Below are 81,552 nucleotides of genomic sequence, written 5' to 3'. Positions count from 1 at the left end.
CCGCGTACTGGACGTACTTGGCTTTCGCCCGGTGCGGCGAGAGCGCGTGCCAGGCGTCGCGGGGCAGACGGGAGTTTGACGACAGGCCCTAGGCGCCCAGGACCTCGGCGAGGTCGTAGCCGACGACCTCCTCCAACTGGGCGTAGGTACAGCTCTGCGGGGTGCGGTCCGGGCGCCAGCGGCGGAACTGGGCGGTGTGCCGGAAACGGTCGCCCTCCATGTGGTCGTAGGCCACCTCGCAGACGCGTTCCGGGCGCAGCGGAACCCAGGACAGGTCCTTCTTGCCCGTCCAGCGGCTCTGCGCCCCGGGCAGGCGGGCGCTCTCGTGCGCGGATTCCTCGGCCCAGGCCGCCCACGGGTGGCCCTGCGGGTCGTCCATGCGCAGGGGGGCGAGTTCCTCGACGAGTTCGGCGCGGCGCTTCATGGGGAAGGCCGCGCACACGCCGACGTGCTGGAGGGTTCCGTGCTGGTCGTGGAGGCCCAGGAGCAGCGATCCGACAATCGGACCGCTCTTGTGGAAACGGAAACCCGCGACGACGACGTCCGCCGTACGCTCGTGCTTGATCTTGAACATGAGGCGGGCATCGGGCCGGTAGGGGAGATCGAGGGGCTTCGCGATCACCCCGTCCAGCCCGGCGCCTTCGAACCGCTCGAACCACTCCCGCGCGAGCGCGGGATCGGTGGTCGCGGGCGCGAGGTGCACGGGGGGCCGAGCAGTGGAGAGGACCTGGACGAGGGCGCTGCGGCGCTCGGCGAGCGGCGTGTCGAGGAGGGCTTCGTCGCCGAGGGCCAGCAGGTCGAAGGCGACGAAACTGGCGGGGGTCGTCCCGGCGAGCAGTTTCACGCGGGAGGCGGCGGGGTGGATCCGCTCGGTGAGCCGGTCGAAGTCGAGCCGCCCGCCGTGCACGATCACGATCTCCCCGTCCATGACGCACCGGTCCGGGAGATTGTCCTTCAACGCCGTCACCAGCTCGGGGAAGTACCTGGTCAGGCTCTTTCCCGTGCGGCTTCCGACCTCGACCTCGTCACCGTCGCGGTGCACGATCGCCCGGAAGCCGTCCCACTTGGCCTCGTACTGCATGCCGGCCGGGATCGCGGCCACGGACTTGGCGAGCATCGGTTTCACGGGGGGCATCACCGGCAGATCCATACCTAGGATTCTGCGGTGGTACGTCCGGCCCCGCCCGGTATGCGCACCCGGGCGGGGCCGCCTACCGTGGCGCACATGGGTGCTGCGGGTGGTGCGATCGAACTCGATGCCGGCGGGCGGGCGGTCCGGCTGTCCAGTCCGGACAAGGTGTACTTCCCCGAACGGGGCCTCACCAAGAGGGACGTCGCCGAGTACTACCTCGCCGTCGCCGACGGCATCACCCGCGCCCTGCGCAACCGCCCCACGACCCTGGAGCGGTTCCCGGACGGGGTCGAGGGGGAGTCCTTCTTCCAGAAGCGCGCCCCCAAGAACCTGCCCGACTGGATCCCGACCGCCCACATCTCCTTCCCCAGCGGCCGCACGGCGGACGAGATCTGCCCCACCGAGCCGGCCGCCGTCCTGTGGGCCGCCAACCTGGGCTGCCTCACCTTCCACCCCTGGCCGGTGCGCCGCGAGGACACCGACCGGCCCGACGAGCTGCGCATCGACCTCGATCCGCAGCCGGGCACCGACTACCACCACGCGGTGGCCGCCGCCCACGAACTGCGCGCCTTGCTGGAAGAACTGGGGCTGCGCGGCTGGCCCAAGACCTCGGGCGGGCGCGGCCTGCACGTCTTCGTGCCCATCGCACCCCGGTGGACCTTCACCGAGGTCCGGCGCTGCGCGATCGCCCTGGGCCGGGAGCTGGAGCGGCGCATGCCGGGCAAGGTCACCACGGCCTGGTGGAAGGAGGAGCGCGGGGAGCGCATCTTCGTCGACTACAACCAGACCGCACGCGACCGGACCATCGCCTCCGCCTACTCGGTCCGCCCGCGCCCCCACGCCCCGGTCTCCGCGCCGCTGCGCTGGGACGAGGTGGACGACGCGGAGCCGCGCGACTTCGACATCGTGACGATGCCGGCGCGCTTCGCCGAACTGGGCGACCTGCACGCCGACATGGACGACCACGCCTTCCTGCTGGACACGGTGCTGGAACTCGCCGACCGCCAGGAGCACGAGCACGGGCTCGGTGACATGCCCTACCCGCCGGACTACCCCAAGATGCCGGGTGAACCCAAGAGGGTGCAGCCGAGCCGGGCGAAACACGAGGACGGCCCCGACGCCGCCTGATCCGCCGACGGGGCCCGTCCGTCCGGGCCGCCACGGCCCGGCCCGGACGGACGGTCCCGGCCCGCAGGGCCCACCTGCGGGTGCGGTACGTACTCCGAAGTGCCGTCTTCCTCCCTCACGGAGCTCCTTCCTACGGTGATGACCAAGGAAGGCGGCACGGACGAGGAGGGGCTCGTGAGGGCAGTCGTGGTGAGGTCGGCCGGAGGGCCGGAGGCCTTGGAGCACGTGGAGACGGAGGTGCCCGTCACGGGCGCCGGCCGGATCCGGATCCGGATGGAGGCCGCGGCGGTCAATCCGGTGGACGCCGCGACGCGTTCGGGCGCGCTGACCGGAGCGGGCCTGATGGCGCCGCGCGAGGTCACCGGCATCGGCTGGGACGTCGCCGGGGTGGTGGAGGAGACCGGCCCCGGGGTGACGGGCTTCGCCGCCGGAGACCGGGTGATCGGCCTGCGGGACCGGCTGGACGTGCCGCTCGGCACGTACGCCGAGACGGTGGTGCTGGACGCGGGCGCGGTCGCCCGCGCCCCCGGCTCCGTCACCGCGGAGGCCGCCGCGACGCTGCCGCTGAGCGGGCTCACCGCCTGGCAGGCCCTGGACCTGCTCGGCCTGTCACCGGGTGCGACCGTCCTGGTCACGGGCGCCGCCGGCGGGGTCGGCGGCTTCGCCGTGGAGCTCGCGGTGGAGCGCGGCCTGCGGGTGGTGGGCTCGGCGGCCGCGGCAGACGAGGAGTTCGTACGGTCCCGGGGCGCCCGCTGGTTCGTGCCGCGCGACACCGACCCGGCGGAGGGGGTCCGCGCGGTGGTGCCCGGGGGAGTGGACGGGGCCCTGGACGCGGCCGTGGTCGGCATCGCGGCCCTCGGCGCGGTCCGCAACCGGGGTTCCTTCGTGTCGGTCGTCGCCGGAGCGGCGCCCGTCGCACTGCGCGGGATCCGGGTCTCCGAGGTCTGGGTCGCCGCCGACGGAGCGCAGCTGGCCGGCCTCTCCGCCCTCGTGGACGCCGGGCGCCTGACCCCGCGGGTGGCCGGTGTGCTCCCGCTGGCCCGGGCGGCCGAGGCCCACCGCAGACTGGCCCGGGGCGGACTGCGCGGCCGCCTGGTACTCGTCCCGTAGGAGGTGTTCCCACAGCGACTGCCCGTTCCGGTCACGGCACTAGACTGGGGTCCATGGTCGTCACCGGGCGTCGCCCCCTGCTGTTCCTCGATGTCGACGGGCCGCTGATCCCCTTCGGGGGGACGGGGTACCGCACGCGTTCCGGGGCGGGGGAGGCGTACGGGAACCCCCTGTTGGGGCGGCTCGACCCCGCGGTCGGCGCGCGGCTGCTGGCGCTGCCCTGCGATCCGGTGTGGGCCACGACGTGGGGTCAGGAGGCCAACGAGGCCGTCGCCCCGGTCCTCGGACTGCCCGAGCTGCCCGTGGTCGGCTGGCCGGAACCGTCCGCCGAGGAGGGCCGCGACGGACTGCACTGGAAGACCCGGCCCCTCCTCGCCTGGGCGGCGGACCGGCCCTTCGCCTGGTTCGACGACGAGATCACCCCGGCCGACGGCACCTGGGCCGCGGCCCACCACCCGCGGCCCGCCCTCCTCCACCGGGTCGATCCCCGGACCGGCCTCACGGACGCGGACTTCGACGCCCTCACCGCCTGGCTGACCACCCTCACCCGCTGAGCCCGGCTGCGAGCCGGCTGTGAGCCGGCTCCCGGAAGGGACGACCTAGTGCCCGGTCGTTTCGGCCGGCCGGGCCTGCTGGTAGAGCGCCACCAGCACGCCGTGCAGGGGCTGGTCCTCCGCGTCCTCCTCGGCCTCGTCGACCAGTCGGGCGAGGGCCTCGCCGAGTTCTCTCGCCTTCGTGGGGCTCAGGCGCAGGTGGCGCAGGGTCAGGTGGGTCTCGGCGGGTGAGCGGTCCAGCTCCTGGGCGAACGCGGCGAGCATCGCGGCGGTGCCTGCCGCCCGGGGTTCGGCGACGACCATGTGGCGGGCCGTGCGCTGGTAGTACTGCTCGGTGCCGCCGCGGACCTGGCGGGTCTCGGCGATGTGGACCAGCCCGGCTTCGCGGAGCACCTTGAGGTGGTGGGCCACGTTGCCCTTCTTCGCGTCGAGCTGCGCCGCGAGCTGCCTGACGGTGGCGGGCCGGTGGCCCAGGGAGAAGAGCAGCCGCTGACGCAACGGGTGGGCGAGTGCCGCGAACTGCTCGGGCGTACCGATCTCCAGAACGTCCTCGGGGGGCGGTGGACAGGGAGGCTGATCACGCATTCCAAAAGTGTCTAAATTCTTTGACGCTTTGGCAAGGGCGGTGCTCTACTCCCTGTCATGACACCTTCAACGATCCTTTCACCTGCCCCTGTCGTCGACGAGACGGCCCGGCTCCTGACCGAGCACTACGTTTTCCCCGAGGTGGCCGAGCAGGTCGCCGGCCTGCTGCGACGACGCCTCGCCGAGGGCGCCTATGACGTCGACGGCGCCGAGGACCTCGCCCGGACGGTCACCGCGGACCTGCAGTCCGTCAACGGCGACCGGCACCTGAGACTGAAGCACCACGCCGACCCGGTGTCCCCGGAGCAGGGGGCGGCCACCCTGGAAGCCATGCGCCGGGACTTCGACACCTCGCTGGGCGGTGCGCCGCTGGTGCGGTTGCTCGACGGCGGGGTCGCCGTGGTGGAACTGGCGCCGATGCTGTTTCCGCTGGACTGGGCCGCCGAACCGCTGGGCGCCGCGCTCACCGTGGCCTCGCGCGCCCAGGCGCTGATCGTCGACCTCCGCGCCAACCGGGGCGGCGACCCGGATACGGTCGCCTTCGTCTGCAGCTACCTGCTCGACGAGCGCACCCACCTCAACACCATGAACTGGCGCGCCGGCGGGCGCAGCGAGCAGTCCTGGAGCCTGCCGCACGTTCCCGGCGCGCGCTTCGGCGGCAGCAAGCCCCTGTACGTGCTGTCCAGCGACAGCACCTTCTCCGCCGCTGAGGAGCTGGCGTACGACCTCCAGCAGCTCGGCCGCGCCGTGGTCGTCGGCGAGCGCACCCGCGGCGGCGCGCATCCCTGCAAGGGCTGGACGGTGCACCCGCACCTGGAAGTCACCGTCCCCGTCGGCCGCGCCGTCAACCCGGTCTCCGGCACGAACTGGGAGGGTATCGGCGTGCAGCCGGACGTCCCGTGCGCGGCCGCCGACTCCCTCGCCCGCGCGCACGCGCTGGCCCTCGCCCGACTGGCGGGCTGACCCGGTCCGGGCCATCGACAGCAGCGCGCGGCGCCTCCCAAAATAAACACGAACGGTCGTGCTAATATCCTCGCATCGTCAGGCCGGTGCCGGCCGGCCTTCCGAGGAGATCCGGAGAACCGGGCATGCGTCCCATGGCTTCACTCCTGAGCATCACCCTCGACCTCTCCGCCCGCGTGGCCCCCGGGCCCGCCGGGCGGGCGGCCTTCCGGGCGTTCGTCAAGCCCCTCGGGCGTCCCCGGGTGAAACCCGAGGAGGTCGTGGTGATGAGCCGCGCCGAGACCGGCCGGCTGAGCGTGAACGGCGCGTCCGTGACCACGTACCGCTGGGGCGACGGGGAGCGCCCCGTCCTGCTGGTGCACGGCTGGTCCTCGCGCGCCTCCCGGTTCGCCGCCTTCGTGGAGGCGCTCCGCGCGCAGGGGCGCACGGTGGTGGCCTTCGACGCCCCCGGCCACGGGGAGTCCGGAGGCCGGGCCGCGTCGATACGCGACTTCCGTGACATCATCCTCCAACTGCACGAGGAGTACGGGGAGTTCTCCGCGATCGTGGCCCATTCCATCGGAGTCCTGTCCACCCTGTTCACCCTGCGGGACGGCATCCGCGTGGAGCGTGTGGTCGGCATCGGGGGCATCGCCCACTTCGACTACCTCCTCGACGGGTTCCGCCGCACCCTGAACGTCGGGCCGGCCGTCGTACGGGCCCTGCGCGGCCACGTCGAGCACCGGCTCTTCGCCGGGGTCCCGGACATCTGGCGCCGCCTGGACGCCAGGCTGGACCCGGGGCGGGCGGTCCCGGAGCGCATCCTGCTCGTGCACGACGCCGACGACGACACGTCGGTCCCCGCCCAGTCGCGGGCGCTCGCGGAGGCCTACGGGGAGCGCGCCCGGCTGATCGAGACCCGGGGCCTCGGGCACCGGCGCATCCTCCGCGACCCCGAAGTGGTCGCGGCCACGGCCGAGTTCCTCGCCGGGACGGAGTCCGTCGCGGTGCGCTGACCCGTCCGGTCAGACGGTCCCGCCGACGGCGGCCGGCCGCTCCGGGAGCTCCTCCGGGGCGGCCGCGACCGCCCTCAGCCGGCCGAGGATGCCCCGCCCGGCCCGCTCGTAGGACACCGGGTCGTCGAGGAGGACCGAGTGGGCGTTGGCCAGCTCCATCAACGCGATGATCTCGAAGGCCAGTTGGGGAACCTCCGCCGCCCCGAAACCGTCACGGAAGGCGCCGGCCAGCCGGGCCTCGTCCAGTACCCGCTCCACGTAACGCGTCCAGTCGGACCGGGCCTTGGCGATCTCGTCGCGGACGGGGCCGGGCCGCGCGTCGAACTCCGCCGAGACCGCGTAGAAGAAGCACCCGCCGGGGAAGACCCGGCCCGCGGAGTACCCGAGCCACCGCTCGCACAGCAGCCACGCCGTGGTGATGCCGGCGGGCTCCGCGCGCAGCGGACGTACGACCTGCTCCACGAACACGTCCACCGCGGCGCGCACGGTCGCGAGCTGGAGGTCCTCCTTGGAGCCGAACAGGGCGAACACGCCGCTCTTGCTCAGTCCCAGATCGGTGGCGATCCTGCCCAGCGACAGGCCTTCGAGGCCGTCCACCGAAGCGATCCGCACCGTCCGCTCCAGTACGGTCCGTCGCGTCTGGTTGCCGCGCTCCACGCGCCCGTCTGCCATCCCACCAGCTTACCGAACGCACGGTCGTGCACTCTGTTCGGCCGCCGGGCGGGCGGGGAGTGCGCCGGTGTTGATCAGGCGTTGATGAGACGTACATCGGGGGGCGCCACGATCGGCGCATGTCGATGAACACCACCATCACCTCCACCCCCGCCTGGTACGACCTCGCCCTGTGCGCCCAGACGGGCCCGAGCTTCTTCTTCCCGGAGCCCGGCTCGTCGCACCGGGACGCCAAGCGGCTGTGCGGGGCGTGCGAGGGGAGAGTCGCCTGCCTGGAGTACGCCCTCGCCAACGACGAGCGCTTCGGCGTCTGGGGCGGCCTCTCGGAAGCGGAACGGCAGGCCCTGCGCCCGCGCGGCTGATCTGCGTACCGCCGCACCGAGGACGAGGCCCCCGGCAGGACGGCCCCGGGCAGGACGGGCCCCGGGAGTGCGGGCCCGGCAGCACGAAGCCCTGGCAGAGCGCGGCTCTGCCAGGGCTGTCGTCGTCCTGGTTCGTTCTGGTTCTCGGTTCCAGTTCCGCCCGGGCGGAACAGGAGGGCCGGTCAGCCCTTGCGGGCGGCCAGGCGGGCGGCGCGGGCGGCGAGGCGCTCGTCGAACTTGCGGGCCTCCGAGTCGAGCCCGTTCATGAACAGACCGAGCTCCTCCTGGGCCTTCTGCCCCTCGGGGCCCAGACCGTCGATGTCCATGATCTTGAGGAAGCGGATCACGGGGCTCAGTACGTCGTCGTGGTGGATCCGCAGGTTGTAGACCCCGCCGATCGCCATCTGCGCCGCCATCCGCTCGAAGCCCGGCATGCCGTGGCCGGGCATCCGGAAGCCCACCACGACGTCCCGCACGGCCTTCATGGTCAGGTCGGGGGCGATCTCGAAGGCCGCGCCCAGCAGGTTGCGGTAGAAGATCATGTGCAGGTTCTCGTCCTGCGCGATGCGGGCCAGCATCCGGTCGCAGACGGGGTCGCCGGACTGGTGGCCGGTGTTGCGGTGCGAGATGCGGGTCGCGAGCTCCTGGAAGGCGACGTACGCGACCGAGTGCAGCATCGAGTGGCTGTTGTCGGATTCGAAGCCCTCGGACATGTGCTGCATCCGGAACGCTTCCAGCTTGTCCGGGTCCACGGCGCGCGAGGCCAGCAGGTAGTCGCGCATCACGATGCCGTGACGGCCCTCCTCGGCGGTCCAGCGGTGCACCCAGGTGCCCCACGCGCCGTTGCGGCCGAAGAGCGAGGCGATCTCGTGGTGGTAGCTGGGGAGGTTGTCCTCGGTCAGCAGGTTGACGACCAGCGCGATCTTGCCGATGTCGGTGACCTTGGACTGCTCCGGGTCCCAGGCTTCGCCGTCCTCGAAGAAGCCGGGGAAGTTGCGGCCGTCGCTCCACGGAACGTACTCGTGGGGCATCCAGTCCTTGGTGACCTTCAGGTGGCGGTTGAGTTCCTTTTCGACCACCTCTTCCAGCGCGAACAGCAGCTTGGCGTCCGTCCACGCCTCCGAGCTGCCGAGGTGGGGAGAGGTGATCGTCACGGGTGCTCCTGGGGACAAAGCGAATTACCTACGGTTCCGTAGCCTACGGAGTCGTAGGTTAAGCGCGGCATCAAGGCCAGCCAAGCCCGAGGGGTGGCTATGGCGGGTTACGCCCGGTTATTTACGCAGTTTGAGGGGGCGCTGGGCGGGGTTCCAGGGGTGAGAATCAATCCGGAAGGTTGGCTGCGGGTTCCTGCTTTGACGGGTTCTGACGGGCCGGCCCGAGCCCGGCCGGGACGCGGGGCGGGCGCGCGGCCGCCGCCGACGGCGTCGCGCGGCGGCGTCGACGGCGGCCGACTTGAGGGCTGATCCTGAAATGCCAGGAGAAACCATCATCTAGACGCACAAGTGGTAGCACCGCCCATCCGGTTGGGCTACGGTCTGTAGCGCGGGCCTCACCTGTGGCGACCCCGGCCCCGCGCCCCCAGGAGTCGGAAGCCAACAGGTGGAGCAGCACGATGACGGGCACCCTCCGCGGTCTGCGAGCGGTCCGCGCGTTCCGGCAGGAACCGCCCTTCGCGGAGAAGCTCAGCTACTCGGTGAGCCTGCCGGGCGGCGCCCACTGTCCGGCGGATGCCCGGGCGGCCGTACGGTCCCTGCTCCGGCGGCACGGGCTCGCCGACCTGTCCGTCACCGCGGCCCTCGCCGCCTCCGAGCTCGTCGCCTGTGCCGGCCGGTTCACGCCCGGCAAGGAGATGACGCTCAAAGTCCGCTGGCAGTACGACGCGCTGCGGATCGTCCTCTACGACCAGCACCCCGCGCACTCCTCGCCGGTGGCGAGCGAGGAGTGCCGGCGGCGCCGCAGCCGCGCGATGTGGCTGCTGGCCCGGGCCGTGGAAGCCGGTGGCGGCGACTGGGGGCTCACGCCCGTACTGACCCCGCTGGGCGGGACCAAGTCCTGGGCCCTGCTGCCCCGTTGAGCGGCCGGGTCAGCGGCCGGGTCAGCCGTCCCACCGGGACTCCCGGACCTCCTGCGCCGTCGTCGGCCGCAGCGTGCCGTCCAGCAGCAGCCAGCGCGTGATGCCGATCGACTCCAGGAACGGCACGTCGTGGCTCGCCACGAGCAGCGCGCCCTCGTACGACTCCAGGGCGCCGGTGAGCTGGCGTGCGCTCGCCAGGTCCAGGTTGTTCGTCGGCTCGTCCAGCATCAGCAGCTGGGGGGCAGGCTCGGCCAGCAGCAGCGCCGCGAGCGCCGCCCGGAAGCGCTCGCCCCCGGAGAGGGTGCCGGCGGCCCGGTCCGCGCGCGCTCCCCGGAAGAGGAAGTGCGCGAGCCGAGCCCGGATCACGTTGTTCGAGGCGTGCGGTGCGAACCGGGCCACGTTCTCCGCCACCGTCCGCCCGTCGTCCAGCACGTCGAGGCGCTGGGGCAGGAAGCGCGTCGGCACGTGCGTCACCGCTTCCCCCGAGGCGGGCGGGAGGAGCCCGGCGATCGTCCGCAGCAGCGTCGTCTTGCCCGAGCCGTTCCCGCCGACCAGGGCGATCCGCTCCGGCCCGCGCACCTCCCACTCGCCCTCCACCCTCGCCCCGTGGGCCAGGTGCAGATCGGTCAGGGTCAGTACCCGGCGTCCCGGATGGACCTGGGTGGCGGGGAGCTCGATCCGGATCTCGGCGTCGTCCCGGACCGCCTCCACGGCCTGGTCCAGCCGCTCCCGGGCCTCCGCCAGTTTCTCCGTGTGCATGATGCGGTGCTTGCCCGCCGACTCCTGGGCGGCCCGCTTGCGGGCACCCATGACGATCTTCGGCTCGCGCTTGTTCTCGAACATCTTCTGTCCGTAGCGCTTGCGCCGGGCCAACTTAAGGTGAGCCTCGGCGAGTTCGCGCTTCTGGCGCTCCACGTCTCCCTCCGCGACCCGCACCATCCGCTCGGCCGCCTCCTGCTCGGCGGCGAGCATCGCCTCGTAGTCGGTGAAGTTGCCGCCGTACCAGCGGACTTCGCCGTCCCGGAGGTCGGCGATCTGGTCGACGCGCTCCAGCAGCTCACGGTCGTGGCTGACCAGCACCATCACCCCGTTCCACGACTCGACGGCCGCGTACAGGCGGTGCCGGGCCCGCAGGTCCAGGTTGTTGGTGGGCTCGTCGAGGAGCAGCACGTCCGGGCGGGCGAGCAGCAGGGCCGCCAGCCGCAGCAGGACGCACTCGCCGCCCGACAGCTCGCCGACGGTGCGGTCCAGACCGATCCGGGCGAGCCCGAGCTGGTCTAGGGTGGCCAGGGCCCGCTCCTCGACGTCCCAGTCGTCGCCGACCGCGGCGAAGTTCGCCTCGGTGGCCTCGCCCGCCTCGATGGCGTGCAGGGCGGCGCGGGTGGTGCGGATGCCGAGGACCTCGTCCACCCGCGCCCCGGTGTCGAGCGTGACGTTCTGCGGGAGGTAGCCGAGGGTCCCGGCGACGGAGATCTGGCCTTCGCCCGGGCTCAGTTCGCCCGCGACGAGTTTCAGCAGGGTGGACTTCCCGCATCCGTTGAGGCCGATCAGGCCGGTGCGGCCGGGGCCGACGGCCCAGTGGAACCCGTCGAACACGGGGGTGCCGTCGGGCCAGTCGAAGGAAACGGCGGAACAGGTGACATGGGTAGGGGCATGGCTCATGGAGGCCTCCAGGTTGCGTGAATGGTGCGTGCAACGCGGGGAGACAGCCGACTGTCACGGTGTTGTGGTGGTGGTCGGTGTCTCGAACCTCAGACGAGCAACGTCCTGCTCCGTTTCGGCGGCAATGGGGCGTCAACGAAGCTACGGGCGGCCGGAGCCGCCCGCAACCGAATAACGGTCGGCGGGACCGGTCAGCAGGAGCCGCGCATCAGCTCGGCCAGGCCGTGGTCCATGTCGAGGTAGTGGTGCTCCAGCCCCAGGGGTACGACGGTCGCCGCCCGGTCCAGGAACCGCTGCAGCTCGGCCGTCACCATCAGCACGATCGCCACACCCTCGGGCGCGTGGAACTCGATCGTCGTGCGGTCCCCGTCGTACGGGCGCACCCGTACGTCGCCGTGGCCGGACGGGTGGCGGATGCCCGAGGCCAGCAGTTCGCGGGCGAACGTCCAGGAGACCTCGATGCCCTCCAGCGTGGCGAGCGCGGGGAAGGCCATGCGGACGGCGAAGGGATCGGCCCGGTCGTAGCAGAGGGTGACGGGCACGGTCTCGACCTTCGGCGCGGTGGCGATCAGTCGGGCCTGCACGGCCTGCTCGATGACAGTGATCAAGGCTCGCTCCCTTGCGGCGGATCTGCTGCCGGGCTTTGGGGTGGAGTCCGGCAACCGGATAGACGCCGGAATCGGCAAATCCGTGCATGCGAGATGACGTGAGCTGTGTCACCGAATGGCCGGATCTCGCCCGTGTGATCGCACAGAGTGACGACGGGGTGAGGGGGAGCCAAGGACCGTCCGCCGGACCGGCGCGCCGCCCGCGGTCCGAATCAGTCCTGTTACCGCTCACTCCACAGGCGCAACGCACCCCTCGGACCCCCGCGGGCGGGCCGCCGAGGCACCCTGGACGGAGATCGCGGGGTGCGTTAGCTTCCGGCGCCATGAGACTTCTGGGAGTTGGCATGTGCGCGGCAGCCCTGCTGGTGGGGCTGGTGGCCGCGCCGGTACAGGCGGACGCGGGGGCGAGGGACCGCGGCGCACCGGACCTCACCGAACTGGACCTCACCGAACCGGACCGCAACGCGACCGGCACCGCCGGAACCGATACCGCCGGAACGGGCTTACGCGGCCTGTCCTGGTCCGTGAAGGCCACCGGCAAGGACTCCCGCTTCCGCGGGCTGGCGGCGGTGAGCCGCGGCACGGCCTGGCTGGCCGGCTCCAAGGGAACCGTGCTGCGCACCACTGACGGGGGCCGCACCTGGCGGGACGTGTCGCCCCCCGCGGCGGTCGCCGAGGGGCTCGAACTGCGCGACATCGAGGCCTTCGACTCCCGCAGGGCGGTGGCCCTGTCCATCGGGGAGGGCGAGGCCTCCCGGGTCCTGCGGACCGAGGACGGCGGCGCGACCTGGACCGAGACCTTCCGCAACCCCGATCCGCGCGCCTTCTACGACTGCCTTACCTTCTTCGACTCCCGCCACGGGCTGGCCATGAGCGACCCGGTGGACGGCAGGTTCCGCATCCTGTCCACCGACGACGGAGGGCGCAGCTGGCGCGTCCTGCCGAACACCGGGATGCCGGACGCCCTGCCCGGCGAGGCCGGGTTCGCCGCGAGCGGCCAGTGCCTGGTCGCCTCCGGCCCGCGCGACGTGTGGCTGGCCACCGGCGGCGCCGCGACGGCGCGCGTACTGCACTCCGCGGACCGGGGCCGCACCTGGCGGGCCGCCGAATCCACGGTCCCCGCCGGGGACCCCGCGCGCGGCGTCTTCGCCCTGGCCTTCCGCGACCGTACGACGGGCCTCGCCGTCGGCGGCGACTACCGCACCGGCCAGGCCTCGCCCCTGGCCGCCGCCCGCTCCGCCGACTCGGGCCGCAGCTGGAACCAGGCGGCGACGCCGCCGCCGGGCTACCGCTCGGGCGCGGCCTGGCACCCGTACGGGCGGTCCACCGCCCTCGCGGTCGGGCCCACCGGCACCGACACCACCACGGACGGCGGCCGCACCTGGCGGGCGTTCGACGCGGGTTCCTTCGACACCGTCGACTGCGCGGCCGACGGCGGCTGCTGGGCGGCGGGGGAGAAGGGGCGGGCGGCCCGGCTGGAGCGGCGGTGACGGCAGCGCCGCCGGCGCCGCCGCCGTCCGTCAGGAAGCGGGCGCCATCGGCCCCGTGAACAGGTCCATGCCCGGGTAGCGGGCGGCGGTGAACCCGGCGGCCTTGTAGACGGGTTCACCGTCGGAGCTGGCGTGCAGCTGGACGTGGTGGATGCCCAGGCCGTCGAGCCAGGCGACCAGTCCGTCGACGATCCGCCGGCCGTGGCCGCGTCCGCGCGCCGCCGCGTCCGTGACGATGCCGTCGAGATAGCCCCGCCGGCCGTCGGGCCGCCGGGGGTTCGGCAGGTGGTACGTCACCCAGGCCATGCCGGTGGCGAGCAGGGGCTCGCCGGGCGCCCCGCCGACGACCAGGCAGTGCACGTCGGGGCGTTCGGTGAGCCGCTCGCGGAACCAGCCGATGGCCTCGTCCCGCCAGACCGCGTCGCCGGGGCCCGGATCCACTCCGAGCGATGCGAGCGCGACGGCGCGCAGCCGTATCAGCTCGGGGATGTCGGCGGGCTCGGCGGTGCGGGGCTGCATGGCGGTTCCTCCGGGATGGTGGGGGCGGGGGGTCAGGCCGACGGGTTCTCGCGGACCGTGGACAGGTCCGCCGAGGTCTTCGAGGCGATGAACTCGGTGATGCGGTAGGCGCAGACGCCGGCCACGATGAAGGGGTCCTCGGCCGCGATCTTCTCGATCTCGGCGCGGGAGACCCCGCCGGCCAGGATGACGCCGCCGTCGCGCGGGACCTTGCGGCCGGACGCGAGGAAGACGCCGGCGGCGTAGTGACCGTCCAGCCAGCTGATGTGCGCGTCCATCTCCTCCTCGACGGCTTCGAGGGGGGCGGTGTAGGTGAGCTCCATGACGAACATGATCGTCAGGCTACTCTCGGACCATCATGACGAGTGTGAAGACCCCCGCCGACGAGGCCGAGGCCCGGGCGATACAGGACGAACTGCGCCACCACGTCGTGCTGTCGGAGACCGGACCGCCACCGGGGACGGGCCTGATCGCCGGAGTGGACGTGGCCTACGACGACGAGCGCGACCTCGTCGCGGCCGCGGCCGTCGTGCTCGACGCCGCCACGCTCGCGGTCGTGGCCGAGTCCACCGCCGTCGGGCACGTCAGCTTCCCCTACGTGCCGGGCCTGCTCGCCTTCCGCGAGCTGCCGACCGTACTCGCCGCGCTGGAGGCCCTGCCCGTCACCCCTGGCCTCGTCGTCTGCGACGGCTACGGGCTCGCCCACCCGCGCGGCTTCGGCCTCGCCTGCCACCTCGGGGTGGTCACCGGCCTCCCCAGCATGGGCGTCGCCAAGAACCCCTTCACCTTCTCGTACGAGGAGCCCGGCGCCCGGCGCGCCGACGCCTCCCCGCTGCTCGCGGCGGACGGCGCCGTCGTCGGCCGGGCCCTGCGCACCCAGGACGGGATCAAGCCGGTCTACGTGTCCGTGGGCCACCGCGTCACGCTGGACAACGCCTGCGCCCACGCGCTCGCGCTGAGCCCCCGCTTCCGGATCCCGGAGACCACCCGGCACGCCGACTCGCTGTGCCGCCGCGCCTTGCGCGAGGCGACGGAGTAGCGGGCCGGCGGACGGCGTGGCCGGCGGACGGCGCGGCACGGCGGACGGCGCGGAGCGGACCCGGCTCAGTCCTCGGCCGCCACCCGGAAGCGGATGCCGGCCTTCTGGAGCCGGTCCAGCAGGGCGTCGCCCATCGCGACCGCCGTGGTGAGCTGGCCGGCGGCCCGCGGCAGTGCGTCGTGGGCCAGGCACAGCGCGGACTCGGCCAGCATCTTCGCCGTCTCCCCGTAGCCCGGGTCGCCGCCCGAGACCTCGGTGAACACCCGCCGCCCGCCGCCCTCGCCGACGAAGCGGACGGTGAACCAGCTGCGCGCGCGCCGTTCCGCGTCCGGTCCGCTGCCGGGCTCCCAGCGGGACATCAGCCAGCGCCGGGCCGCCGGAACCTGGGCCAGCGCCACCGTCGCGCCCAGCGCGGCCGTACCGCCGGCCGCGACCGGCAGGTGCCGGACCGAGGCGTAGTGCCGGTAGCGGAAGTCCGGCCCGTACCGCTCCAGCGCGGCCGCCGACCGGGCGACGACCGCCGGGTCCAGGGTGGGCAGCGGCATGGCCCAGGTCCCGGTCTCCCGGCTGAACCGGGGGGCGCCCACGGGTCCCCGTACGCGGCGGCCCGGCAGCCGGGGCTCGTGCAGGCGGCGGGCCCGGGCCGCGGCCAGGGTCTGCGGGCCGCGGCCCAGGGCGGTGAGCGCGGAGGCCAGGGTGCCGCCGGAGAAGAGGGCGTTGGAGCGCACGAACCCGTCCACGCGCAGCGGCACCCCCTCGGGCAGCCGGCTCACGGTGAAGTAGGCCCCGAGGTCCGCCGGGATCGAGTCGAAGCCGCAGGCGTGCACCAGCCGCGCCCCCGTTTCCCGGGCCCGCGCGTCGTGGGCTACGTACATCCGGTCGACGAACTCCGGCTCGCCGGTGAGGTCGACGTAGTCGGTGCCCTCCTCCGCGCAGGCCTCGACCAGCTCGGCGCCGTACCAGACGTACGGGCCCACGGTCGTGGCCAGCACCCGCGTGGAGGCGGCCAGTTCGCGCAGCGCCGGGCCGTCGGAGGCGTCCGCCCGCAGCAGCGGCAGGCCGGCGCAGGCCGGGTTCAGGGCGGTCAGCCGCTCGCGGAGCCGCTCCAGCTTGCCGGGGTCGCGGCCCGCGAGGGCCCACCGGCAGCCGGCGGGGGCGTGGACGGCGAGGTACTCGGCGGTCAGGGCCCCCACGAATCCGGTCGCGCCGAAGAGTACGACGTCGTAGGTCCGTTGCGGCCGGCCGTGCCGGACGTGCTCGTTCATGAACCGCTCCTCCCAGCTGGTCTCGGTGGCTGAGGCTAGCGTGGGAGGCGGCTGTCCGTGCGGGCAGGTGTGACCTGCGGTAACCAGGAGGCGTCGATGAAGGCTGCGGTGCGCAAGTGGCAGGCGGTGCGCGCGTTCGCGCTGGGGCTTCCGGAGGCCGTGGAGGAACATCCGTGGGGGCCCGGGGACGCCGTCGTGAAGGTCAACAAGAAGATCTTCGTCTTCCTGGGGAACGCGGACGGGCCCGAGCCGCCCGGTCTGTCCGTGAAGCTCAAGGACGAAGCGCTCCACGGCCATGCCATGACGGCCCCGGGAGCCGAGCCCACCGGGTACGGACTGGGCCGGGCGGGCTGGGTCTCCGTACCGCTGGGGGAGAAGGGGGCGCCGGGCGCCGAGGTGCTGTGCGAATGGGTGGAGGAGAGCTACCGGACGGTCGCGCTCAAGCGGCACGTGAAGGAACTCGACGCGCGGATCCCGGATCGGGCCCCGGGCAAAAACGGCCGAGACGGCTAAGCGCTTGCTCTTGTGCTGAGTGGAACACGTTCCTAGCATCGCTGGTGTTACATCAGTTGTGTCACACACTCGCACCAGGGACGCTGGGGGTTCGATGGCAGTGACGGGGTCAGGGACGGTACCGGGAACAGGTCCGGATACGGGCCCGGCTGCGGGGAACGGGCCGCTCGCGGGCGTGCGCGTCGTCGAACTGGCGGGCATCGGCCCGGGCCCGTTCGCCGCCATGCTGCTGGCCGACCTGGGGGCGGACGTGGTCCGGGTGGACCGGCCCGGCGGCGGCGGCCTCGCGGTCGACCCGGCGTACGACGTCACCAACCGCAACAAGCGGTCCGTGCTCATCGACCTGAAGTCCGCCGACGGCTCGGCCCGGGTGCTGGACCTCGTGGAGCGCGCCGACGTGCTGATCGAGGGGTTCCGCCCCGGCGTGGCCGAACGCCTCGGCGTGGGCCCGGCCGACTGCCACGCCCGCAACCCCGCCCTGGTCTACGGCCGGATGACCGGCTGGGGCCAGGACGGGCCGCTCGCCCGCACCGCCGGGCACGACATCGCGTACATCGCCGTCACCGGGGCCCTCGGCATGATCGGCAACCCCGGCGAGCCGCCGGCCGTGCCCGCCAACCTGGTCGGGGACTACGCGGGCGGCTCCCTCTACCTCGTCATCGGTGTCCTCGCGGCGCTCCGGCACGCCCGTACCCCCGGCGGCGCCGGACAGGTCGTGGACGCCGCGATCGTCGACGGCACCGCCCACCTCACCGCCATGATCCACGGCATGGTCGCCGCGGGCGGCTGGCAGGACCGGCGCGGGGCCAACCTCCTCGACGGCGGCTGCCCCTTCTACGGCACCTACGAGACCTCCGACGGCGGATACATGGCGGTCGGCGCACTGGAGCAGCAGTTCTACGACACCTTCGTGGAACTCCTCGGCATCGCCGACCGGGCGCCCGCCCGCAAGGACCTCGCCCGCTGGGGCGAACTGCGCGAGGCGGTCGCCGCCCGCTTCAAGACCCGGACGCGCGCACAGTGGACGGCCGTCTTCGAGGGCACCGACGCCTGCGTGGCCCCCGTACTGTCCCTGCGCGAGGCGCCGCACCACCCGCACCTCGCCGCGCGCGACACCTTCACCGACTTCGGCGGGATCACCCAGCCCGCCCCCGCGCCCCGGTTCTCCGCGACCCCGACCGCCGTCACCGGCGGGCCGGCGCGGCCGGGTGCGCACACCGAGTCGGTGGCCGCCGACTGGGACGTACCGGCCCTGCTCGGGAAGGACTCGTGATGGAACTCTCCATGATGCTCGACTACGCGGGCGATCCGCGGCGGGCCGCCGACGGGGCCGCCGCGCTGGAGGCGGCCGGCCTCGACGCCCTCTGGGTCGCCGAGGCCTGGGGCTTCGACTCCCCGACGATCATGGGGTACCTGGCCGCGCGGACCGAGCGGATGAAGATCGGCTCGGCCATCGTCAACGTCTACTCCCGCACCCCCGCCCTCATCGCGCAGACGGCCGCGGGCCTCGACGCCCTCTCCGGCGGCCGGGCCCTGCTCGGCCTCGGCGCCTCCGGCCCGCAGGTGGTCGAGGGCTGGCACGGGAAGACGTACGACCGGCCGCTCGGCCGGACCCGGGAGACCGTCGAGCTGTGCCGGCGCATCTGGCGCCGCGAGACCATCGACCACCACGGCATCACCGACATGCCGCTGCCGCCGGAGAAGGGCGGCCGGCACGGCAAGCCGCTGAAGATCCTGACCCGGCCCGTCCGCGACCGGATCCCCATCCACATCGCCTCCCTCGGCCCGGCGAACGTGGCCATGACCGCCGAGATCGCCGACGGCTGGCTGCCCACCCTGTTCATCCCCGAGAAGGCCGGCGCGGTCTGGGGCGAGGCGCTCGCCGCGGGCACGGCCAAGCGGGCGCCCGGACTCGGCCCGCTGGAGACCGTCGCGGGCGGACTGCTGGCCATCGGTGAGGACGCCGCCGCGGCGCGCGACCTCGCGCGCCCCCAGATCGCCCTGTACGTCGGGGGCATGGGGGCGCCGGGCAAGAACTTCTACAACGACCTCGCCGTCGCCTACGGGTACGGCGAGGAGGCCCGCAAGATCCAGGAGCTGTACCTGTCCGGCCGCAAGCGCGACGCGGCCGCCGCCGTCCCGGACGAGTTCTGCGAGCTCATGACCCTGTGCGGACCCGAGGGCTACGTCCGCGACCGCATCGAGGCCTTCCGGGAGGCGGGCGTCACCATGCTCAACGTCACCCCCGTGGGGCCCGAACCGGCCCGCCTCGTCGAAACCGTCAAGAACTGGCTGTAGGGAGTCCCACTGATGAAGCGCCGGATCTTCGACGCCGACCACGACGCGTTCCGCGAGACCGTCCGCACCTTCCTCGGCAAGGAGGTGCTGCCGCACTACGAGCAGTGGGAGAAGGACGGCATCGTCAGCCGCGGCGCCTGGCTGGCCGCGGGCCGCCAGGGCCTGCTCGGGCTGGCCGTCCCCGAGGAGTACGGCGGCGGCGGGAACACCGACTTCCGCTACGCCGCCGTCATCGCCGAGGAGTTCACCCGGGCCGGGGCCCCGGGCCTCGCCATCGGCCTGCACAACGACATCATCGGCCCCTACCTGACCTCGCTGGCCACCGAGGAGCAGAAGCGCCGCTGGCTGCCCGGCTTCTGCTCCGGCGAGACCATCACCGCCATCGCCATGACCGAGCCGGGCGCGGGCTCCGACCTCCAGGGGATCCGCACCACCGCCGAGGACCGGGGCGACCACTGGCTGCTGAACGGCTCCAAGACGTTCATCTCCAACGGCATCCTCGCCGACCTCGTCATCGTCGTCGCGAAGACCACCCCCGAGGGCGGGGCGCACGGCCTGTCCCTGCTCGTCGTCGAGCGCGGCGCGGAGGGCTTCGAACGCGGCCGCAACCTCGACAAGATCGGCCAGAAGGCCCAGGACACCGCCGAGCTGTTCTTCCACGACGTCCGCGTCCCCAAGGAGAACCTGCTCGGCGAACTCGACGGCGCCTTCCTCCACCTGATGACCAACCTCGCGCAGGAGCGGATGGGCATCGCCATGGCCGGCATCGCCGCCGCCGAACACCTGCTGGAGATCACCAGCACGTACGTGAAGGAACGCGAGGCCTTCGGCCGTCCCCTCTCCAAGCTCCAGCACATCCGCTTCGAGATCGCGGAGATGGCCACCGAGTGCGCGGTCACCCGCACCTTCCTCGACCGCTGCATCCTCGACCACGCGAACGGCGAACTCGACCACGTCCACGCCTCGATGGCCAAGTGGTGGGCCACCGAACTCCAGAAGCGGGTCGCCGACCGCTGCCTGCAACTGCACGGCGGATACGGCTACATGTCCGAATACCGGGTCGCGCGCGCCTTCACCGACGGGCGCATCCAGACCATCTACGGCGGCACGACCGAGATCATGAAGGAGATCATCGGCCGTTCCCTGCTGGACTGACCGACCCCGCGGGCAGGAGCCCGATCCGGCTCCGCGGCCCGTCCGCGACCTCTGCGCGAACTCCCCCTTGGAAACCTCCGAAAGGCTTGACCAGTGAGCACCGAAGCTTACGTATACGACGCGATCCGCACCCCGCGCGGCCGCGGCAAGGCCAACGGCGCCCTGCACGGCACCAAGCCGATCGACCTGGTCGTCGGCCTCATCCACGCCCTGCGCGAGCGCAACCCCGGCCTGGACCCCGCCGCCATCGACGACATCGTCCTCGGCGTGGTCGGCCCCGTCGGAGACCAGGGCTCCGACATCGCCCGTATCGCGGCCATCGCCGCCGGACTGCCGGACACCGTGGCGGGCGTGCAGGAGAACCGCTTCTGCGCCTCCGGCCTGGAGGCCGTGAACATGGCCGCCGCCAAGGTCCGCTCCGGCTGGGAGGACCTGGTCCTGGCCGGCGGCGTCGAGTCGATGTCCCGCGTCCCGATGGCCTCCGACGGCGGCGCCTGGTTCGCCGACCCGATGACCAACTGGGACACCGGCTTCGTCCCGCAGGGCATCGGCGCCGACCTGATCGCCACCATCGAGGGCTTCTCCCGCCGCGACGTGGACGAGTACGCCGCCCTCTCCCAGGAACGCGCCGCCGCCGCCGTCAAGGAGGGGCGCTTCGCGAAGTCCGTCGTCCCCGTCACCGACCGCAACGGCCTGGTCGTCCTGGACCACGACGAGTTCATCCGCCCGGGGACCACCGCCGACACCCTCGCGAAGCTCAAGCCGTCCTTCGCGGACATCGGCGACCTCGGCGGCTTCGACGCCGTCGCCCTGCAGAAGTACCACTGGGTCGAGAAGATCGACCACGTCCACCACGCCGGCAACTCCTCCGGCATCGTCGACGGCGCCTCCCTCGTCGCGATCGGCTCCCGCGAGGCGGGGGAGCGGGGCGGCCTGACCCCGCGCGCCCGGATCGTCTCGGCCGCCGTCTCCGGCTCCGAGCCCACCATCATGCTCACCGGACCCGCCCCCGCCACCCGCAAGGCCCTCGCCAAGGCCGGGCTGACCATCGACGACATCGACCTCGTCGAAATCAACGAGGCCTTCGCGGGCGTCGTCCTGCGCTTCGTCAAGGACATGGGCCTCTCCCTCGACAAGGTCAACGTCAACGGCGGCGCCATCGCGCTCGGCCACCCGCTCGGCGCGACCGGCGCGATGATCCTCGGCACGCTCGTCGACGAACTGGAGCGCCAGGACAAGCGCTACGGGCTCGTCACCCTCTGCGTCGGCGGCGGCATGGGCGTCGCCACCATCGTCGAACGCCTCTGAACCGTCCCGTATCCCCGCCTCCCGGACCTTCCGAAACGAAAGCAGTGACCATGAGCGAGTCCACCACGATCCGCTGGGAACAGGACGAGACCGGCGTCGTCACCCTGGTCCTCGACGACCCCGACCAGTCCGCCAACACCATGAACCAGGCCTTCAAGGACTCCATCGCGGCGATCGCCGACCGCGCCGAGGCCGAGAAGGACTCCATCCGCGGCATCATCTACACCTCCGCGAAGAAGACCTTCTTCGCGGGCGGCGACCTCAAGGACATGATCCGGCTCCGCCCCGAGGACGCACGGCTGGCCTTCGACACCGGCACCGAGATCAAGCGCTCGCTGCGCCGCATCGAAACCCTCGGCAAGCCGGTCGTCGCCGCGATCAACGGAGCCGCCCTCGGCGGCGGTTACGAGATCTGCCTCGCCTCCCACCACCGCGTCGCCCTCGACGCGCCCGGCTCGAAGATCGGCCTTCCCGAGGTCACCCTCGGCCTCCTGCCGGCCGGCGGCGGCGTCACCCGTACCGTCCGCCTCATGGGCATCGCCGACGCGCTGCTCAAGGTCCTGCTCCAGGGCACCCAGTACAACCCGCAGCGCGCCCTCGACAACGGCCTGGTCCACGAACTGGCCACCACCCCCGAGGAGATGCTCGCCAAGGCGCACGCCTTCATCGACGCCAACCCGCAGTCGCAGCAGCCCTGGGACGTACCCGGCTACAAGATCCCCGGCGGCACCCCGTCCAACCCGCGGTTCGCCGCGAACCTCCCGGCCTTCCCGGCCAACCTGAAGAAGCAGCTGAACGGCGCCCCGTACCCGGCCCCGCGCAACATCCTGGCCTGCGCCGTCGAGGGCTCCCAGGTGGACTTCGAGACCGCGCTGACCATCGAGGCCCGGTACTTCACCGAGCTGGTCACCGGCCAGACCGCCAAGAACATGATCCAGGCCTTCTTCTTCGACCTCCAGGCCGTCAACGCCGGACGCAGCCGCCCCCAGGGCGTCGAGCCGCGCACGGTCCGCAAGGTCGCCGTCCTCGGCGCGGGCATGATGGGCGCGGGCATCGCCTACTCCTGCGCCCGCGCGGGCATCGAGGTGGTCCTCAAGGACGTCACCGCCGAGGCCGCCGCCAAGGGCAAGGCGTACTCCGAGAAGCTCCTCGACAAGGCGCTCTCCCGCGGCCGCACCACCGAGGCCAAGCGCGCCGAGCTCCTCGCCCGGATCACCCCCACCGCGGACCCCGCCGACCTGGCCGGCTGCGACGCCGTGATCGAGGCGGTCTTCGAGGACACCTCCCTCAAGCACAAGGTGTTCCAGGAGATCCAGGACGTCGTCGCCCCCGACGCGCTGCTCTGCTCCAACACCTCCACGCTGCCGATCTCCGGACTCGCCGAAGGCGTGGAGCGGCCCGCCGACTTCATCGGCCTGCACTTCTTCTCGCCCGTCGACAAGATGCCGCTCGTCGAGATCATCAAGGGCGAGCGGACCGGCGACGAGGCCATCGCCCGCGCCTTCGACCTCGTGCGCCAGATCTCCAAGACGCCGATCGTCGTCAACGACTCGCGCGGCTTCTTCACCTCGCGGGTCATCGGCCAGTTCATCAACGAGGGCGTCGCGATGGTCGGCGAGGGCATCGAGCCCGCCTCGATCGAGCAGGCCGCCGCCCAGGCCGGCTACCCGGCCAAGGTGCTCTCGCTGATGGACGAGCTCACGCTCACCCTCCCGCGCAAGATCCGCAACGAGACCCGCAAGGCCTTCGAGGCCGAGGGCCGGGCCTGGACGCAGCACCCGGCGGACACGGTCATCGACCGGATGGTCGACGAGTTCGGCCGCCCCGGCCGCAGCGGTGGCGGCGGCTTCTACGAGTACGACGAGAGCGGCAAGCGCGCCCGCATCTGGCCCGGCCTGCGCGAGCACTTCACCAAGCCCGGCGTCGAGGTCCCCTTCGAGGACATGAAGGAGCGGATGCTCTTCTCCGAGGCCCTGGACACCGTCCGCTGCCTCGACGAGGGGGTCCTCACCTCGATCGCCGACGCCAACATCGGCTCCGTCATGGGCATCGGCTTCCCGGCCTGGACCGGTGGCGTCATCCAGTACGTCAACGGCTACGAGGGCGGCCTGCCGGGCTTCGTCGCCCGCGCCCGGGAACTCGCCGAGAAGTACGGCGAGCGCTTCACCCCGCCCGCCTCCCTGGTGGCGAAGGCCGAGCGCGGCGAGACGTACACCGACTGACCGGAACGGCTCCGGGCCCGCGCACCGGCGGGCCCGGGGCCGGTCCCGGCGGCCGGACCCCTCCTCACGGAAGCCGCGGCACCTCGCGCAGGACGGCGAACGAGCCGCTCCGTACGCTGCCGTCCGGGGCGGACCAGCGGGCCAGCACCTGTCCTCGTACGTCGTCCCCCGCGGCCGGACCGGGACGCAGGCGCCGCGACACCGTCAGGTTCAGCGCCGGCCCCTCCCCGCCCTCCGAGCCCACCGCGACCACGGTGGCGTCGGCGGTGTCCACCACCGGGCCGGGACCGGTCAGGCCCGCCCCCGCGCCCTGCGCCGCCGGGCGGACCTCCACGGTCGGGTCGGGGGTGTCGCTCTCGCTCTGGGCCTGTGCGACCGCCCCGCCCGCCAGCAGGGCGAGCAACTGCCCGACCAGGACCGGGTCGTGGGCGCCGTCGTAGACCCAGCGCGTGCCGAGCACGCCGTGCTCGCAGGTGCCGATCAGGCCCGCGTCGGCGCCCGGGAGCGGGGCTCCGCGGTAGGTGAGCGGCACCAGGTGGGCCGCTGCCGCGTCCCCGGCGCCGTCGGTGACGACCAGGAACTCGATGCCCACCTCGCCCTCGGGGTCGTCGAGCCGGAACCCGCCCGCCCGGGCGAGCGACGCGGTGTCCCGACCGCCCCCGTACCAGGGGCGCGACGGGAGCCAGCCGGCGAGGAGTTCGAGCTTGGTCGGGGTCAGCGTGGTGCGGTGGATGACTGCCATGATCCCGAACCTAACGCCGGGCGCCGGATTCCGTCACTCGGATTCGGAGACGAAGGCCGCCCTCAACTCCTCCTTGAGCGACCGCTGGAACGCCGTCACCAGAGCCTGCACCACCATCGGCTGCATGTGCGCGGACAGCGCCTTCATCGACTCCACCCGCTCCGGATCGTGCTCGCCCTCCGTGAACGGCCCCCACACCTCGTCCCGGAACAGGGCCGTCAGCTGGTGCGCCGCCGTCCGCGCGTGCTCCAGCAGCAGCTTCCGCGCCACCAGGATCGTCTCGTGCGCGATCGGTACGTCGAGCAGCGCCACCCCCAGCCGCAGCAGCCCCGGATCCACCCGGAACCCGTCCCCCGAGGCGGCCAGTACGTTCATCGCGGCCAGCCGCTCCAGATCGCCGTCCGACAGGTCCCGCCCGGCCCGCCGCTCCAGCTCCGCCCGCGACACCTCCTCGGCCGCGTCCGGCGCCCAGGACGCCACCAGCGCCCGGTGGATCGCCAGGTCGTGCGCGCTCAGGTCGTCCGGCAGCGCGTCCAGGTACCGCTGGATCGCCGACAGCGTCATGCCCTGGTGCTGCAACTCCTCGATCAGCGCCAGCCGGGACAGGTGCTCCATGCCGTAGTGCCCCACCCGACGGGGTCCGATCACGGGAGGGGGCAAAAGCCCGCGCGTGCTGTAGAACCGTACGGTGCGGACGGTGACTCCGGCCTTCGACGCCAGCTCGTCGACGGTGAGCATCGGCTCGGTTGCCTGGTCGGCCATCGTCTGCGCCTCGCTCTCTGCTCCACAGCTTGGGTTCAACAGTATTGCTGTCGCACCAACGATGTGAAACGGCCAGGAGCTGCCCATGACCACGAACCTGCGACTGCCCGGACAACCCGGAGAGATCACCCTCCCCGCCCTGCTCGCCCGCAACGCCACCGACCACGGATCCCTCGCCGCGCTCTCCTGGCGCGAGGGGACGGACTGGCGGACCCTCACCTGGAGCGAGGTCCGCCGCAAGGTGGCCGTCCTCGCCTCCGGATACGCCGCCCTCGGCGTCGAGCGCGGCGAACACGTACTGCTGATGATGGGCAACCGCCCCGAGCACTGGCTCAGCGACCTCGCCCTGGTCCACCTCGGCGCCGTCCCCGTCACCGTCTACGGAACCTCCGCGCCCGAGCAGATCGCCCACATCGCCCGCCACAGCCGGGCCAGACTGGCCGTCGTCGAGGGCGCCCGGGAACTCGCCCGGTGGGAGCCGCTGCTGGCCGACGCCACCGTCCCCCTGGAACGCCTCGTCGTCGCCGAGGCCGCCGAAGCGGGCCCGCACCGCACCTACGGATCCCTGCACGCGAGCGGCGCCCGGCTGCACCGCCCCGACGCCTTCGAGAAGGCCTGGCAGGAGACCCGGCCCGAGGACCCGCTGACCGTCGTCTACACCTCCGGGACCACCGGCGACCCCAAGGGCGTCCGCCTGACCCACCGCAACATCCTGCTCCAGTCCGTCCGCCTCGACCGCAACACCGACCTGCCCGAGCACGCCGAGCACATCTGCTACCTGCCGTTCGCCCACATCGCCGAGCGGATCCTCGGCCTCTACCTGCCCCTGCTGCGCGCCGCCCACGTCCGGCTGGTCGCCGACCCCACCGCCGTCGCGGCCGCCGTCCGCGAGCTGCACCCCGTGCAGTTCTTCGGGGTGCCCCGGGTCTGGGAGAAGCTCGCCGCCGGGGTACGGGCCGTGCTCGCGCAGTTGCCCGAGCAACAGCAGCGGGCCATCGAGGACGCGGGGGACCTGGCCCGCGCCCGCGCCGGCCACCGGGAACGCGGCGAGGAGGTGCCGGCCGCGCTCGAAGCCTCGTACGCCGAGGCCCGGGAGCGGGTCCTGGAACCGCTGCTGCGCCTGGCGGGGCTGGACCGCCTCGTGTGGACGGCCAGCGCCACCGCCCCGATGCCGATCGACGTGGTGCGGTTCTGGGCCGGCTGGGGCATCACGATCATGGACGCCTGGGGGCTGACCGAGACCTCCGGCGTGTGCACCGTCAACAGCCCGGACGGTTTCCGGCTGGGCTCGGTGGGCCGCCCCATCGAGGGGCTGGAGCTGCGCGTCGCCGAGGACGGGGAGATCCTCACGCGCGGCGCGACCGTCTTCGCCGGCTACCTGCGGCCCGACGGATCGCTGGAGGACGCCTCCGACGCCGAGGGCTGGTTCCCCACGGGGGACGTCGGCCGGATCGACGAGGACGGCTTCCTCTGGCTGACCGACCGCAAGAAGGAGCTGATCATCACCTCCACGGGCAAGAACGTCTCCCCGGCCCTGGTGGAGAACACCGTCAAGGAGCACCCGCTGATCGGCCAGGCCCTGGTCCACGGCGACGGCCGCTCCTACCTCGTCGCCCTGCTGGTCCTCGACCCCGAGCTGGCCCCCGCCTGGGCGGCCGCCCGGGGCATCGGCGCCACCACCCCCGACGAGCTCGCCGCGCACCCGGCGGTCCTGGAGGAGGTCGCCCGGGCGGTCGAGAGCGCCAACGCCCGGCTCAACCGCACCGAGCAGATCAAACGCCACCGGCTGCTCGCCGCCGAGTGGGGCCCGGAGTCCGGCGAGCTCACGCCCTCGCTGAAACTGCGCCGCCGGGTGGTCCGGGAGAAGTACGGCGCCCTGATCGAGGAGCTGTACGAGGCCCGGTGACCCGGAGGGCCCGGGTGCCCGCCGCGGCGGGCACCCGCACCGGTCACGGCACTAGCGGCCGATCAGCGGGTAGTGGTCGCTGAGGTTCGTGTACGTGTAGGAGGTGCCCCAGCTGGAGACCGTCCAGGGCGCCGACTCCTCCTTGACCACGTCGTTGTTCCAGCCCGCCGGGCGGGCGTTGCCCTTGCGGTAGAGGACGTAGTCCAGGTCCTCGCGCGGGTCCGTCGGGTAGCGGTAGCTCGCGATCGAGTTCAGCGCGGTGTCGAAGGAGTACGGGTGCCCCGTGCGGGTGTCCGTGCCGGCCAGGTCGGCGTCGGCCAGCATGGAGGCGTACTCCGGCGTCCGCGAGTCGACGTTCATGTCGCCCGCCACGATGACCTGTTCGGCCGCCGGGATGTTCTTGGCGTCGAGGAACGCGTCGATCGCCTTGAACTGCCGGCTGCGCATCTGCGCCGCCTCGCCCGCGCCGCAGCCCGGGTCGGTGGACTGGGCGTGCGTGCCGACCACGTGCACCTTCGCGCCGTTCACGTTCAGCACGACGTACGCGAAGCCCTTGTTGGACCACCAGTCGGCGCCGCAGGCGTCCTTGTAGACGACCTGCTCCTTGCGGACGATCGGCCACTTGCTCAGCACCGTGACGCCGCCGTCCTCCGGGGTGGTGGCGGAGTACGCGCCGCCGGTGGCGTCCCAGCCGCTCTTGCTGCGGCCCACGACCGGGGTCTGGTACGGGTACTTCGAGGCCGAGTTGGCCTTCAGCGCGTCGGACGCCGCGTTGTCGAAGGCCTCCTGGAGCACGACCACGTCGTGTCCCTGGTAGAACGACGCCTTCGGGATCTCCGCGGCCCGGTGGTCCTGGCCCCAGTTCGGGTACAGGTTCTTGCTCATCAGGAAGACGTTGTACGACAGGACGCTGAGCCGCGGGGCCGCGGCGCCCTCCGCGGCCGTGGCGGCGGGCGCGGTGGTGACGGCCAGGGCGCCGGCGGCGACCGCGGCGACGGCCGTGGCGGCGGCGCGGCGCGAGCGGGGCGAGGTGAGCAGCATGAAGGTCTCCATCATTCCTGCGGGGGAAGTGCGGGGAAGATCGACGCCCGTCATACAAGCAGCACCAGTTACCTCTGGGTAACACCCGTGCAGCGACTTTCTGTCCGGAACACGGCCGTCTGGGGCTCGCATACTTGTTTCATGGAGACGCCGCACCACGCACCCCCCGCCACCCCGACGGCCGGGCGCCGCCCCGACCCCGAGCCCCCCGCCCCCGGCGGCGTGCTGTGGACCATCGCCGGGGACGTCCGCGCCCTGCTGATGCTGCCCGCCGCCTTCACCATGCAGGTCGCCCACCCCGCCATCGGCGCCGGCGTCGACACCTACTCCGTCTTCCGCACCGACCCCTGGGGGCGCGGCGAACGCTCCCTGCGCTCGGTGCAGCTGTGGGTGTACGGAGGAGCCGGGGCCGCGGAGGAGGGCCGCCGGGTGCGCCGCCTGCACAAGGAGATCCAGGGCACCGACACCCGCGGACGCCGCTACCACTCCCTCGACCCCGCCTGCTACTCCTGGGTCCACGCCACCGGCTTCCCCGTCTACCTCCACGCGGGGCGCTACCTGCTGCGCCGCTTCACCCCCGCCCAGGAACGGCAGCTCTACCGGGAGTGGCTCCAGGTGGGCCGGATCCTCGGCATCCACGACCGGGACATGCCGCAGAGCATCGAGGACTACTGGGTCTACTACCGCCGGATGCTCGCGGAGGAGATCGAGCCGACCGCGGTGGCGCGGGAACTGGTCGCCACCGACGTGGACCTGCCCAGGCCCGTGGCCGGATCCGCGCCGGTCCGCCTGATGCTGCGGCTCACCTGGCCGCTGCTGCGGAAGGCGTTCCTGCACCTGCGCGCCTTCGTCAGCGTCGGGTACATGCCGCCCGAGGCGCGGGAGGCCATCGGGCTGGAGTGGACCCCCGCGCAGGAGCGCAGGCTCCGGCGGTTCAGCGCGGTCGTGCGGATCCTCGTACCGCTGCTGCCCGAGCGGCTGCGCTACCTGCCGATCGCCCGCGCCGCGCGGGCACGGTGGCGCGCCGGCACCCCCTGAGGGGCGCCGGCGCGCGGGCCGGACCGGGGCCGGTGACCCCGCCGTGATCAGTGGTCGTGGTCGTGGACCGTGTTCGTCGCGGCGATCTTCTTCCAGGACTTCGGCTCCACGGGCGGCTTGGCCGGGGCCTGGAGGGAACGGGCCCCCGCGGCCTTGGCGGCCGGCGGGGCGAAGGCCGGCTTGCCCGGGGTGTACAGCCAGGTCTCGAACAGCTGCGCCAGGGGCTTGTCGGAGACCTTCTCCGCGTACCGGACGAAGTCGCCGACCTTGGCGTTCCCGTAGGCCCGCTCGGCCGGCCAGCCCTTGAGGATCTGGAAGAACTTCTCGTCGCCGATCTCGTTCCGCAGCGCCTGGAGCGCGATCGCGCCACGGTCGTACACCGCACCGTGGAACTGGTTCTCCGCACCCGGGTCGCCCGGCTTGACCTGCCAGAACGGGTCCTCGGCGGGACGCGAGGCGTAGGTCCAGTCGGCGAGCTCCTGCGCGGTGCCCTCGCCCTCCTTCTCCGACCACAGCCACTGGCTGTAGCGGGCGAAGCCCTCGTTGACCCAGATGTCCTTCCAGTTGTCGACGGACACGCTGTCGCCGTACCACTGGTGGGCCAGCTCGTGGACGACGACGGAGACGTTCGCGCCGTTCTGGAACTGGCGGGGGCCGTAGAACGGCCGCGTCTGGGTCTCCAGGGCGTAGCCCGCGCTCACGTTGGGGACGTAGCCGCCCAGCGCGTTGAAGGGGTACGGGCCGAAGACCCCCTCCAGCCACTCCGCGACCTCGCCGGTCCGCTCGACGCTCGCGCGCGCCGCGCCCGCATTGTCGCCGAGGTCCTTGCTGTAGGCGTTGAGGATCGGCAGACCGCTCGCCGTCTTGTCGGTGGTGATGTCGAACTTGCCGATCGCGAGCGTGGCCAGGTACGTGGCCTGCGGCTTGTTCGAGCGCCAGTTGTAGCGGGTCCAGCCGAGCTTCGACGTCTGCGACTGGAGCACGCCGTTGCTGATCGCCTGCGTGCCGTCCGGGACGTTGACCGACACGTCGAAGGTGGCCTTGTCGAGCGGGTGGTCGTTGCTCGGGAACCACCAGATCGCCGAGTCCGGCTCCTGCGCCGCCACGCCGCCGTCCGGGGTGCGCTGCCAGGCCGTCCAGCCGTCGACCTTGAACTCCGAGGGCTTGCCCGCGTACTTGACGACGACGGAGGACTGCTTGCCCTTCTGGAGCGGCTGGGCGGGGGTCACCTCCAGCTCCTGGGTGCCGGTCGCGGCGAACTTCGCCTTGACCCCGTTGACGCGGACCTCGCTCACCTTGAGGCCGAAGTCGAGGTTGAAACGGGACAGGTCCTGCTTGGCGGTGGTCAGGAGGGTGGCGGTGCCCTCCAGCAGGTCCGTCTTCGGCTGGTACTGCAGGCGCAGGTCGTAGTGGGAGACGTCGTAGCCGCCGTTCCCGCTGGCCGGGTAGTAGGGATCGCCGATACCCGCCGCGCCCGGACCGGCACTGGCCGCCGACGCCGGGATCACCAGCAGGAGGGAAGCGGCCAGGACGCTCGGGGCGATGACTTTGCGGTGCACGAAGAGCTCCAAGTGGTAGGGGAGACAGATCGGTTCAAGGTCTGGTCGGTCGACCGTATTCACCCGTGACCGCCCACGTCATGTCCATGGCTCCTGCTGTCACACGATCGCCATTCGGCCGTCACACCCCGCTGAGCGGACGCACCGGTCGGTGAGCGGGCCCGGGCGGGCGGCGGCGCCGGAGGGCTCCCGGAGCGGTCCCGGGCCGGTCGGGAGGCCGGGGGAGCGCCGTACGGAGGGGCCCGGCGACCGCGCGCACGCGCCGCGCCCAACTCCGCGCACCGTACGAGAAAGGCCGGAAACGGCGGGCGCGCCGCAGCCCCCGGGGAGCCGCCGGAGGGCCGCGCCGGGGCGGTCCGGACCTGGGTCTACCCGGCATACTGAGCAGTCGGTAACCTGCGGCGCATGACGCTTCCTCCGCACGCCGCCCGCCGCTGCTGGCACGCCGCCGTCAACCCCCTGCACTCCACCATCTACTTCTCGCCGGACCTCGCGACCGAGCTCGCCGCCCTCGGCATCACCCACCGCGTCGCCGTGAACCTCGCCACCCGGTCCGCCGCCATGGGCGCCGTCGGCCCCGGCGTGGTGACCGCCACCTTCTACAACTACCGCCACGACCTGGTCACCGCGCACCTTCCCGCCGTCTGGGACACCGCCACCCCCGAGCAGGTCCTCGCCGCCCGGCTCCGTGCCGCCGACACCACCCTGCGCCGCCTCCTCGGCCCGGAGGTCATCGACTCGCCCGAGCTGGCCGAGGCCGCCGACCTGGCCGTGCGCGCCACCGAGGGCTGCACCCGGCACGCCCGCACCCTCTACGCCGCCCACGCCGACCTGCCCGTCCCCGAGGAGCCGCACCTGCGCCTGTGGCACGCCACCACCCTGCTGCGCGAGCACCGCGGCGACGGCCACCTCGCCGCCCTCCTCCTCACCGGCCTCGACCCGCTGGAGGCCCTGGTCAGCCACACCGCCACCGGCCGCGGCATGACCCCGAAGTGGGTCAAGAGCATCCGCGGCTGGCACCAGGACGACCTCGACGCCGCCGCCGCCCGGCTGCGCGCCCGCGGCATCCTCGACCCCGACGGCGAGCTCACCGACGAGGGCAGGTCCGTCCGCGAACGCCTGGAGACCGAGACCGACCGGCTCGACGAGGCCCCGTACGAACACCTCGGCGCCCAGGGCCTCGCCCGGCTCGCCGAACTGGGCGGCGGATTCGTCAAGCGGGCCGTCGCCGCGGGCGCCTTCCCCCGCGACCTGTTCGGCAAGGCCTGAGGGGCTCCCGCCGTCCGGCGCGGTCACCTGCCACAATTGGCAGCCTTCCACGCAAACGAAGGCAGGCGGGACCGCACAGTGACGATGTCCATCGAAGGCAGGATCGCCGAGGAGCTCGGCGTACGGGAGCGGCAGGTCAAGGCCGCCGTCGAGCTGCTCGACGGCGGTTCCACCGTCCCCTTCATCGCGCGCTACCGCAAGGAAGCGACCGAGATGCTCGACGACGCCCAGCTGCGCACCCTGGAGGAGCGGCTGCGGTACCTGCGCGAACTGGAGGACCGGCGGGCCGCCATCCTCGAATCCGTGCGCGAGCAGGGCAAGCTCGACGAAGCGCTGGAGGCACGCATCAACGCGGCCGACACCAAGGCCCGGCTGGAGGACATCTACCTCCCCTTCAAGCCCAAGCGCCGCACCAAGGCCCAGATCGCCCGCGAGGCCGGCCTGGAGCCGCTCGCCGAGGGCCTGCTCGCCGACCCCTCCGTCGAACCGGCCGCCGCCGCGGCCGCCTTCGTCGACGAGGGCAAGGGCGTCGCCGACCCGGCCGCCGCGCTGGAGGGCGCCCGCGCCATCCTCACCGAGAAGTTCGCCGAGGACGCCGACCTGATCGGCGAGCTCCGCGAACGCATGTGGGGCCGCGGCCGGCTCGCCGCGAAGGTCCGCGAGGGCAAGGAGGAGGCCGGCGCCAAGTTCGCCGACTACTTCGACTTCGCCGAGCCGTTCACCGCCCTCCCCTCGCACCGCGTGCTCGCCATGCTCCGCGGCGAGAAGGAGGACGTCCTGACCCTCGACCTGGAGCCGGAGGAGCCCTCCGAGGTCCCCGGGCCGTCCACGTACGAGGGGATGATCGCCCGCCGCTTCGGCGTCGCGGACCGCGACCGTCCCGGCGACAAGTGGCTGGCCGACACCGTCCGCTGGGCCTGGCGCACGAAGATCCAGGTGCACCTCGGCATCGACCTGCGCTCCCGGCTGCGCGCCGCCGCCGAGGACGAGGCCGTACGGGTCTTCGCGGCGAACCTGCGCGACCTGCTCCTCGCCGCCCCCGCCGGCACCCGGGCCACGCTCGGCCTGGACCCGGGCTTCCGCACCGGCGTCAAGGTGGCCGTCGTCGACGCGACCGGCAAGGTCGTCGCCACGGACGTCATCCACCCCCACGTACCGGCGAACCGGTGGGACGAGTCCCTCGCCAAGCTGGCCCGCCTCGCCCGGGAGCACGCGGTCGAGCTGGTCGCCATCGGCAACGGCACCGCCTCCCGCGAGACCGACAAGCTCGCCGGGGACCTCATCACCCGCCACCCCGAGCTGGGCCTGACCAAGGTGATGGTCTCCGAGGCCGGCGCGTCCGTGTACTCCGCCTCGGCCTTCGCCTCGCAGGAACTCCCGGGCATGGACGTGTCGTTGCGCGGCGCCGTCTCCATCGCCCGCCGGCTCCAGGACCCGCTCGCCGAGCTCGTCAAGATCGACCCGAAGTCGATCGGCGTCGGCCAGTACCAGCACGACCTGTCCGAGGTGAAGCTCTCCCGCTCCCTCGACGCGGTCGTCGAGGACTGCGTGAACGGCGTCGGCGTGGACGTCAACACCGCGTCCGCGCCCCTGCTCTCGCGGGTGTCGGGCATCAGCGGCACCCTCGCCGAGAACATCGTGTCCCACCGCGACTCCAACGGCCCCTTCCGCAGCCGCAAGGGCCTCAAGGACGTGGCCCGCCTCGGCCCGAAGGCGTACGAGCAGTGCGCCGGCTTCCTGCGCATCCGCGACGGCGACGACCCGCTGGACGCCTCCGCCGTGCACCCGGAGACGTACCCGGTCGTCCGGGCGATGGGCAAGACGGCGGGCGGCGAGGTCGCGGCCCTCATCGGGAACCCGGCCGTCCTGCGCTCCCTGCGGCCCGAGCAGTTCGTCACCGAGGCCTTCGGCCTGCCCACGGTCACCGACATCCTGCGCGAGCTGGAGAAGCCGGGCCGCGACCCGCGACCCGCCTTCAAGACGGCCACCTTCAAGGAGGGCGTGGAGAAGATCGGCGACCTGGCCCCGGGGATGATCCTGGAGGGCGTCGTCACCAACGTGGCGGCCTTCGGGGCGTTCATCGACATCGGCGTCCACCAGGACGGCCTCGCCCACGTCTCGGCCCTGTCGAAGACCTTCGTCAAGGACCCGCGGGACGTGGTCAAGCCGGGCGACATCGTCCGGGTCAAGGTCATGGACGTGGACATCCCGCGCAAGCGGATCTCGCTGACCCTGCGCCTGGAGGACGAGGCCGGGGCGGAACGCGGCGCGGGCGCGCCGAGGCAGCGCGAGGAGCGCCGGGGCGGCGGGGGCCGGCCCCCGCAGCAGCGCGGCGCGGCGGCCCAGGGCGGCGGCCAGGGCGCGGCCCAGGGCGGCCAGGAGCGCCGGGGCGGCGGCCAGGACCGGCGCGGCGGCGCGGGCGCAGGCCAGCGACAGGGCGGCCAGGGCGGCCAGGGCCGTCCGGGCGGCGGCGCCCCGGCCCCCGCGAACAGCGCGATGGCCGACGCCCTGCGCCGGGCCGGGCTCACCGGCCCCGAGGACCGCCGCAAGCGGTCCTGACGGGGCGTCGGCGGCGAAAGTCCTGACCGGGCGGCGGACATGGCCGGATAGGCACCCCACCTGGGGACATGCCTTGCCAACCCCCGTACGGAATCTGTAGGCATGGTGGAACGTCCGTTCGTCTCGACGGACGGGCGTTCCACCTTCCCTCCTCCGGAGCGCACTCCCGAGGCCGCCTCAAGGCACAGGACCGTATGCCGATGCCCCCGCACGCCTACCGACGCTGCCCGAGAAAGGGTCCGAAGAGGGAACACATGGCCCATGGGGATCCCAGCCTCCGCAAACGGTGCGAGTTGATTCTCGGCCATTTGGATCTGCCGCGCCCGTTCTCCCTCGACGGACTGTGCGCACGCGTCGCCGAACAGCGTGGACGCCCGATCCGGCTGCACCCCCTGCCGCGCGAGGCCGCCGAATCCGGTGTCTGCGGCCTGTGGGTGGGGACCGCGAGCGTCGACTACGTCTTCTACGAGGCCCGGACCACCCCCCTGCACCGGGAGCACATCGTGCTCCACGAACTCGGGCACATCCTCTTCGGCCACCACTCCCTCGAAGGCGAGGAGAGGGACGGCCGGGCCCCTGAGGTCCTCGGCCGCACCAACTACACCACCCGCCAGGAACGGGAGGCGGAGATGCTCGCCAGCATGATCCGCACCCGCACCGCCGGCCCGGCACGGCCGCGGCCGGCCACCCCGGCCCGGGGCGCGCTCGCCCGGCTGGAGTCCGCCATGGGCTACGAGCGGGGTCCGCGCGATGACGGCTGACCTCGCCCGCATCGGCGACTGGCTCGCCGTACCGAGTGTCCTGTGCCTGTGGGCGGCCGTCCTGCTGCGCGCCCCCGGCGCCCTGCGCTCCCCCCAGCAGCGCGGCCTGTGGCTCGCGGTCGCCACCGCCGCCGCGGCGATGACCCTCAACCTGCCCGCCGTCGTCGCCCACGCCACGAGCCGCGACCCCGACTACGCGCACGCCGTCGGCCTCGTCCGCAACCTCATCGGCGTCCTGTCCGCCGGCGCCGTGCTCTACTTCGTGGCCGCCGCCACCCGCGGCCGCGGCCTCCAGCGCGCCGCCTGGGCCGGCACCCTGCTGTGGCTGGCCGCCCTCGTCGGCCTGGACGCGGCCGCGCCCGGCCACGGCAGCCACACCATGCCGCCCGTCGGCGACCCGGTGCCCTCGCTCACCTACTGGCTCGTCCTGATCTCCGCCCACCTGATCGCCAACACCGTCTGCGTCTTCGTCTGCTGGCGCTACAGCCTCCGTACGGAGAGCCGCGGACTGGCCGCCGGGCTCCGGCTGTTCGGCCTCGGCACCGCCCTGGCCGGGCTGTTCTGGTTCGCGTACCTGCTCAAGGCGCTGTTCGGCAGCACCTGGGCCATGCCCGCCCTGCCGCTGCTCATGAACCTGCACGGCCTGCTGCGCGCCGCCGCGATCCTCGTGCCGACCCTGTTCACGCTGCGCCGCACCGCCGCCGACATCACCACCGCCTGGCGGCTGTGGCCGCTGTGGCGGGACCTCGTCGAGGCCGTGCCGCACGTGGTGCTCTCCCGGCCCCGGGCCGGACGGGTGCTGGAACTGCTCTGGCCGCCGCTGCCGCGCGGCCTGCTCGTCTACCGCAAGGTCATCGAGACCCGCGACGCCATCCTGATCCTCGGCGAGTACGTCGCCCCGGGCGTGCCGGAGCTCGCGCGCGGCCACGTCGCCGGGAGCGGGATCCCCGAGCCGCGGCGCACGGCGGCCGCGCTGGCCTGCGTACTCAAGCATGCCCGGCAGGCGAAGCTCGCCGGACTGCCCGGCCGGCCGGACCTGGCCGCGGCCCTCGAACTGCCGGCCGCGATCCAGACGTCGGCGCAGGACGGCGACCTGGAGGGCGAGGCCGGTTTCCTGGTGGACGTCGCCCACGCCTGGGCCGCGCCCGAGACCACCGCCTTCGACCCCCGTACCGCCTGAACCGAACCCGTAGGAAGTGGACTCGCCTTGACCACCGTTCTCATCACCGGAGCCAGCGCCGGACTCGGTGCGGCCTTCGCCCGCGGCTTCGCGGCGAAGGGCTGCGACCTGGTCCTCGTCGCCCGCGACAAGGACCGCCTGGACTCGGTCGCCGCGGAGCTCGGCCGGGAGTACGGCGCCGTCTGCGAGGTGCTGCCCGCCGACCTGCTGGACGCGGGGCAGTGCGCGGTCGTCGCCGGACGGCTCGCCGACCCGGCCCGGCCCGTGGACGTCCTGGTCAACAACGCCGGGTTCGGACTGCCCGCGCCCTTCCCGTACAGCCCGGTCGAGGACGAGGAGCGGATGCTGGACCTCCTCGTGAAGGTCCCGCTGCGCCTCACGCACGCCGTGCTGCCCGGGCTGCGCGAGCGCCGCCGGGGCGCCGTGCTGAACGTGGCGTCCGTCGCGGGGCTGCTGCCGACGGGGACGTACGGGGCCGCCAAGGCCTGGGTGACGGCCTTCAGCGAATCCCTGCGGGTGGACATGGAGCCGTACGGGGTCCGGGTGCTGGCCGTGGTGCCGGGCTTCACCCGCACCGAGTTCCAGGAGCGGGCCGGCATGGACGTCAGCTCGCTGCGCGACGCGGTCTGGCTGGAGCCGGAGGCCGTGGTGGCCAAGGCCCTGCGCGACCTGGCCCTGCGCCGCCCGGTCAGCATCACGGGCCGCCGCTACCAGGCGTACGCCCTCGCCGCCCGCCACCTGCCGCGCGGCTTCGTGGCCCGCAGGATGGCCCGCACCCGGCGGGCGCCGGCCGAGCCCGCGAACTGACCCGCCGGGAGCCGGCCGTGGCCGGGGCAGCGGAGATCGCGGCCCGGCCCGCCGGCACCGGGGGCTCGCCGCCTCCGGAGGCCCGAAGCCTCCAGGGGCTCGATGCCCCTTACAGCTCCGTGACCTTGCCGCCGACGACCTCCAGGCGGCGGGTCACGTGGACGGCGTCCAGCATGCGGCGGTCGTGGGTGACCAGCAGCAGGGTGCCCTCGTAGGCCTCCAGCGCGGCCTCCAGCTGCTCGATCGCCGGCAGGTCGAGGTGGTTCGTCGGCTCGTCGAGGACCAGCAGGTTCACCCCGCGGCCCTGGAGCAGCGCCAGCGCCGCCCGGGTGCGCTCGCCGGGGGAGAGGGTCGCCGCCGGACGCAGGACGTGCGCCGCCTTCAGACCGAACTTGGCCAGCAGCGTACGGACCTCCGCCGGTTCGGTGTCCGGGACCGCCGCGCAGAACGCCTCCAGCAGCGGCTCGCCGCCGAGGAACAGCCCGCGGGCCTGGTCCACCTCGCCGACCAGGACGCCGGAACCGAGTACGGCGGAGCCGGAGTCCGGTGCCAGACGGCCCAGCAGGACCGCGAGCAGGGTGGACTTCCCGGCGCCGTTCGCCCCGGTGATCGCGACCCGGTCCGCCCAGTCGATCTGGAGGCTGGCCGGACCGAAGGCGAAGTCCCCGCGCCGCACGGCCGCTTCGCGCAGCGTGGCGACGACCGAGCCGGAGCGCGGGGCCGCCGCGATCTCCATGCGCAGCTCCCACTCCTTGCGGGGCTCCTCGACGACCTCCAGCCGCTCGATCGCGCGCTGCGTCTGGCGGGCCTTGGCGGCCTGCTTCTCGCTGGACTCGCCGCGCAGGTTCTTGCCGATCTTGTCGTTGTCGGAGGACTTGCGGCGGGCGTTGCGCACGCCCTTGTCCATCCAGTTGCGCTGCATCTGCGCCCGGCCCTCCAGGGCCGACTTCTTGCCCGCGTACTCCTCGAACTCCTCGCGGGCGTGGCCGCGGGCCCGCTCCCGTTCCTCCAGGTAGGAGTCGTAGCCGCCGCCGTAGAGGTTGATCTGCTGCTGGGCCAGGTCGAGTTCGAGGACCTTGGTGACCGTGCGGGTCAGGAACTCGCGGTCGTGGCTGATCACCACGGTGCCCGCGCGCAGCCCCTTGACGAACTGCTCCAGCCGCTCCAGACCCGCCAGGTCCAGGTCGTTGGTGGGCTCGTCCAGCAGGAACACGTCGTACCGGGACAGCAGCAGCGAGGCCAGACCGGCGCGGGCGGCCTGGCCGCCGGACAGCGCCGTCATCGGCAGGTCCAGGCCGACTCCGAGACCGAGCTCGTCGGCGACCTCCTGGGCCCGCTCGTCGAGATCGGCGCCACCGAGGTTCAGCCACCGGTCGAGGGCGTCGGCATAGGCGTCGTCCGCACCCGGGGTGCCGTCCACGAGCCCCTGGGTGGCCCCGTCCAGTTCGGCCTGCGCGGCGGCGACGCCGGTGCGCCGGGCGAGGAACTCCCGGACCGACTCGCCGGGACGCCGCTCGGGCTCCTGCGGCAGGTGGCCGACGGCCGCCCCGGGCGGGGAGAGCCGCAGCTCACCGGTCTCGGGGGTGTCCAGCCCGGCGAGGAGCCGCAGCAGGGTGGACTTCCCGGCGCCGTTGACGCCGACGAGTCCGATGACGTCGCCGGGCGCGACGACGAGGTCGAGATCGGCGAAGAGCGTGCGCTCACCGTGCGCGGCGGTGAGCTTCTTGGCGACGAGGGTGGCAGTCATGATGCCCCGATCCTATCCGCGCACCGGACAGGCCCCGGGCCCGGCCCGAACGGCCGGACACCCCGCCCTACGCGCCGATCAGCCGCAGTCCGGCCCACAGGGCGGTGACCGCCGCGACGAGCGCCGCGGGGGTGGTGATCAGCCCGAGCCGGGTGAAGTCCCCGAGCGCGACGCGTTCGCCGTGTCCGTGCAGGATGCGCCGCCACAGCAGCGTGGCCAGCGAACCGGCGTACGTCAGGTTCGGGCCGATGTTGACGCCGATCAGCACCGCCAGCACCGGCCCGGCCCCGCCCGGCGCGGCCAGCGGGAGCAGCGCGAGCACCGCCGGCAGGTTGTTGATCAGGTTGGCGAGTACGGCGGCCACGCCCGCCACCGCGAGCAGCGCGGCCAGCGAGTCCCCGGCCGACAGTACCCGCTCCAGCCCGTCACCGAGACCGTGGTCCACCACGGCCCGTACCACCACCCCGAGCGCGAGGACGAACACGCAGAAGGCCGGCGCCGCCGACGCCACCAGCCGGAACGGCGTGGTCTCGCGGCGGCGCAGCGCCCGTACGCCCAGGACCACCGCTCCGGCCAGCGCCGCCCAGGCCGGACTGGCCCCCGCGAAGGAGGCCACGGCGAACCCGGCCAGCGTCAGGATGAGCACGGCGAGCGCGAAGCGCGGCATCGGCACCCGCTCGACGGCCTCCGGGGCGTGCTCGGGCGGGGCCGTGAGATCGGCACGGAACCAGCGGCGGAACACCGCGTACTCGATCCCGATCGCCACCGCCCAGGGCAGCGCCATCAGCGCCGCGAACCGGGTGAAGGTGAGTCCGCTCGCCGCGAAGGCGAGGAGGTTGGTCAGGTTCGACACGGGGAGCAGCAGCGAGGCCGTGTTCGCGAGGTGCGCGGTGGCGAACACGTACGGCCGCGGCCGCGCCCCGAGGTGGGCGGCGGTCGCCAGGACGACCGGGGTCAGCAGCACCACGGTGGCGTCCAGGCTCAGCGAGGCGGTGACCAGCGAGGCCACCAGGAAGACCGGGCCCAGCAGGGTCCCCGGCCCCCGCCCGGCCGACCGCCGGGCCACGGCCGCGCCGACGGCACGGAACAGCCCCTCGTCGGCGCACAGCTGGGCGAGGACCAGGATCACGGCCAGAAAGCCGACCACGGGCAGCAGCTCGCGCAGCTGCCCCCAGGCGTCGGCGGGGGAGACCGCGCCGAGGGCCACGAGCAGCGCGGCGGCCGGTACGGCGGCCGCGGCCTCCGGCAGTCCGCGCGGGCGCAGCACGGCGAAGGCCAGCACGCCGAGGAGGGCGGCGACCGACAGGGACTCGGCGAGGACGGTGTTCAGGGCACTGCTCCGGGACGTGGGCGGCCGGGATCCCGGCCGGACCTGTGCGGGGGTGTTCCGGAAGGATCGCACGGCCGCCGTCATGGCCGGATAGGTGGGATGCACGTCATTGCGGCCATGGGGGCGGGGTCACACCATGGAGGCATGTCACCGCGCAACGTGCTGGTCCTCCTCTACGACGGCGTCCAGAGCCTGGACGTGACCGGCCCCGTCGAGGTGTTCGGCGCCGTCGCCCGCTCCCCGGCGGAGGGTGGGTACGCGATCCGGACGGTGTCGCCGGGAGGCGCTCCCGTACGGACCTCCAGCGGGCTGGTCCTGGTTCCCGACGGGGACCTGGAGGGCGCCCGCCCGGGTCCGGGGGCCACCGTGCTGGTGCCCGGCGGCCGGTACACGGGCGACTTCGAGCCCCGGCTCACCGACTGGCTCCGGGCGCACGGGGGGCGTGCGGAACGGCTCGTGTCCGTGTGCACCGGGGGACTGCTGCTGGCCGAGGCCGGGCTGCTGGACGGCCGCCGGGCCACGACGCACTGGAGCGTGTGCGAGCAGATGGCCCGGGACTACCCGCGGGTGACGGTCGAGCCGGACCCGATCTACGTCCTGGACGGCCGCGTGGCCACCTCGGCGGGGGTGACCGCCGGGATCGACCTGGCGCTCGCCCTGGTCGAGGAGGACTTCGGCCGGGACACGGCCCTGCTGATCGCCCGCCACCTCGTGGTGTTCCTGCGCCGGCCCGGCAACCAGGCCCAGTTCAGTGCCCAGCTGGCCGCGCAGACGGCCCGCCGGGAGCCGCTGCGGGACGTCCAGCAGTGGATCACCGAGCATCCGGACGGGGACCTCAGCGTGGAGGCCCTCGCCGCCCGCGCCGCGCTCTCGCCGCGGCACTTCGCACGGGCCTTCCAGGCGGAGACCGGGGTGACGCCGGGGCGGTACGTCGAGCGGGTCCGGGTGGAGCACGCCCGGCGGCTCCTGGAGGACGGCCGGGACGGGGTCGCGCGGATATCCCGGGAGTGCGGCTACGGCACCCCGGAGGCGCTCCGCCGGGCCTTCGTCAGGACCCTCGGCCAGTCCCCCGCCGAATACCGGCGCCGCTTCGGCCCGCAGCCGCCGCCCGTCCCGGCCCCGGCCCGCTGACCACCCGAGCCCGCTGCCTGACCACCACCGCGGACGCCCGGACCCCCGGGCACCCGGACCCCGCCCCACCCGACCACGACTCCGGAGGAACCATGCAGATCGCCGTACTGCTCTACGACCGCTTCACCGCCCTCGACGCCATCGGCCCCTTCGACACCCTCGGCCGGCTCGACGGCGCGGAGACCGTCTTCGTCTCCGAGCGCCCGGGGCCGGTGCGCACCGACAACGGGGCCCTCGCGCTCGTCGCGGACCGCTCGCTCGGCGAGGTGACGCGCCCGGACATCGTCGTCGTGCCCGGCGGACCGCACCCGGAGCTGGAGATGAAGAACCCCGCCGTCCTCGACTGGCTCCGCGAGGTCGACGCGACGACGACCTGGACCACCTCCGTCTGCACCGGCTCCCTGCTGCTCGCCGCCGCCGGGCTGCTCGACGGCCGCAAGGCCGCCGGGCACTGGCTCTACCTCGACCAGCTGGTCCCCTTCGGCGCCCGGCCCACCGGGGAACGGGTGGTGTACGACGGCAAGTACGTGACCGCTGCCGGGGTCTCGTCCGGCATCGACATGGGCCTCGGCCTGCTCGGCCGGATCGCGGGGGACACGTACGCGCAGACCGTCCAGCTGATGTGCGAGTACGACCCCCAGCCCCCGTACGACGCGGGTTCCCCGGAGAAGGCCCCGGCGGAGATCGTCGCCCGGCTGCGGGCCGCTAATCCGCTGACGGCCAGCTGAACACCGGAGCGCGGCGTTCCAGGAACGCGGCGACGCCCTCCGCGGTGTCGCCGCTCGCCGCGGCCTGTCCCGTCCAGTACGCGTCCCGGTCCGTCCGGCCGTCCGCGAACTCCTTGGCCGCGGCCTGGGTCAGCCGCGAGCGGGTGGTCAGGACACGCGCGAACTCCGCGACCCGCCCGTCGAGTTCGCCGGGGGGCAGCAGCTCGTTCAGGAACCCCGCCCGCAGGGCCTGCTCCGCGCTGATCAACTCGGCGGAGAACAGCAGGTACTTGGCCCAGGACGGGCCGACCAGCGAGGCGAGCCTGCGGGTGGAGGACGCCGGGTAGACGATGCCCAGCTTCGCCGGGGTCACCCCGAAGGAGGCGCCCTGCTCGGCGAAGCGCAGGTCGCAGGCCGCCGCGAGCTGGCTCCCGCCGCCCACGCAGAAGCCCCGGATCGCCGCGACGGTCGGCTTGGGGAAGGCCGCGAGGGCCTCCTCGGCCGCCACGGACAGGGTCTGGGGGTCGTCGTCCCCGGTGAGCGAGGAGATGTCGGCGCCCGCGCAGAAGGTGGGACCGGCCCCGGTCAGCACCAGCACCCGGACGGCGGGGTCCGCGGCGAGCCCCGGCAGCAGTGCGGGCAGCGCCCGCCACATCGAGGCGGTCATGGCGTTGCGCTTGGCGGGGTGCGTGATGACGACGGTGGCCACCCCGTCGACGACCGTGTGGGGGAGGGCTGCGTCCCGGGCTGCGTCCATGCGCCGGATGCTATCCGGGGCCGCCGATCCTATGATCAAGGGGAGTCCGGCCCCGGGGGGTGCGGAAAGGTGGCACGTCCATGCGCGCAGACCGTACCGACCCCGAACGGAAGCAGGAGAAGAAGGAGCTCAGCCGCAGCTACGGGCTGCTGGCCCTGCTCGGGGCGGTCCTCGTGCTGGCCGGACTCGTGGGCCTCGTGTACACCGGCCTGGCCACCTTGACCTCGATGTACCTCTTCGGCTGGCTGCTGCTGACCGGCGGTGTGGTGGGCCTCGCGCAGGCCGTGCTGTCGCGGGGGACCAACTACTTCTGGCTCGCGGTCGTCGTCGCCGCGATCAACATCGCCGCGGGGTTCGTGATCCTGCGGCGGCCCGAGGCCGGCGCGGAGGCGCTGACCATGTTCGCGGCGCTGCTGTTCCTGACCGGCGGCCTGTTCCGCCTCGTCGGCGCGCTGGTGGTGCGGGGGGCCGAGTGCGGGCTCACCCTCGTCCAAGGCGCGTTCGGCGTCCTGCTCGGCGTGTTGGTGCTGTGGAGCTGGCCGGGCAGCAGCCAGTACGTGATCGGTGCCTTCTTCTCCCTCGCCCTGCTGTTCGACGGCCTGAGCCTGATCGCCCTGGGCATGGGTGCCCGGCGGATCCTCGGCCTGGTCAGGGAGGACGAGGTGGCGGCAGGGCCGGAGGCGGCGGGCGCGGCGGAGGGGGCGCGGGAGACCTCCCGTGAAGCACCCGGATCGGATCAGGAACAGTCCAACAACTGACTCTGTCATACGCCAGTGGTCAGAAAGTGTCCGATAGACGCTGACTTCTGGTCAGCGGTCCGGTCCGGACCAGGCTGTTCCCCACTCTTGTCGCGTGGAGACGATCGAGCGCGAAGACGGGGGCCTGAACATGAACGACAGCGGGAGCGTCCCGCCAGCCGGGGGAGGTGAGGCGCCTGCTCCGGCGGACCCCCTCGCGTACGAGGGAGTGTGGCGCTTCACCGCGCCGGCGGTAGAAGAATCCGTTCCGCAGGCCCGCCGGGCGGTCCGCGACCTGCTCGGCCGCCAGGGGGTGCCGGCCCATCAGGACCTGGTGTACTCCCTGCTGCTGATCGTCTCCGAACTGGTGACGAACTCGGTCCGGCACGCGGCCCTGCTGTCGCCCGAGGTGGCCGTCGAGGTCGCGGTGGGCCGCGAGTGGGTCCGGGTGGCCGTCGAGGACAACCACCCGTACCGCCCCAAGGCGCTGGAGGCCGACTTCGGCCAGACCGGCGGCCGGGGTCTGCTCCTCGTGCGTGAGGTCACGCGGGAGGCGGGCGGGGTCTGCGACGTCGAGCACACCTCGACGGGCGGCAAGGTGATCTGGGCGGCCCTGCCCCTGACCGCCCCGCGGACCCCCGCGCCCTGACCGGCCCGTGCGCGCGTACGGGCCGGCGGACGTACGGGCCGTCGGCCGGCGGACGGGCCGGCCGGACCCGGGGGCCTACGGGCTACCAGCCCGCGGCGTCGCCGGTCAGCTCGCGGATCGCGGGCCGCGCCGCGTCCAGCACGGTCATGAACCAGGCCGAGAACGGCTGCTCCGCGTGCCGCTTGGCGAGCTCCTCCGCGGTGACGAACGCGGTGTCGCCGACCTCCTCGGGATCGGGCTTCGGCGCGGACTGCGCGAGTCCCACGAAAAGGTGGTTGTACTCCTGCTCCACCAGCCCGGACGCGGGGTCCGGATGGTTGTAGCGCACGGTCCCCGCCTCCGCGAGCAGCGAGGGCGACAGCCCCAGCTCCTCATGGGTGCGCCGGGCCGCCGCCGCGAACGGGGACTCCCCGGGGTAGGGGTGACCGCAGCACGTGTTCGACCAGACGCCGGGGGAGTGGTACTTCCCGAGGGCGCGCTGCTGGAGCAGCAGCCGGCCCTGCTCGTCGAAGAGGAACACGGAGAACGCCCGGTGCAGCAGCCCCGGGGCCTGATGGGCGGACAGCTTCTCCGCCGTGCCGATGGTGTTGCCGGACTCGTCGACCAGTTCGAGCATGATCGCTTCCTGAGTGCCGGTGCCGGGGGACGCGCTCTGCGCGGCGGTGGCTGGTGTGGTCGGCATACCCATCCTTCGCTTCGGAATCCGGCCTTCAGTCTGCCGTACAAAAGCGGCTTGTCCCCACTTCGGTGATCCGCGCATGTCCGCCCCCCGCCGCGTGATAGGCGACGGAGGGCGGACGGCTCACCCGTTCAAGGACGGCGTCAGACGCCGAACGGCGCCGGGTAGGCGATGGTTCCGGCCGGCACCGGAACGCGGTCGTCGAGCACGAGTGCCATCATCGCCGCGTCCGGTACCTCGAAGGGGGCCCGGATCCCGAACCGCGACGCCGGCACGAAACCGAAGCGCGGGTAGTACGCGGGATGCCCGAGGACCAGCACCAGCGATTCCCCCCGTTCCCGGGCGGCCGCGAGCAGGGCCCGGACGACGGCGCTGCCGGCCCCCGACCGCTGGACCGCGGGGTCGGCGGCCACCGGGGCGAGCGCGAGCGCCGGTGCCCCGTCCACCGTGCAGCGGGTCAGCAGGGCGTGGGCCGCCACCGACCCGTCGGGGGCCCCGGCCACGTACGAGAGCCCCGGCAGCCACGACCCGTCGGCGCGCAGCGCGTCCACGAGGTCCGCCTCCAGCGGGGTCCCGAAGGCCGCCAGGTTGACGGCCCGTACGGCGGCCGCGTCGGCCGGGGTCTCGGGCCGTACGGGCCAGCGCCCGTCGCCGCCGGCGGTGACCGGGGCGAGGACGTGGCCGGTGTACCCGTACTCGTGGCCGTGCCGGGCCCGCACGTCGAGCTCCTCGCGGGTCAGGCCGAGCGCGGCCCGCCGGGCGGGGGTCGAGGGGGCGAAGTCCCGGACCCGGTCCCGCAGTGGACCGTAGTACGCGTCCCAGTCGGCGTCCGGGAGCGGGTGGATGCCGAGGATCCGGTATCCGGCGGCCTGCGCGGCCGCCACGTTGCGGGCGGTGGAGCGCAGCGCGTACTGCGCGTCCCAGAACGCCCGCGCCCCGGCCGAGGGCTCGTCGGCGGTCCACTCGCACTCGGTGACGACGAGGGTGCCGCCGGGGGCGAGCAGCCGCTTCCAGGCGGCGAGCGCCGCGTCGAAGCCGATGACGTAGGCGGAGCCCTCCGCCCACACGAGGTCGAAGGAGCCGTCCTCGAAGGGCAGCGCGGCCATGTCCGCCCGGACGGGGTGGACGCGGTCGTCGAGGCCGAGGTCCTCGGCGGCCGTGCGCAGCTCGTCGAGGAACGGCTGGTGGAGGTCGACGGCGGTCACCTCGGCGAGGCCGGCGCCGCCCGCCTCGGCGGCGAGCAGCAGGGCGCTGCGGCCCGGACCGCAGCCCAGGTCGAGGACGCGCGGCCGCTCGGGAAGGGGTCCGCAGAGGGAGAGGAGTCGCCGGGTGGTCGCGTCGGAGCCGGGTGCCTGCCGGGGCAGGCCGCCGTGCAGCTCCATGAAGGCGGCGAAGACGGGGTCGTCGGCGCCGGAGGCGGAGCCGGAAGGAGTGGAGCCGGAGGGGGTGGTGCCGGTGTGGTCGGTCAACGTGAACCCTTGGAAAGGGGGCTCCGGCCGACGGGGTCGATCTCTGCTGGATTCAGACCCGGCCGGAGGCCCGGAAGGAAGTGGGGACGTACCGGAGTTCGCTGCTCATGGCCGCGACCACTACGACGGTCATCAACCCCACCTCTTTCTCGCTCGTGTGCCGTCCAGACGATGACGACGCGTTCACATGAATCGAACGCATCTGCGTCCACCGTAACATCCGGCCGTAAAAGGCTGATGAATGTCGGCTTCCATTCATCCGATAGCCTCTGCCGACGTGCCGCCGCCCCCCGTGGCGCCCGTCCCGCACGCCCTGCAAGGAGTGAGTTCGTCTGCCGACCGTCATCCTCACCGGCCCGCCGGTACCCGGATCACCGCTTGCGGACGAGCTCCTGTCCCTCGGGTTCGACGTCCGTCCGGTCCCCGGTCCCGAAGACACCGCCGCCGCCCTGGCCGACGTACCCGCCGACCAGCGGGTGGCCGTCGTCGACAGCGCCTTCGTCGGTCACGTCCACGCGCTGCGCCTCGCGCTGACCGACCCCCGCTTCGACGCCTGCGCCGTCACCGGGGCCCTCGCGGTGCGCGGCGGCGCCCACGCCGCCCGCGCCGCGCTCGACGAGGTCGCGGCCCTGGAGCCCGGGGCGCTCGGCACCGGCCCCTACCCGGACCGGCTGGCCGCCGCCGTCGAGGGCTCCGGCACCGCCGTCCAGCGGCCCGAGCTCGGCACCCTGGTCGCCGCCGTTCCCGTGGGGGAGGCGGAGCGCGAGAGCGCCGTAGCCGCCGTCGCCGCCGTCGACGACGAGGCCGTGCGGCTGCGGACCGCGGTCAAGTCCCGCGACGGCTTCTTCACCACCTTCTTCATCAGCCCGTACTCGCGCTACATCGCCCGCTGGTGCGCGCGCCGCGGCCTGACCCCGAACCAGGTCACCACCGCCTCGCTGATCACCGCGCTGATCGCGGCCGGCTGCGCCGCCACCGGCGACCGCTGGGGCTACGTCGCGGCGGGCGTACTGCTGCTGGTCTCCTTCGTCCTGGACTGCACGGACGGGCAGCTCGCCCGCTACTCGCTCCAGTACTCGACGATGGGCGCCTGGCTCGACGCGACGTTCGACCGCGCGAAGGAGTACTCCTTCTACGCGGGCCTCGCCCTCGGCGCGGCCCGCGACGGCGACGACGTCTGGGCCCTGGCGCTCGGCGCCATGATCCTCATGACCTGCCGGCACGTCGTCGACTTCTCCTTCAACGAGGCGAACCACGACGCGACCGCGAACACGAGCCCGACCGCCGCCCTGTCCGACCGGCTCGACAGCGTCGGCTGGACGGTCTGGGTCCGGCGGATGATCATCCTTCCGATCGGTGAGCGCTGGGCGATGATCGCGGTCCTGACCGCCCTCACCACCCCGCGGACCGTCTTCTACGCCCTGCTGATCGGCTGCGCCTTCGGGGCGCTCTACACCACCGCGGGCCGCGTCCTGCGCTCCCTGACCCGCAAGGCGACCCGTACCGACCGGGCGGCCCGCGCCCTCGCCGACCTCGCGGACTCCGGTGTCCTCGCCTGGACCGGTTACCCCGTGCCCGGCAAGCGGCCCGACCGCGCCGCGGTGTGGCTGGCGGCGGCCGGCGCCGTGCTGATGGCCGGCGGCGCCGCCACCCGCGACTTCGGCGACCCGTGGCTGATCGGCACGGCGGTGGCCTACGCCACGTTGTCGGCGGCGGCCCTCGCCCGCCCCCTGAAGGGCCCCCTCGACTGGCTGATCCCGCCGCTCTTCCGGTTCGCCGAGTACGTGACCGTCCTCGCGCTCGCCGCGAAGTCGGACGTGCCCGGAGCCCTTCCCGCCGCATTCGGACTGGTCGCGGCGGTCGCCTACCATCACTACGACACGGTCTACCGCATCCGCGGTGGCTCGGGCGCGCCCCCGCACTGGCTGGTGCGGACGACCGGCGGCCACGAGGGCCGGGTCCTGCTGACCGTGGTCCTGGCCACCGTCCTCGCCCGTGACGCGTTCCCCGTCGCGCTCACGGCCACGGCCGTGTTCGTGGCACTGGTGGTGCTCGTGGAGAGCATCCGCTTCTGGGTCTCCGCTGGAGCACCCGCCGTACATGACGAAGGAGAACCAGCATGATCGGCCTTGTACTCGCTGCCGGTGCCGGACGCCGCCTGCGTCCCTACACCGACACCCTGCCCAAGGCCCTCGTGCCCGTCGGCCCCGAGGGCCAGGAGGAGAGCCTCACGGTCCTCGACCTGACCCTGGGCAACTTCGCCGAGGTCGGCCTCACCGAGGTCGCGATCGTCGTCGGCTACCGCAAGGAGGCCGTGTACGAGCGCCGCGAGGCCCTGGAGGCCAAGTACGGCGTCAAGATCACGCTGATCGACAACGACAAGGCCGAGGAGTGGAACAACGCCTACTCCCTGTGGTGCGCGCGTGACGTCATCAAGCAGGGCGTGATCCTCGCCAACGGGGACACCGTCCACCCCGTCTCCGTCGAGAAGACGCTGCTCGCCGCCCGCGGCAAGGGCCAGAAGATCATCCTCGCCCTCGACACGGTCAAGCACCTGGCCGACGAGGAGATGAAGGTCATCACGGCCGACGGCCAGGGCGTGCGGAAGATCACCAAGCTGATGGACCCGGCCGACGCGACGGGCGAGTACATCGGCGTCACCCTCATCGAGCCCGAGGCCGCCGAGCAGCTCGCCGAGGCCCTCAAGACCACCTTCGAGCGCGACCCCGACCTGTACTACGAGGACGGCTACCAGCAGCTCGTGAACGACGGCTTCACCATCGACGTCGCCCCCATCGGTGACGTCAAGTGGGTCGAGATCGACAACCACGACGACCTCGCCAAGGGCCGGACGATCGCATGCCAGTACTGACGCGGCTGATCCCCTCGCCTGTTGTCGTCGACATCAGCCGAGGGGCGATGGACGACCTGGCCGGCCTCCTGGCCGACCAGCGCATCTCCGCGTCCGGCAAACTCGCCATCGCGATCAGCGGGGGCTCCGGTCAGGCGCTGCGCGCCAAGCTGGAACCCGTCCTGCCGCACGCCGACTGGTACCCGGTCGTCGACGGCACCATCGACTCCGCGGTCAAACTGGCCGACGACATAAAGGGCCGCCGCTACGACGCCGTCGTGGGCCTCGGCGGCGGCAAGATCATCGACGTGGCCAAGTACGCCGCGGCGCGGGTCGGCCTGCCCATGGTGGCCGTCGCCACCAACCTGTCGCACGACGGGATCTGCTCCCCGGTGTCCATCCTGGACAACGACAACGGGCGCGGCTCCTACGGGGTGCCCACCCCGATCGCGATGGTGATCGACCTCGACGTGATCAAGGACGCCCCGGTGCGGTTCATCCGCGCCGGCATCGGCGACGCGATCTCCAACATCTCGGCGATCGCCGACTGGGAGCTCTCGCACGCGATCACCGGCGAGGCCGTCGACGGCCTCGCGGCCGCGATGGCCCGCACCGCCGGCGAGTCCGTGCTCCGCCACCCCGGCGGATGCGGGGACGACGAGTTCCTCACCGTGCTCTCCGAGGCCCTCGTGCTCTCCGGCATCGCCATGTCGATCAGCGGCGACAGCCGGCCCTCCTCCGGCGCCTGCCACGAGATCAGCCACGCCTTCGACCTGCTCTACCCGGGCCGCTCCGCGCTCCACGGCGAGCAGGTCGGCATCGGCGCGGCCTTCGCGATGCACCTGCGGGGGGCCGCCGAGAAGGCCGGACTCTTCGTCCAGGTGCTGCGCGGCCACGGACTGCCCGTACTGCCCGAGGAGATCGGGTTCAGCGTGGACGAGTTCGTCGCGGCCGTCGAGTACGCCCCCCAGACCCGTCCGGGACGCTTCACGATCCTGGAACACCTCAACCTGTCCGCCGCCGAGATCAGGGACGCTTACGCCGACTATGCCAAGACCATCCGTAGCTGAACTCCGGCCCGTCGTCCACCCGGCGGGCGTGAAGGACCGGCGCAGCGGGGAGCACTGGGGCGGCCGCCTGTACATGCGCGAGATCTCCCTGCGCATCACCCGCGTGCTGGTCACCACCAAGGTCACCCCGAACCAGCTGACCTACGTGATGACCCTGGCCGGCGTCCTCGCCTGCCCGGCCCTGCTGGTGCCGGGCATCTGGGGCGCCGTCCTCGGCGTGGTCATGGTCCAGCTGTACCTGCTGCTCGACTGCGTCGACGGCGAGGTGGCCCGCTGGAAGCAGCAGTTCTCGCTCTCCGGCGTGTACCTGGACCGCGTCGGCGCCTACCTGTGCGACGCGGCGGTCCTGGTGGGCTTCGGCCTGCGCGCCGCCGACCTGTGGGGCACCGGCCGGACCGACTGGCTCTGGGCCTTCCTGGGCACCCTCGCGGCCCTCGGCGCGATCCTGATCAAGGCCGAGACCGACCTCGTCGGCGTCGCCCGCCACCAGGTGGGCAAGCCGCCCGTCAAGGAAGCGGCGTCCGAGCCCCGCTCCTCCGGCATGGCCCTGGCCCGCCGGGCGGCGGCCGCGCTGAAGTTCCACCGCCTGGTCCTGGGCATCGAGGCCTCCCTGCTCATCCTGGTGCTGGCCGTCCTCGACCAGGTCCGGGGCGACCTGTTCTTCTCCCGGCTCGGCGTCGCCGTCCTCGCCGGCATCGCCCTGCTCCAGACCGTGCTGCACCTGGTGTCCGTCCTCGCGTCGAGCAGGCTCCGGTGAGCGCCCCGCTGCGCGTCGGCGCGGTCGTCATCACCATGGGCAACCGCCCCGACGACCTCAAGGCCCTGATCGACTCGGTCGCCCGGCAGGACGGCGACCCGGTCGAGGTCGTCGTCGTCGGCCAGGGCGTGGAGCTCACCGCGGAGACGGGCGTCCCGGACGGCGTCCGCACCGTGGAGCTGCCCGAGAACCTGGGCATCCCCGGCGGCCGCAACGCCGGCATCGAGGCCTTCGGCCCCGGCGGCCGCGACGTCGACGTCCTGCTCTTCCTGGACGACGACGGCCTCCTGGAGCGCACCGACACCGCCGAGCTGTGCCGGCAGGCCTTCACCGAGGACCCGGCGCTCGGCATCGTCAGCTTCCGCATCGCCGATCCGCAGACCGGGGCGACCCAGCGCCGCCACGTGCCGCGGCTGCGCGCCTCGGACCCCATGCGTTCCTCCCGCGTCACCACCTTCCTGGGTGGCGCCAACGCCGTCCGCACGAAGGTGTTCGAGCAGGTCGGAACGCTGCCGGGCGAGTTCTTCTACGCCCACGAGGAGACCGACCTGGCCTGGCGGGCCCTCGACGCCGGGTGGCTGATCGACTACCGGGCGGACATGGTGCTGCTGCACCCGACCACCGCCCCGTCCCGGCACGCGGTCTACCACCGTATGGTGGCCCGTAACCGGGTGTGGCTCGCCCGCCGCAACCTGCCCGCCCCGCTGGTGCCGGTCTACCTGGGCGTCTGGCTCGCGCTGACGCTCGTGCGCAAGCCCTCGGCCCCGGCGCTCAAGGCCTGGTTCGGCGGCTTCAAGGAGGGCTGGACCACTCCCTGCGGTCCCAGACGTCCCATGAAGTGGCGTACGGTGTGGCGGCTGACCCGGCTGGGCCGACCGCCCGTCATCTGACCAGCCCGCGTCTGGGACCATGGGCCCGATCACGGGTCCGGCGCTCCAGGCCGGTGCCCCTTCTGCCGCATCTTGAAGACGGAAAGTTTCAACTTGTGAGTGACACAACCCACGACGGCGCCCTCGCCACGAGCAAGCCGCCGTCCGACGACGCGGGGCTGAGCCCCGCGGAGCTCGCCAGGAAGTACGGCCTGTCCGTGAGCGGCGCCCGGCCCAGCCTGGGCGGGTACGTGCGGCAGCTCTGGGGGCGGCGCCACTTCATCATGGCCTTCTCCCGGGCCAAGCTGGTCGCGCAGTACAGCCAGGCGAAGCTCGGCCAGCTCTGGCAGGTGGCGACCCCCCTGCTGAACGCCCTGGTCTACTACCTGATCTTCGGCCTGATCCTCGACGCCGGCCGCGGCATGGAGAAGGGGGTGTACATCCCCTTCCTGGTGATGGGCATCTTCGTCTTCACCTTCACCCAGAACTCGCTGATGGCGGGTGTCCGGGCGATCCCCACCAACCTGGGCCTGGTGCGCGCGCTGCACTTCCCGCGCGCCTCGCTGCCGATCTCCTTCTCGATGCAGCAGCTCCAACAGCTGATGTACTCGATGATCGTCGTGCTCGTGGTGGCCGTCGCCTTCGGGAACTACCCGCAGCTGTCCTGGCTGCTGGTCATCCCGACCCTGGCGCTGCAGTTCGTCTTCAACACCGGCCTCGCCCTGGTCTTCGCGCGGATGGGTTCCAAGACCCCCGACCTCGCGCAGCTGATGCCCTTCCTGACCCGCACGTGGATGTACGCCTCGGGCGTCATGTTCTCGATCAACGAGATGCTGAAGGACAAGCCGCAGTGGATCGCGGACGTGCTCCAGTGGAACCCCGCGGCGATCTACATGGACCTGGTGCGCTTCGCGCTGATCGACGACTACGGCCCCGAGAACCTGCCGCCGCACGTCTGGGCCTTCGCCGTCGGCTGGGCCGTCCTGATCGGCGTCGGCGGTTTCGTGTACTTCTGGAAGGCTGAGGAGCGTTACGGCCGTGGCTGATCTCACCAAGGGCAAGGTGCCCACCGTCATCGCGGACGAGGTCCACATCGTCTACCGCGTCAACACGGGCAGCTCCGGCAAGGGCAGCGCCACCGCGGCGCTCAGCAAGATACTCCGCCGCGGCAAGGGCGACGCCCCCGGCGTGCGCCGCGTCCACGCCGTGCGCGGCGTCTCCTTCACGGCGTACCGCGGCGAGGCCATCGGCGTCATCGGCTCCAACGGCTCCGGCAAGTCCACCCTGCTGCGCGCCATCGCGGGGCTGCTGCCCTGCGAGACCGGCAAGGTCTACACCGACGGCCAGCCCTCCCTGCTGGGCGTCAACGCCGCGCTGATGAACGACCTGACCGGCGAACGCAACGTCGTCCTCGGCGGACTCGCGATGGGCATGACCCGCGAGCAGATCAAGGAGCGCTACCAGGACATCGTCGACTTCTCGGGGATCAACGAGAAGGGGGACTTCATTTCCCTTCCGATGCGCACCTACTCCTCGGGAATGGCGGCGCGCCTGCGCTTCTCGATCGCGGCCGCCAAGGACCACGACGTACTGATGATCGACGAGGCGCTCGCCACCGGTGACCGGAAGTTCCAGGTCCGTTCCGAGGCGCGCATTCGCGAACTACGGGAGAAGGCCGGCACGGTCTTCCTCGTGAGCCACAACAACAACTCCATCCGCGACACCTGCAGCCGGGTGCTGTGGCTGGAGAAGGGCGAACTCCTGATGGACGGGCCCACCGAGGAAGTCGTCGCGGCGTACGAGAAGGCCACCAGTCACTGACCGGTGGATCCTCGCAGGCCAAGGGCCCCTGCCGCGTAGCGCGGCGGGGGCCTCGCCATGCCGGTGCGGCCACGGCGGGGCGGGCGCAGCGGCCGCGGCCCGGGTCATGGGGGCGGAAGGCGGCATTCGGGGGTCCGGTGAATACCCGATAGGCCCCCGCGACGTTGTACAGCGTAAGCTGGAGCAGTTCTCAATCGCGCCAAGAGGGGACGATTCCCCGCAGCCGAATCTCCCCGGTACCCCGGGTAAACTCCGGCGGCGTGTCCGAAATAGGATGACTTGGGTCGGCAGTGTAGAACGGGAGACGTGACGGCAATGGCTACGGGAATTCTCCGGCCCCCAGGCACAGTGGCCGTCCCCGCCCCGGGCGGCGGGCGGTGACCCCCGGGCACGGCATCCGGCCCGGCGCCGCAGGCGCCCCCGACGGGGCCCTCGACCTCCACGCCCGCGCCACCCTCGGCAAGGCCGCCGCGGAGAACTTCCCCGTCGCCCCCGTCTTCCTCCCCCGCGCCTGGCGCCACGGCCTGACCGCGGTCTACGGGTACGCCCGCCTCGTCGACGACATCGGCGACGGCGACCTCGCCCCCGGCGGCCGCGACGCGGTGCTCCTGGGCCTCGACCCGGCCGCCGCCGACGACCCGCCGGCCATGCTCGACGCCCTCGAAGCCGACCTGGGGCGCGTCTTCGGCGGCACCGACGGCCCCCCGCGCCACCCGCTGATGCTGGCCCTCCAGCCCGTCGTGCGCGCCCACGGCCTCACCCCCGAACCCTTCCTCGGGCTCATCGAGGCCAACCGCCAGGACCAGCGGGTCACGCGCTACGGCACGTACGGGGACCTCCTCGGCTACTGCGAGCTCTCCGCGAACCCCGTCGGCCGCCTCGTGCTCTCCCTCACCGGCACCAGCACCCCCGAGCGCGTCCGCCTCTCCGACGCGGTCTGCACCGGCCTCCAGATCGCCGAGCACCTCCAGGACGTCACCGAGGACCTCGGCCGCGACCGCGTCTACCTCCCCGCCGAGGACATGCGCCGCTTCCACGTCACCGAGGCCGACCTCAAGGCGCCGACCGCCGGTGCCTCCGTACGCGCCCTCATCGCATTCGAAACCGAACGCGCGCGCCGGCTCCTGGACGAGGGCACCCCGCTCGTGGGCAGCGTGCACGGCAGGCTCCGGCTGCTGCTCGCGGGCTTCGTGGGTGGAGGGCGCGCCGCCCTGAGAGCGGTCTCGGCCGCGGGCTTCGACGTACTTCCCGGACCGCCCAAGCCCACCCGGAGCGGCCTGCTCCGCGAGGTGGCCGCCGTCCTGCGCACAGCGCCGAGAAAGGGGTGAGCCCGAACGTGGAGGGCCCCACACACGCGTCCGCACCGTCCGCACCGGTCATCGCCGCCTACAGCTACTGCGAGGCCGTGACCGGTACGCAGGCACGCAACTTCGCGTACGGCATCCGGCTGCTGCCCACCGACAAGCGGCACGCGATGTCCGCGCTGTACGCGTTCTCCCGGCGCGTCGACGACATCGGCGACGGCACGCTCCCGGCCGAGGCGAAGCTCGTCCGGCTGGAGGAGACCCGCGCCCTCCTCGGACGCGTCCGCGCCGAAGAGGTCGACGAGGACGACACCGACCCGGTCGCCGTCGCCCTCGCGCACGCCGCGCGCCGCTTCCCCATCCCGCTCGGCGCACTTGACGAACTCATCGACGGGGTCCTGATGGACGTCCGCGGCCAGGAGTACGAGACCTGGGACGACCTCAAGGTCTACTGCCGCTGCGTGGCCGGGGCCATCGGCCGCCTCTCGCTCGGCGTGTTCGGCACCGCCGGCACCGCGGGCCTCGGCGCACACGACGCCGCACGCGCCGACGAGTACGCCGACACCCTCGGCCTCGCCCTGCAACTCACCAACATCCTGCGCGACGTTCGCGAGGACGCCGCCAACGGACGGACCTACCTGCCCGCCGAGGACCTCGCCAAGTTCGGCTGTTCCGAAGGCTTCCGCGGCGACCGGGCCCCCGCCGGCTCCGACTTCGCCGGGCTCGTCCACCACGAAGTCCGCCGCGCCCGGGCCCTGTTCGTCGAGGGCTACCGGCTGCTGCCCATGCTCGACCGGCGCAGCGGCGCCTGCGTGGCCGCCATGGCCGGGATCTACCGCCGCCTCCTCGACCGCATCGAACGCGAGCCCGAGGCCGTCCTGCGCGGCCGCGTCTCGCTGCCGACGCACGAGAAGGCGTACGTCGCCGTACGGGGCCTGTCGGGACTCGACGCGCGCACCATCTCGCGCCAGAGCACGCGGAGGCGGATCTGATGCACCGCACCACGGCCCCCGCCGAGCCCGCCGCCCGGGCAACCACCCGGGGCACCGCCGCGTCTTCCCCGTCGGGCTCCGCCGGACACGCCCCCGCGGGGGAGGGCTCATGAGCGGCAGCGACCAGCACGCCGACCAGCGCACCGACGACCGCGCCGACGACCGCGCCGTCGTCGTGGGCGGCGGACTCGCCGGAGTCACCGCCGCGCTCGAACTCGCCGACGCCGGACTGCGGGTCACCCTGCTGGAAGGACGCCCGCGGCTCGGCGGACTCGCCTTCTCCTTCAAACGCGGCGATCTCACCGTCGACAACGGCCAGCACGTCTACCTGCGCTGCTGCACCGCCTACCGCTGGTTCCTCGACCGCGTCGACGGCGCGGACCTCGCCCCGCTCCAGGACCGCCTCGACGTCCCCGTCCTCGACGTCGCCCACCCGCGCGGCCCCCGCCTCGGCCGGCTCCGCCGCAGCGCCCTGCCCGTGCCCCTGCACCTCGCCGGGTCGCTCGCCCGCTACCCGCACCTCTCCCTCGCCGAACGGGCCTCCGTCGGACGCGCCGCCCTCGCGCTGCGCCGCCTCGACCCCGCCGACCCGGCCCTCGACGGCCTCGACTTCGCCACCTGGCTCGGCCGCTACGGCCAGTCCCCGCGCACCATCGAGGCCCTGTGGGACCTCGTCGGCATCGCCACGCTCAACGCCACCGCCGAGCAGTCCTCCCTCGGCCTGGCCGCCATGGTCTTCAAGACCGGCCTGCTCTCCGAGAACGGCGCCGCCGACATCGGCTGGGCCAAGGTCCCGCTCGGCGACCTCCACGACACCCTCGCCCGCAAGGCGCTCGACGCGGCCGGAGTACGCACCGAACTGCGCACCCGCGTCACCGCCGTCTCCCGCACCGGGGAAGGCAACTGGCGGGTCGACACCGAGGCGGAGTCCCTCGGCGCCGGCACCGTCGTCCTCGCCGTCCCCCAGCGCGAGGCGCACGCCCTGCTGCCCGCCGGGGCCCTCGCGGACCCCGACAAGCTCCTCGACATCGGCACCGCCCCCATCCTCAACGTCCACGTCGTCTACGACCGCAAGGTGCTCAAGCGGCCCTTCTTCGCGGCCCTCGGCTCCCCCGTCCAGTGGGTCTTCGACCGCACCGACGCCTCCGGCCTCACCGACGGCGGCCAGTACCTCGCCCTGTCCCAGTCGGTCGCCCAGGACGACATCGACGAGCCCGTCACGGTCCTGCGCGCCAAGTACCTGCCCGAGCTGGAACGGCTGCTGCCCGCCGCGCGCGGCGCGAAGGTACGGGACTTCTTCGTCACCCGGGAACGGACCGCGACCTTCGCCCCCGCCCCCGGGGTCGGCCGGCTGCGCCCCGGACCGCGGACCGACACGCCGGGGCTGTACCTCGCCGGTGCATGGACCGCGACGGGCTGGCCCGCGACCATGGAGGGTGCCGTCCGCAGCGGCCTCGGCGCGGCACACACCGCGCTCGCAGCCCTCGGCCGCCCCCGCGAACACCCGCTGCAGGAGGCGGTATGACGACCGGCACCAGCACCACCGCCACAGGCACAGCACGCACAGCACGTACAGGAACCAGAGGAGAGCCAGTGAACCCGGGGAACCCGGCTGTCGAGAACACGGCTGCCAGTGTGGGCACGGCCGCAGCGAGCACGGAGAAGGCGGACACGCTCGCCCTCCTGGAACGCGGCCGCACGCTGTCGACTCCCGTGCTCCGCGCCGCCGTAGACCGGCTCGCGGCGCCCATGGACACCGTCGCCGCCTACCACTTCGGCTGGATCGACGCCGACGGCAACGCGGCGGACGGCGACGGCGGCAAGGCCGTCCGCCCCGCCCTCGCCCTGCTCTCCGCCGAAGCCGCGGGCGCCGCCGCCGAGGTCGGCATCCCCGGCGCCGTCGCCGTGGAGCTCGTCCACAACTTCTCCCTCCTGCACGACGACCTGATGGACGGCGACGAGCAGCGCCGCCACCGCGACACCGTGTGGAAGGTCCACGGCCCCGCCCTGGCCATCCTCGTCGGCGACGCCCTCTTCGCCCTCGCCAACGAGGTCCTGCTGGAACTGGGCACCGTCGAGGCGGGCCGGGCCGCCCGCCGCCTGACCACCGCCAGCCGCAAGCTCATCGACGGCCAGGCACAGGACATCTCCTACGAGCACCGCGAGCGCGTCAGCGTCGAGGAGTGCCTGGAGATGGAGGGCAACAAGACCGGCGCCCTCCTCGCCTGCGCGGTCTCCATCGGCGCCGTCCTCGGCGGCGCCGACGACCGCACCGCCGACAAGCTGGAGGAGTACGGCTACCACCTCGGCCTCGCCTTCCAGGCCGTCGACGACCTCCTCGGCATCTGGGGCGACCCGGAGGCGACCGGCAAGCAGACCTGGAGCGACCTGCGCCAGCGCAAGAAGTCCCTGCCCGTCGTCGCCGCCCTCGCCGCCGGCGGACCCGCCTGCGAGGAGCTCGGCCGGCTGCTCGCCGCCGACGCCAAGAGCAACGACTTCGAGAACTTCTCGGAGGAGGAGTTCGCGGCCCGCGCGGCGCTCATCGAAGCCGCCGGCGGGCGCCAGTGGACCGCCGACGAGGCACGCCGCCAGCACGCGGTCGCGATCCGCGCCCTGGACGACGTCGACATGCCGCAGCGGGTCCGCGACCAGCTCGTCGCCCTCGCCGACTTCGTCGTCGTGCGCAAGAGGTGATCGCCACCCGGCAGCGGATATGACGCCGGTCGCCGGCCGGCGCCGCCCCACGTGAGGCGCGCACCGGCCGACGGCAGACCCCAGCACAGCAGAGGACAGACTGCAGACTGCGACGGAGGGGAAGCCATGACTGCGACGACCGACGGCGGCGGTGCGATGGCCGGCGGCGCCGATCCGGAACACGACGGCGCGCCGGGCCCGGCCGGATCCGCGAAGACGGCGGGCCCGCCCGCCGGCCCCGGAGCCCCGCCGGGCCACGGCACGGCCGGACTGCTGCGCGGAATCCAGGACGCCACCGACCGGGCCACCCGCAACCTGCTGGAACGCCAGGACCCGGCGGGCTGGTGGAAGGGCGACCTGGAGACCAACGTCACCATGGACGCCGAGGACCTGCTCCTGCGGCAGTTCCTCGGCATCCGCGACGAGGCCACCACCCGCGCCGCCGCCCTGTTCATCCGCGGCGAGCAGCGGGACGACGGCACCTGGGCCACCTTCCACGGCGGCCCCCCGGACCTCTCCGCCACCATCGAGGCGTACGTCGCCCTGCGCCTCGCCGGAGACGCGCCCGACACCCCCCACATGAGCCGCGCCTCGGCGTGGATCCGCGCCCACGGGGGCATCGCCGCAGCCCGGGTCTTCACCCGGATCTGGCTGGCCCTCTTCGGCTGGTGGAAGTGGGAGAACCTGCCCGAACTCCCGCCCGAACTGCTCTTCCTGCCCTCCTGGGTACCGCTCAACATCTACGACTTCGGCTGCTGGGCCCGCCAGACCATCGTCCCGCTCACCGTGGTCTCCGCCCTGCGCCCCGTCCGGCCCGCCCCCTTCGCCCTGGACGAGCTGCACGCCGACGCCCGCAACCCCAGCCCCGCCGTCCGGCCGGCGCCGCTGACCAGCTGGGACGGCGCCTTCCAGCGCATGGACAAGGCCCTGCACGTCTACCGGCGGTTCGCCCCGAAGGCCCTGCGCAAGGCCGCGATGGCCAGCGCGGCCCGCTGGATCGTCGAGCGGCAGGAGAACGACGGCTGCTGGGGCGGGATCCAGCCGCCCGCCGTGTACTCCGTCATCGCCCTGCACCTGCTCGGCTACGACCTGGGCCACCCGGTGATGCGGGCCGGTCTGGAATCCCTCGACCGGTTCGCGGTGTGGCGCGAGGACGGCGCCCGCATGATCGAAGCCTGCCAGTCCCCGGTGTGGGACACCTGCCTGGCCGCCATCGCCCTCGCCGACGCCGGCGTCCGCCCCGACCACCCGGCCCTGGTCAAGGCCGCGGACTGGATGCTCGGCGAGGAGATCCGGCGCAGCGGCGACTGGGCCGTCCGCAGGCCCGGACTGGCCCCCGGCGGCTGGGCGTTCGAGTTCCACAACGACAACTACCCCGACATCGACGACACCGCCGAGGTGGTCCTGGCCCTGCGCCGGATCGCCCACCCCGACCCGGCGAGGGTCGAGGGCGCCATCGCCCGCGGCGTCTCGTGGAACCTCGGCATGCAGTCGCGCAACGGTGCCTGGGGCGCCTTCGACGCCGACAACACCAGCACCCTGCCCAACCGGCTGCCCTTCTGCGACTTCGGCGAGGTCATCGACCCGCCCTCCGCCGACGTCACCGCCCACGTGGTGGAGATGCTGGCGGTCGAGGGCCGGGCCGGCGACCCCCGGACCCGCCGCGGGATCGCCTGGCTGCTCGCCGAACAGGAGCCGGACGGCGGCTGGTTCGGCCGCTGGGGCACCAACTACGTGTACGGCACGGGCTCGGTCCTCCCGGCCCTGGCGGCCGCCGGGATCGCCCCGTCCCACCCCGCCGTCCGGCGGGCCGTGCGCTGGCTGGAATCCGTACAGAACGACGACGGCGGCTGGGGCGAGGACCAGCGCTCCTACCAGGACCGCTCCTGGGCCGGGCGGGGCGCCTCCACCCCCTCGCAGACCGCGTGGGCGCTGATGGCCCTGCTGTCGGCCGGGGAACGCGGCAGCAAGGCCGTCGAACGGGGCCTCGCACACCTGGTGGACACCCAGCGCGCCGACGGCACCTGGGACGAACCGCACTTCACCGGCACCGGCTTCCCCTGGGACTTCTCCATCAACTACCACCTGTACCGGCAGGTGTTCCCCCTCACCGCCCTCGGCCGCTACCTCTACGGTGAACCCTTCGGCCCCGCCGGACGCCACCCCACCGCGGCCGCCGCCCTCGCCGAGGACTCGTGATGGGCGCCCCCCGGGACCGGCCCCCGCCCGCACCGCTGCTGATCGCCTGCGCCCTGCGCATCGAGCGGGCGGCGCTGCGCGGCGCCGCCCGCGGCGCGGGCGACTGCGGCACGGTCCTGCGCACCGGCATGGGGCCGCGCGCCGCCGAACGCGCCGTCACCCGCGCGCTGGAGCGGCCGGGGATGGCGGGGGCCGCCGTCCTCGCGACCGGTTTCTGTGCCGGACTGGTCCCCGGCATGCACCCCGGCGACCTCGTCGTCGCCGACGAGACCCGGGACCCGCACGGGACCGTCCCGTGCACCGGTACCCGCCTGCTCGCCGAGGCGCTGGCGCTGGCCCTGCCTGGCCGGACCGTGCACACCGGCGCGCTGACCGGATCCGACCACGTCGTCCGCGGCCAGGAACGCGCGCAGCTGCGCGCCACCGGCGCCGTAGCGGTCGACATGGAGTCCGCGGCCACCCTGTGGGCCGCCACCCGGGCCCCAGGCGCCCCCTCCGGGGAGGTACGCCCCGTTGCGGCCGTCCGGGTGATCGTGGACGCTCCGGAGCACGAGCTCGTCCGCATCGGCACCGTCCGCGGTGGAATATCGGCCTTCCGCGTACTGCGTGCCCTACTGCCCGCGTTCCATGACTGGCACCGTTCTTCGCTGCTCCCCAGGAGGTGAGCCAGATGGCCATGCCGCTGCGACAGTCCATCAGGGTCGGGACCTATCTTCTCGAACAGAAGCTCCGCAAGCGTGAGAAGTTCCCGCTGATCGTCGAGCTGGAGCCGCTCTACGCCTGCAACCTGGCCTGCGAGGGGTGCGGGAAGATCCAGCACCCGGCCGGAGTCCTCAAGCAGCGCATGCCGGTGGCCCAGGCCGTCGGCGCCGTGCTGGAGTCAGGGGCCCCGATGGTGTCCATCGCGGGGGGCGAACCCCTGATGCACCCGCAGATCCACGAGATCGTCCGTCAGCTGGTGGCCAGGCGGAAGTACGTCTTCCTCTGCACCAACGCGATGCTGCTCCGCAAGAAGATCGAGAAATTCACCCCGTCCCCCTATTTCGCGTTCGCCGTCCACATCGACGGGCTCCGCGAACGCCACGACGAATCGGTGGCCAAGGAGGGCGTCTTCGACGAGGCGGTCGCTGCCATCAAGGAGGCCAAGCGGCGCGGATTCCGGGTGACGACCAACTCCACCTTCTTCAACACCGACACCCCGCAGACCATCATCGAGGTGCTGAACTACCTCAATGACGACCTCCGGGTCGACGAGATGATGATCTCGCCCGCCTACGCCTACGAAAAGGCCCCTGACCAGGAACACTTCCTCGGCGTCGAACAGACCCGCGAACTGTTCAAGAAGGCTTTCGCGGGCGGCAACCGGCGGCGCTGGCGGCTGAACCACTCCCCGCTCTTCCTCGACTTCCTGGAAGGCAAGGCCGATTTCCCCTGCACCGCCTGGGCCATTCCGAATTACTCCCTCTTCGGCTGGCAGCGCCCCTGCTACCTGATGAGCGACGGATACGTCCCCACGTACCGGGAACTGGTCGACGAGACCGACTGGAGCAAGTACGGCCGCGGCAAGGACCCGCGCTGCGCGAACTGCATGGCGCACTGCGGCTACGAGCCCACCGCCGTCCTCGCCACCATGGGCTCCCTCAAGGAGTCCCTGCGCGCGGCCCGGGAGACGATCGGCGGCAACCGGGGCGCCTCGTCATGACCGCCGGGCAGGGGGGCGGCGGGGGCTTCGACCTCGGCGCCCTGCTCGCCGAGCGCGGGGGCGAGCGCTACGAGCTGCACTCCCGCCACCTCAACCACCAGCTGCCCCGCATGCTGCACACCATCGGCTTCGACAAGGTGTACGTACGTGCCGAGGGGGCCCACTTCTGGGACGCCGAGGGCAACGACTACCTCGACATGCTGGCAGGCTTCGGGGTCATGGGCCTGGGCCGGCACCACCCGGTCGTCCGCCGGGCCCTGCACGACGTCCTGGACGCCCAGCTCGCCGACCTGACCCGGTTCGACTGCCAGCCGCTGCCCGGTCTGCTCGCCGAGAAGCTGCTCTCGTACAGCCCGCACCTGGACCGGGTCTTCTTCGGCAACAGCGGCACCGAGGCGGTGGAGACGGCCCTGAAGTTCGCCCGGTACGCCACCGGCCGGCCCAGGATCCTCTACTGCGACCACGCCTTCCACGGGCTCACCACCGGCTCGCTCTCGGTCAACGGCGAAGCCGGGTTCCGGGACGGCTTCGCCCCGCTGCTGCCCGACACCAAGATCGCCCTCGGGGACCTGGACGCCCTCGGGCGCGAGCTGCGGCGGGGCGACGTGGCGGCCCTCGTCGTGGAGCCGGTCCAGGGCAAGGGGGTGCTCGCCGCGCCCCCCGGATTCCTGCGCGCCGCACAGGAGCTGCTCCACCGCCACAAGGCGCTGCTGATCGCCGACGAGGTGCAGACCGGCCTCGGCCGGACCGGTGATTTCTACGCGTACCAACACGAGCCGGGCGTCGAGCCCGATCTGGTGTGCGTGGCCAAGGCCCTGTCGGGCGGCTACGTGCCGGTCGGCGCGACCCTGGGCAAGGACTGGATCTTCCAGCGCGTGTACTCGTCGATGGACCGCGTGCTCGTCCACTCGGCGAGCTTCGGGTCCAACGCGCAGGCGATGGCGGCGGGCCTGGCGGTGCTGAGCGTCATGGACGACGAGCAGCTGACCGCCAACGCGCGGGCCATGGGCGACCTGTTGCGCGGGCGGCTCGCCGCGCTCGTGGACGAGTACGAGCTGCTGCACGAGGTGCGCGGGCGCGGGCTGATGATCGGCATCGAGTTCGGCCGGCCCTCCTCGCTCGGCCTGCGCAGCCGCTGGGCGATGCTCCAGGCGGCCCGCAAGGGGCTGTTCGCGCAGATGGTCGTGGTGCCGCTGCTGCGCAAGCACCGGATCCTCACCCAGGTCTCCGGAGACCACCTGGAGGTCATCAAGCTCATCCCGCCGCTGATCGTGGACGAGCGGGACGTGGACCGGTTCGTCGGGGCCTTCCGCGAGGTCATGGACGAGGCGCACGGCGGGGGCTCCCTCATGTGGGACTTCGGCCGGACGCTGGTGAAGCAGGCCGTCGGCAACCGCTGACAGCCCGCCGGTCACCCCCTACGGTTCCAGCAGCCGCTCCCGCAGCCGGAACAGGGTCTCGGGCGCGAGCCCGAGACCCTCGGCGAGGTAGCGGTCCACCCCGCCCCACTCCTCCTCGATGGTGGCGTACGCCGCCTCCAGGTACTCGGCGCGCGCGTCGAAGAGCGGCGCCAGCAGCTCCATCACCTCGGGCGAGCGGGCCTCGGCCGCGTCGCTGCCCCGGCGCACCCGGTAGCGGCGGTGCGGGGCGTTCGACTCCAGGTAGTCCGCCACGATCGCCCCGCGCTCGACGCCGAGGGCCAGCAGCGTGACGGCGATCGACAGGCCGGCCCGGTCCTTGCCCGCCGCGCAGTGCATCAGCGCCGGCACGCTGTCCTCGGCGAGGGCGTGCACGACCCGGCCGTGCTCCGCGGTGCGCGTACGGATCATCGTGCGGTACGAGTTCGCCATGCGGGCGGCCGCCCTGCCCTCGCCGAGCACGGACCGCAGCTGGGCCAGGTCGCCGTCGCGGACCATCTTCCAGAACTCCCGTCCGTCGGCCGGATCGGACAGCGGGATGTTCACGTAGCGCACCCCCGGCAGCACCACGTCCGGCCCCTCCAAGGCGTGATCGGCGCGGTTGCGGAAGTCGAAGACGGTGTGGAGGCCGAGCGAAGCGAGGAACTCTGCTCCGGTTTCGGTGGCATGCGCGAGATGTCCGCTTCGGAAGAGTCGTCCCGACCTGACCCTCCGTCCGTCGACGGTCGGCAACCCGCCCACGTCACGGAAATTACGCACTCCCGTCAGCTCCGGTTCAGGTTCGGGCCGCGCCGGAAGGGGCTGGGGTATCTGCTGGGTCACGGGTACTCCTCCGCGTCGCTGGGGTGTCCGAATTACGCCGGTTGGGAACAACTTGCCATACGTGGAGGCGAGATCGCGCCAGGCCCCGTGAGCCAGATCATACGGTGACCGTCTGTGCCCGATCGCGAAATCCGAATTCCCATGCCAGGGCCGTTGTTGGTGGTTCGGAATGGACAGAGGGTGACCGGAATTCCGTCGGTCCCTCATACCTGCGATTCCGTCAGGGAATTCGCGGCTTGTTGCCTGCGGACCCGCTCGATTACCTTCACGACCGATCCGGGTGGACCGCCTAATCCTGCCGCCGCCCGGGAACCGCACCCGACTATCGACGCGCGCGGCAGGAGCGGGGGAACCAGGTAGGCCGCCGGACCGGATCCTTCTTCCGGGACGGCTCGGGGTGAAGCCGGACACGTCCCCGACGTGCACGGCCGGACATCTCCAGTCCGAACCCGACAGCTCACCTCGCAGGCGACGGAGAGGAATTCGCCATGCCCGGAAAGGGTAAGCACCGCCGCCCGAAGTCCCGCTCCATGTCACGTGGTTTCGCCGCCGCGGGCACCGGCGGCGCGGCCCTCGCGCTGCCGCTGATGGGTGCCACCGGCGCCCAGGCCGCGGCCCCCTCGACGGCCCCGGCCGCCGTCCCCGCGCAGGCCCCGCAGGCTCCGGCCGCCGTCCAGGCCGCACCGGCCGCGGCTCCCGCCGCCGCGCCGACGGTCTACACGGTCGTCTCCGGCGACTACCTGTCGAAGATCGCCGCCGAGCGTCACCTCACCGGCGGCTGGGAGCAGCTCTACGCCGACAACCGCGAGGCGGTCGGCGCCGACCCCTCCCTCATCCACCCCGGTCTGAAGCTGACCCTCGGCGCCCCGGGCGCGAAGTCCGGCGCGCCGGCCCCCGCGAAGGAGCAGGCGGCGCCCCCGGCTTCGGCGCAGGGCTCCGGCTCCGAGGCGGGCTCCGGTGACCGCCCCGCCAAGACCGAGCGCTCCTCGAGCCGTCCTGCGGCGTCCGGCGAGGACTCCTCCGCCCGCGCCAAGGCGCCCAAGAAGTCCGCGCCGGAACAGAAGGCCCCCGCCGCCGGGCAGGCCGAGCAGTCCGCGCCCTCGAAGAGCGCCGGATTCGTGGCGCCCGTCGGCGGCGGCGTCTCCACCGCGTACCGCATGGGCGGCAGCATGTGGTCCTCCGGCTACCACACCGGCGTCGACTTCATGGCGAGCACCGGCACCACCGTCAAGGCCGTCGGCGCGGGCACCGTCGTCTCCGCCGGCTCCGGCGGTTCGTACGGCAACGAGGTCGTCATCAAGCACGCCGACGGCAAGTACTCCCAGTACGCGCACCTCTCCTCGCTGTCCGTCTCGGCCGGGCAGACCGTCACCGCCGGCCAGCGCGTCGGCCTCTCCGGCGCGACCGGCAACGTGACCGGCCCGCACCTCCACTTCGAGATCCGCACCGGTCCTTCCTACGGCTCGGACATCGACCCGCTGGCCTACCTCCGGTCGAAGGGCGTCAGCCTCTGACGGCAGCCGCCGCCGGACACGGACGCGCGTGGGGCCGGGACCCGAGGGGGGTCCCGGCCCCACGTGTACTTATTCCTTATCTCCCGCGTGGTATAGATCACGGTCCGTCAACCCCTCATTACGTTGGCGTAGGTTGGTTGCGGCGGTGAAGGATGTGTTCCCGTGGCAGCGACGACGACGACACTCAAGACCATCGGCTCGTACGCGGCGATCGGGGACAGCTTCACCGAAGGCGTGGGGGACCCGGGACCCGGGGATTCCTATCTCGGCTGGGCGGACCGGCTCGCCGTACTCCTCGCCGATCAGCGCGACGAACACGACTTCCGTTACGCGAATCTGGCCGTGCGGGGGAAGATCCTCGACCAGATCGTGGCCGACCAGGTGCCCAGGGCCAAGGCCCTCGCGCCGGACCTCGTGACCTTCTGCGCGGGCGGCAACGACATCATCCGTCCCGGCAGCGACCCGGACGACGTGGCGGCGCGGTTCGAGGCGGCCGTGGCCGACCTCACCGGCTCCGTGGGCCTCGTCATGATCACGACCGGTTTCGACACCCGGGGCGTACCGGTGCTCAAGCACCTCCGGGGCAAGGTGGCCACGTACAGCGCACACGTGCGCGCCATCGCCGACCGCTACGACTGCCCGGTCCTCGACCTGTGGTCGCTGCGCTCCGTGCAGGACCGGCGGGCCTGGGACGGCGACCGGCTGCACCTCTCTCCCGAGGGGCACACCCGCGTCGCGCTGCGCGCCGCGCAGGTGCTCGGCTACGCGGTGCCGGCCGACCCGGACCAGCCGTGGCCGCCGACGCCGCCGCGCGGATCGGTGGACGTCACCCGCGACAACATCCAGTGGGCGCGCGAGCACCTCGTGCCCTGGATCGGACGGCGACTGCGCGGGGAGTCCTCCGGCGACCACGTCGAGGCCAAGCGCCCCGACCTGCTGCCGCTGTAGGACCTGCCGGGGCCGGGATCCCGGCCCCGGCTCCGGCGGGGCGGAATCCTCGCGGGCCGGTGCGCGTTGGAAGGTCGTGTACGTACTACCGTGCCACCCCGACCCGCACCCTCTTCAGGAGGCGCCTTGACCGGCTCCCTTCCCCTGCGTCCCCGGCTGCGCGCCCTGCGGCCCGAAGCCTTCGGCGCGGACCCGTCCGGCGCGCGGTTGGCGCGGATCCAGCGTTCGCCGAACTTCGCGGACGGCGCCTTCCAGAACCCGGTGAAGGCCCAGACCAGGCCCTCCGGGTCGATGGCCGAGTTCGCCAAGATCTACTTCCACAAGGAACAGCGGGTCCGGCGCAGCCCCGGCGCGCCGATCCCCGTCTACCCGACCACCCTGGCCGACCTGGCGAAGCCGCCGGTCAGCGGCCTGCGCGTGACGTGGATGGGCCACTCCAGCGTGCTCACGGAGATCGACGGGCGCCGGGTCCTCTTCGACCCGGTCTGGGGCGACCGCTGCTCGCCCTTCCCCTTCGCCGGGCCCAAGCGGCTGCACCCCGTGCCGGTCCCGCTCGCCTCGCTGGGCGAGGTCGACGTCGTGGTGATCTCCCACGACCACTACGACCACCTCGACCTGCCGACGATCAAGGCGCTGGCCGGCACGGACACCGTCTTCGCCGTCCCGCTGGGCGTCGGCGCCCACCTGGAGCGCTGGGGCGTGCGGCCCGACCGGCTGCGCGAGCTGGACTGGAACGAGGCCACCGAGGTCGCCGGGCTCACCCTCACGGCCACCCCGGCCCAGCACTTCTGCGGGCGCGGCCTGCGCAACCAGCAGTCCACCCTGTGGGCCTCCTGGGTCGTCGCGGGCGAGGAGCACCGGGTCTTCCACAGCGGCGACACCGGCTACTTCGCGGGCTTCAAGGAGATCGGCGCCGCCCACGGCCCCTTCGACGCCACGATGATCCAGATCGGTGCCTACTCCGAGTACTGGCCCGACATCCACATGACGCCGGAGGAGGGCATGCGCGCCCACCTCGACCTCCAGGGCGGCACCCCGCGCGGCACGATGCTGCCGATCCACTGGGGCACCTTCAACCTGGCCCTGCACCCGTGGGACGAGCCCGGCGAGGGCACCGTCGCCGCCGCCGGGGCGGCCGGGGCCGCCATCGCGCTGCCCATCCCGGGCCAGCCCTTCGAACCCGGCGCCGCCGACGCCCCGGCCGAGGCCTGGTGGCGGCCCTTCGTCGCGGCGGGCGCGGCCCCGCCGGCCCGGCCCGCGGCCTCCGTACCGACGCGGCCGAAGGCCACGGCCGCCGAAGCCGGGCGGGCCGAGCCGGAGGCGGTGGGGTCCTAGGGCCTGTCGTCAAACTCCCGTCGTCGCCCGGAGGGCGGCCCTGCGGCGTCTGGTGCGTGCTCTCGGTGCGCCGGGCGGAAGCCCGCGTACTGGACGTACTTGGCTTTCGCCCGGTGCGGCGAGAGCGCGTGCCAGGCGTCGCGGGGCAGACGGGAGTTTGACGACAGGCCCTAGTGCCGTAGCCGGGCGCGGCCGGTACCGGGCGGGGCGTCGGGGGCCCCGTGCGCGCGGGCCGCGCGGGGCGGCGTACGCCCCGTGGGGGCAGGGGCGTACGGGCCCCCGGCGCATTCGCGCTGTCGTACGAGCGCTCCATCGGGAGCGGGAAGCACCCCCGCGAAGTTCCCCAACTCGGCGTCCGGGGTGGGAGCGTGCGGTCTAGCGTGGGTATCCGGTGATCAACACCGGGCCCCGGGAACCGACTGGGGGCCGGGCCCCACGTACCGAGGACGCACATGTCCGGACTCCGCGCCGCCCGCCACTCCCCGTCGAGACACGCCGCCTCCGGTCCCGCGCGGCAGATACGGCCCCAGCTGATCCGTGCCGCCGTGCTGCCCACCCTCGCGGCCGGGCTCAGCGGCGCGGCCGCGGTGATCTTCACCCTCCAGCTCGGCGGGGGCACCGGAGACCGGGACGCCCGGCTGTGGCCGCTGCTCACGGGCTGCGCCCTGCTCGTCATCGGGGCGCTGGCCGCCGCGCTGCTCGGGGCCCAGCGCTCCGCGAAGGCCGTACGGGACCGCTGCGAGGCGCTGCGGCGTTCCAGCGTGCGCGGCCGCCAGGAGCTGCGTACGGCCGCCGAACGCCTGGAACGGGGGGAGACGCCGCCCCGGCCCGTGCGCGGAGGCCCCGGCGGGCCGCCCGCGGGAACCGATCCGGCCGGGGTCGACGAGTTCTGGCTGCTGTCCCAGGAACTGCGCGGCGCCCGGGAACAGGCCCGGGCGACCCTCGTGCGGCTGGCCACCCCGGCCGCGCCGACCGACAGCGACCGCAAGGTGGAGGTGTTCGTCAACCTCGCGCGGCGGCTTCAGTCGCTCGTGCACCGCGAGATCTCCCTCCTCGACGGCCTGGAGGACACCGTCGAGGACCCGGACCTGCTGAAGGAGCTCTTCCACGTCGACCACCTCGCCACCCGGATCCGCCGCCACGCCGAGAACCTCGCCGTGCTCGGCGGGGCCGCCTCCCGGCGCCAATGGACCCGGCCGATCGACCTGAGCGAGGTGCTGCGCTCCTCCGTGGCGGAGGTCGAGCAGTACACGCGGGTGAAGGTGGTCCCCCCGGCGGGCGGCACCGTACGCGGCCACGCCGTCGCCGACGTGGTGCACCTGCTGGCCGAACTCGTCGAGAACGCCACCGTGTTCTCGCCCCCCGACACCGACGTGGTCGTCCGTGCGGAGCGGGTCACCTCCGGGATCGCGGTCGAGGTCGAAGACCGCGGACTGGGCATGCCCCCGGAGGAACAGCACCGGATGAACGCCCTGCTGGGCGAGCCCGACCAGGTCAGCGTCCAGCACCTGCTGGCCGACGGACGGATCGGCCTGTTCGTGGTCTCGGCGCTGGCCCGCCGGCACGGGATCGCCGTCGAGCTCAAGTCCAACATCTACGGCGGAGTCCTCGCCGTGCTCGTGCTGCCCCAGGGGCTGCTGGGCGCGGAAGCGCCGAACGCCGCCGACCTGGCCGACGGGTCGCGGGCCACCTCGTGGGGGACCGGCGCGGGCGGAGCCGTCCCGCCCCTGGAGCCCGTACGGGTCACCGTGCCGGATCCGTGGCAGGCGCGGAGCGCCGAACGGGCGCCGGAACCCGGGCCCGGACCGGCGTGGCCGGCCGCCGACGGAGCCGCCGCCGAGCCGGGCCGGACCCCGGCACAACGGCAGCCGGGGCAGGGACCGGCCTGGGCGGCCCGGCCCGGGGGCCCGCAGGACGGCGCTCCCGGCCCGTCCCCCGCCCCGGAGCCCTTCGCGGAAACCTTCATGGAGGTCTTCCCGGAGCCCGCCCCGCGGGCCCCCGGGGCGTCGGTACCGGCGTCCGCGTCCGTACCTTCCGCCCGGGCGGACACCTCGGCCGCCGAGGCCGTGGCCGCCGACACCGGCAGGCCCGCCCTGCCCCGTCGCCGGGCCCAGCAGCACCTGGCACCCGAGCTGCGCGAGGCGCCCGCCCCGCGGCCGGCGGCGGCCGGCGAGCAGCCCGTACACGACCCGGGCCTCATGGCCGCCTTCCAACGGGGCTTCGGCCTCGCCCAGTCGGAGCGGCCGGCATGAGCCCCGCCCCGGCCCACCCCCCTCACCCCAGCAAGGAGCGCACCCCCATGGTCGGCGAAGCGGCGACGAAGACCGGCAGCCTCTCGGACCTCGACTGGCTGCTCGGCGGCCTGGTGCAACGGGTCCCGTACACGCGCAGCGCGGTACTGCTGACCGCGGACGGGCTCGTCACCTGCGTGCACGGTCTCGACGCCGACAGCGCCGACCACATGGCGGCCCTGGCCTCCGGGCTGTACTCGCTGGGCCGCAGCGCCGGGTCCCGGTTCGCGGACGGCGCGGAGGTCCGCCAGGTGGTGGTCGAACTCGACACCGCCCTGGTCTTCGTCTCGGCGGCCGGATCCGGCACCTGCCTGGCCGTGCTCGCCGACCGGGAGGCCGACGCGGGCGTCCTCGGCTACGAGATGGCGATGCTGGTCAAGAGCGTCCGGCCGTACCTCGCCGCCCCGCCGCGGCGGCCCGTCGCCGGCGCGGAGCGATGAGGACCCGGGCGAGGGGGGCGCACGGGGCCGGAGCGCTGCGGGACACGCCCTGGCTGGACGATTCCGCCGGCCGGGTGATGCGCCCGTACACGGCGAGCGGCGGCCGGACCCGGCCGGCCGTGGCCCTCGACCTGCTGTCCCTGGTCACCGCGACCGGGGTGCGGCCGAGGGTCCCGCTCGGAGCCGAACACACCCTCGCGCTGCGGATCTGCGCGGGCGCCGCGGCGGTCACGGTCGCCGAGGTGGCCGGACAGCTGCGGCTCCCGGCGGTGGTGGTGAAGGTGCTGCTGTCCGACCTGATGGAGTACGGGGCCGTCAGCGCACGGGCGCCGCGGTTCCCGGCCCCGGGCCCCGGGCTCGCGGCCGACGACCAGGCCTTGCTGAGGGCGGTGCTCGATGGCTTACGCCGACGACTCTGAGGCCCGGCCCCCGGCCCTTCCCGCGACCTTGAAGATCCTGGTCGCGGGCGGGTTCGGGGCGGGCAAGACCACCTTCGTGGGCGCGGTCAGCGAGATCGAACCGCTCTGCACGGAGGAACTGCTGAGCGGGCTGAGCGAGACGGCCGACCCGCTGGAGGGGGTGGAGACGAAGACGGCGACGACGGTGGCGCTCGACTTCGGACGGATCACCCTGGACGACGGGCACGTCCTGTACCTCTTCGGCACGCCCGGACAGCAGCGCTTCTGGTTCCTGTGGCAGGAGTTGTGCGCGGGAGCCCTGGGGGCGGTGGTGATCGCCGACACCCGCCGGCTGGAGGACTGCTTCCCGGCCGTGGACTTCTTCGAGCGGCGCGGGATCGCCTTCGTCGTCGCCGTCAACGAGTTCGACGGCGGCCACCGCTACACGGCCCGTGAGGTCCGCGAGGCGGTGGGGCTGGGGGCCGCCGTGCCGGTCGTACGGTGCGACGCTCGGCTGACGGGCTCCGCGACCGGGGTGCTGGCCGCCCTCGTCCACCACCTGCTGACCACGGCGAAGACGGCCGGCGCGCGGCCCGTACCGTCCGCGCCCCGGCCCGCGCACACGACCGCCGCCCACGCACACGCGCGGAGGGACGCGGCCGCCACCACCACGTAACCGGATCCGGGGGAACCGACATGACGTACTACGAATCGACCGGCCACCTGCTGCTGACCCCGGTCGACCGGGAGGCACCCGCGCGTGCCGTCCGGCTGCGCGAGATGGGCCTGGGGGAGCGGGCCGACTCCGAGCTCGACGCCTTCGCCCGCCGGGTCGCCGACACCCTGGACGCCCCGTACGCGGGGGTCAACTTCGTCGGTGAGGAACGGCAGTTCTTCGCCGGGCTGCACCACGGCCCCGACGCCGCCGCGAGCGGCTACCCCGCCCGGGTGCTCGCCCGCGACCACGGCTACTGCCCCCACGTGGTGGTGCGCCGCAGGGCCCTGGTGCTGGAGGACGTACGGGACTTCGCGCGCTTCGCCGGCAACGCCGTCGTCGACGAGAGCGGGGTGCGCTCCTACCTGGGGGCGCCCCTGACGGACCGGCGGGGCATCGTGCTCGGGACGGTGTGCGCGGTGGACCTGGTGCCGCGCCGCTGGGGAACGCAGGGCCTGGCCACCGTGAAGGCCCTGGCGGCGGAGCTGGTGGAACTGCTGCACGCGAGGGAGGACCGCCGGGCCTGACGGGCGCGACGGCCGGCGGCGGGGTCTACCGTCGGCAACGAGCACCGTCACGGACCGGGGCGGGCCGAGGAGAAGAGGGGTCGCGGACATGGGCATGACCGCCGAGGACGTCAGGACGATCGCGTTGTCGCTCCCCGACAGCAGCGAGAAGCCCGCCTGGGGCATGCCGACCTTCCGGGTCGGCGGGAAGGTCTTCGCCTCCCTCGCGGACGACGACACCTCGATCGGGGTGAAGTGCCCCAAGGAGGACCGGGCCGAGCTGATCGCGGCCGAACCGGAGAAGTTCTTCCTGCGCGAGGGCCACGACGACAACTACGCCTGGCTCCGCGTCCGGCTCGCGGCCGTCGCGGACGCCGGGGAGCTGCGCTCGATCCTGGCGGACTCCTGGCGGCAGGCGGCCCCGAAGAGACTCGCGGCGGCCCACCCGGAGCTGGGCGGAGGCTGACCGTCGTGAGCGCCCCCGCCCGGGTGCTCAGCGCAGGAAGCCGGTGATCCGCTGCCGCAGCGAGCCGGCGTCCAGGCCGTGGGCGGCGACGTGCTCCTCCAGCGTTCCGTACCGGCGCAGTTCGGCGCGCCCGACCCCGAGCGGGAGGATCCGGTGCGGGACCTCCACGAGCGCGGCCCCGGCCGCCGTGGCGGACGTACCGGCGAGGTACGGCTCGACCAGCACCACGTCCGCCGTGGCGCGCCCGACGGCGGTGCGCAGGGCCGCGTCGTCGAAGGGCCGGACGGTGGCGGCGTACAGCACGGTGACGTCGAGCCCCTCGGTCGCGGCGAGGACGTTGTCGAGGAGCGGGCCGACGGCGACGACCACCCCGGCGCGTCCCTCCCGTACGGTCTGCAAGCGCAGGCCGTCCACCGGGCGCGGGGCGCTGTTCGACTGCTGGGACAGCCGGACGTACACCTTGTCGTCCCCGGCGGCGGCCGCGTGCCGCAGCAGCGCCCCGGCCTCGTCCGGGTGCCCGGGCACGTGCACCGTCCAGCCGTCCAGCGTGTCCAGCAGCGCCACGTCGCCCGGTGCCATGTGGGTGAACCCGCCGGCCGGCCAGTCGTAGCTCGCGCCGGCGCTGACCAGCACGCCGCCCGTGCCCTGGTGTCCGAAGTCCAGCTTGACCTGTTCGAAGGCCCGCTCCACGAGGAAGCTGGCGAAGGTGTGCACGAAGGGCCGCAGGCCCGTCAGCGCCAGCCCGCCGCCGACGCCGACCAGCAGCTGTTCCCGGATCCCGACGTTGATCACCCGATCGGGGTGCCGCTGCTGGGCGCCGCGGAACCCGTCCATGGTGATCTCGGCCAGTACCAGCGCCAGCCGGGGGTCCTCCTCCAGCAGCCGCGACGTGACCGAGACGAACCGTTCCCGCATGGTGTCCATGACGTCCCCTCCCTCTTTCCTTCTCAGAACTTCTTCTCGACGCGGGCGACGACCGCGTGCGGCCGGCCCGGATGCGGTGCGGTGAAGGCGGCGTGCAGCGCCGCGTGGTCCCGTCCGTCGACGGTCACCGCCGACCAGCCCGCCGCCTCGAAGCGGGAGGCGATCCCGCCGGGCCAGCCGTGGGTCGCCGAGTCGTTGTCGATCACCACGGTGTGCAGCCGCTCCAGCCCGGCCGATCCGGCGTACGCGATGGCCTCGTGGTTGCTGCCCTCGTCGAGCTCGGCGTCCCCGATCAGCACCCACACGGCCGGGTCGTCCAGCCCCTGCGCCCGCAGCCCGAGTGCGCTCCCGACGGCCAGGGGCAGCCCGTGCCCCAGTGAGCCGCTGCCGATCTCCACCCCGGGGATCAGCGTGCGGTCCGGGTGGTGTCCCAGGGAGGAGCCGAAGGAGCCGAAGCCGCTCAGCCGGCCCACCGGGAAGAACCCCTTGGCGGCGAGGACGGCGTAGTAGGCCATCGGTCCGTGTCCCTTGGAGAGCAGGAACCGGTCGCGCCCCGGATCCCCGGCGCTCTCGGGCCCGACGCGCAGCACCCGGTCGTAGAGCACCCACAAGACGTCGAGCGTGGACGTGGCGGCGGGCCCGTGCTTCTCGGCCCCTGTCATGAGCGCGATGAGCGCGCCCAGGTCCTCGTGGCGGAACTCCGTGTCCGCGGTTGCCTGTGTCATACGGGAACCTTCGGACCTCAACCGGACTTGAGGTCAAGCGTCCGTCCGCCGCGGACATCCGATCCCGGCCGACCGGGAAAGGTGCGCGCGACCACCCCGAGAAGTGCGGTATTGTTCTCCTGCCAGTTCAACCAGGGGAAACCCCAGGTCAACGGGCATCGGGACGTGGCGCAGCTTGGTAGCGCACTTGACTGGGGGTCAAGGGGTCGCAGGTTCAAATCCTGTCGTCCCGACTTTTCGAAGTCGCAGATCAGGGGCCGTTTCAGAGAAATCTGAAACGGCCCCTCGGTCGTTTCCGGTCCGCCCCGCCGACGCCCTCCCGGCGGAACCGGGCGGAACGCCCCGACGGGGAAACCCAGTCGAGCGCCCGTCGCCGCCGGCCGGCCGCAGACATCCGGCGGAGACATCCGGCCGGAGACAACCGGCCGGGAACCGCCGCTCAGGAGGCCCGTCCGCTCCGCTAGCATGTTCGAGTTAACGACTGCCCCGTTGGATTATGTACATCGGCTGAAAATTGATATCGACGATCACGCGACTCCTTTCGCGAAAGGGCGACAGGGCCGGGTCCGGCTCGTGGCGCCAGGCACGCGTCGTGCTGTGGGCTGCCGTGGGTGCGGTGACCCTCGGGTTCTTCATCGCGCTGGAGATCGCCGCGCGTCGGTACGGCGAGACCGGGCCGCTCACCAACCAGGCGCGCGAGGTGCTGTTCGCCCCCAAGTCGGGGACCGTGCTGTACGTCGCCATGGCGCTGATGATGGTGGTGCTCACCTGGCGGCAGCGGTTCATCGCGCTCGGCACCGCGATCGGCATCGACCTCGTCTTCTGGCTCGTGCGGTCGGCGGTCGGCGCCGAGATGATGTTCGGCAACGGCGCGTTGCTGGTGACCCTGGGCTGCGCCGTCATCGCCGTCACGCGCCGCACCGGCCGGGAGCGGGTCCTGCTGCTCCAGGGCGTCGGACTGGCCCTGCTGCTGGTGACCGGCCGCAAGACCGGCTACACCTGGCTGCTGATCACCTCGAAGACCCGCCCCACGGTGCTGGACCCGTACGTGGCCATGGCCGATCACGCCCTGGGCAACCCGTCGTGGCTGGTGGGCCGGCTCGTCGAGGCCACCGGCACGGTCGGCTACCACGTCCTCGAATGGGTCTACATCCAGCTCGCGGTGGCCGCGGTCGCGGTCGCGCTGTACCAGCTGCGCCACGTCGCGGCCGAGCGCCGCTTCCCGCGGCACCACCTGGTGCGCACGTTCCTCGTCATCGGCCTGCTCGGGCCGGGCATCTACATGATCTACCCCGTGGTCGGGCCGATCTTCGCCTACGGCGCCGACGGCGGACAGTGGGCCGTGGCCGACCTGTGGCCGAACACGCCGCCGCCCGTCACCCTCCCGCAGTCGATCCCCTTCGACGAGTTCACGCCGCGCAACTGCATGCCCAGTCTGCACACGGCGTGGGCCACCGCGATCTTCATCCACTCCCGCAAGGGGCCGCGCGTCCTGCGCTACGCAGGAACGTTTTGGCTGATCGCCACGCTCGGCGCGACGCTGGGCTTCGGCTACCACTACGGCGCCGACATCGTCGCCGGTGTGGTGTTCACGGTCACCATCGAGACGGCCCTGCGCGCGTTCGACCGCGGCTGGGACCGCCAGGGAATGCGGCTGGTCGCCTACGGGACCGCGGTCTTCGCCGCGCTCCTGCTGTCCTACCGCTACCTGTCCATGGAGATGGCCGGACACCCGTGGCTGTTCGGGCCGCTGGTCATCCTGTCGATGGCCTCGGTGGTCTACGGCTACGTACGGCTCACCCGGCTGTGGGAACGCCAGGACACGGTCGTACGCCTGCCTGAACCGCGCCGCGAACCGCAGCCGGAACTGGTCTCCACCGACCGCTGACACGGCACCCGGTCACGGGTCCAGGAGCGGCTGGCACGGACCGGGACCGGGGCGGGTCCGCGGGGGGCCGCGGACCCGCCGTGCCGCGAGTCAGCCGGCGTTGAGGAGCGCCTTCATCCGGGCGATCTCGGCGCTCTGGGAGCCGATGATGGCCCCGGCCATCTCCTTCGCCGGGCCGTACGCGCCGTCGGCCTGCTCGGCGCGGGCCATGGCGACCGCACCCTCGTGGTGCTTGACCATCAGTTCCAGGAACGCCTTGTCGAAGGCGCCGCCGGAGCTCTTCGCCAGCCGGTCCATCTCGTCGGCCGTCATCATCCCGGCCATGTCGTGGCCGCCGTGTCCGCCCTGTCCGGAGCCCTCGGCGGGGACCTGCTCGCCCCACGAGAGCAGCCAGCCGGACAGGGTCTTGATCTCCGGGTCCTGGGCCTTCTCGATCTCCTCGGCCAGCTTCTTCACCTCGGCCGAACCGGCACGCGCCGGGGCGAGGCGGGCCATCTCCAGGGCCTGCCGGTGGTGCGGGACCATTCCGAGGGCGAAAGCGGTGTCGGCCGCGTTGTTGCCGCCCTTGCCCGCTCCCTCCTTCGCGGCGGCCCCGGCAGAAGCGGAGGACGACGCCGGGGCCTTGGGGGTGGAGCCGTGGCCGTCGTGGGCCGGTCCGTCGGGCTGGTCGGCGCCGCAGGCGGCCAGGACGAGGGCGGCGGCGGAGGCCGCGGCGACGGCGGTGGTGCGGCGGATCAGGGAACGCCGAGCGGTCATGGTGGTGCTTCTCCTGTGCTGTGGCACGCGCGGAAGGGCGTGCGGAAGATACGGGGGGCTCGCGGGCGGGAGCACCGGCCGCCGGGGCGTCGTCGAAGACGGCGCGGTCCGGGGCGGCCGGGCGTGCCGGAGCAGCCCTATACGCGCAGGAGTTGGAGTTCGCTCAGTGAGGGAGGGGCGCGGCCGCAGGCGGTCGCCCCGTCGAGGAGGCCGTGGGCTGCCGTCGGGGCGGCGGTGACCGGGCCGGGTGCGGCCGCGGGCGCCGACAGTACCGGCGAGCCGCTGGTCCCGGGGGCCGCGCAGGTGTCGTCGGCGTGCTCGGCGTGCCCGCCGGGGCCGTCTGGGCCGTCCGTGCGGTGGACCTCGGAACCGTCCGCGTGGACGCACGCGCACGGGTCGGCCGGTACGGCCGCAACGGGGGTGCCGTGCCCGGCGGCGGCGCTGTGGGCCGCGGCCGAGGAGCCGGCCGCCGACGGGAGGGCGCCCGGACCCAGGCCGTGCATGGCCACGAGGCCGGTCAGCACGGCGAGTACGGCCAGGACGAGCGGCAGGGGGGCGCGCAGGCCGATGGGCCCTTCCGCTCGCTCCGTCCACGTCCGCATGTCGGCATCGTAGGCGGCCGCCGCGGGCGGTGCGACGCCGGGTGCGGGGGGCGGCCGCCCGTCAGGCCGGGTGGACGGGCCTCCCGTCGTGGAGTTCGAGCGGGCCGGCGCCGTCGGCGAGGGCGCGCAGGCAGGCCTTGATCTGGCGGCGCAGCGAGCCCTTGACGAGGCCGCGCAGCTCCTTGCGGTCCGCGGTCCGCCAGTGGACGAGCTCATCGGGCGGCAGCCGGATCGCGGCGAGTTCGGCGGCGCCGAGCACCCCGCCGTCGTACAGGAAACGGACCCGGGCGGGGTAACCGGGGCGGTGGGACCAGTTGACGCCGAGGAGCCTGCCGGGGTCACGGTCCAGGCCGGTCTCCTCGCGGACCTCGCGCGCGGCCGCCTCCCGGGGGGTCTCGCCGAGGTCGCTGTCGACGCCTCCGCCGGGGAGCAGCCAGCGGCCCGGAGCCCCGTAGGCCGGCTGCACGAGCAGGATCCCGCCCGCGCCGTCGGTGAACAGCACGTTCGCCGCGGTGAGGGCCTTGGGCCGGGACGCGCGGTGGCCGGCCGCGTCGAAGCGGCCCGCGTGCTCCAGCGCCGCGCGGTGTGCCGGGTCGAACCCGACGGGGGAGCCCGGCTGGGGTACGCCGTCCGCGAGGTGGGCGAGGGAACCGGCGTACAGGGCGGCCAGCCCCGCGCGCAGCCGGGCCGCGGAACGGGCCGGGAGCCGGGCGGCCGCCTCGTCGGGGGTGAGCCAGTCGCCGCCGACGGCCCCGGCCCGGGTGTCGCCGAGCGGCCCCACGAGGTGGACGTGCACCACGAGCGAGCGTCCGTCGGCGCCCGGCGGACAGGAGTCGACCGCCAGCAGCCGGCCGACGGGGGCGACGAGGCCCAGTTCCTCCTCCAGGGCACGGGCCAGAGCCGGCTCCGGCGTCTCGGAGGCGCCGACGACGGCGCCGGGCAGCGCGGGCCCGGCTTGGTGCGGGGCCCGCGGGGGCACCGGTACGAGGACCCGCCCGTGGCCGTCGAGGACGATGCCGGTGGCCTCCACGAGCGGCGACGGCGGGAGCGGGGGCGGCGGCGCCCCGGGCGACGGTGGCGCCGGGGACGGGATCGGGCGCGGGCGCTCGGGCACGGCGGGGCTCCTCGGGTCGCGCGGAGGCTGGCGGTCCGCACATCGGTACCGCATCAGTACCACGCAGCCCTCCCGGCAGGCCGTACGACCAGGCCGAAAGCCCGCCCGGCCCCCTGGGCGGGCCGCCGGCTCAGGCGCGGGCGAGCAGCATTCCGCCCATCGTGACCATGGTCGCGGCGACCAGACCGTCCAGCATCCGCCAGGCCTTCGGCCGTGAGAGCGGGCCGCTCAGCAGCCGGGCACCGTAGCCGAGCGCGCCGAACCAGGTCAGGCTGGCCAGTCCGGCCCCGACGCCGAACGCCCAGCGCAGGTCGCCCCGGTCGGCCGCGAGGGAGCCGATCAGCAGGACGGTGTCGAGGTAGACGTGCGGGTTGAGCCAGGTCATGGCCAGACAGGTCAGTACGGCCGCGCGGGCCGACCCGGCGGCGGCGCCGCCCGTGCCGAGGGCCGCGCCCGGGGCGGGGCGCAGCACCCGGCGGGCGGCGAGGAGCCCGTAGCCGATCAGGAAGGCGCCGCCGGCGATCCCGACGGCCGTCAGGGCGGCCGGCCAGGCGGTGACGAACGCGCCCACCCCGGCCACGCCCAGGACGATCAGGACCGCGTCGGACACGGCGCAGATGGCGACGACGGGAAGCACGGCCTGCCGGCGCGCGCCCTGCCGCAGGACGAAGGCGTTCTGCGCCCCGATGGCGACGATGAGGGAGAGGCCGGTGCCGAAGCCGGCCAGGGCTGCCGTGGTGATGCCGTGTGTCATGTGATCGACGGTACGAACCGGCGCGCCATGAGTACAGCTAAAGATTTTTACGTACCCTTAGCGCTCGTGATGGACGAACTTCCGCTGGACCAGGTACGGACGCTGCTCGCGGTGGTCGACGAGGGCACCTTCGACGCCGCGGCCACCGCCCTGCACGTGACGCCGTCCGCCGTGAGCCAGCGCGTGAAGGCCCTGGAACAGCGCACCGGCCGGGTCCTGCTCATGCGGACGAAACCGGTGCGGCCCACGGAGTCCGGGGAGGTCGTGATCCGCTTCGCCCGGCAGCTGGCCCGGCTGGAGCGGGACGCCCGCGCCGAACTCGGGATGGGGATGGCCGACGGGCTGGGCCCGGTCCGGCTGCCGATCGCGGTGAACGCGGACTCGCTGGCCACGTGGTTCCTGCCCGCGCTGACCCGGGTGCCGCAGGATCCGCCCGTCTGCTTCGAGCTGTACCGCGAGGACGAGGCGCACACGACGGCGCTCCTGCGCGAGGGCCAGGTGATGGCGGCCGTCACCTCCTCGCCCGATCCGGTCGCGGGCTGCACGGTGCGGGCGCTGGGCCTGGCCCGCTACCTGCCGGTGGCCAGCCCCGCCTTCGTCGGCCGCCACCTGACGGGGGAGCCGGCGCGGGACCTGCGGGAGGCGCCGCTCATCGTCTTCGACCGGCGCGACGAGCTCCAGGACACCTTCGTGCGCACCCTGACGGGCGGGGCCTGCGGGGCCGCGGCCGCCCGGCACCAGGTGCCGACCTCGGAGGGGTTCCGCGACGCGGTGGCCGCCGGGCTCGGCTGGGGCCTGGTCCCCGAACCGCAGGCGCGGCCGCTGCTGGAAACGGGTGCGCTCGTGCCACTGGAGCCCGCGCCGCCGGTGGACGTACCGCTGTACTGGCAGCAGTGGAAACTCGACTCGCCGGCGCTGGCGTCGGTCGCGGGGGTGGTCGCCCAGGCCGCGCGGGAGGCCCTGCGCCCGCCCGACCTCCCGGACCGCCGTGCCATCACCTTCGGCCACGCCCGTTCCGGGCCGGCCCCCGCCTGACCACGACTCCCCCTGGTGCCGCGACCCGGCACACCTTCCCGGTCACGGCACTAGTGCCGTGACCGGGAAGGTCCACCGGGTCGGGGGGGGCCGCCCCGGCCCCGCCCCCCCCCCCCGGCCCCCCCCGCGCGGCGACAAGACAACCGCGGGCCCCCCCC

General features: G+C 73.3%; 77 protein-coding genes, 1 tRNA gene and 1 riboswitch. Of the genes, 53 read left to right on the top strand and 25 right to left on the bottom strand.

Translation table 11 applies throughout. From position 1 onward, the window contains the following. Positions 1–88: 88 nt before the first annotated feature. On the bottom strand, positions 89–1,150 hold the full coding sequence (locus tag AC07B0_RS36870) for an ATP-dependent DNA ligase (RefSeq protein ID WP_478863695.1): 1,062 nt from the start codon (positions 1,148–1,150) through the stop codon (positions 89–91). 75 nt (positions 1,151–1,225) lie between these two features. Between AC07B0_RS36870 and ligD the strand changes: the two genes are divergently transcribed. The 3 genes from ligD (at position 1,226) to AC07B0_RS36855 (ending at position 3,924) form a co-directional block, all read left to right on the top strand. After that, positions 1,226–2,260 (top strand): non-homologous end-joining DNA ligase, encoded by a 1,035-nt coding sequence (ligD, locus tag AC07B0_RS36865; protein WP_467293272.1) that lies wholly within the window; start codon positions 1,226–1,228, stop codon positions 2,258–2,260. 138 nt (positions 2,261–2,398) lie between these two features. Continuing rightward, entirely contained in the window at positions 2,399–3,370 is a 972-nt protein-coding gene (locus tag AC07B0_RS36860; RefSeq protein ID WP_478900140.1) for an NADP-dependent oxidoreductase, read from the top strand. 53 nt (positions 3,371–3,423) lie between these two features. Beyond that, a complete protein-coding gene (locus tag AC07B0_RS36855; RefSeq protein ID WP_356877952.1) occupies positions 3,424–3,924 on the top strand; it encodes an HAD domain-containing protein in 501 nt (166 codons plus the stop codon). Between the two features lie 45 nt (positions 3,925–3,969). Here AC07B0_RS36855 and AC07B0_RS36850 read toward each other — a convergent pair whose 3' ends face one another. Then, complete coding sequence (locus tag AC07B0_RS36850) at positions 3,970–4,509, bottom strand: ArsR/SmtB family transcription factor (RefSeq protein ID WP_478900138.1); 540 nt, start codon at positions 4,507–4,509, stop codon at positions 3,970–3,972. 57 nt (positions 4,510–4,566) lie between these two features. Here AC07B0_RS36850 and AC07B0_RS36845 point away from each other — a divergent pair, with 57 nt between their 5' ends. Both AC07B0_RS36845 and AC07B0_RS36840 read left to right on the top strand, forming a co-directional pair. Continuing rightward, entirely contained in the window at positions 4,567–5,472 is a 906-nt protein-coding gene (locus AC07B0_RS36845; RefSeq protein WP_478900136.1) for a S41 family peptidase, read from the top strand. Between the two features lie 134 nt (positions 5,473–5,606). Then, positions 5,607–6,467 (top strand): alpha/beta fold hydrolase, encoded by an 861-nt coding sequence (locus AC07B0_RS36840; protein ID WP_478900134.1) that lies wholly within the window; start codon positions 5,607–5,609, stop codon positions 6,465–6,467. Between the two features lie 9 nt (positions 6,468–6,476). Here the strand turns inward: AC07B0_RS36840 and AC07B0_RS36835 are convergent, their stop codons facing one another. Then, the gene (locus AC07B0_RS36835) at positions 6,477–7,139 is read right to left on the bottom strand and encodes a TetR/AcrR family transcriptional regulator (protein ID WP_478900133.1); all 663 of its coding nucleotides are present in this window, start codon (positions 7,137–7,139) and stop codon (positions 6,477–6,479) included. Positions 7,140–7,258: 119 nt separating this feature from the next. Between AC07B0_RS36835 and AC07B0_RS36830 the strand changes: the two genes are divergently transcribed. Then, positions 7,259–7,501 (top strand): WhiB family transcriptional regulator, encoded by a 243-nt coding sequence (locus tag AC07B0_RS36830; RefSeq protein ID WP_356877957.1) that lies wholly within the window; start codon positions 7,259–7,261, stop codon positions 7,499–7,501. A 182-nt stretch (positions 7,502–7,683) separates the two neighbouring features. Here the strand turns inward: AC07B0_RS36830 and AC07B0_RS36825 are convergent, their stop codons facing one another. Next, positions 7,684–8,655 (bottom strand): acyl-ACP desaturase, encoded by a 972-nt coding sequence (locus AC07B0_RS36825; protein ID WP_478900131.1) that lies wholly within the window; start codon positions 8,653–8,655, stop codon positions 7,684–7,686. 458 nt (positions 8,656–9,113) lie between these two features. On the opposite strand from AC07B0_RS36825, the gene AC07B0_RS36820 reads away from it, so the two are divergent. After that, positions 9,114–9,575 carry an ATP-binding protein gene (locus tag AC07B0_RS36820; protein ID WP_478863702.1) on the top strand — a complete coding sequence of 154 codons (462 nt, stop codon included), beginning with the start codon at positions 9,114–9,116 and terminating at the stop codon, positions 9,573–9,575. Positions 9,576–9,596: 21 nt separating this feature from the next. Here the strand turns inward: AC07B0_RS36820 and AC07B0_RS36815 are convergent, their stop codons facing one another. Then, positions 9,597–11,237 (bottom strand): ABC-F family ATP-binding cassette domain-containing protein, encoded by a 1,641-nt coding sequence (locus tag AC07B0_RS36815; protein WP_356877960.1) that lies wholly within the window; start codon positions 11,235–11,237, stop codon positions 9,597–9,599. 191 nt (positions 11,238–11,428) lie between these two features. Continuing rightward, entirely contained in the window at positions 11,429–11,845 is a 417-nt protein-coding gene (ssgD, locus tag AC07B0_RS36810; RefSeq protein ID WP_356877961.1) for a spore wall synthesis regulator SsgD, read from the bottom strand. A 344-nt stretch (positions 11,846–12,189) separates the two neighbouring features. Here ssgD and AC07B0_RS36805 point away from each other — a divergent pair, with 344 nt between their 5' ends. Then, positions 12,190–13,335, top strand: coding sequence for an oxidoreductase (locus AC07B0_RS36805; protein WP_478900130.1), 1,146 nt, complete (start codon positions 12,190–12,192; stop codon positions 13,333–13,335). 30 nt (positions 13,336–13,365) lie between these two features. On the opposite strand, the gene AC07B0_RS36800 is transcribed toward AC07B0_RS36805, so the two are convergent. After that, complete coding sequence (locus AC07B0_RS36800; RefSeq protein WP_356877963.1) at positions 13,366–13,854, bottom strand: GNAT family N-acetyltransferase; 489 nt, start codon at positions 13,852–13,854, stop codon at positions 13,366–13,368. Between the two features lie 32 nt (positions 13,855–13,886). After that, a complete protein-coding gene (locus AC07B0_RS36795) occupies positions 13,887–14,186 on the bottom strand; it encodes a YciI family protein (protein ID WP_478900128.1) in 300 nt (99 codons plus the stop codon). Positions 14,187–14,212: 26 nt separating this feature from the next. Here AC07B0_RS36795 and AC07B0_RS36790 point away from each other — a divergent pair, with 26 nt between their 5' ends. After that, positions 14,213–14,893 carry an endonuclease V gene (locus AC07B0_RS36790; RefSeq protein ID WP_356877965.1) on the top strand — a complete coding sequence of 227 codons (681 nt, stop codon included), beginning with the start codon at positions 14,213–14,215 and terminating at the stop codon, positions 14,891–14,893. A gap of 65 nt (positions 14,894–14,958) precedes the next feature. Here AC07B0_RS36790 and AC07B0_RS36785 read toward each other — a convergent pair whose 3' ends face one another. Continuing rightward, positions 14,959–16,158: a saccharopine dehydrogenase family protein gene (locus AC07B0_RS36785; protein ID WP_478900126.1), complete on the bottom strand. Its 1,200-nt coding sequence runs from the start codon at positions 16,156–16,158 to the stop codon at positions 14,959–14,961. A 96-nt stretch (positions 16,159–16,254) separates the two neighbouring features. On the opposite strand from AC07B0_RS36785, the gene AC07B0_RS36780 reads away from it, so the two are divergent. The 6 genes from AC07B0_RS36780 (at position 16,255) to AC07B0_RS36755 (ending at position 23,654) form a co-directional block, all read left to right on the top strand. Then, the gene (locus AC07B0_RS36780; protein ID WP_356877967.1) at positions 16,255–16,671 is read left to right on the top strand and encodes an MmcQ/YjbR family DNA-binding protein; all 417 of its coding nucleotides are present in this window, start codon (positions 16,255–16,257) and stop codon (positions 16,669–16,671) included. Positions 16,672–16,765: 94 nt separating this feature from the next. Next, positions 16,766–17,944: a CaiB/BaiF CoA transferase family protein gene (locus AC07B0_RS36775; protein ID WP_478900125.1), complete on the top strand. Its 1,179-nt coding sequence runs from the start codon at positions 16,766–16,768 to the stop codon at positions 17,942–17,944. Then, complete coding sequence (locus AC07B0_RS36770) at positions 17,944–18,969, top strand: LLM class F420-dependent oxidoreductase (protein ID WP_356877969.1); 1,026 nt, start codon at positions 17,944–17,946, stop codon at positions 18,967–18,969. The genes AC07B0_RS36775 and AC07B0_RS36770 overlap by 1 nt, the downstream gene beginning before the upstream one ends. A 12-nt stretch (positions 18,970–18,981) precedes the next feature. Then, entirely contained in the window at positions 18,982–20,124 is a 1,143-nt protein-coding gene (locus AC07B0_RS36765) for an acyl-CoA dehydrogenase family protein (RefSeq protein ID WP_356877970.1), read from the top strand. A 93-nt stretch (positions 20,125–20,217) separates the two neighbouring features. Beyond that, positions 20,218–21,432: an acetyl-CoA C-acetyltransferase gene (locus AC07B0_RS36760; RefSeq protein WP_356877971.1), complete on the top strand. Its 1,215-nt coding sequence runs from the start codon at positions 20,218–20,220 to the stop codon at positions 21,430–21,432. 50 nt (positions 21,433–21,482) lie between these two features. Further along, entirely contained in the window at positions 21,483–23,654 is a 2,172-nt protein-coding gene (locus AC07B0_RS36755) for a 3-hydroxyacyl-CoA dehydrogenase NAD-binding domain-containing protein (RefSeq protein ID WP_478900124.1), read from the top strand. Between the two features lie 64 nt (positions 23,655–23,718). On the opposite strand, the gene AC07B0_RS36750 is transcribed toward AC07B0_RS36755, so the two are convergent. Next, positions 23,719–24,396 (bottom strand): maltokinase N-terminal cap-like domain-containing protein, encoded by a 678-nt coding sequence (locus tag AC07B0_RS36750; protein WP_478900122.1) that lies wholly within the window; start codon positions 24,394–24,396, stop codon positions 23,719–23,721. Between the two features lie 33 nt (positions 24,397–24,429). Then, on the bottom strand, positions 24,430–25,158 hold the full coding sequence (locus tag AC07B0_RS36745; RefSeq protein WP_467293299.1) for a MerR family transcriptional regulator: 729 nt from the start codon (positions 25,156–25,158) through the stop codon (positions 24,430–24,432). A gap of 85 nt (positions 25,159–25,243) precedes the next feature. Here AC07B0_RS36745 and AC07B0_RS36740 point away from each other — a divergent pair, with 85 nt between their 5' ends. Then, positions 25,244–27,064: an AMP-dependent synthetase/ligase gene (locus AC07B0_RS36740; RefSeq protein ID WP_478900120.1), complete on the top strand. Its 1,821-nt coding sequence runs from the start codon at positions 25,244–25,246 to the stop codon at positions 27,062–27,064. Positions 27,065–27,115: 51 nt separating this feature from the next. On the opposite strand, the gene sph is transcribed toward AC07B0_RS36740, so the two are convergent. After that, positions 27,116–28,105, bottom strand: a complete 990-nt coding sequence (gene sph, locus AC07B0_RS36735) for a sphingomyelin phosphodiesterase (protein ID WP_356877976.1) — start codon at positions 28,103–28,105, stop codon at positions 27,116–27,118. Positions 28,106–28,246: 141 nt separating this feature from the next. Between sph and AC07B0_RS36730 the strand changes: the two genes are divergently transcribed. After that, complete coding sequence (locus AC07B0_RS36730) at positions 28,247–29,143, top strand: oxygenase MpaB family protein (RefSeq protein WP_478863714.1); 897 nt, start codon at positions 28,247–28,249, stop codon at positions 29,141–29,143. A gap of 47 nt (positions 29,144–29,190) precedes the next feature. Here AC07B0_RS36730 and AC07B0_RS36725 read toward each other — a convergent pair whose 3' ends face one another. After that, entirely contained in the window at positions 29,191–30,702 is a 1,512-nt protein-coding gene (locus AC07B0_RS36725; RefSeq protein ID WP_478900118.1) for a M1 family metallopeptidase, read from the bottom strand. A gap of 405 nt (positions 30,703–31,107) precedes the next feature. Here AC07B0_RS36725 and AC07B0_RS36720 point away from each other — a divergent pair, with 405 nt between their 5' ends. The 5 genes from AC07B0_RS36720 (at position 31,108) to AC07B0_RS36700 (ending at position 37,278) form a co-directional block, all read left to right on the top strand. Then, positions 31,108–31,971, top strand: a complete 864-nt coding sequence (locus AC07B0_RS36720; protein ID WP_356877979.1) for an SCO6745 family protein — start codon at positions 31,108–31,110, stop codon at positions 31,969–31,971. A 78-nt stretch (positions 31,972–32,049) separates the two neighbouring features. Next, complete coding sequence (locus AC07B0_RS36715) at positions 32,050–34,530, top strand: Tex family protein (RefSeq protein ID WP_478900116.1); 2,481 nt, start codon at positions 32,050–32,052, stop codon at positions 34,528–34,530. Positions 34,531–34,838: 308 nt separating this feature from the next. Beyond that, complete coding sequence (locus AC07B0_RS36710; RefSeq protein WP_356877981.1) at positions 34,839–35,291, top strand: M78 family metallopeptidase domain-containing protein; 453 nt, start codon at positions 34,839–34,841, stop codon at positions 35,289–35,291. Beyond that, positions 35,281–36,471 carry an MAB_1171c family putative transporter gene (locus tag AC07B0_RS36705; RefSeq protein ID WP_478900115.1) on the top strand — a complete coding sequence of 397 codons (1,191 nt, stop codon included), beginning with the start codon at positions 35,281–35,283 and terminating at the stop codon, positions 36,469–36,471. The genes AC07B0_RS36710 and AC07B0_RS36705 overlap by 11 nt, the downstream gene beginning before the upstream one ends. A 27-nt stretch (positions 36,472–36,498) precedes the next feature. Then, positions 36,499–37,278 (top strand): SDR family NAD(P)-dependent oxidoreductase, encoded by a 780-nt coding sequence (locus AC07B0_RS36700; protein WP_356877983.1) that lies wholly within the window; start codon positions 36,499–36,501, stop codon positions 37,276–37,278. 109 nt (positions 37,279–37,387) lie between these two features. Here AC07B0_RS36700 and AC07B0_RS36695 read toward each other — a convergent pair whose 3' ends face one another. Beyond that, on the bottom strand, positions 37,388–39,025 hold the full coding sequence (locus AC07B0_RS36695; protein WP_469383749.1) for an ABC-F family ATP-binding cassette domain-containing protein: 1,638 nt from the start codon (positions 39,023–39,025) through the stop codon (positions 37,388–37,390). 67 nt (positions 39,026–39,092) lie between these two features. Beyond that, positions 39,093–40,355 (bottom strand): ArsB/NhaD family transporter, encoded by a 1,263-nt coding sequence (locus AC07B0_RS36690; RefSeq protein WP_469383800.1) that lies wholly within the window; start codon positions 40,353–40,355, stop codon positions 39,093–39,095. Positions 40,356–40,499: 144 nt separating this feature from the next. On the opposite strand from AC07B0_RS36690, the gene AC07B0_RS36685 reads away from it, so the two are divergent. Both AC07B0_RS36685 and AC07B0_RS36680 read left to right on the top strand, forming a co-directional pair. Then, complete coding sequence (locus tag AC07B0_RS36685; protein WP_469383747.1) at positions 40,500–41,486, top strand: GlxA family transcriptional regulator; 987 nt, start codon at positions 40,500–40,502, stop codon at positions 41,484–41,486. 92 nt (positions 41,487–41,578) lie between these two features. Then, complete coding sequence (locus AC07B0_RS36680; RefSeq protein ID WP_356877986.1) at positions 41,579–42,214, top strand: DJ-1/PfpI family protein; 636 nt, start codon at positions 41,579–41,581, stop codon at positions 42,212–42,214. Here the strand turns inward: AC07B0_RS36680 and AC07B0_RS36675 are convergent. After that, on the bottom strand, positions 42,192–42,950 hold the full coding sequence (locus AC07B0_RS36675; RefSeq protein ID WP_469383745.1) for an enoyl-CoA hydratase/isomerase family protein: 759 nt from the start codon (positions 42,948–42,950) through the stop codon (positions 42,192–42,194). The genes AC07B0_RS36680 and AC07B0_RS36675 overlap by 23 nt on opposite strands. 80 nt (positions 42,951–43,030) lie before the next feature. Here AC07B0_RS36675 and AC07B0_RS36670 point away from each other — a divergent pair, with 80 nt between their 5' ends. Further along, the gene (locus AC07B0_RS36670) at positions 43,031–43,708 is read left to right on the top strand and encodes an HdeD family acid-resistance protein (protein ID WP_469383743.1); all 678 of its coding nucleotides are present in this window, start codon (positions 43,031–43,033) and stop codon (positions 43,706–43,708) included. A 130-nt stretch (positions 43,709–43,838) separates the two neighbouring features. Beyond that, positions 43,839–44,336 (top strand): ATP-binding protein, encoded by a 498-nt coding sequence (locus tag AC07B0_RS36665; protein WP_356878012.1) that lies wholly within the window; start codon positions 43,839–43,841, stop codon positions 44,334–44,336. Positions 44,337–44,418: 82 nt separating this feature from the next. Here the strand turns inward: AC07B0_RS36665 and idi are convergent, their stop codons facing one another. Further along, entirely contained in the window at positions 44,419–45,018 is a 600-nt protein-coding gene (idi, locus tag AC07B0_RS36660) for an isopentenyl-diphosphate Delta-isomerase (RefSeq protein ID WP_469383741.1), read from the bottom strand. Positions 45,019–45,158: 140 nt separating this feature from the next. After that, positions 45,159–46,397 (bottom strand): GNAT family N-acetyltransferase, encoded by a 1,239-nt coding sequence (locus AC07B0_RS36655; RefSeq protein WP_469383796.1) that lies wholly within the window; start codon positions 46,395–46,397, stop codon positions 45,159–45,161. Between the two features lie 419 nt (positions 46,398–46,816). Between AC07B0_RS36655 and AC07B0_RS36650 the strand changes: the two genes are divergently transcribed. The 15 genes from AC07B0_RS36650 (at position 46,817) to AC07B0_RS36580 (ending at position 64,143) form a co-directional block, all read left to right on the top strand. After that, entirely contained in the window at positions 46,817–48,607 is a 1,791-nt protein-coding gene (locus AC07B0_RS36650) for a DUF5941 domain-containing protein (protein WP_478900142.1), read from the top strand. Further along, positions 48,604–49,356 carry a phosphocholine cytidylyltransferase family protein gene (locus AC07B0_RS36645; RefSeq protein ID WP_467293325.1) on the top strand — a complete coding sequence of 251 codons (753 nt, stop codon included), beginning with the start codon at positions 48,604–48,606 and terminating at the stop codon, positions 49,354–49,356. Before AC07B0_RS36650 ends, AC07B0_RS36645 begins: the two co-directional genes overlap by 4 nt. Next, on the top strand, positions 49,344–50,405 hold the full coding sequence (locus tag AC07B0_RS36640) for an iron-containing alcohol dehydrogenase family protein (protein ID WP_356877993.1): 1,062 nt from the start codon (positions 49,344–49,346) through the stop codon (positions 50,403–50,405). The genes AC07B0_RS36645 and AC07B0_RS36640 overlap by 13 nt, the downstream gene beginning before the upstream one ends. Next, positions 50,383–51,162 (top strand): CDP-alcohol phosphatidyltransferase family protein, encoded by a 780-nt coding sequence (locus AC07B0_RS36635; RefSeq protein ID WP_356877994.1) that lies wholly within the window; start codon positions 50,383–50,385, stop codon positions 51,160–51,162. The genes AC07B0_RS36640 and AC07B0_RS36635 overlap by 23 nt, the downstream gene beginning before the upstream one ends. Before the next feature lie 35 nt (positions 51,163–51,197). Beyond that, positions 51,198–52,052, top strand: coding sequence for a glycosyltransferase family 2 protein (locus AC07B0_RS36630; protein WP_469383792.1), 855 nt, complete (start codon positions 51,198–51,200; stop codon positions 52,050–52,052). Between the two features lie 95 nt (positions 52,053–52,147). Further along, on the top strand, positions 52,148–53,077 hold the full coding sequence (locus tag AC07B0_RS36625; protein ID WP_356877996.1) for an ABC transporter permease: 930 nt from the start codon (positions 52,148–52,150) through the stop codon (positions 53,075–53,077). Then, on the top strand, positions 53,070–53,852 hold the full coding sequence (locus AC07B0_RS36620) for an ABC transporter ATP-binding protein (protein ID WP_356877997.1): 783 nt from the start codon (positions 53,070–53,072) through the stop codon (positions 53,850–53,852). Before AC07B0_RS36625 ends, AC07B0_RS36620 begins: the two co-directional genes overlap by 8 nt. A 395-nt stretch (positions 53,853–54,247) precedes the next feature. Further along, positions 54,248–55,180, top strand: a complete 933-nt coding sequence (gene hpnC, locus AC07B0_RS36615; RefSeq protein WP_478900141.1) for a squalene synthase HpnC — start codon at positions 54,248–54,250, stop codon at positions 55,178–55,180. Further along, the gene (hpnD, locus tag AC07B0_RS36610; RefSeq protein WP_478900112.1) at positions 55,177–56,148 is read left to right on the top strand and encodes a presqualene diphosphate synthase HpnD; all 972 of its coding nucleotides are present in this window, start codon (positions 55,177–55,179) and stop codon (positions 56,146–56,148) included. Before hpnC ends, hpnD begins: the two co-directional genes overlap by 4 nt. A 109-nt stretch (positions 56,149–56,257) precedes the next feature. Next, on the top strand, positions 56,258–57,673 hold the full coding sequence (hpnE, locus tag AC07B0_RS36605; RefSeq protein ID WP_478900110.1) for a hydroxysqualene dehydroxylase HpnE: 1,416 nt from the start codon (positions 56,258–56,260) through the stop codon (positions 57,671–57,673). Between the two features lie 68 nt (positions 57,674–57,741). Then, positions 57,742–58,842 (top strand): polyprenyl synthetase family protein, encoded by a 1,101-nt coding sequence (locus tag AC07B0_RS36600; RefSeq protein ID WP_478863722.1) that lies wholly within the window; start codon positions 57,742–57,744, stop codon positions 58,840–58,842. Positions 58,843–58,968: 126 nt separating this feature from the next. After that, positions 58,969–61,041, top strand: coding sequence for a squalene--hopene cyclase (shc, locus tag AC07B0_RS36595; RefSeq protein WP_356878001.1), 2,073 nt, complete (start codon positions 58,969–58,971; stop codon positions 61,039–61,041). Continuing rightward, positions 61,041–61,706, top strand: coding sequence for a phosphorylase family protein (locus tag AC07B0_RS36590; RefSeq protein ID WP_469383732.1), 666 nt, complete (start codon positions 61,041–61,043; stop codon positions 61,704–61,706). Before shc ends, AC07B0_RS36590 begins: the two co-directional genes overlap by 1 nt. Positions 61,707–61,711: 5 nt before the next feature. Continuing rightward, positions 61,712–62,743: an adenosyl-hopene transferase HpnH gene (gene hpnH, locus AC07B0_RS36585; RefSeq protein ID WP_356878003.1), complete on the top strand. Its 1,032-nt coding sequence runs from the start codon at positions 61,712–61,714 to the stop codon at positions 62,741–62,743. Further along, positions 62,740–64,143, top strand: a complete 1,404-nt coding sequence (locus tag AC07B0_RS36580) for an aspartate aminotransferase family protein (protein ID WP_356878004.1) — start codon at positions 62,740–62,742, stop codon at positions 64,141–64,143. The genes hpnH and AC07B0_RS36580 overlap by 4 nt, the downstream gene beginning before the upstream one ends. Positions 64,144–64,161: 18 nt before the next feature. Here the strand turns inward: AC07B0_RS36580 and AC07B0_RS36575 are convergent, their stop codons facing one another. After that, positions 64,162–64,983 carry a tyrosine-protein phosphatase gene (locus tag AC07B0_RS36575; protein ID WP_356878005.1) on the bottom strand — a complete coding sequence of 274 codons (822 nt, stop codon included), beginning with the start codon at positions 64,981–64,983 and terminating at the stop codon, positions 64,162–64,164. Positions 64,984–65,299: 316 nt separating this feature from the next. Next, a riboswitch (cyclic di-AMP (ydaO/yuaA leader) is annotated at positions 65,300–65,467 on the top strand. A gap of 4 nt (positions 65,468–65,471) precedes the next feature. Between AC07B0_RS36575 and AC07B0_RS36570 the strand changes: the two genes are divergently transcribed. The 9 genes from AC07B0_RS36570 to AC07B0_RS36530 all read left to right on the top strand — a co-directional run bounded on the left by AC07B0_RS36570 (position 65,472) and on the right by AC07B0_RS36530 (position 73,596). Next, positions 65,472–66,497, top strand: coding sequence for a LysM peptidoglycan-binding domain-containing M23 family metallopeptidase (locus AC07B0_RS36570; protein ID WP_356878006.1), 1,026 nt, complete (start codon positions 65,472–65,474; stop codon positions 66,495–66,497). 162 nt (positions 66,498–66,659) lie between these two features. Then, positions 66,660–67,445 carry an SGNH/GDSL hydrolase family protein gene (locus AC07B0_RS36565; RefSeq protein WP_356878007.1) on the top strand — a complete coding sequence of 262 codons (786 nt, stop codon included), beginning with the start codon at positions 66,660–66,662 and terminating at the stop codon, positions 67,443–67,445. Positions 67,446–67,571: 126 nt separating this feature from the next. After that, positions 67,572–68,780 carry an MBL fold metallo-hydrolase gene (locus tag AC07B0_RS36560; RefSeq protein WP_478900107.1) on the top strand — a complete coding sequence of 403 codons (1,209 nt, stop codon included), beginning with the start codon at positions 67,572–67,574 and terminating at the stop codon, positions 68,778–68,780. Between the two features lie 452 nt (positions 68,781–69,232). Continuing rightward, a complete protein-coding gene (locus AC07B0_RS36555) occupies positions 69,233–71,032 on the top strand; it encodes a sensor histidine kinase (protein ID WP_356883977.1) in 1,800 nt (599 codons plus the stop codon). 47 nt (positions 71,033–71,079) lie between these two features. Next, complete coding sequence (locus tag AC07B0_RS36550; protein ID WP_356884001.1) at positions 71,080–71,511, top strand: roadblock/LC7 domain-containing protein; 432 nt, start codon at positions 71,080–71,082, stop codon at positions 71,509–71,511. Further along, on the top strand, positions 71,508–71,930 hold the full coding sequence (locus tag AC07B0_RS36545) for a DUF742 domain-containing protein (RefSeq protein ID WP_478900105.1): 423 nt from the start codon (positions 71,508–71,510) through the stop codon (positions 71,928–71,930). Before AC07B0_RS36550 ends, AC07B0_RS36545 begins: the two co-directional genes overlap by 4 nt. Next, positions 71,908–72,585, top strand: a complete 678-nt coding sequence (locus tag AC07B0_RS36540) for a GTP-binding protein (protein ID WP_356883981.1) — start codon at positions 71,908–71,910, stop codon at positions 72,583–72,585. Before AC07B0_RS36545 ends, AC07B0_RS36540 begins: the two co-directional genes overlap by 23 nt. Positions 72,586–72,605: 20 nt before the next feature. Continuing rightward, positions 72,606–73,151, top strand: a complete 546-nt coding sequence (locus AC07B0_RS36535; protein WP_467293349.1) for a GAF domain-containing protein — start codon at positions 72,606–72,608, stop codon at positions 73,149–73,151. Between the two features lie 88 nt (positions 73,152–73,239). Next, positions 73,240–73,596 carry an MmcQ/YjbR family DNA-binding protein gene (locus AC07B0_RS36530; RefSeq protein WP_469382821.1) on the top strand — a complete coding sequence of 119 codons (357 nt, stop codon included), beginning with the start codon at positions 73,240–73,242 and terminating at the stop codon, positions 73,594–73,596. A gap of 27 nt (positions 73,597–73,623) precedes the next feature. Here AC07B0_RS36530 and AC07B0_RS36525 read toward each other — a convergent pair whose 3' ends face one another. Further along, on the bottom strand, positions 73,624–74,520 hold the full coding sequence (locus AC07B0_RS36525; RefSeq protein ID WP_467293351.1) for a transketolase family protein: 897 nt from the start codon (positions 74,518–74,520) through the stop codon (positions 73,624–73,626). Between the two features lie 23 nt (positions 74,521–74,543). Continuing rightward, positions 74,544–75,245, bottom strand: coding sequence for a transketolase (locus AC07B0_RS36520; protein WP_356883989.1), 702 nt, complete (start codon positions 75,243–75,245; stop codon positions 74,544–74,546). A gap of 159 nt (positions 75,246–75,404) precedes the next feature. Here AC07B0_RS36520 and AC07B0_RS36515 point away from each other — a divergent pair. Both AC07B0_RS36515 and AC07B0_RS36510 read left to right on the top strand, forming a co-directional pair. After that, positions 75,405–75,478 (top strand) — tRNA-Pro (locus tag AC07B0_RS36515). 359 nt (positions 75,479–75,837) lie between these two features. After that, positions 75,838–77,133, top strand: coding sequence for a phosphatase PAP2 family protein (locus AC07B0_RS36510; RefSeq protein WP_478900104.1), 1,296 nt, complete (start codon positions 75,838–75,840; stop codon positions 77,131–77,133). Positions 77,134–77,223: 90 nt separating this feature from the next. On the opposite strand, the gene AC07B0_RS36505 is transcribed toward AC07B0_RS36510, so the two are convergent. The 4 genes from AC07B0_RS36505 to AC07B0_RS36490 form a co-directional block, all read right to left on the bottom strand. Next, complete coding sequence (locus AC07B0_RS36505) at positions 77,224–77,889, bottom strand: DUF305 domain-containing protein (RefSeq protein ID WP_478900102.1); 666 nt, start codon at positions 77,887–77,889, stop codon at positions 77,224–77,226. Between the two features lie 137 nt (positions 77,890–78,026). After that, positions 78,027–78,491 carry a DUF6153 family protein gene (locus tag AC07B0_RS36500; protein WP_478900101.1) on the bottom strand — a complete coding sequence of 155 codons (465 nt, stop codon included), beginning with the start codon at positions 78,489–78,491 and terminating at the stop codon, positions 78,027–78,029. A gap of 61 nt (positions 78,492–78,552) precedes the next feature. After that, positions 78,553–79,605, bottom strand: a complete 1,053-nt coding sequence (locus AC07B0_RS36495) for an NUDIX hydrolase (protein ID WP_478900100.1) — start codon at positions 79,603–79,605, stop codon at positions 78,553–78,555. A 130-nt stretch (positions 79,606–79,735) separates the two neighbouring features. Continuing rightward, positions 79,736–80,359, bottom strand: coding sequence for a LysE/ArgO family amino acid transporter (locus AC07B0_RS36490; protein ID WP_467293360.1), 624 nt, complete (start codon positions 80,357–80,359; stop codon positions 79,736–79,738). A gap of 69 nt (positions 80,360–80,428) precedes the next feature. Between AC07B0_RS36490 and AC07B0_RS36485 the strand changes: the two genes are divergently transcribed. Continuing rightward, a complete protein-coding gene (locus tag AC07B0_RS36485) occupies positions 80,429–81,394 on the top strand; it encodes a LysR family transcriptional regulator ArgP (RefSeq protein ID WP_356884003.1) in 966 nt (321 codons plus the stop codon). The last annotated feature ends 158 nt before the right edge of the window (positions 81,395–81,552 follow it).

The organism is Streptomyces sp. NPDC044704, assembly GCF_056433525.1.
The sequence above is the reverse complement of the archived record's forward strand: the minus strand, read 5'-3'. Positions and strand labels throughout refer to the sequence as shown.

What these genes read in the sequence shown, in the direction of transcription:
- AC07B0_RS36870 (WP_478863695.1), bottom strand. Translation starts at nt 1,150, where the DNA reads ATGGATCTGCCGGTGATGCCCCCCGTGAAACCGATGCTCGCCAAGTCC.
- ligD (WP_467293272.1), top strand. Translation starts at nt 1,226, where the DNA reads ATGGGTGCTGCGGGTGGTGCGATCGAACTCGATGCCGGCGGGCGGGCG.
- AC07B0_RS36860 (WP_478900140.1), top strand. Translation starts at nt 2,399, where the DNA reads ATGACCAAGGAAGGCGGCACGGACGAGGAGGGGCTCGTGAGGGCAGTC.
- AC07B0_RS36855 (WP_356877952.1), top strand. Translation starts at nt 3,424, where the DNA reads ATGGTCGTCACCGGGCGTCGCCCCCTGCTGTTCCTCGATGTCGACGGG.
- AC07B0_RS36850 (WP_478900138.1), bottom strand. Translation starts at nt 4,509, where the DNA reads ATGCGTGATCAGCCTCCCTGTCCACCGCCCCCCGAGGACGTTCTGGAG.
- AC07B0_RS36845 (WP_478900136.1), top strand. Translation starts at nt 4,567, where the DNA reads ATGACACCTTCAACGATCCTTTCACCTGCCCCTGTCGTCGACGAGACG.
- AC07B0_RS36840 (WP_478900134.1), top strand. Translation starts at nt 5,607, where the DNA reads ATGGCTTCACTCCTGAGCATCACCCTCGACCTCTCCGCCCGCGTGGCC.
- AC07B0_RS36835 (WP_478900133.1), bottom strand. Translation starts at nt 7,139, where the DNA reads ATGGCAGACGGGCGCGTGGAGCGCGGCAACCAGACGCGACGGACCGTA.
- AC07B0_RS36830 (WP_356877957.1), top strand. Translation starts at nt 7,259, where the DNA reads ATGTCGATGAACACCACCATCACCTCCACCCCCGCCTGGTACGACCTC.
- AC07B0_RS36820 (WP_478863702.1), top strand. Translation starts at nt 9,114, where the DNA reads ATGACGGGCACCCTCCGCGGTCTGCGAGCGGTCCGCGCGTTCCGGCAG.
- AC07B0_RS36815 (WP_356877960.1), bottom strand. Translation starts at nt 11,237, where the DNA reads ATGAGCCATGCCCCTACCCATGTCACCTGTTCCGCCGTTTCCTTCGAC.
- AC07B0_RS36805 (WP_478900130.1), top strand. Translation starts at nt 12,190, where the DNA reads ATGTGCGCGGCAGCCCTGCTGGTGGGGCTGGTGGCCGCGCCGGTACAG.
- AC07B0_RS36800 (WP_356877963.1), bottom strand. Translation starts at nt 13,854, where the DNA reads ATGCAGCCCCGCACCGCCGAGCCCGCCGACATCCCCGAGCTGATACGG.
- AC07B0_RS36795 (WP_478900128.1), bottom strand. Translation starts at nt 14,186, where the DNA reads ATGTTCGTCATGGAGCTCACCTACACCGCCCCCCTCGAAGCCGTCGAG.
- AC07B0_RS36790 (WP_356877965.1), top strand. Translation starts at nt 14,213, where the DNA reads ATGACGAGTGTGAAGACCCCCGCCGACGAGGCCGAGGCCCGGGCGATA.
- AC07B0_RS36785 (WP_478900126.1), bottom strand. Translation starts at nt 16,158, where the DNA reads ATGAACGAGCACGTCCGGCACGGCCGGCCGCAACGGACCTACGACGTC.
- AC07B0_RS36780 (WP_356877967.1), top strand. Translation starts at nt 16,255, where the DNA reads ATGAAGGCTGCGGTGCGCAAGTGGCAGGCGGTGCGCGCGTTCGCGCTG.
- AC07B0_RS36775 (WP_478900125.1), top strand. Translation starts at nt 16,766, where the DNA reads ATGGCAGTGACGGGGTCAGGGACGGTACCGGGAACAGGTCCGGATACG.
- AC07B0_RS36770 (WP_356877969.1), top strand. Translation starts at nt 17,944, where the DNA reads ATGGAACTCTCCATGATGCTCGACTACGCGGGCGATCCGCGGCGGGCC.
- AC07B0_RS36765 (WP_356877970.1), top strand. Translation starts at nt 18,982, where the DNA reads ATGAAGCGCCGGATCTTCGACGCCGACCACGACGCGTTCCGCGAGACC.
- AC07B0_RS36755 (WP_478900124.1), top strand. Translation starts at nt 21,483, where the DNA reads ATGAGCGAGTCCACCACGATCCGCTGGGAACAGGACGAGACCGGCGTC.
- AC07B0_RS36750 (WP_478900122.1), bottom strand. Translation starts at nt 24,396, where the DNA reads ATGGCAGTCATCCACCGCACCACGCTGACCCCGACCAAGCTCGAACTC.
- AC07B0_RS36745 (WP_467293299.1), bottom strand. Translation starts at nt 25,158, where the DNA reads ATGGCCGACCAGGCAACCGAGCCGATGCTCACCGTCGACGAGCTGGCG.
- AC07B0_RS36740 (WP_478900120.1), top strand. Translation starts at nt 25,244, where the DNA reads ATGACCACGAACCTGCGACTGCCCGGACAACCCGGAGAGATCACCCTC.
- sph (WP_356877976.1), bottom strand. Translation starts at nt 28,105, where the DNA reads ATGCTGCTCACCTCGCCCCGCTCGCGCCGCGCCGCCGCCACGGCCGTC.
- AC07B0_RS36730 (WP_478863714.1), top strand. Translation starts at nt 28,247, where the DNA reads ATGGAGACGCCGCACCACGCACCCCCCGCCACCCCGACGGCCGGGCGC.
- AC07B0_RS36720 (WP_356877979.1), top strand. Translation starts at nt 31,108, where the DNA reads ATGACGCTTCCTCCGCACGCCGCCCGCCGCTGCTGGCACGCCGCCGTC.
- AC07B0_RS36705 (WP_478900115.1), top strand. Translation starts at nt 35,281, where the DNA reads ATGACGGCTGACCTCGCCCGCATCGGCGACTGGCTCGCCGTACCGAGT.
- AC07B0_RS36695 (WP_469383749.1), bottom strand. Translation starts at nt 39,025, where the DNA reads ATGACTGCCACCCTCGTCGCCAAGAAGCTCACCGCCGCGCACGGTGAG.
- AC07B0_RS36685 (WP_469383747.1), top strand. Translation starts at nt 40,500, where the DNA reads ATGTCACCGCGCAACGTGCTGGTCCTCCTCTACGACGGCGTCCAGAGC.
- AC07B0_RS36680 (WP_356877986.1), top strand. Translation starts at nt 41,579, where the DNA reads ATGCAGATCGCCGTACTGCTCTACGACCGCTTCACCGCCCTCGACGCC.
- AC07B0_RS36675 (WP_469383745.1), bottom strand. Translation starts at nt 42,950, where the DNA reads ATGGACGCAGCCCGGGACGCAGCCCTCCCCCACACGGTCGTCGACGGG.
- AC07B0_RS36670 (WP_469383743.1), top strand. Translation starts at nt 43,031, where the DNA reads ATGCGCGCAGACCGTACCGACCCCGAACGGAAGCAGGAGAAGAAGGAG.
- AC07B0_RS36665 (WP_356878012.1), top strand. Translation starts at nt 43,839, where the DNA reads ATGAACGACAGCGGGAGCGTCCCGCCAGCCGGGGGAGGTGAGGCGCCT.
- idi (WP_469383741.1), bottom strand. Translation starts at nt 45,018, where the DNA reads ATGCCGACCACACCAGCCACCGCCGCGCAGAGCGCGTCCCCCGGCACC.
- AC07B0_RS36655 (WP_469383796.1), bottom strand. Translation starts at nt 46,397, where the DNA reads ATGGAGCTGCACGGCGGCCTGCCCCGGCAGGCACCCGGCTCCGACGCG.
- AC07B0_RS36645 (WP_467293325.1), top strand. Translation starts at nt 48,604, where the DNA reads ATGATCGGCCTTGTACTCGCTGCCGGTGCCGGACGCCGCCTGCGTCCC.
- AC07B0_RS36640 (WP_356877993.1), top strand. Translation starts at nt 49,344, where the DNA reads ATGCCAGTACTGACGCGGCTGATCCCCTCGCCTGTTGTCGTCGACATC.
- AC07B0_RS36635 (WP_356877994.1), top strand. Translation starts at nt 50,383, where the DNA reads ATGCCAAGACCATCCGTAGCTGAACTCCGGCCCGTCGTCCACCCGGCG.
- AC07B0_RS36630 (WP_469383792.1), top strand. Translation starts at nt 51,198, where the DNA reads ATGGGCAACCGCCCCGACGACCTCAAGGCCCTGATCGACTCGGTCGCC.
- hpnE (WP_478900110.1), top strand. Translation starts at nt 56,258, where the DNA reads ATGAGCGGCAGCGACCAGCACGCCGACCAGCGCACCGACGACCGCGCC.
- shc (WP_356878001.1), top strand. Translation starts at nt 58,969, where the DNA reads ATGACTGCGACGACCGACGGCGGCGGTGCGATGGCCGGCGGCGCCGAT.
- AC07B0_RS36590 (WP_469383732.1), top strand. Translation starts at nt 61,041, where the DNA reads ATGGGCGCCCCCCGGGACCGGCCCCCGCCCGCACCGCTGCTGATCGCC.
- hpnH (WP_356878003.1), top strand. Translation starts at nt 61,712, where the DNA reads ATGGCCATGCCGCTGCGACAGTCCATCAGGGTCGGGACCTATCTTCTC.
- AC07B0_RS36580 (WP_356878004.1), top strand. Translation starts at nt 62,740, where the DNA reads ATGACCGCCGGGCAGGGGGGCGGCGGGGGCTTCGACCTCGGCGCCCTG.
- AC07B0_RS36570 (WP_356878006.1), top strand. Translation starts at nt 65,472, where the DNA reads ATGCCCGGAAAGGGTAAGCACCGCCGCCCGAAGTCCCGCTCCATGTCA.
- AC07B0_RS36555 (WP_356883977.1), top strand. Translation starts at nt 69,233, where the DNA reads ATGTCCGGACTCCGCGCCGCCCGCCACTCCCCGTCGAGACACGCCGCC.
- AC07B0_RS36550 (WP_356884001.1), top strand. Translation starts at nt 71,080, where the DNA reads ATGGTCGGCGAAGCGGCGACGAAGACCGGCAGCCTCTCGGACCTCGAC.
- AC07B0_RS36545 (WP_478900105.1), top strand. Translation starts at nt 71,508, where the DNA reads ATGAGGACCCGGGCGAGGGGGGCGCACGGGGCCGGAGCGCTGCGGGAC.
- AC07B0_RS36540 (WP_356883981.1), top strand. Translation starts at nt 71,908, where the DNA reads ATGGCTTACGCCGACGACTCTGAGGCCCGGCCCCCGGCCCTTCCCGCG.
- AC07B0_RS36535 (WP_467293349.1), top strand. Translation starts at nt 72,606, where the DNA reads ATGACGTACTACGAATCGACCGGCCACCTGCTGCTGACCCCGGTCGAC.
- AC07B0_RS36530 (WP_469382821.1), top strand. Translation starts at nt 73,240, where the DNA reads ATGGGCATGACCGCCGAGGACGTCAGGACGATCGCGTTGTCGCTCCCC.
- AC07B0_RS36525 (WP_467293351.1), bottom strand. Translation starts at nt 74,520, where the DNA reads ATGGACACCATGCGGGAACGGTTCGTCTCGGTCACGTCGCGGCTGCTG.
- AC07B0_RS36520 (WP_356883989.1), bottom strand. Translation starts at nt 75,245, where the DNA reads ATGACACAGGCAACCGCGGACACGGAGTTCCGCCACGAGGACCTGGGC.
- AC07B0_RS36505 (WP_478900102.1), bottom strand. Translation starts at nt 77,889, where the DNA reads ATGACCGCTCGGCGTTCCCTGATCCGCCGCACCACCGCCGTCGCCGCG.
- AC07B0_RS36500 (WP_478900101.1), bottom strand. Translation starts at nt 78,491, where the DNA reads ATGCGGACGTGGACGGAGCGAGCGGAAGGGCCCATCGGCCTGCGCGCC.
- AC07B0_RS36490 (WP_467293360.1), bottom strand. Translation starts at nt 80,359, where the DNA reads ATGACACACGGCATCACCACGGCAGCCCTGGCCGGCTTCGGCACCGGC.
- AC07B0_RS36485 (WP_356884003.1), top strand. Translation starts at nt 80,429, where the DNA reads ATGGACGAACTTCCGCTGGACCAGGTACGGACGCTGCTCGCGGTGGTC.